99 protein-coding genes and 6 pseudogenes (2 of these 105 cut by a window edge) are annotated in these 115,343 nt (G+C 70.2%); 58 read left to right on the forward strand and 47 right to left on the reverse strand.

Annotated features, from left to right (window positions below; translation table 11 throughout):
• The 4 genes from ACFY0O_RS25410 to ACFY0O_RS25425 all read left to right on the forward strand — a co-directional run.
• Window positions 1-427: the 3' portion of a response regulator transcription factor gene (locus tag ACFY0O_RS25410; RefSeq protein WP_388950373.1), read on the forward strand. The gene continues 254 nt to the left of window position 1, outside the view; 427 of the gene's 681 nt are visible here — the last part of the coding sequence; its start codon lies off the left edge, out of view; it ends in the stop codon at window positions 425-427.
• Between the two features lie 42 nt (window positions 428-469).
• Window positions 470-1,027, forward strand: coding sequence for an ATP-binding protein (locus ACFY0O_RS25415; protein ID WP_388950375.1), 558 nt, complete (start codon window positions 470-472; stop codon window positions 1,025-1,027).
• The gene (locus tag ACFY0O_RS25420) at window positions 1,024-1,728 is read left to right on the forward strand and encodes a class F sortase (protein ID WP_388950377.1); all 705 of its coding nucleotides are present in this window, start codon (window positions 1,024-1,026) and stop codon (window positions 1,726-1,728) included. The genes ACFY0O_RS25415 and ACFY0O_RS25420 overlap by 4 nt, the downstream gene beginning before the upstream one ends.
• 226 nt (window positions 1,729-1,954) lie before the next feature.
• Window positions 1,955-2,239 (forward strand): hypothetical protein, encoded by a 285-nt coding sequence (locus ACFY0O_RS25425; protein ID WP_388950378.1) that lies wholly within the window; start codon window positions 1,955-1,957, stop codon window positions 2,237-2,239.
• 31 nt (window positions 2,240-2,270) lie between these two features.
• On the opposite strand, the gene ACFY0O_RS25430 is transcribed toward ACFY0O_RS25425, so the two are convergent.
• The 5 genes from ACFY0O_RS25430 to ACFY0O_RS25450 form a co-directional block, all read right to left on the reverse strand.
• On the reverse strand, window positions 2,271-2,672 hold the full coding sequence (locus ACFY0O_RS25430; RefSeq protein WP_388950380.1) for a DUF6009 family protein: 402 nt from the start codon (window positions 2,670-2,672) through the stop codon (window positions 2,271-2,273).
• Window positions 2,669-4,186, reverse strand: coding sequence for a phage/plasmid primase, P4 family (locus ACFY0O_RS25435; protein ID WP_388950382.1), 1,518 nt, complete (start codon window positions 4,184-4,186; stop codon window positions 2,669-2,671). The genes ACFY0O_RS25430 and ACFY0O_RS25435 overlap by 4 nt, the downstream gene beginning before the upstream one ends.
• Entirely contained in the window at window positions 4,183-5,271 is a 1,089-nt protein-coding gene (locus tag ACFY0O_RS25440) for a bifunctional DNA primase/polymerase (protein ID WP_388950385.1), read from the reverse strand. Before ACFY0O_RS25440 ends, ACFY0O_RS25435 begins: the two co-directional genes overlap by 4 nt.
• A 243-nt stretch (window positions 5,272-5,514) precedes the next feature.
• Window positions 5,515-5,823, reverse strand: coding sequence for a WhiB family transcriptional regulator (locus ACFY0O_RS25445; protein WP_388950387.1), 309 nt, complete (start codon window positions 5,821-5,823; stop codon window positions 5,515-5,517).
• Between the two features lie 356 nt (window positions 5,824-6,179).
• Window positions 6,180-7,037, reverse strand: coding sequence for a C40 family peptidase (locus ACFY0O_RS25450; protein ID WP_388950389.1), 858 nt, complete (start codon window positions 7,035-7,037; stop codon window positions 6,180-6,182).
• Window positions 7,038-7,541: 504 nt separating this feature from the next.
• On the opposite strand from ACFY0O_RS25450, the gene ACFY0O_RS25455 reads away from it, so the two are divergent.
• Complete coding sequence (locus tag ACFY0O_RS25455; protein ID WP_388950392.1) at window positions 7,542-7,736, forward strand: hypothetical protein; 195 nt, start codon at window positions 7,542-7,544, stop codon at window positions 7,734-7,736.
• 8 nt (window positions 7,737-7,744) lie between these two features.
• Here ACFY0O_RS25455 and ACFY0O_RS25460 read toward each other — a convergent pair whose 3' ends face one another.
• The 3 genes from ACFY0O_RS25460 to ACFY0O_RS25470 form a co-directional block, all read right to left on the reverse strand.
• On the reverse strand, window positions 7,745-8,392 hold the full coding sequence (locus ACFY0O_RS25460) for a response regulator (RefSeq protein WP_388950393.1): 648 nt from the start codon (window positions 8,390-8,392) through the stop codon (window positions 7,745-7,747).
• A gap of 325 nt (window positions 8,393-8,717) precedes the next feature.
• Window positions 8,718-9,131 (reverse strand): CAP domain-containing protein, encoded by a 414-nt coding sequence (locus ACFY0O_RS25465; RefSeq protein ID WP_388950396.1) that lies wholly within the window; start codon window positions 9,129-9,131, stop codon window positions 8,718-8,720.
• A gap of 499 nt (window positions 9,132-9,630) precedes the next feature.
• Window positions 9,631-10,128 (reverse strand): hypothetical protein, encoded by a 498-nt coding sequence (locus ACFY0O_RS25470; RefSeq protein ID WP_388950398.1) that lies wholly within the window; start codon window positions 10,126-10,128, stop codon window positions 9,631-9,633.
• Window positions 10,129-10,413: 285 nt separating this feature from the next.
• On the opposite strand from ACFY0O_RS25470, the gene ACFY0O_RS25475 reads away from it, so the two are divergent.
• From ACFY0O_RS25475 to ACFY0O_RS25495, 5 genes are all read left to right on the forward strand, one after another.
• Window positions 10,414-11,634 (forward strand): ParA family protein, encoded by a 1,221-nt coding sequence (locus ACFY0O_RS25475; protein ID WP_388950400.1) that lies wholly within the window; start codon window positions 10,414-10,416, stop codon window positions 11,632-11,634.
• Window positions 11,631-12,542 (forward strand): ParB/RepB/Spo0J family partition protein, encoded by a 912-nt coding sequence (locus tag ACFY0O_RS25480; RefSeq protein ID WP_388950403.1) that lies wholly within the window; start codon window positions 11,631-11,633, stop codon window positions 12,540-12,542. Before ACFY0O_RS25475 ends, ACFY0O_RS25480 begins: the two co-directional genes overlap by 4 nt.
• 481 nt (window positions 12,543-13,023) lie before the next feature.
• On the forward strand, window positions 13,024-14,085 hold the full coding sequence (locus ACFY0O_RS25485) for a bifunctional DNA primase/polymerase (RefSeq protein ID WP_388950636.1): 1,062 nt from the start codon (window positions 13,024-13,026) through the stop codon (window positions 14,083-14,085).
• Entirely contained in the window at window positions 14,082-15,626 is a 1,545-nt protein-coding gene (locus tag ACFY0O_RS25490) for a phage/plasmid primase, P4 family (protein ID WP_388950406.1), read from the forward strand. The genes ACFY0O_RS25485 and ACFY0O_RS25490 overlap by 4 nt, the downstream gene beginning before the upstream one ends.
• Window positions 15,627-15,717: 91 nt before the next feature.
• Entirely contained in the window at window positions 15,718-16,104 is a 387-nt protein-coding gene (locus ACFY0O_RS25495) for a DUF6009 family protein (protein WP_388950409.1), read from the forward strand.
• Between the two features lie 201 nt (window positions 16,105-16,305).
• On the opposite strand, the gene ACFY0O_RS25500 is transcribed toward ACFY0O_RS25495, so the two are convergent.
• The 3 genes and pseudogenes from ACFY0O_RS25500 to ACFY0O_RS25510 all read right to left on the reverse strand — a co-directional run bounded on the left by ACFY0O_RS25500 (window position 16,306) and on the right by ACFY0O_RS25510 (window position 18,579).
• A complete protein-coding gene (locus ACFY0O_RS25500) occupies window positions 16,306-16,596 on the reverse strand; it encodes a hypothetical protein (protein ID WP_388950412.1) in 291 nt (96 codons plus the stop codon).
• Window positions 16,597-16,854: 258 nt separating this feature from the next.
• A pseudogene (locus ACFY0O_RS25505) lies at window positions 16,855-17,400 on the reverse strand (aminoglycoside phosphotransferase); the annotation flags it as partial.
• Window positions 17,401-18,040: 640 nt separating this feature from the next.
• Window positions 18,041-18,579, reverse strand: a pseudogene (locus ACFY0O_RS25510) (DUF6461 domain-containing protein).
• Window positions 18,580-18,808: 229 nt separating this feature from the next.
• Between ACFY0O_RS25510 and ACFY0O_RS25515 the strand changes: the two are divergent.
• A complete protein-coding gene (locus ACFY0O_RS25515; RefSeq protein WP_388950639.1) occupies window positions 18,809-19,246 on the forward strand; it encodes a glutaredoxin domain-containing protein in 438 nt (145 codons plus the stop codon).
• Window positions 19,247-19,337: 91 nt separating this feature from the next.
• Here ACFY0O_RS25515 and ACFY0O_RS25520 read toward each other — a convergent pair whose 3' ends face one another.
• A complete protein-coding gene (locus ACFY0O_RS25520; protein ID WP_388950414.1) occupies window positions 19,338-20,624 on the reverse strand; it encodes a ParB/RepB/Spo0J family partition protein in 1,287 nt (428 codons plus the stop codon).
• Window positions 20,621-21,781 (reverse strand): ParA family protein, encoded by a 1,161-nt coding sequence (locus ACFY0O_RS25525; RefSeq protein WP_388950417.1) that lies wholly within the window; start codon window positions 21,779-21,781, stop codon window positions 20,621-20,623. The genes ACFY0O_RS25520 and ACFY0O_RS25525 overlap by 4 nt, the downstream gene beginning before the upstream one ends.
• A gap of 546 nt (window positions 21,782-22,327) precedes the next feature.
• Between ACFY0O_RS25525 and ACFY0O_RS25530 the strand changes: the two genes are divergently transcribed.
• Entirely contained in the window at window positions 22,328-22,543 is a 216-nt protein-coding gene (locus ACFY0O_RS25530; protein WP_388950420.1) for a hypothetical protein, read from the forward strand.
• A 1,816-nt stretch (window positions 22,544-24,359) separates the two neighbouring features.
• Window positions 24,360-24,743, forward strand: coding sequence for a DUF6009 family protein (locus ACFY0O_RS25535; RefSeq protein WP_388950423.1), 384 nt, complete (start codon window positions 24,360-24,362; stop codon window positions 24,741-24,743).
• 57 nt (window positions 24,744-24,800) lie between these two features.
• Here ACFY0O_RS25535 and ACFY0O_RS25540 read toward each other — a convergent pair whose 3' ends face one another.
• A complete protein-coding gene (locus ACFY0O_RS25540; RefSeq protein WP_388950426.1) occupies window positions 24,801-27,278 on the reverse strand; it encodes a hypothetical protein in 2,478 nt (825 codons plus the stop codon).
• Window positions 27,279-27,629: 351 nt separating this feature from the next.
• Between ACFY0O_RS25540 and ACFY0O_RS25545 the strand changes: the two genes are divergently transcribed.
• Window positions 27,630-28,022 (forward strand): hypothetical protein, encoded by a 393-nt coding sequence (locus ACFY0O_RS25545; protein ID WP_388950428.1) that lies wholly within the window; start codon window positions 27,630-27,632, stop codon window positions 28,020-28,022.
• A 678-nt stretch (window positions 28,023-28,700) separates the two neighbouring features.
• On the opposite strand, the gene ACFY0O_RS25550 is transcribed toward ACFY0O_RS25545, so the two are convergent.
• From ACFY0O_RS25550 to ACFY0O_RS25570, 5 genes are all read right to left on the reverse strand, one after another.
• A complete protein-coding gene (locus ACFY0O_RS25550; protein WP_388950431.1) occupies window positions 28,701-30,080 on the reverse strand; it encodes a hypothetical protein in 1,380 nt (459 codons plus the stop codon).
• Complete coding sequence (locus ACFY0O_RS25555; protein WP_388950432.1) at window positions 29,974-31,053, reverse strand: YidC/Oxa1 family membrane protein insertase; 1,080 nt, start codon at window positions 31,051-31,053, stop codon at window positions 29,974-29,976. Before ACFY0O_RS25555 ends, ACFY0O_RS25550 begins: the two co-directional genes overlap by 107 nt.
• Before the next feature lie 88 nt (window positions 31,054-31,141).
• Window positions 31,142-32,665, reverse strand: a complete 1,524-nt coding sequence (locus tag ACFY0O_RS25560; protein WP_388950435.1) for an amino acid permease — start codon at window positions 32,663-32,665, stop codon at window positions 31,142-31,144.
• Between the two features lie 140 nt (window positions 32,666-32,805).
• Window positions 32,806-33,708 (reverse strand): MBL fold metallo-hydrolase, encoded by a 903-nt coding sequence (locus ACFY0O_RS25565; protein ID WP_388950437.1) that lies wholly within the window; start codon window positions 33,706-33,708, stop codon window positions 32,806-32,808.
• Window positions 33,709-33,919: 211 nt separating this feature from the next.
• Window positions 33,920-35,359 carry a beta-propeller fold lactonase family protein gene (locus tag ACFY0O_RS25570; RefSeq protein ID WP_388950439.1) on the reverse strand — a complete coding sequence of 480 codons (1,440 nt, stop codon included), beginning with the start codon at window positions 35,357-35,359 and terminating at the stop codon, window positions 33,920-33,922.
• A gap of 325 nt (window positions 35,360-35,684) precedes the next feature.
• On the opposite strand from ACFY0O_RS25570, the gene ACFY0O_RS25575 reads away from it, so the two are divergent.
• A complete protein-coding gene (locus ACFY0O_RS25575; RefSeq protein WP_388950442.1) occupies window positions 35,685-36,332 on the forward strand; it encodes a response regulator in 648 nt (215 codons plus the stop codon).
• Window positions 36,333-36,517: 185 nt separating this feature from the next.
• Window positions 36,518-36,898, forward strand: coding sequence for a hypothetical protein (locus tag ACFY0O_RS25580; protein ID WP_388950444.1), 381 nt, complete (start codon window positions 36,518-36,520; stop codon window positions 36,896-36,898).
• Between the two features lie 119 nt (window positions 36,899-37,017).
• Here ACFY0O_RS25580 and ACFY0O_RS25585 read toward each other — a convergent pair whose 3' ends face one another.
• A complete protein-coding gene (locus ACFY0O_RS25585) occupies window positions 37,018-37,473 on the reverse strand; it encodes an ATP-binding protein (RefSeq protein ID WP_388950447.1) in 456 nt (151 codons plus the stop codon).
• A 140-nt stretch (window positions 37,474-37,613) separates the two neighbouring features.
• On the opposite strand from ACFY0O_RS25585, the gene ACFY0O_RS25590 reads away from it, so the two are divergent.
• A complete protein-coding gene (locus ACFY0O_RS25590) occupies window positions 37,614-39,047 on the forward strand; it encodes an MFS transporter (RefSeq protein WP_388950450.1) in 1,434 nt (477 codons plus the stop codon).
• 24 nt (window positions 39,048-39,071) lie between these two features.
• Here the strand turns inward: ACFY0O_RS25590 and ACFY0O_RS25595 are convergent, their stop codons facing one another.
• From ACFY0O_RS25595 to ACFY0O_RS25615, 5 genes are all read right to left on the reverse strand, one after another.
• Window positions 39,072-40,145 carry a hypothetical protein gene (locus ACFY0O_RS25595; RefSeq protein ID WP_388950452.1) on the reverse strand — a complete coding sequence of 358 codons (1,074 nt, stop codon included), beginning with the start codon at window positions 40,143-40,145 and terminating at the stop codon, window positions 39,072-39,074.
• A 62-nt stretch (window positions 40,146-40,207) separates the two neighbouring features.
• The gene (locus tag ACFY0O_RS25600; RefSeq protein WP_388950455.1) at window positions 40,208-41,380 is read right to left on the reverse strand and encodes a hypothetical protein; all 1,173 of its coding nucleotides are present in this window, start codon (window positions 41,378-41,380) and stop codon (window positions 40,208-40,210) included.
• A 304-nt stretch (window positions 41,381-41,684) separates the two neighbouring features.
• Complete coding sequence (locus tag ACFY0O_RS25605; protein WP_388950458.1) at window positions 41,685-42,440, reverse strand: hypothetical protein; 756 nt, start codon at window positions 42,438-42,440, stop codon at window positions 41,685-41,687.
• 1,156 nt (window positions 42,441-43,596) lie between these two features.
• Window positions 43,597-44,670, reverse strand: coding sequence for a prolyl oligopeptidase family serine peptidase (locus tag ACFY0O_RS25610; protein ID WP_388950460.1), 1,074 nt, complete (start codon window positions 44,668-44,670; stop codon window positions 43,597-43,599).
• Between the two features lie 378 nt (window positions 44,671-45,048).
• On the reverse strand, window positions 45,049-45,657 hold the full coding sequence (locus ACFY0O_RS25615; RefSeq protein ID WP_388950463.1) for a hypothetical protein: 609 nt from the start codon (window positions 45,655-45,657) through the stop codon (window positions 45,049-45,051).
• A gap of 1,030 nt (window positions 45,658-46,687) precedes the next feature.
• On the opposite strand from ACFY0O_RS25615, the gene ACFY0O_RS25620 reads away from it, so the two are divergent.
• From ACFY0O_RS25620 to ACFY0O_RS25640, 5 genes are all read left to right on the forward strand, one after another.
• Window positions 46,688-47,746, forward strand: a complete 1,059-nt coding sequence (locus tag ACFY0O_RS25620) for a hypothetical protein (RefSeq protein WP_388950466.1) — start codon at window positions 46,688-46,690, stop codon at window positions 47,744-47,746.
• Window positions 47,747-47,989: 243 nt separating this feature from the next.
• Entirely contained in the window at window positions 47,990-48,331 is a 342-nt protein-coding gene (locus ACFY0O_RS25625) for a hypothetical protein (protein WP_388950469.1), read from the forward strand.
• 79 nt (window positions 48,332-48,410) lie between these two features.
• Window positions 48,411-48,611 carry a hypothetical protein gene (locus ACFY0O_RS25630; protein WP_388950472.1) on the forward strand — a complete coding sequence of 67 codons (201 nt, stop codon included), beginning with the start codon at window positions 48,411-48,413 and terminating at the stop codon, window positions 48,609-48,611.
• A gap of 83 nt (window positions 48,612-48,694) precedes the next feature.
• Complete coding sequence (locus tag ACFY0O_RS25635) at window positions 48,695-49,315, forward strand: chorismate mutase (protein WP_388950474.1); 621 nt, start codon at window positions 48,695-48,697, stop codon at window positions 49,313-49,315.
• Window positions 49,316-49,561: 246 nt separating this feature from the next.
• Complete coding sequence (locus ACFY0O_RS25640; RefSeq protein ID WP_388950476.1) at window positions 49,562-50,572, forward strand: quinone oxidoreductase family protein; 1,011 nt, start codon at window positions 49,562-49,564, stop codon at window positions 50,570-50,572.
• 71 nt (window positions 50,573-50,643) lie between these two features.
• Here the strand turns inward: ACFY0O_RS25640 and ACFY0O_RS25645 are convergent, their stop codons facing one another.
• Window positions 50,644-51,918 carry a hypothetical protein gene (locus tag ACFY0O_RS25645; RefSeq protein ID WP_388950477.1) on the reverse strand — a complete coding sequence of 425 codons (1,275 nt, stop codon included), beginning with the start codon at window positions 51,916-51,918 and terminating at the stop codon, window positions 50,644-50,646.
• A gap of 251 nt (window positions 51,919-52,169) precedes the next feature.
• On the opposite strand from ACFY0O_RS25645, the gene ACFY0O_RS25650 reads away from it, so the two are divergent.
• The 5 genes from ACFY0O_RS25650 (at window position 52,170) to ACFY0O_RS25670 (ending at window position 58,576) form a co-directional block, all read left to right on the forward strand.
• Window positions 52,170-53,513 (forward strand): hypothetical protein, encoded by a 1,344-nt coding sequence (locus ACFY0O_RS25650; protein WP_388950480.1) that lies wholly within the window; start codon window positions 52,170-52,172, stop codon window positions 53,511-53,513.
• A gap of 131 nt (window positions 53,514-53,644) precedes the next feature.
• Window positions 53,645-54,745 carry a hypothetical protein gene (locus ACFY0O_RS25655; protein WP_388950483.1) on the forward strand — a complete coding sequence of 367 codons (1,101 nt, stop codon included), beginning with the start codon at window positions 53,645-53,647 and terminating at the stop codon, window positions 54,743-54,745.
• 231 nt (window positions 54,746-54,976) lie between these two features.
• Complete coding sequence (locus ACFY0O_RS25660; RefSeq protein ID WP_388950486.1) at window positions 54,977-56,026, forward strand: polyprenyl synthetase family protein; 1,050 nt, start codon at window positions 54,977-54,979, stop codon at window positions 56,024-56,026.
• Window positions 56,016-57,164, forward strand: coding sequence for a hypothetical protein (locus ACFY0O_RS25665; RefSeq protein ID WP_388950488.1), 1,149 nt, complete (start codon window positions 56,016-56,018; stop codon window positions 57,162-57,164). Before ACFY0O_RS25660 ends, ACFY0O_RS25665 begins: the two co-directional genes overlap by 11 nt.
• Before the next feature lie 35 nt (window positions 57,165-57,199).
• Entirely contained in the window at window positions 57,200-58,576 is a 1,377-nt protein-coding gene (locus ACFY0O_RS25670) for an NAD(P)/FAD-dependent oxidoreductase (RefSeq protein ID WP_388950491.1), read from the forward strand.
• A 4-nt stretch (window positions 58,577-58,580) separates the two neighbouring features.
• Here ACFY0O_RS25670 and ACFY0O_RS25675 read toward each other — a convergent pair whose 3' ends face one another.
• The gene (locus ACFY0O_RS25675) at window positions 58,581-59,027 is read right to left on the reverse strand and encodes a hypothetical protein (RefSeq protein ID WP_388950494.1); all 447 of its coding nucleotides are present in this window, start codon (window positions 59,025-59,027) and stop codon (window positions 58,581-58,583) included.
• Between the two features lie 303 nt (window positions 59,028-59,330).
• Between ACFY0O_RS25675 and ACFY0O_RS25680 the strand changes: the two genes are divergently transcribed.
• Both ACFY0O_RS25680 and ACFY0O_RS25685 read left to right on the forward strand, forming a co-directional pair.
• On the forward strand, window positions 59,331-59,462 hold the full coding sequence (locus ACFY0O_RS25680; protein WP_388950497.1) for a hypothetical protein: 132 nt from the start codon (window positions 59,331-59,333) through the stop codon (window positions 59,460-59,462).
• A gap of 79 nt (window positions 59,463-59,541) precedes the next feature.
• Window positions 59,542-60,150: a flavoprotein gene (locus ACFY0O_RS25685; protein ID WP_388950500.1), complete on the forward strand. Its 609-nt coding sequence runs from the start codon at window positions 59,542-59,544 to the stop codon at window positions 60,148-60,150.
• Window positions 60,151-60,188: 38 nt separating this feature from the next.
• Here the strand turns inward: ACFY0O_RS25685 and ACFY0O_RS25690 are convergent, their stop codons facing one another.
• The gene (locus tag ACFY0O_RS25690) at window positions 60,189-61,574 is read right to left on the reverse strand and encodes a lanthionine synthetase C family protein (RefSeq protein ID WP_388950502.1); all 1,386 of its coding nucleotides are present in this window, start codon (window positions 61,572-61,574) and stop codon (window positions 60,189-60,191) included.
• 295 nt (window positions 61,575-61,869) lie between these two features.
• On the opposite strand from ACFY0O_RS25690, the gene lxmK reads away from it, so the two are divergent.
• Together lxmK and ACFY0O_RS25700 are read left to right on the forward strand one after the other, a co-directional pair.
• Complete coding sequence (lxmK, locus tag ACFY0O_RS25695; protein WP_388950504.1) at window positions 61,870-62,958, forward strand: class V lanthionine synthetase subunit LxmK; 1,089 nt, start codon at window positions 61,870-61,872, stop codon at window positions 62,956-62,958.
• A complete protein-coding gene (locus ACFY0O_RS25700; RefSeq protein WP_388950507.1) occupies window positions 62,955-63,923 on the forward strand; it encodes a T3SS effector HopA1 family protein in 969 nt (322 codons plus the stop codon). Before lxmK ends, ACFY0O_RS25700 begins: the two co-directional genes overlap by 4 nt.
• A 23-nt stretch (window positions 63,924-63,946) precedes the next feature.
• Here ACFY0O_RS25700 and ACFY0O_RS25705 read toward each other — a convergent pair whose 3' ends face one another.
• From ACFY0O_RS25705 to ACFY0O_RS25715, 3 genes and pseudogenes are all read right to left on the reverse strand, one after another.
• Window positions 63,947-64,873 carry a DUF72 domain-containing protein gene (locus tag ACFY0O_RS25705; protein ID WP_388950510.1) on the reverse strand — a complete coding sequence of 309 codons (927 nt, stop codon included), beginning with the start codon at window positions 64,871-64,873 and terminating at the stop codon, window positions 63,947-63,949.
• A gap of 274 nt (window positions 64,874-65,147) precedes the next feature.
• Window positions 65,148-65,309 (reverse strand): hydrophobic protein, encoded by a 162-nt coding sequence (locus tag ACFY0O_RS25710; protein ID WP_355972038.1) that lies wholly within the window; start codon window positions 65,307-65,309, stop codon window positions 65,148-65,150.
• A gap of 714 nt (window positions 65,310-66,023) precedes the next feature.
• Window positions 66,024-66,239: pseudogene (locus ACFY0O_RS25715) on the reverse strand (transposase); the annotation flags it as partial.
• A 273-nt stretch (window positions 66,240-66,512) separates the two neighbouring features.
• Here ACFY0O_RS25715 and ACFY0O_RS25720 point away from each other — a divergent pair.
• The 3 genes and pseudogenes from ACFY0O_RS25720 to ACFY0O_RS25730 form a co-directional block, all read left to right on the forward strand.
• Window positions 66,513-66,761, forward strand: coding sequence for a transposase (locus tag ACFY0O_RS25720; protein ID WP_388950513.1), 249 nt, complete (start codon window positions 66,513-66,515; stop codon window positions 66,759-66,761).
• A gap of 410 nt (window positions 66,762-67,171) precedes the next feature.
• Window positions 67,172-67,426: pseudogene (locus ACFY0O_RS25725) on the forward strand (transposase); the annotation flags it as partial.
• 330 nt (window positions 67,427-67,756) lie between these two features.
• Window positions 67,757-68,383, forward strand: a pseudogene (locus ACFY0O_RS25730) (hypothetical protein); the annotation flags it as partial.
• 1,666 nt (window positions 68,384-70,049) lie between these two features.
• Here ACFY0O_RS25730 and ACFY0O_RS25735 read toward each other — a convergent pair.
• Window positions 70,050-71,212, reverse strand: a protein-coding gene (locus ACFY0O_RS25735; RefSeq protein WP_388950515.1) for an IS3 family transposase whose coding sequence is annotated in 2 segments (ribosomal slippage) — window positions 70,050-70,925 and window positions 70,928-71,212 — 1,161 coding nt in all. Because the reading frame shifts where the segments join, the coding sequence is not laid out codon by codon here.
• Window positions 71,213-71,268: 56 nt separating this feature from the next.
• Between ACFY0O_RS25735 and ACFY0O_RS25740 the strand changes: the two genes are divergently transcribed.
• Window positions 71,269-72,252 carry a transposase gene (locus ACFY0O_RS25740; protein ID WP_388950518.1) on the forward strand — a complete coding sequence of 328 codons (984 nt, stop codon included), beginning with the start codon at window positions 71,269-71,271 and terminating at the stop codon, window positions 72,250-72,252.
• Between the two features lie 64 nt (window positions 72,253-72,316).
• The gene (locus tag ACFY0O_RS25745) at window positions 72,317-73,033 is read left to right on the forward strand and encodes a leucine-rich repeat domain-containing protein (protein ID WP_388950521.1); all 717 of its coding nucleotides are present in this window, start codon (window positions 72,317-72,319) and stop codon (window positions 73,031-73,033) included.
• Between the two features lie 31 nt (window positions 73,034-73,064).
• Here the strand turns inward: ACFY0O_RS25745 and ACFY0O_RS25750 are convergent, their stop codons facing one another.
• The 4 genes from ACFY0O_RS25750 to ACFY0O_RS25765 all read right to left on the reverse strand — a co-directional run bounded on the left by ACFY0O_RS25750 (window position 73,065) and on the right by ACFY0O_RS25765 (window position 77,525).
• Complete coding sequence (locus ACFY0O_RS25750; RefSeq protein WP_388950523.1) at window positions 73,065-73,778, reverse strand: AAA family ATPase; 714 nt, start codon at window positions 73,776-73,778, stop codon at window positions 73,065-73,067.
• A complete protein-coding gene (locus ACFY0O_RS25755) occupies window positions 73,775-75,814 on the reverse strand; it encodes a transposase (protein ID WP_388950526.1) in 2,040 nt (679 codons plus the stop codon). Before ACFY0O_RS25755 ends, ACFY0O_RS25750 begins: the two co-directional genes overlap by 4 nt.
• Complete coding sequence (locus ACFY0O_RS25760; protein ID WP_388950528.1) at window positions 75,807-76,652, reverse strand: TnsA-like heteromeric transposase endonuclease subunit; 846 nt, start codon at window positions 76,650-76,652, stop codon at window positions 75,807-75,809. The genes ACFY0O_RS25755 and ACFY0O_RS25760 overlap by 8 nt, the downstream gene beginning before the upstream one ends.
• Window positions 76,653-77,162: 510 nt before the next feature.
• Window positions 77,163-77,525 carry a hypothetical protein gene (locus ACFY0O_RS25765; protein WP_388950531.1) on the reverse strand — a complete coding sequence of 121 codons (363 nt, stop codon included), beginning with the start codon at window positions 77,523-77,525 and terminating at the stop codon, window positions 77,163-77,165.
• A gap of 529 nt (window positions 77,526-78,054) precedes the next feature.
• Here ACFY0O_RS25765 and ACFY0O_RS25770 point away from each other — a divergent pair.
• The 6 genes from ACFY0O_RS25770 (at window position 78,055) to ACFY0O_RS25795 (ending at window position 85,006) form a co-directional block, all read left to right on the forward strand.
• Complete coding sequence (locus ACFY0O_RS25770) at window positions 78,055-78,789, forward strand: hypothetical protein (protein WP_388950534.1); 735 nt, start codon at window positions 78,055-78,057, stop codon at window positions 78,787-78,789.
• 345 nt (window positions 78,790-79,134) lie between these two features.
• The gene (locus tag ACFY0O_RS25775; protein WP_388950537.1) at window positions 79,135-79,689 is read left to right on the forward strand and encodes a nitroreductase family deazaflavin-dependent oxidoreductase; all 555 of its coding nucleotides are present in this window, start codon (window positions 79,135-79,137) and stop codon (window positions 79,687-79,689) included.
• A gap of 334 nt (window positions 79,690-80,023) precedes the next feature.
• The gene (locus tag ACFY0O_RS25780; protein WP_388950540.1) at window positions 80,024-81,289 is read left to right on the forward strand and encodes a cytochrome P450; all 1,266 of its coding nucleotides are present in this window, start codon (window positions 80,024-80,026) and stop codon (window positions 81,287-81,289) included.
• A gap of 1,096 nt (window positions 81,290-82,385) precedes the next feature.
• Window positions 82,386-82,700, forward strand: a complete 315-nt coding sequence (locus ACFY0O_RS25785) for an acyl carrier protein (RefSeq protein ID WP_388950542.1) — start codon at window positions 82,386-82,388, stop codon at window positions 82,698-82,700.
• Window positions 82,701-82,760: 60 nt separating this feature from the next.
• Window positions 82,761-83,780, forward strand: a complete 1,020-nt coding sequence (locus ACFY0O_RS25790; RefSeq protein WP_388950543.1) for an acyl-ACP desaturase — start codon at window positions 82,761-82,763, stop codon at window positions 83,778-83,780.
• Window positions 83,777-85,006 carry a beta-ketoacyl-[acyl-carrier-protein] synthase family protein gene (locus ACFY0O_RS25795; protein WP_388950546.1) on the forward strand — a complete coding sequence of 410 codons (1,230 nt, stop codon included), beginning with the start codon at window positions 83,777-83,779 and terminating at the stop codon, window positions 85,004-85,006. The genes ACFY0O_RS25790 and ACFY0O_RS25795 overlap by 4 nt, the downstream gene beginning before the upstream one ends.
• Window positions 85,007-85,089: 83 nt before the next feature.
• Here the strand turns inward: ACFY0O_RS25795 and ACFY0O_RS25800 are convergent, their stop codons facing one another.
• Complete coding sequence (locus ACFY0O_RS25800) at window positions 85,090-86,934, reverse strand: acyl-CoA dehydrogenase (protein WP_388950548.1); 1,845 nt, start codon at window positions 86,932-86,934, stop codon at window positions 85,090-85,092.
• Between the two features lie 132 nt (window positions 86,935-87,066).
• The gene (locus ACFY0O_RS25805; protein ID WP_388950551.1) at window positions 87,067-87,684 is read right to left on the reverse strand and encodes a hypothetical protein; all 618 of its coding nucleotides are present in this window, start codon (window positions 87,682-87,684) and stop codon (window positions 87,067-87,069) included.
• A gap of 277 nt (window positions 87,685-87,961) precedes the next feature.
• On the opposite strand from ACFY0O_RS25805, the gene ACFY0O_RS25810 reads away from it, so the two are divergent.
• The 6 genes from ACFY0O_RS25810 to ACFY0O_RS25835 all read left to right on the forward strand — a co-directional run bounded on the left by ACFY0O_RS25810 (window position 87,962) and on the right by ACFY0O_RS25835 (window position 94,668).
• On the forward strand, window positions 87,962-88,987 hold the full coding sequence (locus ACFY0O_RS25810) for a 3-oxoacyl-ACP synthase III family protein (RefSeq protein WP_388950554.1): 1,026 nt from the start codon (window positions 87,962-87,964) through the stop codon (window positions 88,985-88,987).
• 51 nt (window positions 88,988-89,038) lie between these two features.
• Window positions 89,039-89,977 carry an SDR family NAD(P)-dependent oxidoreductase gene (locus ACFY0O_RS25815; RefSeq protein ID WP_388950556.1) on the forward strand — a complete coding sequence of 313 codons (939 nt, stop codon included), beginning with the start codon at window positions 89,039-89,041 and terminating at the stop codon, window positions 89,975-89,977.
• 503 nt (window positions 89,978-90,480) lie between these two features.
• Complete coding sequence (locus ACFY0O_RS25820) at window positions 90,481-91,680, forward strand: polyprenyl synthetase family protein (protein WP_388950559.1); 1,200 nt, start codon at window positions 90,481-90,483, stop codon at window positions 91,678-91,680.
• A 5-nt stretch (window positions 91,681-91,685) separates the two neighbouring features.
• The gene (locus ACFY0O_RS25825) at window positions 91,686-92,585 is read left to right on the forward strand and encodes a terpene synthase family protein (RefSeq protein ID WP_388950562.1); all 900 of its coding nucleotides are present in this window, start codon (window positions 91,686-91,688) and stop codon (window positions 92,583-92,585) included.
• The gene (locus tag ACFY0O_RS25830) at window positions 92,582-93,946 is read left to right on the forward strand and encodes a cytochrome P450 (protein ID WP_388950565.1); all 1,365 of its coding nucleotides are present in this window, start codon (window positions 92,582-92,584) and stop codon (window positions 93,944-93,946) included. The genes ACFY0O_RS25825 and ACFY0O_RS25830 overlap by 4 nt, the downstream gene beginning before the upstream one ends.
• A gap of 224 nt (window positions 93,947-94,170) precedes the next feature.
• Window positions 94,171-94,668, forward strand: coding sequence for an SRPBCC family protein (locus ACFY0O_RS25835; RefSeq protein ID WP_388950567.1), 498 nt, complete (start codon window positions 94,171-94,173; stop codon window positions 94,666-94,668).
• Window positions 94,669-95,140: 472 nt separating this feature from the next.
• Here the strand turns inward: ACFY0O_RS25835 and ACFY0O_RS25840 are convergent.
• A pseudogene (locus ACFY0O_RS25840) lies at window positions 95,141-95,743 on the reverse strand (helicase associated domain-containing protein); the annotation flags it as partial.
• A gap of 492 nt (window positions 95,744-96,235) precedes the next feature.
• On the opposite strand from ACFY0O_RS25840, the gene ACFY0O_RS25845 reads away from it, so the two are divergent.
• From ACFY0O_RS25845 to ACFY0O_RS25855, 3 genes are all read left to right on the forward strand, one after another.
• Window positions 96,236-96,559 carry a hypothetical protein gene (locus ACFY0O_RS25845; protein WP_388950569.1) on the forward strand — a complete coding sequence of 108 codons (324 nt, stop codon included), beginning with the start codon at window positions 96,236-96,238 and terminating at the stop codon, window positions 96,557-96,559.
• 366 nt (window positions 96,560-96,925) lie between these two features.
• Entirely contained in the window at window positions 96,926-97,966 is a 1,041-nt protein-coding gene (locus ACFY0O_RS25850) for a terpene synthase family protein (protein WP_388950571.1), read from the forward strand.
• The gene (locus tag ACFY0O_RS25855) at window positions 97,963-99,303 is read left to right on the forward strand and encodes a cytochrome P450 (protein ID WP_388950574.1); all 1,341 of its coding nucleotides are present in this window, start codon (window positions 97,963-97,965) and stop codon (window positions 99,301-99,303) included. Before ACFY0O_RS25850 ends, ACFY0O_RS25855 begins: the two co-directional genes overlap by 4 nt.
• Window positions 99,304-99,425: 122 nt before the next feature.
• Here ACFY0O_RS25855 and ACFY0O_RS25860 read toward each other — a convergent pair whose 3' ends face one another.
• The 3 genes from ACFY0O_RS25860 to ACFY0O_RS25870 form a co-directional block, all read right to left on the reverse strand.
• Window positions 99,426-99,581, reverse strand: coding sequence for a hypothetical protein (locus ACFY0O_RS25860; protein WP_388950576.1), 156 nt, complete (start codon window positions 99,579-99,581; stop codon window positions 99,426-99,428).
• Window positions 99,582-100,112: 531 nt separating this feature from the next.
• Entirely contained in the window at window positions 100,113-100,583 is a 471-nt protein-coding gene (locus ACFY0O_RS25865) for a nitroreductase/quinone reductase family protein (RefSeq protein WP_388950577.1), read from the reverse strand.
• 273 nt (window positions 100,584-100,856) lie between these two features.
• On the reverse strand, window positions 100,857-101,474 hold the full coding sequence (locus ACFY0O_RS25870) for an HtaA domain-containing protein (RefSeq protein WP_388950580.1): 618 nt from the start codon (window positions 101,472-101,474) through the stop codon (window positions 100,857-100,859).
• A 364-nt stretch (window positions 101,475-101,838) separates the two neighbouring features.
• Between ACFY0O_RS25870 and ACFY0O_RS25875 the strand changes: the two genes are divergently transcribed.
• A complete protein-coding gene (locus ACFY0O_RS25875; protein ID WP_388950582.1) occupies window positions 101,839-103,113 on the forward strand; it encodes an NAD(P)/FAD-dependent oxidoreductase in 1,275 nt (424 codons plus the stop codon).
• Window positions 103,114-103,283: 170 nt separating this feature from the next.
• Here ACFY0O_RS25875 and ACFY0O_RS25880 read toward each other — a convergent pair whose 3' ends face one another.
• Both ACFY0O_RS25880 and ACFY0O_RS25885 read right to left on the reverse strand, forming a co-directional pair.
• Window positions 103,284-104,399 (reverse strand): SDR family oxidoreductase, encoded by a 1,116-nt coding sequence (locus tag ACFY0O_RS25880; protein ID WP_388950585.1) that lies wholly within the window; start codon window positions 104,397-104,399, stop codon window positions 103,284-103,286.
• A complete protein-coding gene (locus ACFY0O_RS25885; RefSeq protein ID WP_388950588.1) occupies window positions 104,332-104,919 on the reverse strand; it encodes a hypothetical protein in 588 nt (195 codons plus the stop codon). Before ACFY0O_RS25885 ends, ACFY0O_RS25880 begins: the two co-directional genes overlap by 68 nt.
• Window positions 104,920-105,063: 144 nt before the next feature.
• Here ACFY0O_RS25885 and ACFY0O_RS25890 point away from each other — a divergent pair, with 144 nt between their 5' ends.
• The 5 genes from ACFY0O_RS25890 to ACFY0O_RS25910 all read left to right on the forward strand — a co-directional run bounded on the left by ACFY0O_RS25890 (window position 105,064) and on the right by ACFY0O_RS25910 (window position 110,234).
• Window positions 105,064-105,396 (forward strand): hypothetical protein, encoded by a 333-nt coding sequence (locus ACFY0O_RS25890; RefSeq protein WP_388950591.1) that lies wholly within the window; start codon window positions 105,064-105,066, stop codon window positions 105,394-105,396.
• A 711-nt stretch (window positions 105,397-106,107) separates the two neighbouring features.
• The gene (locus ACFY0O_RS25895) at window positions 106,108-107,925 is read left to right on the forward strand and encodes a fatty acyl-AMP ligase (protein WP_388950593.1); all 1,818 of its coding nucleotides are present in this window, start codon (window positions 106,108-106,110) and stop codon (window positions 107,923-107,925) included.
• On the forward strand, window positions 107,922-108,215 hold the full coding sequence (locus ACFY0O_RS25900) for an acyl carrier protein (RefSeq protein ID WP_388950596.1): 294 nt from the start codon (window positions 107,922-107,924) through the stop codon (window positions 108,213-108,215). Before ACFY0O_RS25895 ends, ACFY0O_RS25900 begins: the two co-directional genes overlap by 4 nt.
• 329 nt (window positions 108,216-108,544) lie before the next feature.
• Complete coding sequence (locus tag ACFY0O_RS25905) at window positions 108,545-108,772, forward strand: acyl carrier protein (RefSeq protein WP_388950598.1); 228 nt, start codon at window positions 108,545-108,547, stop codon at window positions 108,770-108,772.
• A 238-nt stretch (window positions 108,773-109,010) separates the two neighbouring features.
• The gene (locus tag ACFY0O_RS25910; protein WP_388950601.1) at window positions 109,011-110,234 is read left to right on the forward strand and encodes a beta-ketoacyl-[acyl-carrier-protein] synthase family protein; all 1,224 of its coding nucleotides are present in this window, start codon (window positions 109,011-109,013) and stop codon (window positions 110,232-110,234) included.
• 95 nt (window positions 110,235-110,329) lie between these two features.
• On the opposite strand, the gene ACFY0O_RS25915 is transcribed toward ACFY0O_RS25910, so the two are convergent.
• Window positions 110,330-110,515 (reverse strand): hypothetical protein, encoded by a 186-nt coding sequence (locus ACFY0O_RS25915; protein ID WP_388950604.1) that lies wholly within the window; start codon window positions 110,513-110,515, stop codon window positions 110,330-110,332.
• Window positions 110,516-111,775: 1,260 nt separating this feature from the next.
• Between ACFY0O_RS25915 and ACFY0O_RS25920 the strand changes: the two genes are divergently transcribed.
• Complete coding sequence (locus ACFY0O_RS25920) at window positions 111,776-111,946, forward strand: excalibur calcium-binding domain-containing protein (protein ID WP_388950641.1); 171 nt, start codon at window positions 111,776-111,778, stop codon at window positions 111,944-111,946.
• A gap of 1,268 nt (window positions 111,947-113,214) precedes the next feature.
• Here ACFY0O_RS25920 and ACFY0O_RS25925 read toward each other — a convergent pair.
• The gene (locus ACFY0O_RS25925; protein WP_388950606.1) at window positions 113,215-114,228 is read right to left on the reverse strand and encodes a hypothetical protein; all 1,014 of its coding nucleotides are present in this window, start codon (window positions 114,226-114,228) and stop codon (window positions 113,215-113,217) included.
• A gap of 119 nt (window positions 114,229-114,347) precedes the next feature.
• On the reverse strand, window positions 114,348-115,343 hold the 3' portion of the coding sequence (locus ACFY0O_RS25930) for a cytochrome P450 (RefSeq protein ID WP_388950609.1). It continues 360 nt past the right edge of the window; only the last 996 of its 1,356 coding nucleotides appear in the window; its start codon lies beyond the right edge, outside the window; the stop codon is at window positions 114,348-114,350.

The following is a 115,343-nucleotide window of genomic DNA, read 5'->3' on the forward strand; positions in this document are numbered from 1 at the left end:
GCGCGCGGTGACGGCCCTGCGGACGGGGGCCGACGACTGCGTGGGCAAGCCGTTCAAACTGGCCATGCTCAGCGCCCGGGTCGACGCCTTGGCCCGCCGCTACCGCGTCGAACCCGCGATCCCCGTCCTGAAGGTGGGCGACCTCACCGTCGACGTCGCCGCGCACCAGGCGCGGCTGGACGGGCACCCCCTGCGGCTGCGGCCCCGGGAGTTCGAGCTGCTGGCCTACCTCGCCTCCCACCAGGGTCGCATCGTCACCAAGCGGGAGCTCGCGCGGGAGATCTGGCAGAGCACGTTCGGTTGCATGCGCACGGTCGACGTCCACCTGTCACTGCTGCGCAGGCGTTTGGGCGAGAGCGCGGCACAGCCGCGCTATCTGCACAGCCTGCGCGGCGTGGGAGTGAAGCTGCACGCGCCGACCGCCTGACCTCCGCGCGCGCCGCCGACTCCGTCCCCAGAGGAGCCCCCCATGCTTCCCGTGCCCCCCGTACCCGGCAGCGAGCCGGCCACGGCGCCCCACCCGCGCGCCCATGCCCCTGGCGTCCGCGCTTCGGCCGTGCTGGTCGTCGTGCCGGACCGGCTCGACCAGCCGGCCCGGCGTTTCCGCCGCCTGCTGGAAGCCCAGCTCAGGGAACTGGGCCTGCTCACCGGCGAGGACGGCCCGTGTCAACGCCGTGCCGAGGAGGCGCTGCTCGTCGCCGGCGAGCTGGTGGGGAACGCCGGCCGGCACTCGTCCGGCCCCACCCGCCTGGTCTCGCGCTGGCAGCCTGGGCCCCGCCGCCTGACCCTCTGCGTCTCCGACCCCTCCGCCGGAGCACCGCGCATCACGGCGGCGGACGCCCGAGGTGCGCACGGCGGGTACGGCCTCCTGATGGTCGAGATCCTCTGCGAGCACTGGACCACCGTCCCCGACCGCGAGTCCGGCAAGACGGTCCGGGCCACCCTCGACTTCCCGCCCCGCACCCCGCACCCCGCCCCCTTCCCGAACGAAGCCGACTGCCGACCGCGACCGAGGAACCCCCGATGACCCCACACGACTGCCGCCCCGCCGCCGGCGGACCCGAACCCCTCTCCCCGAACGGCCCCCAGCCGCCCCGGCCCCCCAACCGCCCCCGCAACCGAGGCGGCCTGCGGCTGGCGACGCTCGCCTCGGCGGTGGTGCTCGCCGCGGCGGTGGCCACGGCCTGCTCCCAGGGGGGTGCGAAGCCGGAGGCCGGTACGACTTCGGCTCCCTCGCAGTCGCAGGCGGGCTCCGCCTCCGTGCTGCCCGCCTCCGTGCCCGAGCGCATCGTCATACCGTCGATCGGTGTCGACGCCCGGCTGAACACGGTGGGGCTCCAGGCCGACGGCGAAATGCAGGCTCCCGCGTTCGACAAGCCCATGGACGCCGCCTGGTACCGCGAGGGTCCGACCCCCGGCGGGGCCGGTGCCGCGGCCATCGTCGGCCATCTCGACACCTCGACGACCCCGAAGGCGGTGTTCTTCAAGGTGCCCGACCTCAAGAAGGGCGCCGAGATCGACGTCAAGCGCGAGGACCACAGCACCGCCGTGTTCACGGTGGACGACGTCGAGACGTTCAAGAAGGACGCCTTCCCCACCCAGAAGGTCTACGGGGACACCCACGGCAAGGCGGAACTGCGGGTCATCACCTGCGGGGGCGACCTCACCCAGGACCGGCACTGGAACTCCAACGTGGTCGTCTTCGCCCACCTGACCGGCAAGGACTGACCGGCCCCCCGCCCGCCCGCGACGCGGAGCACGACCCGGACCCCGGGTCGCTCCGGTCGCTGCCCCCTGCCCGCCGCAGGCCGCCGAAGCCCTCCGGAACACGGTCCGCAGGGGTCCGGCTCACCCGGTGGATCATGCGGTTGGTGGGTGTGGGCGGGTACCCCGCCGTGCATCCTGGATCTTCCGTGCTCGCCCTCAGACCGCCGGACCGGTGAAAGGACACGATGTGCACGCCGCCGCCCACGACGAGCTCACCACGCAGTGCGCCTTTCTCGACGCCCGGCTCAGCGATCTGCTGGGCATGACCTCCGGCACGGAGGTCATGCCCGCGGTGCGGGCCCTGGCCGATTCCGTCCGCGGCCTCGTCCGCCAGGCCGACGACGCACGCGCGCGCGGGGACCGCGCCGACTACGACGCGGCGGCCGGCTGCCTGCACGCCGTCGCCGGCCAGTGGGCCGACCACCCCGACTACCGCCCGCCGGGGGCCGGCGGAGCCGGGTCACGGCCCTGAGCGCACGACCGGACGCCCCCCGGGCGGTTCTTCAGCACTCCGGCAGCAGGATGCCCAGCTCGCGCATGACGGGCGACGGCGGTCCCGCGGACCGCTGGGTCCTGCGGCCGGGCTTCCCGGGCACGAGGGTCCGCGGGTCGACCGCCTCGGACGGGCTGCTGAACGCGTAACTCCCGTCGGGCTGCTGGTCCCTGTCGTGCGGAAGCAGCCAGAACACCCGGCGCAGGAAGGTGCCCGAGGCCCGCGACGGCCTGGCGTCCGGTCCGAGGACCGCGTAGCCGACCATGCGGCCGTCCCGGTGGTAGGGCGGCTTCCCCTGACGGTTCGGCAGCCGTTCCAGGCTCTGGCGCACGTAGTCCAGGGCGCTGATGTCCTCCAGCCAGACAAGCCGGCACTCCTGCGCGATCTGGTGCGCCTCGATCAGGCCGCTCACGAGGTCACCTCCTGTTCGGGAGAGGCGAGCAGTCCGATCCCGGGATAGAACTTGCGCTGGTTGGACGTCAGCATCTGCTTGGGGCTGCTCATGCCGAGCGTCTCCCGTATGCGGGCCGCGAACGCCCGGGAGGTGACGGGGTTGGCGCCCTCCGCCAGGCACCACTTCCGGTAGGCCTGGTAGAGCATGGCCTGCTCGGCACGCAGCCCCGCCTCCAGCCGGCAGAGTTCGGTGAGGAAGCGTCCCATGTGGTCCTCCGTCTCGGCATAGGCGGTCGTGGCCAGGCGCACCCGGTCCGGTCCGGTCAAGTCCTTCTCCCCGGCGAGGTAGCGGCGGGCGCCGTCGATCAGCCAGTTGAGGATGGCCGGGCCCTCGTCCTGGACGAGGGAGTCGGCGAGGTTGTCCACCTTGCAGTGGTCGGCCACCACGCGCTCGAACGGGATCATGCGGATGCGCCGCCAGAACGCGAAGCCTCCGGTGCCCACTTCGGGGCGGTGGTTGCCGATCAGCCAGAGCTTGTGGGTGGGGGTGATGGCGAAGAAGTCCTGCCTCATCCGCCGGGCCTTGATCCGGTCGCCGCCGGTCAGCAGTTTCACCCGGGCCTCGTCGAAACGGTCGCCCGGCTTGAGCTCGCTGCACACGATGACCCTGCGGCCCTGGAGTTCGGCGAGTTCGGTGGGGTGCCCCTCGAACGGCTTGGCCATCAGGAACCCGGGCGGTGCGGCGTCCGCGTAGTCCCCGAGCAGCATCATCAGCACTTCCAGCAGCACGCTCTTGCCGTTCTTGCCCAAACCGTGGAGGAAGGGCATGACCTGCGCGCCGACGTCACCCGTGATCGAGTAGCCCAGCAGCAGCTGGAGGAAGTCGATCATCTCCGCGCCCTCGGCGTCCTCGCCGAAGGTGTCCCGCAGGAAGGACTCCCAGCGGACGGCGGGCACCGCCTCCGGGGCGACGCTGGTGGAGCGCGAGTGGTAGTCGCGGGCCGGGTCGGGGACGCTGACGCGGCCGGTGCGCAGGTCGACGACGCCTCCGGGGGTGCACAGCGCGTACGGCTCCGCGTCCATCCGGGCCGCGTTGAGCACCATGCCGGGGGCCGACTTGGCCTGCGTCAGCATCGCCTTCATCCCGGCGGTGGACAGGGCGCGGCGGCGGTTCTGGCGCAGGCCCGAAGCGCTGTGCACGCCGGCCGGGTCGTGCTCGGCGAGCTGCTCGGCCATCTCTCCGGCGGCCCAGACGACGGTGTCGTCCTCGTCGGCCTCCCAGCGGTATCCGGTCCACCGGTACCAGCCGAGTCCCGGGACGTGCCGGTACCGCCGTTCGTGCAGGGACACGAAAAGCTTGGCGTTGCCGCGGTCCGAGAGGCTGTCCGGCAGCAGGCCGCGCGCCGCCTGGACCGCGGCGGCCGGCTGCGGCTGCTGCGGAGTACTGGGGGGAAGACCGGTCGGCACGTGGCCCTCGGAAAGGATCCGCAGGGCAACGGCGACCGGATCGAACCCCGTCGGGGCGTCCGTCATGCGCGTCCTCCCGCGTGGAGGGGTCGGGTCCGGCCGGCCGCCAGGCCGCCGGCGATGATGCGGCGCGCCCGCTCCGTCTGTCCGGGACGGACCCGGGCGGCGGCCTCGGCCAGGGCGCGTTCCGCGACGTCGGGGTCGAGGCGTCCCGCGGCGACGAGTCCGCCCACCGTGTAGGCGGCCCGGTTGAGGCGCTCGGTGAAACCCGTTCCCGCCGGGGCGCTCGCGCAGGCGGCCAGGTCACCGAGGACACCGGCCAGCACGGGGACCGCCCCGTCACGACCGGCGTACCCGCTCTTGCGCCGGGAAGGGGCCGGGCGGCGGGCGGGTACCGTCACCGCCGCGGGGCGGCGTACGGGCGCGGCGGCGACCGCGTGTCCGGTCCGGGTGAGTTCCCCGGCGAGCCACTGCGGGAGCGGGGCCGGCTTCCGGCAGGAGCCGAGGGCCGTGTAGGCGCCGGTCCGGGTGACGGTGCCGGGCGCGACGATGTACCCGCCGTGGGCGCGTACGTCGACCTGCCAGGCCAGGGCCCGGCCGCGCCCCGACCCCACCGAGCAGAGCCAGCGCCGCTCCGGGGCCGTCCGGTACCAGACGTGGAGGCCGCCGGAGGGGGTCCGGACCCGCAGGGTGTGTTCGTCGAAGGCAGGGCTGCGCTCCCCGTGGAGGGCCGCGAGCACGGCGAGGCTGTGGAATCCGCTGGTCAGGCCGGTGAGGTCGAGGTCCGCGGGGATTCCGATGCCGGGCAGCAGACGCTCCCGCGCCGGCAGGGGACCGCCGTGGGCGTCGATGTCGATCACCACGAGCCCGGCCGGGCCGCAGGCCACCCCCACCCCGAAGCGGTCCTCGGACCACCAGCCGTCGATGCGCGCGCGGTCGGTGGTTGCGGCGTGGAAGCCGTGGCACCACCGGCCGGCGGCACGGCACGGGCACTCGGCGGGCGGGTGGCCGCCGCCACGGCAGGAAGCACAGTTGCGCGCCGGGGTCTTCGTCCCCCGGCTGAGGGGGTGTACGGGCCACCCCTGCGCCGCGCACCAGCGGGCGACGGCCCTGGGGGAACAACCGCTGACCCCGCGTTCCGAGACGGTCACCGGCCGGCCGGCTTCCACCCCGGAAGGGGCCCCCTGGCAGGGCGACTACGCGTGCGCAGCTCACGGCTCATCCGGCTTCTCTCCAGCGACTCAAGCGACCGACTAGGTGACACGCCACCACTCTGGCGCATCACCGCCCTGTCCCCGGGGGGCGATCGGGGGGTCCACGGGGTCGTCATCGGGGTCCGATCGTCCGACCCCGGACGGGACTTTGGTCCCGGAACGGCCGGCCTCCGCCCCGTGTCAGGACGAAGGCAGCAGCGCGGTCTTCCTGGGGGACCTGCGGGTGGGCTGACCGCGGCGGGCGCCGCCGCGGTCGGTCTCCGACTCTCCGCCCCAGAACCCCCACTCCTTGCCCGCGCGGGCGAAGGAACGGCAGTCCGCGCTGACGGGGCACCGCCGGCACATCGTCAGCGCGGTCTCGGCGGAGCCCTTCGCCCCGAGGGGGTTGAAGAAGAGCTCGTCGATGTCGACGCCGGGCTCGGCGCAGGGGAGTACCCCCACCTGATCGGTGCTGGGTACGAACAGGGGCACGGTGAAAGGAACAGGCATGGGTCCTCTCGTCTCCTCATCGTCGCTGTGGTGGGGGGGGGCTGCGCCGGGTGGAACACCGTGCGGCTCCCCACAGCCCAGCCTGCCGGCGCCCCTCGGTGGACGGGCACATCCGACCGGACCCCGAACCGGGGGAATTCGGGTGCCGCCGAGAATGCGGATCAGAGGATCGGAATGAGGGGGCGAGATTTCCGCTGCATTCACATCCCGATTACCGATCTTGTCATTTACGAAAAGAAGTCGCGGCACAGCGACCGAAGCGACTCATCTCCCCCACCTATGGCTCGGGGAGACCCAGTGCCGGGGGAAAAGGCCGCCATAGTTCGGATTCCCGGTCGCTTCGGTCGCTCGGACCCCTATCCGGGGCGCACCGCGCCGGTGTAGCCGCTTCCGGCGACGTCCCGCATCACGACGCCGACCCGGGGGTTCTGCGCACCGACGTACTTGCCGTCGCCGACGTAGACGGCCACATGGTGGGCGGCCCCCTTCTTGCCCCAGTACAGGATGTCCCCGGGCCTCAGCTCCCCCTTGACGTCGGGGTAGGCCTTCGACTGTTCCTGGGAGGTGCGCGGGACGGAGACGCCGATCGTCTTGTAGGCCGCCAGGACCAGACCGGAGCAGTCGAAGGCGTTGCCGGTGGAGGCCCCCCACACGTAGGCGGAGCCGACCTTGCTGCGGGCGAAGCCGGCGACGCCCGACAGCGACGAGCCCGGTGTCTGCGTCCCCACGCTGGGCTTCTTCGGTCCCGGCGCCCTGTTGCCGGCGGCCTTGTCCCTGGCTGCCTTCTCCTGCGCGGCCCCGGCCGCCAGGATGGCCCTCTCCCGGTCCGCCTTCTGCCTGGCGGCCTTCTGCTGTTCGAACCGCTGCCGCTCGTCCCGCAGGGCCGTCTGCTTGTCGGTCCTGGCCTCGGTCGCCGCGTCGCCGGCGGCGCGGTTCTGCCGGTCGTGGAGTTCGAGCCGTTGCGCCCAGTCGCGCAGGACGGCGGCGGTCTCGGCGGTCTCGGAGGTGCGGAGGTCCAGTTCGAGGGTGCTGGTGTCCGGCCGGGTGTCCTCGGCGGCGTTCGCCGGTGCCGCGGCCATGACGGTGCCGAGGACACCTGTCGCGATGCCGAGCTGAAGCGCGTTCTTGCCGGGGAGGGGCGGGGACGGCTTGCGGTGACGGGCCGTCCCCGCACGACGGGTGCGGGCTGCTGTGTGCTGGCTGTAAGGAGGCATGCGACAAGCCCTATCGGGCCGGCTCGGGCCACCACAACGCCCACGCGAAAGCCCGCCCCGTGGCTGTCCCGAAAGGGCAGCGGGGCGGGCCGTTTCCCCCGGTGCCCCAGGAACCCTCGCACAGCAGCAGCGAGTCGACGGTGCGGGCGACGAAGTCGAGGTCGCGCGTCGTCTGCGGTCGCCGCCACGGGGGTGGCGAGCTCCACCTGGCAGCGGGTGCCCTCGGCCTGGAACTGCGCGCTCGGCCCGCCGTAGACCGCGAGGGTCAGCTGCCCGGCACGGAGCACCGCCGGGGCTCCGTGTGCCGCAGCCTTCATCGGTCCGCACGAGGGCCCGGCCATCCCCTGATGAGGGGCGCACGGGAGGAAAGAAGGCACCGGTCGTAGACCCTTTTGGTTTCCCCTTCGCCACTCCTCCGGCAGGGGCCGGCCACGCACACTCCTGTAATGCCCCGCTCAGCGGTGCGGACATTCCCGGGCGAGCGGGTCATCGAAGGGAGACACCATGCACGCCGAAAGCGTTCCCGGCCGGCAGTATCCGTATCCGCACGGGGATACGGCCGCGCACCGGTCGGGTACTCCGCTCTACGACTCGCTGGTCCTCGAATGGCAGGGCCTGGACCGGTGCTCGCCCGAGTGCTGCCGCCCCGGTATGACGCCCGTCCACCATCTCGGCGGGGCGGGCTGGTTCCCGGGGTGAGGAGGCGGCTACTCCAGCAGCCCTCGGCGCATCGCCTCGGCCACGGCCGCCGCCCGGTCCGACACGCCGAGCTTCGTGTAGAGCCGCTGGGCATGGCTCTTGACCGTACTCGGAGCGAGGAAGAGCCGGCCGGCCACCGCCGGAATGCTCAGGCCCTCCGCGAACAGCTTGAGCACCTGCCGCTCCCGGTCGGTCAGCAGCGGGCCCTCGTCCTTGAGCCGCCCGCGGATCTCCCCGGCCAGTCCCCCGGCGAGCTCGGGGGGAATGACCGTTCCGCCGGCCGCGGCCTGGGCGACGGCTTCGACCAGTTGCGCGCGCGAGGCGTCTTTCAGGATGTATCCCGCCGCGCCCTCCTGGATGGCCTGGAACACCAGACTGCTGTCGTCGAAGGCGGTCAGCAGCAGCACGCGCGTCGGCAGCCGGTCACGTACCACTGCCCGGACCACGGCGATCCCGTCGAGGTCCGGCATGCGCACGTCCACGACGGCCACCTGCGGCCGGTGTTCGGCGATGGCTTCCAGCGCCTGCCGGCCGGTGTCGGCCTCGGCCAGCACCTCGATGCGACCGCTCAAGGTCAGGGCCCGACGGACACCTTCCCGGAACATCGGGTGGTCATCGGCCAGCACCACACTGATCAGTTTGTTGAGACCAGCCACTTGCCACCGCCTTTATCGTGCCGTCAACAATCCGGCCCCCACGGAAGACTAACCGCTGCGGGTCGCAAAGACCGTTACCGATGTTCACGATTCACGGGGGGTCGATGACGTGGGGTGACAATTTCTCCGCACCGGCCGCTCGCCGACCGTCGGTCGGCCTCCGAGGGACCCAAGCGACGCAAGCGACGCAGCCACACGATGACGCGAGCTGCTTTTCCTTTTCGCGCGGGGGGGGGGGGGAGGGCCCCGGGCTTCCGGTCGCTCCGGTCGCTCCGGTCCCTCCGGTCCCTCCGGTCCCGGAAGGGGGTCCCCGGCCACAGCGGCGTCAGGCGGCGAAGTCCCCGGTCCACCAGAAGCCCGAGCCGTTGAAGTAGGCGCCCAGGCCCATGCTGTGGAATCCGCAGTTCAGGATGTTCGCACGGGCTCCGGGCCGGGCCATCCACATGTTCATGAGGGCCTGCGGATCGGCTGGGCCGCGTGCGATGTTCTCGGCGGTCGCCGCGGGTGCGCCCGACCGGGCGGCCCGCACGACCAGAGGGGCTCCGTCAGGGCCCTGGTGGCCGAAGTACCCGTCAAGGGCCATGTCCTTGCTGTGCCCGGCGGCCAGTGCCGCGAGCGCGGGATCCACCGTCAGCGGCTCACAGCCGGCCTCCGCGCGGGCCTCGTCGACCAGCTTCGCCGCTGCCGCCGTGGCGGCGGAGGGCGTTCGCGGGATGCTCTCGCGGTGAGCGGCGTTCACGGGCCCGGGGCGTCCGGCAGACCGGGGCTTCCCCATCTCACCGGGCCCGTCCTCCCCACCCGGCCCGTCCTTCCCGGCCGCCGCACCATCCCCCACGCCTCCCGAGGGCTTCACCGGGCCCGAAGCGTCAGGGAAGGAGTCCAGCGGAACGACCGACAGCGCCGAGCCGGCCACCTCGCGCCGGGCGTCGTCGCCGCCGTCCGGTCCGACCGCGGCAACCGCGACCGCTCCCGCCACCAGAAGCGACGCGATACCGAGCACGGTGGCACGCCCGTACCGGGCGCGTCCGCGTGCCGCTCTGGGGGCTCCGTGCCGTCCCATGTGCCGCTCCTCCTGTCCTGCGGGGCTCGCACCCTGCGGCCCCCGGCCATCGTGCGGCCCGGCGCCCCCACGCGGGCATCCCCCGGGCAGCCCCCCGGACGGAGGACGCGGGCCGGTCCGCTCAGCGCTGCCCCGGCGGCCGGGCGCAGCACGCCCCTTGCCCCTCCTTCGCACTCCTTCAGGCGGCCCGCACCCGCTCCCCCGCCCCCAGGGAACCCCCGACCAGGACCGTCAGCTCCAGCGGCCGGCGCGCGTCGAAGGCGGCGAAGCGGAACGCCCAGGGCTCACTGCCGTACACCTCGGCCGTGAAACCGTTCGATCCGGGGACGCCCGTCACGGCCAGCACATTGGAGATCCCGTGGATCCGCAGGTCGATCCTCATGTCCGCGGGAACACCGGAACGCAGGGGGTCCGCCTTTCCCCTGACCGATCCCCTCCCTCGCGGCCGGATCAGCCGGGGCGCCTTGCGCACCATGTCCTGCCCCATGTACCAGGGGGTGATGGGGGCGCCGGACCGGTTGTGGATGACCACGTTCCAGCCGTCGGCGTTCAGACCCCAGTCGAACGGTGCGCCGCCGGGAGGGGGTGTCGTGTCACCGCTGCCGGCGCGGGCAGGAGGGGGAGCGAGTTCCGTGTAGATGAGCTCACCCATTGCCGCGAGCCGCGTCTCGATCATCCCTGGCCACCTCTTCTGCACGATGTCCGCCTCCGGCGGACGATCCGGTATTCAGGGCGACGGTGACACCGCCACCCGGCCCCGCGGAAGGCGCGCAGGGCGTTCCGGGCCGTTGTTCCTCCGTGAAAGGGTCCGACCGGGGGAGCGGAACGGGTTCCGCCGAGGGCAGCCGGGCCGTTCGGGCGCTTACGCCGTAAGCGCCCGGCCGCGTACTAACGTCGAAATCGGAAGAAACGCCTGTTATGGGACGTGGGAATCCGGCGTCGCGACAGTAAGCTGCCGCGCATGTCATCTCCTCCGCAGGGAGGTACGCGGGAGAAGCTCGTCTCCAAACTCCCCGCCGACCTCCAGTACGGGTTGAAGATCCGGGCGGCACAACTGGGCGTGGCCATGCAGGACGCGGTCGCCGCCGGGATCGAAACATGGCTCGGCCGCAGCGGGCCGCTCCCCCAGGTCGACACCGCCGGCGCGGAATCGTTCGGCACCTACCTCCCCGACGGCCTCTACGGCAGGCTCAAGGACGTCTGCCGGGAACGGGACGTCTCGTACATCCAGGGCCTGGCCCAGGCCGTGGCCCTGTGGCTGGCGGAACACCCCGCAGCCGCCTGCCCCGCCCGGCGGCTGGTGGTGTGCAACCAGAAGGGCGGGGTCGGGAAGACCGCCATCTCCTCCAGCCTCGCCCAGGCCCTGGCCGAGGACCCCCCGCAGAACCGTTCCCGCACGCCTGCCCGGAGCCGGGTGCACGCGGCGGCGACCGCCGCCGCCTCCGCGGTCGCGGGACAGCGGGTGCTGCTGGTCGACTTCGACCCGCAGGGCCACCTCTCCCACCAGCTGGGGTTCAAGGCGATCCCGGCGGGCGAGGAGAGCCTGATCACGCACATGCTCCACCGGGACCAGGCACGGCGCGACCTGCTCGAGCTGGCGCTGCCGGTGGACGGCCGGCGTTTCGGCGGCCGGCTGCGGATGCTGCCCGCCGCGTTCGACGCGTTCCTGCTCGACTCCGGTCTGACCATGTTCCGCGGACCCCGGCACGCCGCGCTGGAACGGGCGCTGGCCCCGCTGGAGGAGCACTTCGACGCGATCGTCATCGACTCGCCCCCGAGCCTCGGTCTCGCCATGGACTCGGCGCTCTACTACGCCCGGCACCGTGAGGAGGAGAAGCCCGGCTCCTCCGGCCTCGTCATCCCGGTGGAGGCCGAGGACACCTCGGCGCAGGCGTACGGGATGCTCATCCAGCAAACCGAGGCACTCGCCCGGGACTTCGACATCAGCATCGAGCAACTGGGCCTGGTGGTGAACAAGTTCGACCCCCGGCGCGGCTTCATCGCGACGTCCTCGCGGGACAAGTGGATCGCGCTCGGCACTCCCCCGGTGCTGTCGGTCGTCCACGACCTCAAGGAGCAGCGGGAGGCGGTCCGGATGCAGACGCCCTTGTTCGTGTACGCGCCCGAGTCCGAGCAGGCGCACCAGATGCGGGCGATCGCCCGGAAACTGAGGATCCCGTGAGCAAGGCCGAGAGGCTCGGTGGTTCCGCCACGTTCGACGCCGTGGCCCGGCCCATGAGCAGCCGTGCCGCGGCGTTCGCCCGGTTCAGCGGGCAGGACTCCCCCGCGTCGGCCGAGGTGCCGGCGCGGACCGGTGAGGGCTTGCGGCTTCGGGTGGCCACGCTGGCGCACAACCCGTACAACCCGCGCGAGGAGCTGACGGAGGTCGAGGAGCTCGCCGACAGCCTCGCCGCGCGCGGCCTCATCCAGCCCGTCACGGTGGTCAGCCGTGCGGCGTTCCTGGCCGCCCACCCGGGGCACGAGCCGAGCATCGGTGACGCCGCGTACGTGGTGGTGGACGGCAACCGCCGCCTGGCCGCCGCGAACACCGCGGGCCTGGACGACATTCCCGCCCACCTGGACGACACGCTCGCCAAGGACGCCGACACGCTGCTGGAGACCGCGCTGGTCGCCGCCGTCCAGCACAAGGACCTGGAGCCGGTCGAGCAGGCTCGGGCGCTCCAGCGGCTGGTGGAGAAGTACGGCTCGCAGCGGCAGGTCGCCAGGGCCCTGCACAAGTCGAGCGGCTGGGTCACCCAGCGGCTCGCCCTGTTGAACCTGACGCCGGACCTCCAGCGGGCCGTCGAGGACAGGACCCTGCCGGTGGAGGTGGCGCGCCGGATCGGCCGGCTGCCCCAGCAACAGCAGCACGCGGCGGTCGAGGAGGCGTTCGAAGCCCGTGCGCAGGCCCCGGGGAAGCGCCCGCGGCCGGAGGCGGCCGCTTACGCCGTAAGCACACCGTCCCCGCCGGAGGGGGAGGTGCCGTGGCGCGACGGGAACGCCGTGGCCGATCTCGTCTTCGAGAAGATGGACGAGGCCGGACGCACGGTCCTCCTGGAACGGCTCCTGGACGCCCACGGCACGGACTGAGGGCCGGGTCCCGGCAGGGACCGAGGGGACAGGGACCGAAAGGCGCAGGGACCGACCGAACAGGGACTGGAAGAACAGGGACCGAACCCGTGTCCGACAGGGGGCCGAACCCCGTTAAGGGGATGGGGGGACGGCGTCCACGGTTCGGTCCCTGGCGGTGACTCCCGGCGGTTCAGGGACCGAAGGGACGGCGCCACGCCCGGGGCCAGCGGGAACAAACCGGGAGACCAGCCCCAAAATCCCCCACCCGGGAGGGACTCAGGGACTCAAGGGACTGAGGTTCCAAAATAGTTGCAGCAGGGTGCGTTAGGCTGAGCCACCCCTGCGCTAGGCTCGCGGCATTGTGGATTTTCAGTCCCTTCAGTCCCTCGGTCACTGACGGGTCCTCCCGAACGGACGAGGTCAGGGACTGAACTGACGCAACCGAACCACCGACCGAGGAAAGAACGTGCCAGCCCACACCGTCAGTCCGCGAGGAGCCCTGAAGGCAGTCGGCGAGCAGCATGGGACAGCCCTCTGGTTCGCGGCGCGCGGCTACCCGGTCCATCCGCTCACACCGGGGGCGAAGACCCCCGCACCCAACTGCGCCCACTGCCGCGAGAACCGCCACCCGGCCGGGGAGTGCCCGTGCACCGGCCGGGGCGGCTGGTGCCACGGCTTCCACGCCGCCACCACCGACCCGGCCGTCATCACCCGGTGGTGGCGACAGGAACCCCGGTTCGGGGTCGGCGTCTCGTGCGGGCCGGCCGGGCTCGTGGTCATCGACGTCGACAACCACCCCGCCCCCGTGCCGGACCGTCAGCGCCTCCTGCCCGGAATCCACATCGACGCCCGGGTCGACCTGACCGGCCTGAGCAACGGCTATCACACCCTCGCCCTGCTCGCCGCCTACCGTTCCCGGCCCGACCCCGCACAGGACGCGGCGACCCTGCGGGTACGCACGCCGTCGGGCGGCCTGCACATCTGGTACCGCGCCCCGCTCGCCGGCCCCGCCTTCCGTTCCTCCAGCGGCTCCGGCTCCCGCGCCGCGCTCGCCTGGCAGGTCGACGTCCGGGCCACCGGCGGCTACATCGTGGCACCCACCACCCGCACCCCCCAGGGCACTTACCAGGCCCTCCCCGGGGCCCGCACGCCCGCCCCGCTGCCGCTGTGGCTCAACGCCGAGCTCACGCGCACCGGCCATGCCCGCCCGCCTCGGCCCGCCGCCACCCCGACCGTCCCTTCGACGCCCCCGGCCCGCACCCCCGCCCCCCTGCGGCGCGGCGACGACGCCCACCGCATCCTCGCGCCACTGCTGGGCGCCGTCCGGGACTGCGCCCGCACCCCCTCGGGCACCGCCTTCAGCGAGAAGCTCAACCGGGCGGCGTTCACCGCCGGCGGTCTCGCGGCCGGCGGCCACCTCACCGAAGCCGAATGCACCGGGCTCCTCACCGAGGCGGCCGACGCCGCCCGGCCCGCGCAGTCCCGCAGGAACCGGCTCGTCATCGAGTCCGCCCTCCGTGCCGGCAGCAACCGCCCGATCCACCCCAAGGGACGTTCATGAGCAGCGCAGGCAGCACCGGATTCGACGCGCGCGCCGCCGCCGAGCAACTCACCGCGTTCACCCCCGAACCGCCGGGCCCTCCCCAGCTCCCCGCCCAGCAGAGCGCCCTCGTGGCGGGATCACGCCCGGACGACTTCATCCAGGCGGGGCTGCTGACCAACCTCACCGACCGCGGCAACGCCAAACTCTTCGCACACCTGCACAGCGACCGGTTCCGCCATGTCGAGGGCCTGGGCTGGTACGTGTGGGACGAGTACCGGTGGAAGCGGACCGGCGGCGAGAAGGCGGCGATCTGGGCCGCCGGCGACATGGCCGAGGACATGCCCCTGCACGACCCCCGGGGCCTGTTCACCGACCGCGAGCTCGCCCAGCACCGCAAGCGCGCCATGTCGACCTCCGGGGTCAAGGCCTTGCTGTCCCAGGCCAAGGCCTCCCCGGAACTCGCCCTGGACCCCGACACCCTCGACGGCGACAAGTACGCCCTGTGCACCCCGGCCGGCGTCGTCGACCTGCGCACCGGCGCCCTCCGCAAGCCCGACCCGCGCCGTGACCTGCACTCGCGCGCGACCTACCTCGCCCCGGAGGCCAGTCCCACACCCCGCTTCGCCCGCTTCCTCACGGAGACCTTCGGCGACGACGACAAGGGCAAGGAGATGATCACGTTCGTGCATCTCCTGCTCGGCTACTCCATCACCGGCGACGTCGGCGGCCAGGTCCTGCCGTTCCTCTACGGCATCGGCGCCAACGGCAAGTCCGCCCTCATGGACATCGTCATCAAGATCCTCGGGGACTACGCGGACGTGGCGCCGCCCGGCTTCCTGATGGAGCGCGGCAAGTTCAACGAGCACTCCACGGAGCTGACCGAACTCCACGGCCGGCGCCTGTTCGTGTGCAGCGAGCTCAAGCCGCACGACAAGTTCGACGAGGCCCGCGTCAAGCTCCTGACCGGCGGCGACCGGCTCAAGGCCCGCCGCATGCGGCAGGACTACTTCAGCTTCGAGCCCACGCACAAGCTGTGGCTGCTCGGCAACCACCGCCCCGAGGTCGGCACCGGCGGCCACGCCTTCTGGCGCCGCATCCGCCTCATCCCGTTCGACAGGGTCGTCCCCGACCACCGCAAGATCGACAACCTGGCCGAGGAACTCGTCAGCCACGAGGGCCCCGGCATCCTCCACTGGATGGTCCAGGGCGCCATGGCCTACCTGGCGACCAAGCCCGTCCTCACCGGTCCCACCGTCGTGCGCACCGCCACCCAGGCCTACGCCACCACCGAGGACCACATCGGCCGCTTCCTCGCCGAATGCTGCACCACCGGGGACGGCGCCGACGAGCCGCGCGACCTCAAGGTCGAGCAGGGCGCCCTGTACCGGGCCTACAGCACCTGGTGCCAGGAGGGCGAGGGCCTGCGCCCCGCCACCACCCGCGCCTTCGCCACCCGCATCCGCGCCGAGGTCGGCATCTCCTCGCCCGGCGAGATGCTCCGCTCCAACGGTCAGAAGTTCTACCCCGGCCTCGCCCTGCTCGCCGACGATGCCGGATGAGGCCGCCGCCCGGGCCTACTGTCCGCGACCGCGTCCTGCCACCTACCATGGACGCACAACGCCCGCGCCAGACGGAGAGGGGACCAAGGCCATGAGCTCGCTACTCCAAGCAAGCGATCTCACCCACGAGGACAAGGTGGTGTGGCTGGAAGACCCCGCACAACTCGACTACGTACGCCAGGCCCTCGACAAGACCCCGCGCCGACGCGGCAAGCCCCGCTACTACCGGGACGGCCGCATGGTCGGCTTCGCCGAACTCTGCGACAGCGCGGAGGCCGACCCGGACAGCGGCCTGCAGAAGCGGCGCGTTTTCTACCTCCTCCCCCACGACCGCGACGCGGAACCGGACGGCCTCTACCGCGCCGGCGCCCCCGGCGAGGCGGTGGACCCCCGCACGGTGGAACCCCGCCACGTCGGCATGAAAACGGAACGCTCCCAACGCGGAACCCCGGCCACCGGCACCCGCACGGTCGCCTGACCCCAAGCCGACCCCCGCGCCACCGACCCCGTCCGCATTCCAAAACTCGGTCCCTCCAGTCCCTGACCGGCCACCACCAAGTCCCTGACCTGCGAAGACCGCCGGGGACCCAAAAGCCGGCAGCCCACGCCCGAGACCGACGGCGGGTCTGGAGCTCCCCGAGCCCGTGGAGGGCGCGTCACCCGACGGCCGACCCGGCGCTTACCGGCCAGGACCTCCTAGCTCGCCGACGCGCTCTCCGTTCTCGGCGCGGGCGCTCCCCGTCTGCTGGGCTTTGGCGACGCCCGCAACCCGGAGGCGGCTCCCGCACGACTCCGGCTGCTCGACGCGCCCCTCGACGAGGCCGTCGGGCAGGTGGTCTCCCATATCCGCGGCTTCAAGCCCGACGTGGTCGTCGGCCACGACGCGCTGGGCCAGCTGACGGGCCAACCCGGCCACGTACGGGCGCACCAGATCACCCTGCTCGCCGTCGAAGCGGCCGGTTTCGCGCACCTCTACCCCGACGCGGGCCCACCGTGGCAGCCGTGGCGCGTGAACGGGTCTGCCCGGGATCCTCGGCCGCCTGCCGGAAGCCGACCGTCACCGGATCATCCGGACCGAGCACTTCACCCGGCTCACCGCCGGGCCCACGACGGGCCTACTGCGGAACCGGCTCGCTCTCTGACAGCCGCCACTCCCCCGCATCTGCGCCCGGGCGCCGGACCTGAGCGCCGACGACACCGCCGGGTCGGCGTCACTCCATCGACTCCTGCTCATGGTCGGATCGCTGTCGACGTAGTACCAAACGAGGCCCATGGCCTGCTGGAACGCCCACGCCTTGCCGCGCTCCCATTCGAGGTCGTCGCAGCCCAACGCCTCCCGGAGCACCTTCCTCGGCCCCCGCTCCAACAGATGCCAGGCACTGACCAGATCCAGTGCGGGATCGGCCCGCGCGAACCCGCCGGTGTCGAGCACTCCGCCGAGGCGGTCGCCCGTGACCGCGCCCGTGCGCGGCAACTTACGCAGACGGCTCCACGCTCGGCGGAGCCGGGGCACGTCGAGCAGTTCCTCGCTCTCCTCAAACCACTTCGCCATCCACTCGTCGTGGTGGGTGAACTGCCGCCCGAGGGTGTCCGCTCGCCGGAGCGCGGCGATGAAAACCACGAGTCCTCGGCGAAGGCGTCCGACCCACCGGGGTCGGCGTCCGAGGCGACCGTTCCTGGCAGCCACCAGCTCAGAACTCGCCCGGGCTTCCCGTTGCAGGACTGCGAGCACGTCGGCGGCATCTGCCAGGTGCAGGGGAAAACGTGCCGCCAGGGGGACCCGCCGAGTGCGGTCGGGCGGTCCGACTTTTGTCCGCGGACAAAAGTCGGACACCCCCGTCGCCTCCGAGGCGCGTCAGGCGAGCTCCGACCCGCCAGCCGGGCGGGATCGAAAGCCCTGATAGGTGGTGGGGACGTTGCGGCCGCCTACCGCCGTCTGGGAGCCCGGGCCGCGGGTGCAGACGGGTGGTCCGCCCTCGGTAGGCAGCCAGCTCGGGGAAGACGGCCTCCACGTCGACCAGCCTGTCCGGCGTTGTCCTGGTGATGCGCGGAACGTACGCGGCCGGGACCTCGCCCCGCCAACGGGTTACCGCGGACCCGCTCCCCTGGGGACACCGCAGCGACATCCCGTAGCGGCGCGCGCAGGCGCGAGGGGCATCGGCAAAGGTCCGGCCAACAGGAACGAGGCGGCATGTGGCCTCCGCTCCCCCGCCCCCTCACGGGTGGCCGGAGACCAGGGTTGTTCGTTCGGGCAGGGCCAGAGGCGACGCAGACTCCTCCCGCTGTGACGCACAGGACCGAGGCGCAGGACGCCTCCCTGGAGCGCGCCAACATCGCCCGCCCACTCGCCTCGTGCGTCCCCCGCCCTTGGGGTCCCGGCCGCGGCACCTCCAATCCAGGCCCCCGATCCGCCGTCAGCGACTGCCCGACTTTTGTCCGCGGACAAAAGTCGGGGGCCTCGACCACCGCGGCGCACCATCACGGCATCCCGGCGAGACGCCGCTTCCCTTCGCCCGCTCCTCCGGAACCACGCCCGTCAGGTACTCCGCCTCCCGTAGCAGTTGCTCCGTGAGACGAACGCCGGGGAGGCGTTCGCTGAGCGCCGGCACAGCCGCCTTTCGGTCGAGAGCCGGGCCTGGTCTCCCGACGGGTTGAGGCCGACTTCCCTCATCAGGTGGTTCAGGTCATCGGGAGTGGTGCCCTCCCTGTCGCCGGGCCACTCGAAGGCGGTGCGCAGCAGGCCGTTCTCCTACCAGTGGAAGAAGTCCATGGGCTTGCCTCCGTTGCTGGAGTGGGAGACCGCGCGGGTCCCGTTCGAGAGCGGCTCCATGAAGCTGTCTCGTGTGCCCAGCCCGCCGCCGAACTCCAGGGCCAGGGCCCAGTCGCCGGCTGGGTGGGGCACGGTGAAGACCCCGGTGACGAAGGCACCGGGCCAGTGATCGAACTGGTCCACCGGCTCCCAGTGCCGCTTCGCCAGTTCGTCGAGCCCGTGGCATCAGCCGCTCTGCGTGCCAGGGTCAGCATGTAGCCGACTTCCACCTCTGACGAGTCGCGCTGAGACAGGACCGGTTCGTTCCCGCTCTGCGCGCGGGATGCGGGGGCCGCTGGACTTTTGTCCGCGGACAAAGTTGGAAGGAGACGGCAGTCGGGTGGCAGTTCGACGTGTCGATAGCCTGCATCACATGATGCGAGCGTGGTTCCTGCCGATGGTGTTTGTGCTCTGTGGCTCAGTCGTCGCGACTGGACTGATCTGGAAGGGAAGTTCCGGCACCGGCTCAGCCGTTCTCGTCGTGTTCATGGTGCTTGCCGGGGTGAACTCGCCCGTGATCTTCCCAAGGTCGATCAGCGCGCAGGAGGCGGAGCGCCGCAGCTCGGTCGACGGCCGGCCCGTCGTCTTCTGGCGGCCGGGCTGCAAGTACTGCATACGGCTTCGCATCCGGCTGGGCCGCGACGCCGGCCGACTGCACTGGGTCAGCATCTGGCGCGACCCGGCAGGAGCAGCAACAGTGAGAGCGGCCAACGACGGCAACGAAACCGTGCCGACCGTCGTCGTCGCGGGTCGGCCCCACACCAACCCTGATGCGGAGTGGGTTCGCGCACAGCTCTCTACCCCAGCGTGAGCGGAACCCATGGTCCGGCTCACTCATGCCGATGGCCGACTTTTGTCCGCGGACAAAAGTCGGCCATCGGCATGAGTGGATGTGCAGTTGCTCAGCGACCGGTGGACCTGCCGTTGCTGTCGATCAGGAGCATGGTCAGCTCCGCGCGTTGCTTCGGCGGCATGTTCTGGCGGATCGCCTCGAAGACCGCCTGGGGGTCGCTCCATGAGACCGAGGACGTGTCCGGGCTCATCGCCTGCACGGGGAAGGCGGGAACCGGCTCCTGCGCAGGGATCGGATGGGGCGTGCCTGCCGTCACCTCGGGGAGGGGCTGGGCCGCGGCCGCGGCCGACTCCGCGGGGGAGGTGGGGGAGTGGCGGGGCTCCCCCGGTACCGCCTCCGGGGCGGTATGCGGCGCCGGACTTTTGTCCGCGGACAAAAGTCCGGGCTGCGGGTCGGACCCCTCCGCCTCGGCAGCGGTCGGCGCCGGGTCGGCCTCGACGGCTTCCGGAACCGGCTTCGCGACCGGCTCCGGCACCGGGACCGAAGCCGGAACCGGAACCGGATCAGGGACCGAAGCCGGAACCACCACCGGGACCGACTCGCGGGCCTCGCGCAGGATCTCCCGCTGGGCCGCCTTGGCCTGAGCCTCCTCGGCCTTGTTCTGCTGGAGGAGGTCCAGCAGGGCGCCCGCGTCCGCGCCTGGGCGGTCCTTCGCCGCACGCGCGAGGAGGCGTCCGTCGCGCTCGGGCATGTCACCAGAGCTGAGCATGCGCTGGATCTCGTCCGGGAGTTCCAGCAGCACCAGCTGGTTGGTCACCCAGGACGGCGACTTGCCCAGCCGCTCGGCCGCCCGCGACTTCGCCCCGTGCTCCCTGCCCTGCTCCGCGCAGGTCTCGACGAGCTGCTGCACACCCCGCGCCCGCTCGATGACGTCGAAGTCCTCACGTTCGAGGTTCTCCGCGAGCAGATGGTCGATGAAGTCGGCACGGGAGGCTGCCAGGTCGTCGCGTACGACGAAGTCCAGCGACTCCAGCCCCACGTGCAGGGCGCTGCGGAAACGGCGCTCGCCGTTGATGAGGACGTACGCGGCGGCGCCGATCCGGCCCTCGTGGTCCGGATAGAGGGAGAGGTACGCGCCTCGGCTGACCACGACGCAGGCCGAGAGCTGGGCCTGGCGGAGCTCCTCGCCGAAGCGGGTCTTCTCCTCGTCCGTACCAAAGTTGCGGCGCGGGTTGAGGGGGGTGGGGGAGACCTGGTCGAGGGGGACGCGGATCAGTTCGTACGCCGGTACGTCGCCCTGGGCGATGGCCTTGGCCCGGCCGCGTTCGCTGCGGCCGGCGGTGCGGCGTGCGTTGCTGAAGGCCGCGCCCGTGCCGAGGAGGTCGCTCTTGCTCATGCCGCGATCCTCCGGGCGATCTCACGCATGGCCTCGGACTGCTCGCACTCCGGGGCATAGTGCAGCAGGGGCAGCTTGACGCGTACGGCCTCGCGCTGCTCCTTGAGGTCGGAGATGACGGTGATGACGGGCGGGTCGCCGAACTCCTTCCAGCTGTTGAGGGAAGAGGTGACGACGTATCCCTTGCGGCTGTCGTAGAGGTTGACGACGAAGCCGAGCTGCGTGATCTCGATGCCGAGGTCGTCTACGAGGTCCTCGAGCTGCTCGCTGAGCATGTCGTAGGCGTCGGCGGAGGTGTCCTCCGCCTGCACCGGGATGATCACACCCGAGCTCTTGGGGGACTCGCCCTCGCGGGTGCGGGCGTAGTAGAGGGCCGTGTCCATCGTGTATCCGAGGCTGGGCGGGCAGTCGACGACGATGTAGTCGAACTCCTTCTCCAGTTCCTCGAGCGCCTTCTCCAGGGCGGTCTCCTTGGTGCGGACGTGGCGGGTGGTGGCCAGCCGGGCGTCGAGGAGGAAGGCGTCCTTGCAGGAGGGAAGAAGGAAGAGGCGGCCGGCGAACACCCCGTGCTCGATGGGCACGAGGAGGTCGCGGACACGGCCGTCGATCTCGCCGAGCATGAACTTGGCGAGGCTGGGCTCCTTGATGCTGAGCATCTCGGCGCCGAGGTGGCGGGTGAGGTGGCCCTGGGGGTCGAAGTCGATGACGCAGACGCGGGCACCGGTCTCGGCGAGGGCCTGGGAGAGGCCGTTGCTGATGGCGCTCTTGCCGACGCCGCCCTTCTGGTTGCAAACCACGATCCGGCGGGCCCCCTCGTTGGCGGGGCGGCGGCGGCCGGTGGGGGAGGGGTGGGTGTCGAGCCAGAGCCGGATGGATTGCGCGAGCCCCTGGTTGTACGGGACCTCCCGTACCCGGCAGTCCTCCTTGAAGTCCCCGTACAGGCCGGTGGGGAGGTACGTCGAGAAGGAGGAGGCCCCCGAGGTGTCGACGGCCGTCGCCGCGGGCGCGTCGGCACGCCAGGCGTGGACGCCCTCGGTGACGGCGTCCTGAATGTCCACGCCCAACTGCGCTGCGCGGACCTTGAGTTCCTGCCGCAGGGTGGCGGGCAGCTTGGCGACTACCTTTTCCCTGACTTCCGGATCGTATGGAGCGGTCATGCGGGTACCTTACTAACCTTCTGGCGGGAAGGCGATGAGGCACACCGAAGTATGTTGCCCTGGTATGGGGCGGGTTGGTGAGAATGATCACCGGTTACCTTGGCTCGAAAGCCCGGCCAACGGCCATCTCGTCGCCGTCCGCCCGAGCGGGATCGAGGCGCTGGCACCGATCCACGGCGGGCTACGGGGCGAAAGCCGGCCGCCACGACTGCTCACCGTCGTCGTCAGCGTGAGCACGGCCGGAGCGATCTCGCGTACACGGTTGAGCCAGCCGGAGGGAGAATGGGGACTTCCTCAGACGCTGTCCCCATGTTGCTGTCACCTGTGCCCGGCCTCGGCCGTTGGGAGACGGCCGACCCCGGCAGGAGCACCTTGAGCGCTACGAGCCGCTGGCACTTGCGGGACTCTGCCTCTCATGCCTACTCCGGGCAGGAGGCTCGGCAACTGCTGCGGAGGCGGTTGGACTGGGGAACCCAGGAGACGTGGTTCGAGAGTGACGCGGGACAGGTCTTGGGCGTGGTGACCAACGGAGAACGTGCGAGGGTCATGTTGCTGGAGGACGAAGGCAGCTCGGCTGAGCATCTCGTCGATCCGCACGGCGAAGGCTCCTCTGACGGTTACGCGCTCGCCAGCGGGCAGGTCGACTGCTACGCCGACCGGGACACTGTCGTCTTCGAGGACGCATGCCATGCCGTGACGCACTTCATCGAGCAAGGCGCCTGGCCTTCCGATGTACGTTTTGAAGGCGGCTGCGGCGGATGACCTCTGGTGGCTCCCTGCGGCCACCGCCATCCCCAGGCAGCGAACATCGACTGCACGCGGACCGACTCCCACGCCGGCCGTAGTTTTCTTACCCGGGGCTTCAGTACGCCTCCTTGGCGGATTTTTCGTCGGGAGGCCTCGAAATCGGCCCAGGGGGACGGTCCGCGACGACCGAAAGCCTCTGTACGCCTCCCTGGCGGCCTGTGATCGACGCAGAGGTCACATGACTCCAGGCGGGTGGAGATCGGCCCTCTGAGGGGCTGTTCTGGCGGCCGATTTTTGTCCCGTGCGCCGGAATTCGGTCGTGAGTGGCGCCATCTCCAGGTCATGGCGTTGGCGACGTCTTGGTGCCCGTCAGCGAGGGCGATGTCGTGGAGCCGTCGACCGGTGCCGTACATGTCTGCGGGCTTGGCGGGACGCAGGGGCGTCGTCTCGACGTCATCCTCCAACAGTGCGTAGTCGCCGAAGAATCCGCGCTCGCCGACGACGATGAACAGGTTGCCTTGGCAGCCGGGGCAGGAGACCTCGTACTCCTCGTTCACGAGGCCCCAGGCCAGGTCTTCGCCCCAGCTCACGACGCCTCGAAGCTCAGCATGGGTTCCAGGAGGTAGGCGTACTCGCCAGCAGGGTCTCGACCTCGGCGACGTGCTGCGCGCGGACGTCGCCGGCCCCGTGGCGCTGGTCGGAGCCCGCCAAGATCGCGCCCGCCAGGTTCAGGGCGCTGACCGCCTGCTCCAGACACTGCCTTGATGGCAGAACGCCGACCACAGATCGCTCCAACGCTCGGCGGTCGGCTCCGATGCGATCTGGTCCATCAGCGCTGGTATGTCTTCCGCAGAGCCGTAAGCATGGCTGAGTTGCGACCAATCCGTCATGCCTGAATCCGGTGCGAAGAGGTGGCGCGGACCTGAGTTGGCCACCGCGAGATCGCCGTCCCGGTGTGCCGGACGTGACCCCTGCTGTCGCGGCGCCACGACAGCTCCTGGGGCGCCACAGCTGGGCTGAGTTGGCCGCGAAGGATGGTCGCCTCACCCTGCACCGGCGTACGCCCCCGGAGAAGCAGATCAGGCGCCCCTGCTCGTTCAGTCCCTCCGGGCAGACAACCTGCGCTGGCGCCCCAGGTACCAACCGTCGTTCAGTCCCTGAGTCCCTCGGTCCCTCAGCCCCTTCGCGTTTTCCCAGGTCAGAGCAGGTTTAGAGAAAGAAGCAGGGACTGAAGGGACTCAGAATCCACTCTTCCAGCCTTTACGTGCGTGCGTGTATGCGCGGGCGTATGTACTACCAGTTCCATATTGGCGTCATAACTAGGAAAATGAGTCCCTCCAGTCCCTTCGAATCCGGCCGAAACCGCCTGACCTGCAGGTTTGTCAGTGATCGAAGGGACCAGGGACCGAAGAGGGACTGAAGGCCTTTTAGTCCCTGGTCGGGAGGGAGCCCAGGGGGATGCCAGGAGGCCGATCACCGACTCTAGAATGGCCAATAAGCGGCAATCCGGGGCAAAACGACACTCCTGTCTGGTCCCCACCACCCCAGGGGGGGCAAGGGGCCCAAGGGACTGAACAAGCGGAAACGGCGACACGAGCCCCCCTGCCCCGATCCCGGGACCGGAGCCCCGATCAGCTGGCACAGCCCGACAGGGCCCCTCTCGACGTACGGCACGCAATCCGCCCCACGCCCTACGATGAACGGCGGAACAGTCACCACACCGCAGCACGCTCCCGGGCGGTCCCGACCGCCGGGCGTCGGCGCCCTGTAGGGTGGGTTGCCGCATGCACACGATGCAGCGGGTGCATCACACAGAGGAGGGACGACGGCCATGAGCTCGCTACTTCAAGCAAGCGATCTCGCCCATGAGGACAGGGTGGTGTGGCTGGAGGACCCCTCGGCACTCGACTACGTGCGCCAGGCGCAGGACAAGACCCCCCGACGCAAGGGCAAGCCCCGCTACTTCCGCGACGGCCGCATGGTCGGCTTCACGGAACTCAACGAGGCCGCCGAGGCCGATCCCGACAGCGGCCTGCACAAGCGGCGCGTGTTCTACCTGCTGCCGCACGACCGTGACACGGAGCCCGAGGGTCTCTACCGCGAGGGTGCGCCGGGGGAGGCCGTGGATCCCCGCACGATCGAACCGGGCAAGGTCGGCATGAAGACCGAGCGCTCGCAGCGGGGTCTGTCCGCCGTCGAGCGGACGGTTGCCTGACCGGGTCCCTCCAGTCCCTGACGACGGCGTTCGCCGAGAGCACCGGTCGGCGCCGGTTCAGGCCAGGGCATGCTTGAGGTCGGCCAGGCACTGCCTGTCATCGTCGGAGAGTTCGCACTCCGACGGCTCGAGCAGTTCCGCATACAGTCGGCCGATCCTCTCCAGGTGCGTGCTGAGTGCGTCATCTGCCTGGACGAAGCGCAGGAAGCGCACGTGGTCGAGGGGACTGGAGCGGGTCCTCTCGCAGAAGCCTTCGAAGGTCAGCCAGCGGTCGATCTCGTTCTCGATCGCCCGCAGGCGTCGGTAGTACTCAAGCGGCTTGTACCAATCGCCGAGCAGGAACGTCGTCAACTGCCCTGGCAGCGTCACCTGCTCGATATCAGGAGGCTGCCCCCACTCCAGTTCCTCCAGCAGCCTCTGCGCCGCCTCCAGGCCGTCGCACAGCTGGTAGAGGAGTGCGAGTTCCATGACCGTAGTGCCGTCGGCGTCCCGCAGTGTCTCGCCGTCCAGGATGAAATGGCCGGGCAGGCGTCGCAATGACCGGACCATGCGGAGCGAGTCCAGTGCCGGGTCCTTCTCCTGGATGTAGGCCAGTGCGCGGACCTCGTCCCTCGTGTGCACGAAGACCTTGGTACCGGGATCGCTCCGCGCCGTGAGCCCGAGCCACTGGATCTGAGGCTCCGCGTCCCTCAGGAACTTCGCCTTCCCCTCGTACGTCACGAAGAAAGTGATCTCCCAGACAGCCGCTCTTTCGGCCGGGAAGCACGGCAGTGCCATGGCGTGGGCCCGGCACTTGAAGCCCCGGCCGGGCTCCTCCTCGTGCCAGGTGATGGCCGAGGCCACGGTCGCCGGCGTGGCGGCCTGTCCGTCGTGCTGGATGACGAAGGACGTGACCGGGCCCAGACCGTCGAGATCGATCTCGTCGACATCGAGGCGCGGGTTGATGTCCTTCGTGCTGCGTGCCCAGTTGTGCAGCACCGCTTCGAGGGATTCCCGACCGTCGTCGGCCGGGCGGAAGCGGCCGTTCTCCAGGATGCCGTAGACACCGTTGACCGTGATCTTCGCCTGTCCGGTGGCGGGGTCGAACTCGTGGACCTGTACCTGGGGTTCGGCCGCGCCCGGTGCGTTGAGGTGGTCCTGTGCCCGGTCCAGCATGGCGAGCAGCGCGGTGCGATCGTAGCCGTGGGTGAGTTCGCCCGGGGTGAGCAGTTCCGTCGCCTGCTCGCCGATCTTCCCGAACTGACCGAGCGTTCCCACGCCGGGAACCGCGAGCGCCGCCGCTCCGGCGGGTGAATCGGTGGCTTTCGACGCCCACCGGAGGCCCGAGGTGAGGACCGTGCCGACATCGCCGACGATGTCCTTGGAGCGGCTGGCCACGGCGGCGACGGTCTTGGCGCCGGACGACTGGCGGTAGTCCGCGCCGAGGTGCCGCCGGACCATCGCGGGGCTCTCGGCGTCGACTTGGGCGATCTTGTAGACGGTGAGCTCCTCGATGTACTTCAGGGCCACCGTGAGGCCGGCCGAGACGGTCAGCGCCGCGCCCGCGAGGGGAGGAGCTCCGACCGAAGCCAGGGCGAAGCACTGGAGCAGGGCGTTCAGGACGGTCACCGCGCTCCTGATGCCCAGTTGGGCCCAGGCGATCTCCGGATGCACCGTGCCGAAGTTCGCCTGGATCTTCTTCACGGTGTCCTCGACGGCCCAGTCCACGACCGCCTGGCTGGCATCGAGCAGGGCGGTGCCCATCTCCTCGCACGCCCGGGTGTAGTCCACCCAGGCAGCGATCAGGTTCTCCTCGGCGGTGGTCCGATCGCCCTGCGCCCTCGTGACGCTCTCCGGGTCCCGTACCCGTTGCCCGGCCTCACGCAGCCATGCCTCGGCACCGGCCACCCGGGAATGGGCATCCGCGAGGTATTGCCGTGCCGTGCCGGGGCCGCTCTCGGCCCGTGTGCCGTAGTGCTGGTAGAGCGCCATGAACTGCGGCTTGACCGTGCGGGTGAAGGCGGTCAGGACGGCCTCCATCTGCGCCACCGTACGGCCGGTCAGACCCGGGGCCCCATGACACGCCTGCTCCCACTCCTCGGACCGGGCCTTGGCGACGGCCTTCCCGAGATTCGTCCGCAGCCGCTTCCTGACGTCGGCGTCGGACACGCCCCGCTGGTACCACGCGACGGTGCCGCGCTCCCGCTCCAGCTCCTGCCGGGCCTGCTTCCTCTCCACCTCCATCCACATGCGGACCTCGTGGCACGCGCCGAAGAAGTCGACCGCGATGAGCCGCTTCCACCGCCCCATCCGCCGCGCGGCTTCGGGCACAGCGGCCAGGGTCTTCTGGAGGCTCCCGGTCTCTTCGTGGCTGCGGACCAGCTTGAACCAGAGGTGGAGGTCCTCCGTCTCGTTCCGGTGCGTCTGCGTGTACCACCGCCAGAAGAGGTCCGTCCAGGGCTTGCCCTTCTTCAGCAGATCCCGTACGTCCCGGGGCCGCCGGTCCAGGACGAACTCCAGATCGGTGCCCTCCGATACCCACATCTGAGCCCGCATGCCGAATCTCCTGTCCGGACGTTCTCGTGCCAGTGGATGCCATGGTGTCCGGGCCCACGGCGCCGTCTCCAGCCCGATGGGGTAGACCTTTTGCCTTGTCGTCCCTGCCCGGCGGGTGCCCCGTGGGGGCAACGAGGGTCACCGCGTCGGTCGCGTACCCGGCCCGGAGGGGCGTCCGGGCTGCCCGGGAGCCGTTCATCCCCCGTGTCCTCCCATCGTGCGACGCGCGCGCAGAGGTCCCACGGCTTCACTCAACGAGTCGGTGCTTGACGAACCCAAGCCCATCCCGAAGGGGACCTGCCCCATCCGGCACGGCACCGACGGGTCCCGGACCTCATGGAGGACCAGATCATGCGTACCCGTACCCACCGAGTTCTCACGACCGCAGGTATGACGGGCGCCGCCCTCGCCCTGGCCGGCCTGGCCTACACGGCACAGGCGTCCGAGGCACGGCCCGCCGCTCACGAAGTCGCCGCGGCCAGCCAGACCCTCGGCCCCGACGCCACCCTCGCGTCCGGCTCGGGCCCGGACGCGACCCCGACCTCGGCGTTCCGCCCGGACGCCACCCTCGCCTCGAGCCGCCCGGACGTCACCGTCACCTCGGCTGACCTCACCAACCCGCCCGGGGTGAAGCCGGACATCCTCAACCCGGCCGGCTATGTCACCGCGGCCCACGCCGAGCGCGCGTCGAGCCCGGTCCCGCCCAGCGCGACGCTGACGGACCTCCTCGTCACGCGAGGCTGACGGACCTCCTCGTGATCCGAGCTCGCCGCCGTACTCCGTCGAAGATGGGCAGATGCCAGAGGCCTGTTGCCGGTTCCCCCGAAGCCGGCAACAGGCCTCAACGCACGTCACGTCATGCCACGTGACGGAGCGTACCGACGTCAGCCGGTCAGCGGATGCCGAACAGCCACGCGAGACCCTTGCCCAGCCACGTCCAGAATTCGGTCCACCAGCTCATGTCGATCCACCATGCCTCTCGGGTTCCGCCTCCCTCGGTCGAAGGGAACGGGCCGCTTTCCTTCTGCCGGTGGAATCATGTGGGCCGCCTGTTTTCCGCCACATCCACCGTCCGGCCAGTCACCCCGCCGATCCCCGGAACCGCCGGAGCGCCGAGACGCGTGGAGCCCTCAGCCGGGGGTGGCACCGGTGATTCCCCCCCACGTACCGAGCCCGCCCCCTGTTGTCATCGTCCTAACGGGGTCCCGCTCGGCCCAAAGGGCAACCGGACGTGCAACGAGGCCAACCCGCGGAAACGCGGCCGTGCCGGGCCCGACGGCACGCCCGACAGCCCGCATACCCCGACACACCAGCGCGGCCAGTGGCGGACTCCCGACGGCGCGACGTCGAAAGGCCTAGGCCTACCCGGTCCGGACAGGCGGCGGAGAGAGGATGCGGCCCCGGCCGGAGGAACTCCGGGAGTCAGCGCTGGAAGTAGGCGCGCATGACCGCCAGCTCAGCCTCCCGGAAGTGCTCTGCGAGGACCTGGGGACGGAGGTCCCCATAGGCCGCGGAGAGCTTCACCTTCGTATCGTGGGGCGCTCGCCCTGGAAACGAGCGGTCCGCCAGGGTCCTGAAGCGGGTCAGTATCTCCTTCTTGACGGCATCGCTCCTCGCCCGCTTCCGTTGTCCTTGCTGCTGCGCCTCCAGCTTCCTCTTTTTGCGCTCTCTCCCCGCCGCGATCTCGGACTCGGCGTCGTGCGCTCTTTCGTTCTGGATCTCGACATGGTCCAGGCCCGCCATGGCGGCCTCGAGATCGTGCAAGGAGCGGAGGTACGTCGCGTAGGACCGCGTGTACTCTCCGGAGACCGCCCTCACCTGTTCGGGAACGGGCCGTCCGACGAGCTGCGCGCTGCACGTGATCCTGAACGGAATCAACCGGCACAGGGCCCGGGTCTCCTCCGTGTCGAATCCCTCGTGGACGTGGCCCCAGCTCGTTTCGCTGACGCGTACCCTGACGAATATTCCGAATTGCAGCTGACGGGTGTCGACGCCGCATTCGTGCAGGCTGCCATAGCAGATTCTGAGAAGCGCCAGAGCTTTCCTCACCGGCCCTTCGAAATCGTTTTTGTGCTTGCCGTTCGCGAGCCCGGTCAGCACGGTACAGTCGTTTCCGGTCGACCATTCCGCATTGATGATGTGCCCCGCCACCCAGCCGTAGGTGCCCAGTCGGTCATGGTTGTTCAAGGCTGTGGTCAGGTGATTGGAGGGGCGCGAGAGGGTGTGGGGTTCGACCGCCAGGCCCGGCCCCAGGACGGCCGTTCCCTCCGCTCCCAACCGGCCGGGGCCCTCTCCTCTCGTGACCTGCGGGGCCATGAAGTGGCAGAGGTCCTGGTACACGGGCCGCCGGTTGCGCGTCAGGTTGCGTAGTGCGGGGGTCTCGCGGGGGACTCCGGAGTTCCTGCCGCCCGGCTTCCGGGGTGACGGGCCGACGTCCACGCCCTGGACGTCCTGGAGGAAGCCCCTCCTGGTGACGCGCGGCGCCGGAAACAGCTGTGCGATGGTGTCCGGGTTCCCCAGGTGGAACCTCATCTGAGCGTCGTCGAACCCCATGTCCCACAGCTTCCAGAACCACGCGTTGTCCGGTTCGAGGAATTCCTTGAGGAACACGGTCCCGGAGGGGCAGGATTCCGAGAACCCGGAGTCCCGCCAAACGAAGAAGCTCTGACATTCTTCGCACACCACGGCGAATGCGTCACGGAACTCGGAGTCCTCGGTCAACAGGCGGGACATCTCCCCCTGGACCCTCGCGATGGTGGCCTCGTCCGGTATTCCCGCGGGGCCGTACGTGTCGTTCGGCATGTGACGTCCTCTCCTGGGGCATCGGGCCCGCCCGTCCGGCGGCCGCTCGTCTGTGCCGCCCCGTCCCGGCCGGCTGTCGCCTGTGCCGGCCGGGCGTGGGCGGGTGCGGCCGGCCACGACGCCTGTGCCCGCGTCCCCGCTCGCCTCCCCGCCCGAGCCCGAGTCCGCGCCGTCGTCGCCCGCCGGTCCCGCTGCGTCCGCCCACGGTGCCCGCTGCGGCCCCGCCCGTGGTCCGGGTCCAGCACCTCAGCAGCCAGGCCCGTTCCGCTGTGGTCCAGACCATGCTGGCCAGTAGGTACAGGCCGGCCGCGAGGGGTACGTACGCGGCCATGACCAGCGTTCCGAACGCCACCAGCGGCAGCAGCGGTGCGATCCGGCGCAGCATGGCCGCGCCCGGCTCGTCCTCGGCGGGGAGCGTCGGGCCGAATCCGGCCGCGGCGGCGCGCCGCGCCCGCACCACCGACCACCGGGCTCCGAGAGCGATGGCCGCGAAAAGCCCCAGGAACACCAGGCTCCGCCGCCCCAGCGGCCCGCCGTTCGACAGCGCGTCCGCCCACCGTCCGCCCAGCGGGGAGCCGAACAGCACCTCGTCCAGGAGTCCGTTCGGCTCGCCGTCGAGCTCTTGCCGCGAGAACACCTCGTGCATCACGAAGAACACCGGCAGTTGCGCGAAGACCGGCAGGATCCCCGCCCGCGGCGAGGTGCCCGCCTCCAGGTAGAGCTCGCGCACGGCCTGTCGCCGGGCCGTGCGGGGCCGGTCCTCGTGGCGGCGCCTCAGCTCGCTCAGCCGCGGTGCCAGCGCCGCCCTCGTCCGCTCGGCCCGGAACACGGACCGGTTCAGCGGGTGCAGCACTCCCCGGATCAACGCCGTGATCACGACGATCGCGGCCGCCGTCGCCGACTCGGCGAAGACCCACTCCAGGCGCCCGGCCACCCAGGCGACGGCGGCGGCGAAGGCCCCGTAGACGGACACGCGGACCTCCGGGATCTCGTCGCCTTACCAACGTCGCCCCGGGCCCCCGAAGTTCCCGGCGGCCCCGCCTCCTCCCCCCCCCCGGGCGTCACCGCCGGGGGCCGGGGATCCCCCCGCCCGCCACGGACCCCGTACCCGAACCGTCGGCCGCGCCACCTGCGGCACCGGCACCCCGCGCGGCCGCGATCGCGGCGACCCGGCGGCGGGTCAGGAACCAGCCCCCGACCAGCGCGGCAGCCACGATCGGCATGGCCAGGGCCGTCATGGTGCCCACGCCCCCGTCCGCCGCCACCAGCACCAGCACCGCCAGCAGGAAGAGCAGCGTGACGATCTGCGTGTACGGCGCCCCGGGCAGACGATAGGCGGGCCGGTCGGCGAGCCCCTGACGGCAGCGGCGCCAGAAGAGCAGCGAGCACACCATGATCATCGCCCAAGTGGCCAGGATGCAGAACGAGGCGAAGTTGAGGACCACCTCGAAGGAGTCCTTCGGTATGAAGAAGTTCATGACCACGCCCAGCACCCCGAACGAGGCGGTGAGCAGGATCCCCCCGTAGGGCACCTGCCCCCTGTTCATCCGGGCGGTGAACTTCGGCGCGGAGCCCGCCATGGCCATCGAGCGCAGGATCCGTCCCGTGGAGTAGAGGCCGGAGTTCAGACTCGACAGGGCCGCGGTCAGGACGACCAGGTTCATGATCCCGGCGGCCCCGGGGACGCCGAGCTTGGCGAAGACGGTGACGAACGGGCTCTCCCCCGCGGAGTACGCCGTGTGCGGCAGCAGCAGCGAGAGCAGCACCACGGAGCCCACGTAGAAGACCCCGATGCGCCAGATGATCGAGTTGAGCGCCTTGGGGACGACCTTGCGGGCGTTCTCGGTCTCGCCCGCAGCGATCCCGGACAGCTCCAGACCGGCGTAGGCGAACACGACGCCCTGCATCACGAGCATCATCGGCAGGACCCCGGACGGGAACAGGCCCCCGTTGTCGGCGATCGTGGAAAGGCCCGGCGTGTGTCCGTCGATGGGGTGGCGGGTGGCGACGAGGAAGACGGCCACGGCCATGAAGACGACCAGGGCGGCGACCTTGACGATGGCGAACCAGAACTCCATCTCGCCGAAGTACCGCACGGAGACGAGGTTCGCGGCGAGGACGACGCACAGGGCGATGAGGGCCAGCGCCCATTGCGGCACGCTGGTGAACGCCGACCAGAAGTGGGCGTAGGTGGCGGCGGCCGTGATGTCGGCGATGCCCGTCACGGCCCAGTTGAGGAAGTACAGCCAGCCTGCCGTGTAGGCGCCCTTCTCGCCGAGGAACTCGCGGGCGTACGACACGAACGCGCCCGACGACGGCCGGTGGACGACGAGTTCGCCCAGGGCCCGGACGACGAGGACGGCGAACACCCCGCACAGGGCGTAGGCGAGGGCCAGCGAAGGACCCGACTCGGCCAGCCGCCCGCCCGCTCCGAGGAACAGGCCGGTGCCGATGGCACCACCGATGGCGATCATGCTCATGTGGCGGGGCTTCAGCTTCTTGCTGTACCCGGCGTCGCCCGCGTCCTCGTGGGCGGCGGGCCGGGAGGCCACCTCGTTCGTGACCGTGGTCTGCGCTTCAGCCATCGGCTTCCACTGCCCTTCGTTCGTGCTGTGAGGGGGGCTTTGCGACAAGACAACGGCATGGGTCGCCGGCCCTGAACGGGTCGATCGGGGGAGGGACCGGTGGATCCGTCCTCCGCCGGACGCGTCAGCCCGCGCAGCCGTCAGAGGGGAAGCGGGAGGTGCGGCACGGGCTGCACGAAACGGGCGGAGGGCATGGCGGCACGGACGGCCTCCCGCAGGGCCGGGACGTTGCCGGCGTCGACGGGCGGGGCCAGCGGGAGGTCGAAGTTGTCCCAGTGGGAGGCGACGACCGTCCTCGGGATGCCGATGAGATCCCTGAACCGCCGGACGACCGTCGCGACCCGGGTCCCCGCGGTCGGGAAGACCACCGTGTCCGGGCAGGTCCGGGGCAGGTCGGACACCCCGAAGTCCGCGCTGCCGAGGACCATCAGCCGGCGGCCGGCGCTGTTGGTGATCACGTAGTTGAGCGAACCCCCCTCGCCCAGTTCGGAGATGCACCGCACGGGCGGCTCCACCGTCTGCCGCAGCTGGGGCGTCCCGCCGAGCAGATCCGGGCTGAAGGGGCGGTGCACCGACCGGAGCACCTGCACGGTGAAGCCCGGGAACACCTTCGTCTCGCCGCCCTGGAGGGGGACGAGCGCCGTCTCGTCCACGGGGCAGCGCGCCCGCAGGCCGAGCGAGCGGACCAGGTTCAGGTGGGACTCCGTCCCCCACACCGAGGCCCCGGTCCTGGCGGCAGCGAAGGGGACGTCGGAGATGTGGTCGAAGTGCCCGTGCGTGATCAGGATCCCTTGCGCCGGCCGGTCGAACGCCTCGTCGATGCGCCGCTGGTCCCACGTCACCGGCGTATCGGGATCCTGCCCGGCGGGGGAGAAGGTGCCGGTGCGGTACCGGCTGACCCACGGGTCGACCAGGAAGGCGGTGCCGTCGAAGCGGATCCACCACGCGTTCGCCCCCAGCCAGGTCAGCTCGAAGCCCTGCTTCGTGTGCGTGGGGGGTCGCGGGCGGCGGGACGTGACGCTTCGCTGCTGGGGGATGATCATGCAGGGCCTGCCTTCCGGGTGGCGCACAATGAGCCCTTCCATGCTCACCACCGCCCCCGGGGCGACCGGGCCCGCCGATCGGCTGACGCGGCGGCCGATTCCCCCACGGGTGGGGGACCAGCCAGCAGCGGAGCCACGCCATTGCGCTTGGATGCCGGCCAGGACGTTCAGGCGGGCGGCGCGGTGGGCCGGGCGGGCAGGCCGGGTGGGCTCAGCGGTGGCTGTGCCGGTCCTCGGGAGGTCCGTCGTGTTTGGTGCAGAGCCTTGCGGTGGCGGCGGCGTGGGAGCGGTCGCCGGCGAACGTGGCGGTGTAGCAGCCCTCGCCGTCCGGCCTGCCGGGCGGGACCGCGCACGTGGCCCGGCCCCGGCCGTCGGTCGTCTGCGTGCACAGCGCCTTCGAGCCGGTGCCGAAGATGAGGGTCCTGCCGTCCAGGGGTCCGCCGTCCGCGGTCAGCCGGGCACTCAGGGTGAAGCCGGGGTGGCGCCGGGCATCGGGGGAGTCCTTCCCGTGCCCTTCGTCCGCCTCCTCCTCCAGGGTCAGCCGCACCGGCGCGCTGCCCACCGTCCGCGTCCCGGCCCCCACACCCAACGGGTTGTTGAAGCCCGGGATGGTGTGGGTGACGGTATCGGACGCGGTGGCGATCACCGAGACGGTGTTGTCGCCGGAGTTGGTGACGTAGACCTCGGAGCCGTCAGGGGTGACCGCCACCCCCTCCGACTCGCGGCCGACGAGGACGGTGTGGAGGACGGAGGGCGGATTGGCCGTGGCGTCGATCACCGACACCGCCCGCGTGCCGAAGTCGGTGACGTAGACACGGGACCCGTCCGGCGTCACCGCCACGTCCGAGGGGCTGGTGTTCTGGCCGAGGTTCACGGTGGCGCGCACGGTGTTGTCGGCCGTCCTGATCACCGAGAGGGTGCCGTCGACGAAGTTGGTGACGTAGACCGAGGCGCCGTCCGGGCTGACCGCCACACCCTGGGGGAACTGGCCCACCTGCACACTGACGACGAGGGAGGGCGGGTTCGTGGTCAGATCGACGACGGCCACCGCGTTGTCGAGCTGATTGGCGACATACGCCCGCGTGCCGTTGGGGGAAACCGCCACATCGTAGGGGCGGGTACCGACATGGACGGTATCGAGGACCTCGAACGGGACCGTCTGGGTGTCGACCACCGTCATGTTGTTGGACAGGTTGTTGGTGACGTACGCCCGGTGGCTGTCCGGGCCGCTCGCCACCCCCAGGGGGTTCTGGCCGACACTGGTGCTCCCGCTGAGGCGGGCCGCGGGGAAGATCACCGACATGCTGTCCGACTCCGTGTCGGCGACGAAGACCCGCGTGCCGTCCGGACTCACCGCCAGGCCGCTGGGGCCGGAGTTGCCGTCGCCGATGCCGAGGGAGTCGACGACCGTGTGGGTGGCGGTGTCGATCACCAGCACGTTGTCGCCGCCGTTGTTCGCGACGTACACGAACGTGCCCGTGCCCGCCGTGGGTGGCGGGGTGGGCGGCGGCGGACTGGCCGCCGCCGGCTGGCCCACCGCCGCGGCGACCAGCGCCAGGCCCGCCACCCCCACCCCCGCCCGGGCCCGCCAGGAACGCCCGCTCCGACGCCGCTGCGGGCGTGGCAGGGCCGGTACTGCGATGGCCGACATGATGACCTCCTGTGCACGACGCCGACGGGCGGCCCCCGGGCATTTCACCGTCCCCGGGCCCGCCGGGCCCGACGGTAGGGGCCGCGGCCGCACCGCCCCCGCTCCCGCCCGTGGGCGGGGGCCATACGGACGAGCCGAATGCCCCGTACGGCCCCCTGCCCCCACACCGCCGCCGGGAGGGTGATCCACGGGCCGGGCCGTACGGGTCGCGCTGCGCGACACGTGGACTGCGAGATCCTGGACGTACACGACGACGGCGTCGGCGTGGACCCGTCCGAGGCGTCCAGGCGTCCGGGACGTGCCACGCGCCCGGGGCGGAGGAACCGTGAGCTACGAAGAGGCCAAGGTCCGGGTGGTGGTCGGGGACGACCACCCGGTCTACCGTGACGGCATCGTCTCGGCCCTGGCCGGGACCGGCAGGGTCCAGGTCCTGGCGGCGGTCAGCGACGGCCGCGCGGCACTCGACGCCATCCGCGAGCACGCCCCCGACGTGGCACTGCTCGACTACCGGATGCCCGAGCTGGACGGTCTCCAGGTGGCGCACGCGGTGGCCCGCGACGAACTGGCGACCCGCGTCCTGCTGCTCTCCGCCTCCACGGAGAGCGACGTGGTGTACCGGGCGCTCCAGGAGGGTGCGGCCGGCTACCTGTCCAAGGAGTCCGACCGGGACGACATCGTCGCGGCCGTGATGGCCTGCGCCAAGGGCGAGAGCGTGCTGCCGCCGGCGCTGGTCACCGGACTCGCCTCCGAGCTGCGCTCCCGGGCCCACTCGGACGAGCCCCTGCTCAGCGCCCGCGAGCGGGAGGTCCTCCAGATGATCGCGCAGGGGCTGTCGGTGCCGGACATGGCCAAGGAGATGTACCTGGCGCCCACCACGGTCAAGACCCACCTGCGGCGGCTGTACGAGAAGCTGGGCGTCTCCGACCGGGGCGCGGCCGTGGCGAAGGCCATGCGCACGCACATGCTGGAGTAGGGCTTACTCCGGGCCCTGCCCTGGGCGGTTCCACCCCCGGTTCGTCCGGTCGTGCGACGCGGGGGCCCGGGAGCCACCGCTTCACTGGGTGGCGTCGGTGCGTGAGGAACCAAGCTCTCCCCACGAGGGACCTGCCGAACCCGGCACGGCACCGACGGGTCCCGGACCTCCAGGAGGACCAGATCATGTGCGTCACCCGTGTGATCCCCAAAGCCATCGTCACCGCCGCCGTAGTGGCCGCGGGTGCCCTCGCGGCCGGCGGCACCGCCTTCGTCACGCACACCGTGCTGGGTTCCGGCGCGTCCGCCGTCGCCGCGGCGGACAACCAGGGCGACGGCCAGGACGACGGTCAGGGCGACGGCCACGACCTCGACGTCGCCATGGCGCAGTCCTTCGGCGCGGTGCCCGTCGCCCACACGACCGAGGCCGGCCCGGCCGCCGCGGCACGGAAGCCGTACGCGGCCGTGCAGGCGGACGGCCTGGAGCAGAAGCTCGGCCTGGTCCCCAAGGCCATGCGACTGCCTCCCGCCGGACTGAACGGGATGCCCGTGATGGCCGCGACCTGAGACCGACCGCCCCCTTCCCCGCTGGGAAGACCGAGAAGCTGCCTGTTGCCGGGCCTCCAACCTCTGCCCGGCAACAGGCTTCTCGCTGTCCGGAGGGGTGCCGGTGGCGTGGCAGTGGGTCAGTGCCGGTGGCAGTGGGTGGCGCACCGGTCCGCGCAGCCGTCCCTCTCCGGGCAGGTCAGGAACTCGGACCAGACGGCCTTGCCCGCGAAGACGCAGCTCTCGAACCCCCAGGCGGTGGCGAGGGACGCCACGATCGCCATCCCCCGCCCCCCGGTGTCGTCCTCAGCGGCCCCGTTCAGGCGGGGAGTGGAGTGCGGGTCCTCGTCCTCCACCTCGACACGGACGTGCGTGTCGTCGGCGTCGAGGCGCACCAGGAACACACCGCGCCCGCTCCCGGCGGGGGTGCCGTGACGGACGGCGTTGGAGGCGAGCTCTGAGACGCACAGCCGGATGTCGTTGGCACGGCGGGTCAGATGCCATTCCTCCAGCATCCTCACGGTGAACGTCCGCGCCTCCGCGACCGATTCCGGCACGGCGGCGAACGCGTGCTCTGCGCGCTTGTGGCTGGGCATGGGACTCACATCCTGTCGCCATCTCTGGCCTCCAGTACGCCATGGATCCCCCGGACGCGGCGTCGTCCGTTCGGCCGACACCAGGGACGATCGAGGGGTCGCAGGCCGTGTCCTGCGCGGGCCTCGCTCGTTGAGGGCGGGTGTTGTTTTCGCGCCGGTCCTCCACCGGGGACCCCTCCCCGCCCCGCAAGGGGTTCGTCGTCGCCGCCATGGGCTGCGCCGGGGGCATGGTCATGCTCGACCAGACCGTCGTGGCGATCGCGCTCGACCCGGTGGCGAGGGACCTGGACCTGACCACCTTCGTCATGCACGCCATCGTGCTCGTCTACAGCCTGGCCATGTCCGTGTTCACGCCGGTCGGCGCCATGGCCTCCCGCCGCTTCGGTCTGCTGCGCACCTTCGAATGCGGGGCCGCACTGTTCGTCCTCGCTTCCGGGCTGTGCGGCCTCGCGCCGGGCGGCGATGCCGCCGAGCCGTACCTGCTCACGGTGCGAGCCGTACAGGGCGTGGGGGCCGCCCTGATGCTGCCGGTGGCCACCACCTTGATCGCGGACGTGTACGACGAGCACGAACGCGGCCGGGCGCTCGCCGTCTACGCCGGCCTGGCACAGGTCTTCTTCGTCGCGGGCCCCGTGCTGGGCGCGGTCCTCATCGACTTCCTCGGATGGCGGTCGGTGTTCCTCGCCAACGTGCCCGTCGGGGCGCTGACCCTGTGGCTGATCACCGCGGCACACGTCCGCAGGCCTCCGGAGGGCGGCGCGCTCACCGCGGGCCAGCCCCTGGCCGTGATCCTCTCGCTCGGCCTGTTCATCATCGGGCTCTACCAGTGCGGCATCTGGGGCGTCACCGACACCAGGACCGTCGCCCTGGTGGTGACGGGAGCGCTGGCCCTGGCACTGACGGTGCGCCTGGTCCTGCGGTCCGGCCGGCCCCTCGTCGACCTGCGGCTGCTGCTGATCCGCCCGTACACCGTGGACGTGACGATCACCTTCCTGGTGCAGGCCGCGCAGCTGATCGTGATGGTGCACGGCACGCTGTTCCTGCGGCAGGCCATGCACCGCTCGCTTCCGGCCACCGGCATCTCCCTGCTCCCCCTGGTCGCGGGCCTGGCGGTGGGCACGTTCATGTCCGGTTACCTGCTGGACCACTTCCGGTCCATCCGGCTGCCGGCCCTGACCGGTCTGGCGGCCGCCACGCTGGGGGCGGCCGCCTGGACGGCCGCCCTGCCGTCCCTCGAATACCCTTGGCAGCTGCCCGGGATGGTCCTGGCGGGCATCGGAATGGGCCTGCCGGTCCCGGCCCTCAGCGCCGAGATGATGCGTGCCGTCCCCGCGGTCAAGCGCACCGACGCGTCCGTCGTCCGGCAGACGCTCCGTCAGCTGGGCGGCTCGATCGGCCTGGCGAGCGCGGGAGCCGTCGTCCTGGGCATCAACGACAACGCCCTGGACGAGGCGGGCCTCATCAGCGCCGGCGCCACACCCGGCGCGTTCATGGTCGCCAGCGCCGTCCTCGGCATCGCGCTGCTCCTCGCGGCGATGATGCTGCCGAAGGGACGGAGCGCCGCCGATCATTGACGGCTGACGGATGATGACGGCACGTCAGGTGTGCCGGATGACGGTGGCTCCGTGGGCGACGACGGTGGCGCCGTCCTCGGCGTAGACCTGCGCGTCACTCCCGGCCGTGACGGTGGAGCCGGCCTGGGCGTAGACGACGGCGCCACCCGCCGCGTACTGCAGGACGGCCTGGTCCGCGACGGTGATCGTGCCGCCGGTGGCGGTGTGGACCACGGATCCCGGGTGGGCGTGGACGGTGCCCCCGGTGACGCTGTGGGCAGCGGACCCCGCCCGGAGCTGGACCGTTCCGCCGGCCACCTCCGTGATCGGGGTGGTGCCGGCCGCATCCACCTCGCCGCCGGTGACCAGGGTCAGGAGGCTGGCACCGCTCAGGGTGACCCGGCCGTCGACCACCTGGTCGACGGTGCTGTGGTCCATCGCCATGAGTGTTCCGCCGTACACGAACGAGCACCACGCGGCGCCGTGCAGCGACGCGGGTCCCTCGAGCAGGTTCTCCATCCTCCCGTCGTGCACGGCCACGTTGTGGCCGGTCATCTTGTTGACGATCGTGCCGTCGGTGTAGCAGTGCCCGCCGCCGCCCCGGTAGTTGACGACGGTTCCCCCGCTCCAGACGGAGCAGACCCCGCCGTCCTTGTCGGTGACCGTGGCACCGTCCCGGATGTCCACGTAGCCGCCGGTCATGCGGGTGATGACGGCGCCACGGAGGAGCTCCACCGAGCCGTCCCGCATGAGCGCCAGGGGTTGCCCGTCGATCCCCCCGTACAACCGCGTCCCACCGATGCCCCGGTGCAGGGTCAGGGGCTCCGCCCGGGGACCTCCGCCGGGCGCGAAGAACAGCCGGTCGCCGTCGTCCATGGACGCGTCCAGCTCGTGCTGCGTGTAGATGGTGCGGTAGCGGAGGTCGGTCCGGTGCCTGAGGTCCCGGGTCTCTCCGGCCGGCGTGTGGCGGGGCTGGGAAGCGGGAAAACCGTTCAGGCTCTTGTCGGCCTGCGCCCAGCGGCCGCGGTCCTCGAGCGGTAGCTCCGCCATGATCCGCTGAACGAGCTCGTCGGGCAGTTCGGACGTCGTCGGGCGTTCGAAACCTGCTGGGTCGGTCAAGAGAACATTCCTTCTTCTGGTGCGGTGCGGCATGACCGGCGCGGGGTCCCGCAGGGGACGGGTCAGCCTTCCTGGATGACGGTGGCGCCGTGGTCGGTGAGGTTGACCTGGCTGCCGTAGAGGTGGACGGTGCCGCCACGGGCGATGACCGCGGCCTGGCCGTGCGCGTGGACGCGCGCGTTCTCTTCGACGGTGACGGTCGAGCCGTCCGCCGCGTGGACCTGCGCGGAGCCGGCGGCGTGGACCGTGGAGCCGGCTCGGGCGTAGACGACGGCGTCGCCCCGTGCGTCGTGCAGCACGCACTGGGCGCCGACGTCGATGACGCCACCGGTGGCCGTGTGCACGACCGAACCCTGGTCGGCGCGGATGCTCCCGCCCGTGACGCTCAGGACACCGGCGCCCGCCCGGAGGTCGACGTGCCCGGCGGACACGTCGGAGATCGGCGTGCCGCTGGCGGACGTCACGTGGCCGCCCCTGACGGAACCGAGGTGGCTGGTGTCGTTCAGGATGACGGAGCCGTCGATCACTTCACCGACGGTGGTGGAGCCCCAGGCCCGCAGGCATCCGTGGTGCACGGTGGAACAGTGCGCCCGCCCTTCCAGGCCGGCTTCGCCGCCGTACAGGTTCTCGATCGTTCCGTCCGTGACGGTCGCCGCACTCCCCGTCCGCTGGCTGACGATGCTGCCACCGCCCCGGCAGCGCACCTCCCCGCCCGCGAGGTCGACGACGGCGCCGCCGGGCCCGACGGTGCAATAGCCGCCGTCCATGCGCAGGACGGCGGCACCGTCGCCGATGTCGAGGTTGCCCCCGGTCATGAGGGTGATGACGGCTCCGTCGAGGGCGTTGACCGCGCCGTGCTCCAGGAGGGCCAAGGGGGTTCGGTCCAGGCCCCCGTGCAGGTGCACCACCCCTCGGCCGGCGTTTCGGCTCAGGGTGAGGGGCTCTCCCCGGGATTGCCCACCGGGCGCGAAGTGCAGTTCGCCCCGTTCGGCCAGGGACTGCTCCAGCTCGTGCTGGGTGTAGATGGTGCGGTAGGGGAGGTCCGTCCGGCGCCTCAGGTCCCGGATCCGCCCCGCCGGTGTATGGCGGGGCTGCGAGGCGGGGAAGCCGTGCAGGCTGCTGTCAGTCTGGGACCAGCGACCGCGGTCCTCCAGCGGCAGTTCCCCCATGAGCCGCTGGAGGACATCGGCGGGGAGCGCGGACAGGGGATGCTCGAATCCTGCTTGGTCGGTCAAGAGAACTTCCTTCTTCGTTCCGGACCGGCGGCAGCGCCGCGCCCATGGACGTACCGCCGCGCGTCGCGTGGAGTCGTGGATGACGTACGGGATTTCGGCCGCTCGCTCCGGGGCGCGACGCCACGCCTCCCCGCGTCACGCCCTCCCGGTGCCGGGCGTCGTCCGTGACTGTATGAGGCGCCGTCAGCTTATAGAAGGGGCAACGGCTCCCAAATGCCCTTTAGGGCGGCAACTCGGGCAGCCCTGACCGAGGGCGGCGCAACGGCGAACCGTGGCACCGGGCCCGGAACCGGCTGCGGGGTGCTCAGCTGATGGGCGCGGCGGTGTCACCGGCCAGCACGAGCTGGGGGACCTGGGAGAAGCGCCAGGTGCCGCCGTCGCGGGTGAACACCCACACCTCGTCGAACCTGCCGTCCGGCCACTTGGCGGGCACGGCGGGCCGGACCGCGCCGAGCGCGTGGACGAGGGCCGGGATGTGCCCGTGGTGCCAGGCGATCAGGGTGGTGCCGTGCTGGGCCGTCACCGCCTTCGCCAGGGCGGCCTCCTGCCCGAGGCCGAAGGACTGGTCCACCTTCCGCCCGAGCTTCCCGGCGAGCGGGGTGACGGTCTCGACCGGTCGTCGGCTGACGGAACCGTCGTCGCCCTTGGCCGTCTTGTCCGTGTGGGAGGCGTAGATCCGGTCCGGGACGCGCAGCCCTGCCCGGATCTGCCCCTGCGTCGGGTCGAAGAGCTCGGCGAGCGCTCCGGCCCGCTGCCAGCCGGTCACCGTCAGGGATTCCGCGTCCCGCTCGCCCCCTACGGTGACGCCGTAGGGCTCCCTGTGCTTCTGCGGCTTCTCGGCATGCCGGATCAGCATGATCGTGTCGGCCCCGGTGGGTGCGGGGGTGCCCGTGGCGGGATCCGCGGCCGGGGCCTGCCGCTCCGGCGCCATGGCCTCCGGCGGCCGGGCGGGGCCGCCGTGCGGAGTGGACTGGCAGGCGGCCAGCAGGAGGGGGGAGAGTGCGGCCGCTGCCGCTGCCCGCATCTGCCAGGTCCGGCATCCGCACGCTCGGCGGCCCATGGACACTCCTCGACGATCGGCCGTTGGGGCTTACGACACTAGGCGTCGGTGGACCGAAAGGCTCCTCCGGCGCCGCCAATGGGGGCGGCCGCCCGACGGGGAGGGCCGGGCTGCCCTGCCGGCCGCCCGGTTGGGCCCTGATGGATTCGATCTTGGTTGCGACGATCGGGTGCCACACCACGGGAAAGGGACACCACATCGCCATGGGCAAGATTCTGCTGGGCCACGGGGCGCTCGATGTCGATCCACGGGTCACGCGGCAGGACATGGAGTTCGTCGCGATCCCGCGGGGGACGACGATCCAGTTCTACGCCGACGCGGGGCAGGACCTGCTCTACGGGGCTGACGAGCTCGACGTCTGGGAGCGGATGCGGGCGCCGTGGCCCCCGCTCGACAGCCGCGACGTGAGCTACAACCTGGTGCTCGACAGCGGGGCCGACTTCTACGCGGCCGATCTTGTCAACGCCCCCCGCTTCGGCGGCCACGAGCTGATCAGGCCGGGCTTCGACGGCTTGCCGGACCGCCTCCGCCTCTGCGCCGGGACTCCCGCCACCTGCCCGACCGACCCCCGCGAGGCCCTGCGGGGCGCGGTGCACCGCTGCGCCGGCGTTCTCGGCCGTTACGGCGGCGAGGACCTGTACTGGCTGGCGTGCACCACGGTCCTCAACGCCGACCGAGCCGTTCTCCACGCCGCCCTCGACGGCCGGCCACGCGCCGTGCTGCTGGGCGCCGACCCGGACTGGATGCCCACCGAGTCCGACCTGCGGGCCGTCGCGAACGTCAACGCCGCCGCCGTGGCGGACACAGGGGAAGGTGGCTTCCTGCCGTTCTGCATCGCCGGCGACCTGCTCCTCATCGGCCGTCCGGACGGCTGCGACGACCACGACGCACGGCACCGGGCCCACGCCCAGTGCCATGACGACGTCTTCTACGGGACGCTGGTGGTCTACCGGCCGGGCGGCATCGTCCCCGCGGGCGGGTTCGACTTCAAGGACGTGCCGCAGGACCAGCACGAGCGGGTCACCCGAGCGGTCCGCCGGTTCTCGGACGGCGAGGTCCGTTTCACGTACTGGGTGCCGGACCGCTCCGACCTGGAGGCCGCGGTGGCGGCCAACCGCAGCGCCGTGGACGGGGCCGCGGAGGGGGAGCTGCTGCCCTACGTCGCGGCAGGCTCCGTGGTTCTCGTCGGCGACCGCCACGACCCCCGCCTCGGCGGCTTCGTACGCCGCCGGCCGGACCACTTCGAGGGAACCCTCGGCGTGTACCCGGGGTGGCTCGTGGGCCAAGCCCCTCCGGGCGCGGGCCGGGAACTGCTCGAACGCCACCTGAGCGAGCAATTCCCCGGCGTGGAGATCTCCTTGGGATACGCCGGCTGACGCCCCGCACCGGTTCGCCGCAACGAAAGCGGTCCCTCCCCCTGGAGGGGAAGGGACCCGCTTTTCTTCCTGGTGTGCTCGTCGCCGACCCGGGCGTCATGGCGCGGGCTGGTCACGAGCACCGCCGGGTAGAAGGTGCCGGGAACGACGTTGTGGTACGGGGAGTAGCCGAGGAGCGTGTCGATGTCCTCCGGATTGTCCGGGTCGCCGAATTCCCTGAGCCACCAGGTGCCGATCCCGAAGCGCGGGTAGCGGGCCATGTCGGTGAGGGCGTCCGAGCACACCGCGGCGGCGTACTGGGAGGGGTCGCGGGTGAGGGCGGCCGCGACGGTGAGGCCGCTGTGGGAGGCGCCGCGGATGGCGAGCTGGGACGGCGTGGTCCATCCCTGCCCGGTCAGCCAGCGGGCGGCGGCGGAGAAGTCGGTGAACGCGTTGGGCTTGTTGGCTCCGCTGCCCGCGGCGTGCCAGGCGGCGCCCTTCTCCCCGCCGCCGCGGACGCCGGCGATCGCGTAGATCCCGCCGGCCCTGACCCAGGCCATGAGCGAGGTGCCGTAGCCCGGGGCGGCGGACGCGCCGAAGCCTCCGTAGGCGTGGAGGATCGTCGGCCGGGGCCCCTGCTCCGCGCCGGGCGGAAGGATCAGGTACATCGGTACTTCGGTTCCGTCGCCGGAGGCATAGGTCACCTGCCGGACGGCGGGACCGGTCCCCGTCCGCCGGCCGTCGCCCTCCGCGGGTGCGAGCGGTTCCGTTCCGCGTTCGGCGAGGTCGAAGCGGTGCACCGCGGGGGCGTGGAGGAAGTCGGTGTGGACGAACCACGCGTGGTCGGCTCCCGGCGACGCGGTCATCCTCGTCATGAAGCCGGGGCGGCCCCTTCGGAGGCTGCCCCTGCCGGCGCAACGCACGCTGGTTACTCGGCGTCGCCCTGGACCAGAGCGGCCTGCCAGTCGGTGATCACGGTGGCCTCATCGGCGGGCAGGAACGGACCCTGACGCGGCATTTCGTTCATGATGTTTCCCCTTCTGAGCGGTAGCGGTGATGACGGGTTCCACTCTGGCCGGGGAGGGTGCGGGTGCTCTGTCATCCGAACGGACGGCCTGCCGGACGATGGTCCTGGAGGTCCTGCTGAGGACCTCCTGAGGCCCGTCGCCCTCATCACCGCCACCGCACGCCGTCTGTCCGCGCAGAGGTCCCGACGGGCCGGAGTCTCCAACACCGGCCCGGCGGTCCCAGGCTCAAGCCTGGCGGCACCGGGGGAGTACCGGGACGCCCGACCTGTTCCGCAGGGGGAACTGCCTCCACCTCTCCGTCCAGTAGCTCAAGCGCTCGGTGTAGTCCAGACAGGTCCCAGCCTGCGGATCCGTGAGCTCGAGCCGCGCTTTGAAGTGCGCGAACTGGTCGTAGCAGTAGCCGGGCAGCACGTGGTAGCGGGCGTCGAACTCCTCCTGGAGCGCCTGCATCCGATCGGCGTACGGGCCCGCGATTTCTTGGACCTTCACCAAGAACTGCTCGGCCGGAGCGTGATGGTCGGACGTCTCGAAGAGGACGCCGGACGGAAGCGCGTCACGCACCTCCTGCTCGAACCGGTCCTGGAGGTACAGCGTGGTGTCGCAGTAGGCGGAGAAATCGTGCAGGGCTGCCAGAATGTCCGTTTCACATGCGTTCTTCGCCGACCGCAGGTGGTCCAACTGGTCGTTGCTCAGCCCTCTTTTCCACGGCATCCGCTCGATCGGCAGGAACTCGGTGTCGATGCGGAACGGCCAGACGTCGCACAGGTAGTGCATGTCCTCCTTCACCAGTTCGACCCATTCCCTGAACTCCTCGTCGGTGTACTGGGCAGGCACGGCGTCTCCTCTCGCAACGGCATGACGGCATGACGGCATGACGGCATGAGCTCCCCATGCTCATGCCCTCCGAGGCGACGGAGGCGCGCCGCAGGCCGACCGTGCACGTACGGGCAGACGATCGGGCCCATCGGTGGACGGCGTCCTCCTCCGATCGTGGAGCTCGATGGCCGATGGGCGCACCCGTACCCCGTGCCACTGTGCGGACGGCGCGCCGCAGGGGCCGTCCCCGTACGCGTCATGTGCAGTCCCGTGAGGAACGAGGAATCCATGCGCCGCAGTCTCGTGCTCGTCCAGGCGATCGCGTTGGGGGGAGGTGTCTGCCTCGTGGCACCCACCGGCTCCAGCGCCACGGCTCGTGCTGTCCCCCGACGGCAGCCGGGCCTATGCCGTGAACTCCGGCACGGTCACCGACACCGGCGGCGTTCGGTCATCGACTCGGCCGGCCGCCGCGTCATTGGCACCCTGTCCGTGGGCGCCAACCCCACGTGGGGACAACCAGACCAGCCTGGTCCACACGCTCGACACGGCGACGAACACCCTCGTCGGAAAGCCGGCCGACCTTCCCGGGTGGGGAATGGTCGCCGGACTCGCGCTCACCCCGGACGGCCGGCACCTGTACGTGGCCGAGGCGGCATCCGATGAGTTGGGCCCTCGGCCACTGAGTCACTTCGCGTTTCCGCAGGTCAGAGCAGGTTTCAGGAGGGATTGAGGGACCGAAGGGACTCAGATTCCGCTCTTCCGGCCTTTACGTGCGTGCGGGTATGCGTGGGCGTAAGGAGTACTGGTGTCATGTCGGCGTCATAACTGGAAAACTCGGTCCCTTCGGTCCCTTCGATTCCGGCGTCACCCCGCTGACCTGCAGGTTTGTCAGGGACCGAAAGTGCCAGGGACCGAACGGCCACCCGGATGTGCCTCCTGCCCTGCGCCTTCCGCTGCCTGCGATCTCCGGGCTTCGGACAGTCACCGTTGAGACGATGACCGAACCCCCGGCCCAGCACGCCCTGCACGCCTTCTCATGGAGTCACGGATGTACGAAGAGGAAATCTTCCAGTTCGACGGAGACGAGTACGCGACGGGGCAAGACGGCGCCCTGGCCCTCGAGCGCCTCAAAGAGGCACTCGGATGGGAGTCCGACGGTGTGGAGCTCCTGGAGCAACTCGCCTTCACCAGCGTCTGCGAACTGGACTGGGAGCGCGTTCCGCTCCTCGTCGACTGGAGGGAGGCCCGCACCCGCGACGCCATGGCGGACGTCGTCCGGGCCGCTGCTCAGCTGCACTGGATCGCCGAGACGGAGCTCGGACCCGACGCCTGGCACGCCTTCGTGCGTGCGTGGCGCCCGCGTGACTTCGTGGGCGATGAGAGCGACGAGGCCGACGAGGCCGACGGCTTCCCTGCCCGGGCCGGAGGCGCCCAGGCCCCGTACGGCGTGTCCGCCGCCCTGCCCGTCGGCCACTCGTCGGCAGCCGGCTGGGAACCGCAGAACCCTACCTGGGGGACCGACAGCTTCGAGGCTGCCGTCGGCACGGACCGGCTCGCCCTGGACCGCTTGGGGTTGGTGTCCGGTGTGCCGGTCACCGGTCTGCCCGCCGTGGATCCCGAGCGGTTCCGGGGAACCATCGGCGGAGGACTCCTCTGCACCCACGACGGAAAGTTCCTGATCGACACCTCTGGGATCACATGCCGGTACCTCATATCCCTCCAGCACGGCGAGGCCGTCTTGTACGTGGACCAGCGCCTCAGCGCGAGCGACTGGCAGGCGGCCGGCGCGACCGCCGTCAGCGCCTACCCCTCCCTCGACTCCCACGGGCAGATCGCCACCGGCCAGATCGTGTGCGCCGGCGACATGCAGGTCTCGGAGGGGAGGATCGTCTACATCGACAACCACAGCGGGTCCTACACGCCGCGCGGCTCGAACCTCGCGGCCGTCCTGCACCTCGTCAAGGAGTTCGGCATCCTCGCGGACGATGCCGCGATCCGGCAGTTCCTGAGCAAGGTGGACGGATACGACTGCGACGCCGGTGAGCTCCGGCAGCTCAACACCGGAGCGGTACAGGAGCGGCTGGAGGGGCGGCGCCAGGACGCGTGAACCCTCTGCCGCCGCGGGCGAACGGCCGCCCCCCGAGGGCGGAGCCGTTCCCCGGACGGACCGTTCGGACGACGCGCGCCACCCGTCCGCCACGGTGTACTCGAAGCCCGGCCCGAGGACACAGCACGAAGGGGTGACGACGACGATGCGACACCGGCCGAGCGCCAAAACCCAGCTCCCGCGCCCACCGCGTCGGCGCCGGCACGCGCATCCGCGCCGACCCCCGCCGGCCCCGGTGTCGCCGTGACCGCACGGACGCGCGTCCCCGCCGGCCCCCACCTGCACACCGCGCTCGTGGCCGGCCCGGCCGCCGACGAGAGGGTCCTGCTGCTGCACGGCTTTCCCCGCGGGCGGCCCGGACGCTCTGCGCCGGATCTACGGCCGCGCTCTGCCACCGGGCCGTGCCGAGACCTACCCGCCCCGCTGGGCCGTACCGCGGCCGAGGGCACCGGAGCGTGGATCGACGCGGACTACCGTTTCGAGGTCCTGCACGGGGCCGGCCACCGGCTGCCTGACGCGCACGCCGACCGCGTCGACCCACTCCTCCTGGCCCACCTGGCGGCCCACCCCGCCTTCCGCCGCTGACACCCCGGCGACGGCTCCCCCTCCCGCTCCGCCGAACGGATGATGCCCCCCGGCGCCGCGACGGCCTAGGTTCGGTCACGTGCTGCACAAGACCAGGGACACCCGACCCGCCGCCCACACCCCTCCTCACAACCCTGCGGACGACCTCCGACACGCGGAGGACGAGGCACTCTCCCGGGCCCTTCACCGCATCGCGTTCTGCATGGAGGAATCCGGCGACGGCCCCACCGCCGAGGAACTGCGCAGGGTCGCCGCTCTCCTGCGGACCACCGTCCAGTGAGCTGACGCGGACATCACGGTCGACCCCCCGGTCGTCCGATCAGAGGACAGCGCCACGGTCGACCAGGACGCGACAGTGGTGCCATGAGCAAGACCCGAATGTGGATGTGGGCCGCCGTGCCGGCCCTGACCGGTATCGGAGCGACGGCTCTCGTGGTCTGCGGCCCCTCCCACAGCGCGAACGCCCACTCCAGCCGGCCGAGCGGCCCGCAGGCCGAGCAGGCGCTGGGAACGATCGTGCGCCTCGCCGCCGAGCGCGTGATGACCGCGGACACGGTGGCCGCGGCGAAATGGGGCACCGGCCGGCCCATCGACGACCCGGCCCGGGAGAAGATCGTCCTGGACAACGCGGCGGCCCGGGCCACGGAACTCGGGATCGACCGCGCCACCGTCCAGCGGATCTTCAAGGATCAGATCGACGCCAACAAGGACGTCCAGCGCGCGCTCTACGCCCACTGGCGGGAACACCCCACGAAGCGGCCGTCCCACCACCCCGATCTCGCCACCCAGGTCCGCCCCGTCCTGGACCGTGTCGACAGCCGGCTGCTCACGGCCATCCAGCAGGCCCAGCCGCTGCTGTCCCGTCCCGGCTGCGACGTGCTGCTGAAGTGGCGGAAGGCGGTCACCGTCCGGACCATGGAGTTGGACGCCCTCCACCGCAGCGGCCTCGACCGGGCCCTCGCCCACACCTGCCGCGCGCGCTGACCGCCGCGGTCACGGGCCTCCCTACCGGTCGCCGCTCCGGGCCTGTCCGAGCAGCTGCGCCACCATGCCGTGGGAGCCGCCTCCGGCCTGCCGGGCCAGGCCGCCCAGCACGGTGTCTCCGTCGAGACCTGCCCGGTGAACCGTTCCATCAGCGCCGGGTACCTGCCGCCGCCGGACCGGGCGCGCCGGGAATCGGATCGCCGTCAACGGGGTTTGTGGGGGATGAACCGTTATCGGAGGAGGGCCATGCGAGCGATACAGGTGTACGAAGTGGGCGGTCCCGAGGTGCTGCAGGAGGCCACGGTGGACCAGCCGCGGCCGGGTCCGGGCGAAGCGGTCGTGGAGGTCTCCGCAGCCGGGGTCAACTTCCTCGACGTGTACCACCGCGAAGGCCGCTACAGCCTCCCGCTGCCCTTCACCCCGGGCGCTGAGGGCGCCGGCACGGTCGTCGAAGTCGGACCCGGCGTCGCTGACGTCGCCGTGGGGGACCGGGTCGGTTGGGTGGAGATTCCCGGCGCGTATGCCGAACGGGCCGTGGTGGATTCGTCCCGGCTGGTGCCGCTGCCCGACGACATCGGCTTCGAGACCGCCGCCGCCGTGCTCCTCCAAGGCATGACCGCGCACTATCTCATCAAGGACGCCTACCCGGTTCAGGAGGGCGACACGGTGCTCGTGCATGCGGCTGCCGGTGGCATGGGACTTCTTTTGACCCAGCTCATCACCCATCTCGGCGGCCGGGTGATCGGCACGACGTCAACCACGGCGAAGGCCGAGCTGGCGAAGCGTGCCGGGGCCGCTGAGGTGATCGTTTCCTCCGCGGTCGACGATCTCGCAGCCGGAGTGCGACGGCTCAACGGCGGTGAGGGACTGCCGGTTGTCTTCGACGGCGTCGGCGCGCACACCTTCGATGCGAGCCTCGCCAGCCTGCGAACCCGCGGCCACCTCGTGCTCTTCGGCGCGGCAAGTGGTGCCGTGCCGCCGTTTGATCCGATGCGGCTCGCCCACGGCGGTTCGCTCACCCTGATCCGGCCCAGCCTCGGGGACTTCATCGCCGATCGGTCCGAACTGCTCCGACGGGCCGCCGATGTGTTCGAGTGGGTACGCTCCAAGGCGCTTGAGGTCACCGTAACGGGCCGCTACGCATTGTCCGAGGCTGCTCAGGCCCACAGCGATCTGGAGGCTCGGCGTACCACCGGCAAGCTGCTCGTCATACCCGATGCGGCCGCTCTTGGACGCTCTGAGGAGACGCGGAGCTGATCGCGGGTGACGAGGTCGGGGATCACCGTCAGGCACTCAGCAGGCCAAGATCAACTTCTAGTGGTTTTCCGTCACCGGAACTGGACCTGTACCCCGACGAACTGGTCAAGCAGCGCTTCTTCCACGAAGACCCGTCGGTGCGGGGGCACGTCGGCGATCCGCAGCTCGCAGTCACCCAGGATGGTGAGCCTGCCCTCGAAGCAGTCCTGCTGGGCCCTCACGAAGTCCACGTACCGCTGCTCGTGGCCGCCGCGGTCCGTGCCGATGAGGAAGGCTCCGCCGCCGCCGCAGTAGTCCACGGTCTGGCCCGTGCAGGTGCGCACCGTGAGGCGGTTGCACTCGGCGACGGTCCGCAGGGACATGTGACCGTCGTCCTCCGATTCCTCTTCCTCTTCTCCGTCACTGCCGTCGTGGGAGATCCAGGAGGAAGTCTCGTCCGAGTAGCCGGAGTACTCGGCAGACGATGAGCTGTCGTCCCAGGCGAACCTGACGGCCGTGACGGGGGCGAGCCGTACCAGCGAGCGGGCGAGGGATTCGTGCAGGCCGGGCGGAACGTCCATCCCCACGACGGTGATGCCGGCGGAGGCACCGTCGGCCCCCCTGAGGGCCACCAGGCGGCCTTCGGTGAGGTCGTCCTGGACCACCACGTACCGCCACGCCTCCCTCACGTGGCCCCCGCCGATGAGCAGGACGCCACCCCCCAGGGCGTACCTCAGGACCTGCCCGTCCGGGGCGCCCTCCAGCCACGTGACATTGACCGCGTCGACGTCGGGCTGCGCCGACGCGTCCCACAGGACGGCCTGGTCCGGGTCGTCGCCGAGGTGCACCGCCGACGGACTGCCGTTCCGGGCCGCGTCGATCACCGACCGGGCCGTGACGTCGATGGGGGAGCACGCCAGCCAGAAGAGGTCCTCTCCCTGGAACTCGGGTCGGCCCAGGATGCCGTCGCAGTGGTGCGTATCGCCTTCCCGTACCCGCAGCGCGCTGGTCGGGCAGGTCGCCGGTGTGCCGGTGCACAGCCGGACCGGGTCGGGGATGTCGCCGATACCGGGACGGATGAGCTGGTGCCCGCCGAAGTGCGGGTCGTTGGCGAGTTCCTCCTCCCAGTGCTCCCAAGCGCTGCTGAGTGAGAAGTTGTAGGTCACGTGGCGGCTGTCCAGCGGCGGCCACGGAGGCTTCAGCTGGTCCCAGGCGTCCAGGCATTGCGAGCCGTAGCACAGGTTCTGGCCCGCGTCGGCGAAGAACTGGATGGTCGTTCCGAGGGGGATCGCGACGATGTCCATCTCCGGTGGCGTAGCCGTCGGATCGATGTCCAGGTCCCCGTGGCCCAGCAGGATGTAACCCATGTCCGTCCTTCATCGGCGCTGCGTGCCGCTCGATGGTGCCAGCGGCGCGTGACGGTACCCAGGGGAGGAAGTGCAGGCGTCGGGGCATGCGGCGCTTCCCTTTCGCGTCGCCGGCGAGCGGCAAGGGGGGCCGGCTGCCCGCCTGCCTGCCCCTTGGGGATGGATGCTCATCGCATCAGTTCCTAGCGTGGCCCTGGAAGGGGTACAGAAGGAATTGCCGCGCACCGGCGGTCAGGCGAAGGGGGATACGGATGTACGAGTGCATCAGATGTGAGAAAACCTTCGGGGACGGCAACCCCGGTGACTGGGAGTTCTTCACCTGCAATCAGCATTGGCGCCTACTCGACGGCAAGCCGTGCGCCCTGAGGGTCGTCTGCGCCGACTGCGGTCTCGAGGAGGGCTGGTTGACGTGTTCAAACTGCTTGAAGGAGAGGCGTGAATGGTCGGAGTGGATGCTGGAGGACGTGCAGTACGACGCCCGCGTCCAAGAGATCAGGCGTTACGCCGCCGATCGGAATTCGAATTTCTCGCTCATCGAATATTGCGGCCGCAGTGGTGTGGGGGATTGGGTCGCGCTGGCCGCAACGGCGCAGGACAACTCGGCCTGCCGGCAACTGCTGGACGACTGCGCGGTGGAGCAGAGGGAGGCTGAGGAATTCTTTCGCGGTTTGGGCGATTTCGAACAGGCTCGGCTCGATTGGGAGGCCTACGACGACGATTCTCGCAACGACCTGCTCATTCTGTCCGAAAGGTGGGGGTGGGCCCACCGAATGAGGCAATTCCAGGACAGGTGCGCCTTTGAGGTCTGGTACGCAGCGCTGCCCCGGCCGAAGCACGTCGAGAGGACTCCGCTCCATTGGGGCAAGGTCATATACGAGCACGGCGACAGGTACTACACGATCTGCCAGAACGACGAGCCGCCGGAGTGGCCGGGCTGCGCGGAAGAGGCAGGATGGTGCGTCATCGAGATCGAACGGAAGGAATTCTGCTTCCGGCTCGGCAGCGACAGCGCCCCCGAGCGCCTGAGGGTCGACCTCCCCGACGGCAGCGGACACGCCTACCAGGACCCTCGGGCCGGCGAGGACCCGCCCGCTCCCGCGCTCGTCCTGGAGGCCCCAGACGATTCCGGGGAGAAAGCACCGGCCCCCGGCCCGCACACCGACCACAAGCCTGCACTTGCTTCCGCCGTCCAGCAGCACCAGGATCCCGGGGTCCGATCACGCCCCCGGGCGCAGCCGACGGAGATGTCCACGGAGGAACGGGAACTCGCGGTCAGGAGTTACTCCCAGTTCTGCCTGAACCATCTGCCGAGCGATTCGGACCGTGAAGTCCTCGTCGCACTGCTGCTGACCCCCCAGCGCTTCGCCGCCGCCGTCGAAGCCGTGCGTGCCAGACGACGTCTCGGATACGACACGGACAACCAGCCCTGGAAGGACTACATGAGGAAGTGGTCGAAGGAGAGGAAAGCCACCATCAGGGCGGTCATGGCGAACCAAGCGATCTTCGAGACCTTCTGCAAGGTGGCCAGCAGGAAGTGGACCGAGAAGGAGCGGAAGGCGATGGCGCAACTGGTGCGGCGCGGAGAGGCCTCGTAGGCGCCGCCGCCCGGCCGTCCGCGAAAGGGGAACGGCCGGCTGCCCGATGTGGTGCCCCGAAGGGCAGGTGCCGGCGCCTGGCACGGGACAGCATCAGGGCGGTTGATCTTTTCCGATGAAAGGGCGGCGCCATGTCGTGGTACGTGCTGCTGGGCCGGACTTGCGACCCCGACGACCGGGTACCGCAACGAGTGCTGGTCCCCGCGGGGACCGTGCTGTACCACCTCACGGCGGACCTGGTGACCTTCGGCCCGCACGAGCCGTCGATCTGGGACCAGATGCATGACACGGGGTGCTGCTCCGGGGGCGGCGCAGAGGAACTGCCCAACCTGGCGATGGTCCTGCTGGACGGCCGCTGCGACGACGAGGTCCGGATCGACGGACGCACACCGGCCGTACCCGGGACCGTGGACCACACGGGCGTCGTCCACCTGTGCACCGACACCACCGGGACCTGCCCCACCACCTCGGAACAGGCCGCCACCGGTACGGCCCACACCTGCGAGGGCCTCCTCGCCACCCACGCGGGCACGGAGCTGTACTGGATGGAGTACACCAGGATCCGGTTCGTGGACCAGGAGGCGGCGGTACCCCACCCGGAGCTGCCGGCCTGCGCCCAGACCGTGCTGAGCACCGCCCTGCGGGACCGCACCGAGGCCGCGCTGCGCACCGGGCTCCCGGAGTGGGGCAGGGACTTCGTGCCGGACGTCGTCCGCGCGTTCGTAGGACGCGACCCCGACCGGTTCGTACGGCGCGTCGACCGTCTCCTGCGGGACGGGGCCACCGCGGGCCGCACTCCCAGCGTGGAGGAAGTGCTGCGCGAGGCCCTGGCCGAACGGCTCACCACGGAGCTCTCCGACGCGTGGAACGGCTTCGCCGAGGAGGTACTGGAGTCGCAGACCCGCGAGGTCGTCCGCCGCGGCCTCGGGAGGCTTGCCCGAGCGGTCGAGGAGGAGGCCGGCCGCAGGGCGGCCCCGGTCGGTCCCGCCACCGCCACGGACATGCTCGAAGACCTGCTCAGCGGCCGCCTCACCGGAGCACGGGACGACCTCGTGGCACATGACCTCAAGGAGCTGCGCCGACACCTGCGTCCCGCCCTCGGCCAGCTGCGGCAGACCGTCCTCGAGGACGTCGTGGAGGCGCTGGCGAGCATCTACCGCAGGCTCGGCGGGGAGAGCGGGCCGGCCACGACGACCGTCCGTACACCGACGGATGCTCCGGCCCGCCCCTAGCCAGCCCCCGTCCGGCCCAGTCCGCCCCGGGTCCCGGCCCCTGGCACCCGGCCCCGGCTCCGGATTCCCCGGCCCGCTGGCGTGGCACGTGCCGTGAAAGGAGCGTCGGGCTGAGCTAATAGGGGAGGCAGCATCCGCACCCGGTAGCGAAGGGACGCCCCCCGTGTCTGCTGAGCCCGGCGACACCGTCCAGCCGGACGGCAGCCGCCAACCATCCCCGGTCCGGGTGTCATGACGGTGGTGTCCTCGGCGGGCACGGTGCGGCCCGCGCAGCAGCTCCTGCGGGATGCGGCCGAGTTGACGCGCCCGGCGCTGCGGGCCGCGGTGGAGGGGCTGCCGGTGGGGATCCGGCATCCCGTAGGGCTGCATTTCGGCTGGTGGGACCAGAAGGGCTCGCCCCTGGACGGCGGACGGGCGGGCAAGGCGGTGCGCCCTGCACTTGTGTTCTCGGCGTGCGAGGCCGTGGGCGGGACACCTGAGGCGGGGGTCGCGGCGGCGGTGGCGGTGGAGCTCGTGCACAACGCCTCCCTGCTGCACGACGACATCATCGACGGGGACCGGCTGCGCAGGGGGCGGCCGGCGGTGTGGGCCGCCCTGGGCGTGCCCGCGGCGATCCTGGCCGGGGACGCGCTGTTCTTCCTCGCCGTCCAGACCCTCGCCGAGGCTCCCGGGCCGCTGGGCGCGGCGGGGCCCGGCATGCTGACCCGCGCCGTGCAGGAGCTGATCGACGGCGAGTACACGGACACGCTGCTGGAAGACCGAGAGGCGGCATCGGTGTCGGTGGCGGAGGTCACGGCGATGGCGCGGGGCAAGACCGGCGAGCTGATCGCCGCCTCGTGCGCGCTGGGGGCGGTGGCCGGCGGCGCGGACGGGCAGCGGGTCAGATGTCTGCGGGCGTTCGGGGAGCACGTGGGGGCCGCGTTCCAACTGATCGACGACGTGCTGGGGCTCTGGGGTGACCCGGTACGGACCGGCAAACCGGCCGGGGCGGACCTGGCCGCGCGCAAGAAGTCCCTGCCGATCGCCGCGGCGCTCGCCTCCGGCTCCGCCGCGGGGCGGGAGCTGCGCCGGCTGTACGCCGGCGGTGGTCCGCTGGCCCCGGCGGAAGCGGTACGGGCGGCGGCCCTGGTCGAGGAGGCCGGCGGGCGCAGCTGGGCCGTGCACGCGGCGGAACGGCACACCCGGCAGGCCCTGGAGGAACTCGCGGCCGCCCGGCCGCGGCGGACCGCGGCCGCTGAACTACGGGCCCTGGCCGACCTGGTGACCAGCCGTGACCACTGACCGCACCGGACCCGCCGGTGGCGGCGTCCCCGCTCCCGCGCCTTCCTCCCCGGGTGAGGACCCGGACGGTCCGCCGGCCTTCACCCTCCCGGTCCTGACCCTGCGACTGCCCGCACCGCGCCCGCATCCGGCCGCGGCGCAGGAGACGCGGCGCACCGCCGACTGGTGCCGGACCCACCTGCGCTGCGTCCTGCCCGACGACGACGCCCTGGACCTCTACATCGCCGAGCACGCGGAGCATTTCGCCCTGTGGTGCTACCCCGACGCCCCGCTCGAGCGCCTCGGGCTGATCACCGACCTCATGCAGTTCTTCGGAGCCGTCGACAACGTGCTGGACGACGTCCGCGCCTGCGACCGCACCGGCTCCACCACCCGGGCCCTCCTGGACCCGGTCCTCGACGCCCTGAGGTCCGGCCCTCCCGGCGGCGACGACACCCCTGGCACAGCCCCCGGCAGAGCCCCTGGCACAACCCCTGGAGTCCTGTGCGAGCTGCTGGCCCTGATGACCCGGCTGCACCGCCACCTGAGCCCGCGCCAGGGCGAACGGCTCCTGGCCGCCCTGACCGAATACGCCGACGGGTGCGCGGCCGAGGACAGCCTGCGCGCCACGGGCACCGTGCCGGACTTCGACACCTACCAGCGGGTGCACGTGGGCACCAGCTTCCACGGCCTGGTCATGCTCCTGATCGAGTACGCGCTGGGCCTCGACGTCAGCTCCGCGCTGACCACCTGCCCCGCCCTCCGAGCCGCCGTGGACGCCGCGATCCGCCACGTCCTCCTGGTCAACGACCTGTTCTCCTACCGCCGCGAACACTTCCACGGCGACGCGTCGATCAACCCGATCACGATCTTCCTGCGACAGCCGGGTCAGACCCTCCAGGGAGCCGTGGACCGGCTGAGCGCCCTGATTCTGGCCGCCGAACGGGACCTGTACGACGCCCGTGCCGCCACACTGGCCTCACCCGCGGCCACCGACCCGGCGGTCGTCGCCTTCCTCGAGGGAGTGGAGACGTTCTGCTCCGGGTACCTGCGCTCGGTCTACCTCGCCGGCCGCTACAACGGCGTCGGTCACACCTGGAACGGCCTCACCTCCGGCACCGTGGTCCTCCACCCCGACCGCACCGAGTACCTGCCGTGAGTGCGCCGGAGGTCGTCACGACGCGTCACGCCGAGGTGCCTGCCACCCGAGACCACGCCGTGGTCCTGGGCGCGGGCATCGCCGGGCTGTGCACCGCCGCCGTACTCACCCGTCACTTCGCCCGGGTGACCCTGGTGGAACGCGACCGCATCACGGAGCGGCGCGCCGACGGCGGGGACAGGCGCGGAGTCCCGCAGAGCCCGCACGTCCACACCGTCCTGACGCACGCGGTACAGCAGATGGAGCAGCTGTTCCCCGGACTGACCGGCCAGTGCCTGGCCGACGGTGCCGTGGGCGCCGAGCTCGGCACTCAGAGCCGCATCACCTACCACGGGCACACGCTGCCCCAGCGCTTCGCGGGAGTCGACGCCATCATGGCGTCACGGCCCTTCCTGGAGACCAGGCTCCGCGAGCGCACGCTGCGGCTGACGTCCCTGTCCCTGCGCGACGGGGCAGAAATCACGGGGCTGGTCACCGACGGCACCGGCCGAGGAGCAGCCGTCCGGGGAGTGGGCCTGTGCTCCCGCACGGGGGGTTCCGGCGGTGAGGTGCTGGAGGCGGACCTCGTCGTCGACGCGATGGGCCGGGGCGCGCGAAGCGGGGCCTGGCTGGAACAGCTGGGCTACCCAAGAGCCCCCGAGGAGCGCACCCGGATCGATGTCACCTACGCCAGCCGGCATTTCGCGCTCCCGCCCGACGCACTCGGCTCCGACCGGGCCGTCATGATCGGCGCCACGTCGTCACGGCCGCGCGGGATGGTCTTCGCGGCGCAGGAGAACGGCAGCTGGGTGGTGTCCCTGCACGCTTACGGCCGCTGCCGGCCTCCCACGACCGACGAGGAACTCCTGGACTTCGCCGCCACGATCGCCCCTCCCGATGTCATGAACGTCCTGCGGCATGCCGAACCGCTGGATCCGCTCGCGGTGTACCGCTTTCCTTGCGGGATCCGACGCCGCTACGACCGGCTGAAGCACTTCCCCGAAGGGCTGCTGGCCATCGGCGACGCCCTCTGTTCGGTCAACCCCGTCTACGGCGCGGGGATTTCGCTGGCCGCCCGCGAAGCCCTCCTCCTCGGCGACTGCCTTGCCCAGGAAGGCGCCGAGCCGGTGGCCCGCCGCTTCTTCTCCTGCGCGCACCACGCGACCCGCCCAGCCTGGTGGCTGTCCAAGATCGGTGACTACAGCCTCGTGCGGGAGGGATTCAGCGCCCGGCTCCTCGGGTCCTCCTTCCGCCGTCTCATGGCCGCCGCGGCGAGTGACCCGACCACGGCGTCCGCGGTACTCAGGTCACTCGCCTTCGTCGATTCCCCCCTGGGGCTCGTCCGTCCCCGCATCCTCCGCCAGATGCTCCACCAGCGGGAGCCTTCGGCCGGCCCACCTCATGCCGGCGGCGCAGACCGTAGATGCGGCTGAGTACTCACGCGTCACCGAGTTCGCGGAGGGCGTCGGTGTAGTACCGGCGGCGTGCGGCGATGAGTGCGGTGACGTCGTCGTCCGTCGCCCGTGCAAGTCCCTGGAGGTGCCCCAGCAGACGGTCCCTTCGCTCATGGCCGGAGCCGGAGACGTAGGCCATGGTGCGGGTCGTTCCTCCTCCCGCGAGCAGCAGCTGGTGGGGCAGGCCGCACCAGGTGTCGAAGCTGGTGGTGATGGCCTGCCACAGGTGCCAGAGGTCATCGGGTCGGCGGTGCTCGGCGAGCCGCAGGAGGTCCCAGCGCTCGGAGTCGTCCGTCCACCAGGCGGGCCCGAGGGCGCCGTCCTCGGAGGCACGGGCAACCGTTTCGTCAGGAATGGCGATCTCCCCCTTGAACCATCCGGGCGCCCTCGACAGGGGGCCCGGTCCGGCCATGATCATCCCATTGGCCATCCAGGTGCCCGATCCGCTCCCAGGAAGGGAGGCCGTTCGTGTGGCCGGTGTTGGACCACGAGACGGTTCCGGCCTCGAGGCTGCTGGAGTGGGCAGTGAGCGCAGGGGGAGTCCTTTCCCGGGACGGCGGGATGGTGAGCTCAAGAGGCGGTCGTTCACCGCCCGCTTGTCGTCTCCTACATCCGTCGTTCGGATGACAGCGCTCGCACCCATGGACCGGCAGGCTGGAACCGTCATTTGAACGCGTCGGACGCGTGCACCGCGAGCGCCTCGCACACGCGCCTCAACGAAAGGATGAAGAGTATGAACACCGTGGACCTTTTCGCCGGTTATGACATCCACGTGACCGAGGACGAGCTCAACGCCGAGGCGAACGCCGAAGACGCGGACCTGAACGCCGACTTCTCGCTCTTCGGGACTCGCGAAGTCTGCTGATCCCTTGGCGGCTGAGCTGGACGCCGCGGCTCAGCCGCGGCGTCCAGCTCAGCCGCCCTGAACCCTCGAGGAGCCCCTCGTGACGATCACCATGAACGCCCCCGAACCAGACAGGGCCGACACGGCTCCGCGAGTGCTCATCTGTGCCACCGGTGCCGCTGCCGTACTGTCCCTGCCGCATGTTCTCATCGCGATCCGGGAGAAGACGGAATGCCATCTCACCGTGGTCATGAGCGCAAGCGCCGCACGCTTCGTCACACCTCAGGCCATCCGCCACATAGCCGACGAGCTGGTCGACGCCTCCGACCCCGACGAGGCGTTCGCCGCCGGACACATGAAGCTCGCCATGGACGCGGATCTGATTCTCGTACTGCCATGCACCGCTGCCACCCTCTCGGCCGCCGCGCACGGCCTCGCACACGACCTGATCCCCGCCATCGTCCTGGCCTCGCCCAAGCCGGTGATCTTTCTCCCCAGCATGCACCGCGTCATGTGGGAGAAGCCCGCCATACAGCGCAACGTCAGGCAACTCCGGGCCGACGGATACGAGGTGCCCGACCCCATCTGGCGCAAGGGCTACGAGCTCGCGGACCACTCCTTCGAGGCCCATCCCGGGCTGGGCGCACCGATGGCCTTGGCCCAGCTCGTCCAGGCACGGGTCGGGGCCCGCCGGTCGGCCGCTGCGTGAACCTTGCGAACCTGCGAACCCTGTGAACCCGTGGCTGGTCACGCAAGGCCGAAACAACGGTCCCAGGGACGGACGGTGGCGTCGGCCAGGGGGTTCCTGGTGACGTCGAGCAGGGCGCATCCCACGCCCGCGGCCCCTTCCATCAGGCCAGCCCTGTCGGCCTGCTCTCTGGTCGGAGCATCGGGGTCCCCGCAGCGCACGGTGTGGCGGAACAGGAAGGGCGCCTGCTCGTCCGCTTCCGCCAGAACCGCCACGGTGATGCGTCGGCATCCTTCCAGCAACTGGGCATCCTGGCAGTCGGCTGCCACGCGGGCCGTCGTCTGAAGGAAGCCGGCGAACCCGTGGCAGAGCGTGGGACCGTCCAGTCCCCACCGCGACTGCTCGCGTGCGACGTCCAGCCGTAGGGCGCTGACCGCCCGTTCACGCCACCGGGGTTCGCCCAGCAGTCCGCCGGCCCGGTAGAGCGCCGCTGCCACGGCGGGCGTGCCGTAGCACCATGCGGACTGGACGGTGGTGCGGGCGTCGAGGCGGCCGGTGACCTGCTCCTGGAACGAGACACGGTCGGGCCAGCACGCGTCGGGGCCTTCCGGCAGCCACTGGCAGAGCCACTCGGCGATGCTGCTGATGGCGGAGCGCTGCCCGGGCACCTCGCGGTCGTATTGCAGTGCCGAGCACAGCACCGCGAGCACCGCGGTGATGCCGTGTGCCATGCCCGTGTCGAAGAAGCCCTCCGGATAGCGGGCGCGGTCCCGCTCCGTGAACAGGTCGGCGGCAGGAAGCCACCAGCCGGGCACGCGCCTGCCCTCCACCTGGACGGGCCGGGTCAGTCCCACCAGGTACTCCAGGGACCGGGTCACCGACCGCGTGACGTCGGGGGAGTTCTCGGCCGCGTCCATCGCGCTGTCCAGCAGCACGCGGGTCGTCCCCGACAGTCCGCCGAGCAAGTCGTACTCGGACGCCGTGACGAGCGGCCGGGGCGTGCGTCGGTGTACGGAGTCCAGGCGGCGTAGCTGGGCTGTGGCGAGCCGGTGGGCCAGTGCCGCGCGCAACGAGGCGTAGTCGCCTTGCGGGCCGGCGCAGGTCTGCGCTGCGGCCAGCAGCGCGGCAGCCCCCCGCATGAGACCGCCGGCAGGACCGGGCAGCGCCGGCACGGCACGGGAGATGTGCTGGTAGGCGAGCTGCCGGTACGCCTGGTCCCCGCGCGACAGCTCGCCGTAGAGGACGGCCGGGCCGGGAAACCCCGTCGCGAGGCTCAGCGGATGCCACGCCGTGAACCCGTAGCCCGCCTCGATGCGCGTTTCGGCCCGGGAAGCGAGGGACTCGATGCGGTCCGGCCGGGCCAGTCGTGAGGCGAGCTCCTCCACGATCTTCTCGGCCCGGGCCGACAAGGCGGCGGTGGCGAATGCGGGGATCTGCGAGGGCATGTGTACCCCTCCTGCCTTCACGGGCCGACCGTCCGGATGGCGGGGTCGGACACCGGTGGAATCCCACTCTCTCCCACCCGTGGCGCATCCGGGATCCGGCGATCGGGGGAACGGGCGGATGAACCGGCCGCCAAGCCCTGCGCGGCCGCCCCGCCGGGGCGAGCAGGGTCCGGGCGGGGGCGCGTGGCCGCAGGCCGATCGGGCACGGTCGCCCATCCGGTCGCCCGATCGGATGACAGCGTCCGGCCGGGGCACGCGGCAGCCTGATGCGGAGACCGAGCGGAGGGAAGACGTCATGGCCACGCGACAAACACCGAGGCCGGTTGACCTCGACAACGTACCGGAAGTCCGTCGTGCGATCGCCGGACGCGGGCTGGGCCTCCTGCAGCCCGAGACCGTCCACTCCTTCCGTGGGCGGAACGACAACTGGTCGGGCCGGACCACCAACGGCGCGCAGGTCTTCGTCAAGAAGATCGAAGGCCCCGAGGCACGGCAGCGCTTCTCCCGCACCCTGTTCTTCGAGGGGCTCCACCGGACCGATCGGGTTCCCGTGCCCGCTCCCCGGTGCCTGGGCTGGGACGAGCCGTCGGCGATCGTGATCTACGAACTGCTCGGTGGAGCGCGCAGTGCGGCGGAGCTGGCGGACGACGGGGCCTTCACCGAGCAGCTCGCCCGTGAGGCGGGCGCCATGGTCGGCCGTCTGCACAGCATGCTGGTCGACAGTCCTGAGCTGCACCGGAAGCCACGGTCATGGCCGCTCCTCGAAGACCACGAGGCGGTCAGCGCGGCAGCCTACGCCGGGGCCAGCGGAGCACTGCTGGAGTTCTGGGGGCTTTTCCAGCGCGACCCGATGCTGGCCGCGGCGATCGACCTCCTGAGAGACCGCGCCGTCCAGGCACCCCACACACCCGTCCACGGTGACCTGCGGCTCGACCAGTTCCTGTGCCCGGCAGACGGCCTGCGCATGATCGATTGGGAGGAATTCCGCTGCGCCGACCCCGCTCAGGACATCGGATCGTTCATCGGAGAATGGGTCTGTCGTGCCATGGTTGCAGGAGCCGCCGATTCCACGGCGAACGGTGACACCCTCATGCACTCGTGGGCCCGGGAAATGGACCGCAGAATGCCCTACGTCCGCGGCTTCTGGGACGGATACGTCTGCAATCGGCTGGCCGTCGATCCCGAGCTGGGACTGCGAACAGCCGGTTTCACCGGATGGCACGTGCTCGACCGCGTCATGGCCGGCTGCCAGGAACACCATCAGCTCACGGCTCTCCAGAAGGCCCAGATAGGGGTGGCCCGGACACTCATGCTCGACCCCGGGCGATTTCTGCAGCTCACCGGGATCGGAACGAACAGCTCAAGCAAGGAGTCGCCGGCGTGACCACCGAAACCCATCAGATCGCGGAACGCCTGCGGCAAGCGCTCACCGCAGTGGAAGTGACCCGTGTGGGTGATACCGCCGCATTCCGGATGGGCCACACGGAATTCGAGGCGGAAAGCCTCGACAAACTCCGCAGCAAACTCAGCGGCACCCTGTACGACACCCTGCACAGCGGAAGGGATTCCCGGCAGCAGCAGCGCCCGCGCCGCATCCGCGACCACGCCTTCGAGGAGAAGCTCGCCGCAGCCACGCCGCACCGGTACACGATGAGTACCGGGCGGTACGCGGGACGTCTCGACGATTCCGGCGAGATCCTGGTCGATCTCCCCTCCCTCCGGATCAGACTGGCCGCCGAGAACGTCGACGAGCCGGCGCACCCCCGGACCGGCGACCCGGTGAGGCTCCGCCTGCCGGCGCTGCGGCCCGCTCTGTCACCCGGCTTCTACCTTGCCGACGGCCCCGACGGACGTCCGCCCGCAGGCCCGCTGCTGCGCCTGTACGTCCACCTGACAGACCCTGACGCAGCAGCCGACGTGTGGAGGGAATGCCTGCGCGTGCTCGCCGGCTGCCGCGTACGGTACCGCGCGAAGATCGCCTCGGCGCCCTGGCTGTATCCGCGCATGGACGCCCTGGTGGTCTACCTGGGCCACGACGCCTGGAGCGCATCGGCTGCGATAGGTTCCGCCCTCACCCATGTGCCGGGCAGAGGCACCACTACCTCGGTGCTCGCCTCCCGCCTCGCTCCGGGCGTCTCCTACGCATGGGAACCGGCCGATCCCCGGACGGGAAAGAGCGGCCTCAGCTTCGGACAGCACCGCTGCTCCGCCCTCACCGACGGCTTGCTCGCCGAGGTCACCGACCCGGGGATGACCAGAGGAGCGGCCCTGTACCAGGCATTGCACGACGCCAACATCGACGCCGAGGCCCCCGAACGCAACCTCGACTCCCCCCACCTGCGGTGGTAACGCCCGCGCGCGTCTGACCCGGTTCAGGCGCCTGTCCCGAGCAGACGTCCTCCGTTGCCCGCTCGTTCTGCCAGGGCCGGCCGCCGAGGGGCGGGCACCTCGTGCGGGTCCAGCAGGCCGCGCAGGGTTTCGGCGGCGCGAACGGCGGCGTCACCGCAGCAGTTGTTGAACAGGACGTGCAACTGGTCGACGCGGTCCGCCACGGAGCGCAGGCGCGGAAGCCAGCCGCGCAACTCCTCCCGCGTGTACGCGTGCCGGAACCGGTCCTCCTTGCCCCCTGCTCCCCAGGACGCGCTGCGGCCGTGGAAGCGGACCACTCCGAGCGCCGGGGAGGTGACCGGGGTGACGGGCGGCATCGAGGTGGGCATCCCCTGGACCGTGTCCACGGCCACGGCTGTGGCGTCCATGTCCCGCAACAGGTCGGCGGTGCGCTCCCGCCGGTCCTCGCGCCACCAGTCGGGGTGGCGGAACTCCACGGCCAGCGGCCACCGCGACGCCCGCTCCCTGGTGTGGTGCAGCACGGCCTCCGCCCGCGGACCGGGGACGAACCGGGGCGGGAACTGGAACAGCACGGCGCCCAGCCGGCCGGCCTCCCGGAGCGGCCGCAGCGCCGCACCGAAACGGCGCCAGACCTCGTCGAGGAGCTCCGGATCACCGGCGTCGTAGCCGCGCAGGTCGGCGGGCAGAGCGGCCTTGCGCGTCGGGTGGCCGGTCAGGAGGGAGAACGCCTTGACGTCGAAGCGGAAGCCGGACGGGGTGCGTTCGACCCAGAGCGTGCTGTTGCGCGCGCTGGGGAGGGCGTAGTACCCGGCGTCGACCTCCACGACGGGAAACCGTTCGGCGTAGTGCCGCAGCCGCCCCTCCGGATCGCGGCGCCCGGGCGGATACCACCCGCTGCTCACGAGCGCCTTGTCCGTCCAGGAGCACGTCCCGATCAGCATCTCGCCCATCCCGACCGTCCCTTCCACACCTCGGGCTTGCAGATCCCGGTCACCAGGTTCGTACCGTGCAACCGCGTGTGCCCCGCCGCGGGGCCCCGACGCGCCCCCTTGGAAGCGACCGCAGGCCCTGAGGCCGGGGCGGCCGTCGATCGGTGGAGGCGAGCAGGTTCCCTGCTGCGTCACGACGACCGCCCCGGCTGTCGCCTCGCCGGGACAAGCGTCGCAACGGCGGTGGCCCGCACCCTCTCACAGAGGGTGCGGGCCACCGAGGTGTAGGAGACGGCTACCAGCGATACCAGCGGCCGCTTCCGCCCCTGGGACGGGCGACGAAGCCGACCAGCCACAGCACCAGTACCGCGATGGCGACCCACCAGAGGACCTTCACCGCGAAGCCGGCACCGAAGAGGATCAGAGCGAGCAGAAGAACGAGAAGCAGGGGAACCATGGTTATCAACCTCCGAGCCGTCGTGTGCCCGGCCCTCCGCGGTCCATGCGCGGAAACTTTATGCGTTTCCTACGGCCGTCAAAGGGCAGTAGAGACGGCTCCGAGGCTGACCAGGGCGTGGAACCCGCCCGCGTAAAGCGTCCGCCTGCGCCGAAATCCGCCCGGGAGCCCCGGACACCCCCCGCCGTCTCGCAAGGGTCGCAGGAGCGGCTTTGGCCGTTCAGCTGGTTCCAGTGCCGGGGTCACGGCGACCCGCACCCGGGCGGCAACGACCGGGCAGGACCCGGCTCCCGGGCTGCGCGAGTGCTGACCGGCACGGAACGGCCGCTGTGACGTATCGACGGAGTTGGGCGAAAGCCTGGCCGGAGCGGAAGAGACCGCCCGGCTGCCTGCCTCGCGCACGCAACCCCGCACGGCCCGCCGGATCGGGCGGTAGACCTCGGTACGTGACTCCGGCCAACTACAACGCCCAGTGGCCAACCGGTTGCTCAGCCGCGAGTCAGGGAAGCAGACGAAAAAGAGGCACCGACACCGTTGGAGTCCAGCGGCAGTACACCGGCACCGCGGGCAGGATCGAGAACGCCCAGGTCGGGTCGCGGGAGCGGCCGCGGACACCTGCACCGCAGGCGCCTCCAGACTCCGGCAAACCTCCGCAGAAGCCCTGATCGTGCCGGGCGGCGCGGGTCAGGCAAGATCCGGAAGAGACGGCTTAGAGAGGTAGCGCCACCGGACCCCGGTCCGGTCGACATTCAAGATCGCGTTCATGTTGTCGCGCAGGTCGTGCTCGGGCGGTCGGCCGAAATCCAGGGCCTTCCTCCGGCGCTCGAGACGCCAGGCCGAGAGCACCGGCTCGACCAACTCCCAGCGGGCATCGGACAGATCACTCGGATACGGACGTCGCTTCGGCGTGCTTCTGACGAAGCGCCGCAAACGGCATGCGCCCAGGCGCACAGCGATGACGACGGGAGCACACGAGTGGCGGAGGCCGGACGCTCTGGGATGAGACAGAAACAAGACGTATCCAGCCCCACCCGTCCGCCCGTCCGCCCCACAGCCCCCGAGCCAGAACTGCTACATCACCACCACCACGACCCCGGACCTCAAGAATCGCCCTATACCTGGGTGATGCAGATGAAAACGACCTCTTAGGCCGTGTTCTGAAAGTCGGCTCCGTCCCTCGCCCCGCATGGCGATGATCTCGATGTGGGGCGAGGGGATCTTTCTGACGACCAGTGGGCTGTGCTGGAGCCGTTGCTGCCGGCTGCGGTTCTGGGGCGGCCGCCGTTAGGACGGCGAAGGCTCATCGACGGGATCCGGTGGCGGGTGAGGACTGGTGCTCCGTGGCGGGATCTGCCGTCGGAGTACGGGCCGTGGCAGACGGTCTACGGGCCATTCATCTGCCTGCTCACCAGCCCAGCGGAGAAGAGGGCCGGCCGGCAGAGATCGCGGTGATGGCCGTGGGGGTGGAGGAGATGAGGCGGACCGGGAGCCCCTGCCGCGGCCACCCCTGCCAGGTTGACTCCTGCCAGCACCGCCCGGCGAGGCAGTGCCAGGTGTCGCCCGCGTGCTCCGACTCGGCGTGACGCAGACCGACAAGAACCCGGCCTTCGACGCCTTCGAGGTGGATCTGGACTCCGACACCGTCCAGTACCGTCCGGCTGCCCCCGTGCCACCGGCGGCGAAGACCCGGACCGGGACGCTGAGGCCGTCGATGCCGGTGGCGGCCTCCACGGCGTGGGGCTGCACGTCATCGAGGCGGAGGTCGGCAACCTCCTCGGACAGCTTCCACAGCGGGGTGCCCTGGTCGCACAGATGGAGCAGGTACCGCCGGGGCCGGTCGTGGATCAGCGCGGAGGCGTTCACCGGCTCGGGCCGAGTCGGTGAAGTACTGGATCTCGAACCTGCCCGCCGACACCCCCGCCACGAACCTGGTCCGCCTGGCGAAAGCCAGGTGGCGGATCGAGCACGACTACCGCGAGCTGAAGACCGCTCGGGGGCTGGACCACTTCGAGGGTCGTTCTTTCACGGGCTGGCACCGGCACGTCACCCTCGTCACCGCCGCCCAGCTGTTCCTGACCGAACAGCGGAGGAGCCCAAAAGCCCTTGCCAGGGCCTGACCCTCTACCAGGCGCTGGACCTCCTCCAATACCTCATCGCCACCTGGAACGGCACCTGCCCCACCTGTCGGCAGCCCATCCCATGGCCACCCCGCGACACCACGCGCGTGGTTGCTGACGCCATGTCTGTGCGGGCCGTTCAACTGGAACGAGATCTGGCAGCGGCTGCACATGGGCGATGACGGAAGGCCGAACTCACTTTGGCCCGCGAGCTAGCCAGTTGGACCTCGGCGCACGCTCAGCAATCCAACCAGCATCACCGGAACCGGCGCGCGGGACCGCCTCAGCCCTTAACGGGCACGCGGGTTCACCGTTTCCCCCGTTCAGGAATCTCGGAACCCGCGCGCTTTCGCGTTCGACGTGTTGCAGCTCGGCGGTCAGGACCTTCTGACCCGCCCCTACGCCGACCGCCGCGCCTTCCTGGAGCAGCTGTTCACCGACCACGCCCTGACGGCCCCCTGGACGCTCGTCCCGACCACGGACCTCGCTGAGGCCCGCGAACGGCTCCAGACCTGGACCGATGTGTCTGGGGCAGAGGGAATCGTGATCAAGCCCCTGACCAGTAAATATCTCCCGGCCTATCGTGGCGGCTGGACCAAGATCAGAAGACGCGACACCACCGAAGCGGTCATCGGCGCGATCACCGGCACCCTCACCCTCTCCCATCTCCTCGTCCTCGGCTCCCCGGCCCACCTCGACCCGTTCCCGCGTCCCCTCGTCCAGACGGGCCCGATCACGCACCAGCACTCAGGGCTGGACACCGGCCTGGAGCAGCAACCGCGCCACCCGCGACCCCACGCGCCGGTCGGTGTGGTGACCACGATCGTCATCGAGTCCCTTCCCTCGCCGCCACAGCCACACCCCCCACCCTCCCGCGCATACCCCGGCCGCCCCACCGCACCCTTGGCCTCAACCAAGGTCGAGCTCCTACGTTCGTCCCAGAGCCCCAGGAGCTGACCCGCGGCCTTCCCAGGAGGTTCGTCATGTCCGAGCACACAGCTCATGTCTACGAGCGGGCCTTCGGTGCGCGGGAACTGTTCAGGCTCGCCGCTCCGGGCGGCGGTTCCTGCACGCGGAGATCGCCATCGGCCCCTCGAGTTGATGCTGGGGGACGCCGTTCGCGGACGGAGCGGAAGCGGCCCCTTCACAACCACGCTGGCGCGCAGTAACGCAGAGGCTTCAAGGGCGCATCCATGGGCACGGAAGGTGTCTCTGCGGCATCTTTCGCAGCGCAACCTCAGGGTGCGGGGCGGTCCAGCGGCCCGGCGGCACCCCGAACAGCCTGACCACACAACGAAGGTGTCCGTCAAAGCGAAACAACCTTATGGGACGAAACTTTCGTGCATTATCAGATGCCCTTAACGTCACCCCTTCTGGCTGGTGGTTCCACCTGTGCATAATTACGCTACATATGGCAAGGTCGATTGGGTAAAGATTGTGCCCACTCGTCGAATTTTCGAAACTTGTAGGCGGCGGGAGTCGAATGAACCAGATTAGCCGAGCGATTAGAATCTCGATGATATCCTGCGCTACCCTCGGGGCCTCGGTCGTAGCTGCACCAGCCCAAGCCTCGGAAGCCTCCGTAGAGGCTGGGACCAAGCGCGCTTCGCAGGTATCCGGCGTATCGACCGAAGTCAAGACTCGCGGGATGGTGGTCCGCAACCACACCTGGCTCAAGGTTAAGGTCGTCGAGGATGGAACACAGAACAACCGGGATGGGCATACCGACCCCGGCAGGCTCTGGGAGGCTGGGAAGGCGCCGCAAGTCGGGCAGGTGATAAACCACATGAGTGAAATTCGATGGGAAGCGAATCTCTCTTCTGGGTGGCGAGATTTGGGCCTTGTGGCTGAGCGCTGGGACGGGTTGACGTGGTCTTGGAAGCTACGCCTGGAACCGGCCATTCTTGCTCATGGCAAGTGCCTCAAAGTATCTGGGGCACCAGGTGGCCGGTGCGCGGTCCCGAGTGATACCTTCCCTGTTCCTAGTTTCCCTGAGCCCCCTGTGGGTTCTCCTCCTTTTTACACTAAGCCTGGTATGCCGACGATGTTTTTCCTTACCCGCGATCCTAAGCTCGTGCCGCCTCCGAAGTTGTGAGTGTGATGGGGGACCGTAAACCCTCGGTGTAACTCCAGGACCGTCGAGTGAGCTCTTTCATAGTGGCTACTGACCGGGTGACAGGCCAGCGTCCCGCAACCAACGAGGCTCCCGGGCCGTTGAGAGAGATGCGAGGGCCGCAGACCGCCGAGGGGCACGCGACGGTGCCGCAGGTCTTCCTGACCGTTGTCGCGGTGGCCCGAGTTGTCGGTCGCGACTGAGGACCGTATTGGCTATCGGCGCACCACCTTCCCGCCCTGGAATCCCGGGGGCCTGCCGGCCGATGGTTGGAGCTCTCGGCGGCAGGTGTTGCTGGTCGAGGCGGTGGAGTACCCGGGGATCGGTCCGGCTGCGGGCTGAGTGGGTGTATTTGGGTGTCGTCTGATGACTGCGGATGTGGTCAGGCGTAGAGCGGGGAGCGGAACTCGATGCCTGCCTGGCTCCCCGGAAGATTGACCGTGTGTCTCTTTGGTTACTTTTCTTGTTTCATATGGTGGGGTCTGATGCAGGTTCGGGTGACAGGTTGAGTCACGCGGCCTGGAGGGCCGGCGTGGTCATGACGGTCTCGAATTCGATGGGGGTCAGTCGGCCGAGTGCGGCTTGTCGGCGGCGTCGGTGGTAGGTCCGCTCGATCCAGGTCACGATGGCGATCCGTAGTTCGTCGCGGGTGGCCCAGCGTCGGCGGTCGAGGACGTTCTTCTGCAGGAGGCTGAAGAAGGACTCCATGGCTGCGTTGTCGCCGGCTGCCCCGACCCTTCCTATCGACCCGGCCATCCGGTGGCGGTTGAGCGCCCGGACGAATTTCCGGGACCGGAATTGCGAGCCGCGATCGGTGTGCAGGATGCATCCGTCGACGTGTTCACGTCGGGCCACGGCGTTGTCCAGGGCGGTCACGGCCAGGCGGGACTTCATCCGTGTGTCGATGGAGTAGCCCACGATTCTGTTGCTGAAGACATCCTTGATTGCGCAGACATAGAGCTTGCCGTCGCCGGTGGCGTGTTCGGTGATGTCGGCGAGCCAGAGCCGGTTCGGGCCGGCCGCGGTGAAGTCACGACGGACGAGATCGTCATGCACCGGCGGGCCGGCCTTCTTGCCCCGGCCGCGCTTTTTGCCGAACACGCTCCACCAGCGGTTGTCGCGGCAGATCCGCCACGCGGTCCGGTCCGCCATGGTGGCCCCGGTGCTGCGGGCCTCATCGGCCAGGAAGCGGTAGCCGAACTCCGGGTCCTCACGGTGGGCACCGAACAGCGCGTTCGCGCGATACGCCTCCTCGAGAACGGAGTCGGGCACCGGCTTGTCGAGCCAGCGGTAGTAGGGCTGTCTGGCGAGCTTGAGTACCCGGCACGTCACCGTGACGGGCACCCCGTCCCCGGCCAGCTCCTTCACGAGCGGGTAGATCCTTTTCCCGGCAGATGCGCCTGCGACAGATAGGCCGCGGCCCGGCGCAGGACCTCGTTCTCCTGCTCCAACAGCTTGATCCGCCGACGTGCCTCGCGCAGTTCCGCGCTCTCCTGGCTAGAGGTTCCGGGCTTGGAGCCGTCGTCGATGTCCGCCCGGCGCATCCATTTCCACAACGTCATCGGGTGGACCCCGAAGTCGGTGGCCACCTGCTCGACCGTCACACCTTGGCCGCGGTTCCTCGCGACCCGCACGACGTCCTGGCGAAACTCTTCCGGATAGGGCTTGGGCACAGCGACATCCTTCCCACCTGCCCCATAGGGCAAGCCAGTTCAGATGTCACCCGATCGTGCGGCAGACCCTCTGCCGGGACCGTGCACCGTTCTTCGCCGAAGGCGCCACCGTCGGTGCCCCGCAGGCCGTGCAGGTCGCGGACCGGTGGCACCTCTGGCACAACCTCAGCGAGGCCGCCGAGCGAAGCATCGCCCAGCACCGCCAATGCCTGCGCGTGCTGGTCCCTCAGACGACTGAACCGACCGAGACGGAGCCCGACCCCGCAGAGGAGCCGTCCGGCTCGCCATGGCCGACCGGCCACCGGTTCGCCGACCGGACCCGGACCACGCATGCCACGATCCATGCCCTGATCAAGGCAGGGCACAGCCGCCGCGCGATCCAGCGGCAGCTCGGCATGACTAGCCGAACCGTCAAGCGCTACGCGGACGCTGCCACGCCGGAAGACCTCTTCACCGGTCAGTGGCAGACCAGGACCTCGGTCCTCGACGAGTACAAGGCCTACCTCGACGACCGCTGGAACGAAGGTCACACCAACGCCTGGAAACTGTGGGAAGAAATCGTCCCACTCGGCTACCAGGGCAGCTACCAGCGCGTTCGCGCCTACCTCCGCCGGAAACGCACCTCACCACGGCCCGTGACCGCCAGGCCGCCCTCGCCACGGGCCGTCGCCGGATGGATCCTCCGCCTCCCTGAAACCCTCTCCGAGACCGAACACCTCCAGCTGAAGAACGTCCGGGCCAACTGCCCCGAGATCGACGCACTCACCAGGCACGTGCGGTCCTTCGCGACCATGCTCACCGAGCGCCAGGGCGAGCGACTGCCGGACTGGCTCGATGCCGTCAGACAGGACGACCTACCCAGCCTCCACACGCTCGCCGCGGGCATCGACCGCGACCGTGACGCCGTCATCGCCGGCCTCACCCTCCCCTGGAACTCGGGCGTCGTCGAAGGCCATGTCAACCGCATCAAGATGCTCAAGCGCCAGATGTTCGGCCGCGCGGGCTTCCGGCTCCTCCGGAAGCGGGTTCTTCTCGCCTGACGGTGACCGCACTGGTCGTAGGCTGCGGGCAGCGAGTCCGTCCGAGTCTTGGAGGCATGCCGACGTGACGGCGACATTAAGTCTGTGGAAGCAGAACCTTGGCTCCTTGCCAGAGTCGCTATGGCAGCGAACCGAACTGCACGTGCTGATCCTCGCGGATAACGCGCTAACGCGGATCTCACCCCAGATTGCACAGCTACGGCAGTTGCACACGCTGGACCTGGGCCACAACGAGCTCGCCTCGATCCCAGACGAGCTGACTGAACTACCGCTCACCAAATACCTGTACCTGCACGACAACCAGCTGAAACACATTCCCCGATCGCTCGGCCGGCTCACCGCCCTCCGATACCTCAACCTCGGGGGCAACCAGCTCACCAGCCTCCCGGACACCATCGGCAAAATGATCGGACTGGTGGAACTCCGGGCCGAGCACAATCGACTCACCGCACTCCCCGAATCGATCGGCCGACTGCACCAGCTCCGCGAGCTATGGCTGCGGGGCAACACACTCACGTGCCTACCAGAATCCGTCAGCGACCTGGCCGAACTGCGCCACGTTGACCTACGAGAGAACGCCCTGACGGACGTCCCCGAAGCGCTGGCGGGACTCTCACGGCTCCGCCATCTCGACCTGCGGAGCAACAGACTCCACACCCTGCCGAACTGGCTGCCCGAGCTCCCCTCACTCGAGAAACTGGACCTCCGCTGGAACAACATCGAGCCCGCGCCACGCCTGCTCGATCTCCTTGCGCAACGGGGATGCATTGTCTGGACGTAGAGAGCGTTCTCGGGGCAGTACGTACTCAGAGTTACCGCACCACAGAAGCTGAGCCAGAACCCATGCTCATGAACGCGCGGATCAGGTCGAGGGTGTCCTGGTCGTCGGCCCGGTGCATGCGAAGCCTCGTGATGTCGTCCAGGATCAGGACCTGGGTGCCGTGGTCCCGCAAGGAGGCTGTGACCTGGCGGATCAGGTCGGGCAGGTCCGGGCGTGTGTCGATCGGCGCGTCGAAGAAGTTCAGGATCGCTTTGCAGGTGCTCTTCGGTTTCGCGGTCACCGGGGTCTGGACGTAGGCGACCGGGATGTGCAGATCGCGGCTGCCCGGGCGGGCGTCGGGGTTGAGGTAGTCGTGCAGAGCGAGCCACCGCTCCTCGAAGGCGGCGGCGATCTCGCAGACGCATTCGGTCTTGCCCTGGTAGCCGCCGCCGGAGACCATCACCCCGGCCCGGGTGGTGGGCTTGATCTTCAGCGCGTTGGTCTCGATGCGACCGCTGAGGAGTTTCTCCACCGTCCGGCTCATCGGGGTGTCCAGCAGCTGCAGGTTCGCGTGGGTGGCCGTGCGGTGCAGGTTGTGCAGCATCTTCTTGCGCCGGCTCAGCAGGCCGAAGGCCGCGCGGTCCATAACCGGCGCCGGGACGAACAGCTTGCGGGTGCGACACCAGTGCTGCCAGCCGGCCGCTGTGTCGCGGGCCGGCGCGGGGCCGGTCAGGACGAACGGCAGCGTCTCCTTCTCGCCGGTCACTTCGGTCCTTCCTGCGCTGGTGGGGAGTCGGGCTCGTCGTCGGCGTCGGGCAGCATGAACAGCGAGCGCTGACGCAGGCCGTCCCCGAGCCGGGGCGGTAGGGCGAGCGGGGCGTCGACCGCGGCTTCGCGCCGGCGGCGCCGTTCCGCGTCGACGGCCTGCCAGTTCTGGCGGACGAGCTCGGCCGGCCGCGGCGCGACGGGCAGCGACGTCAGACCCGCGGCCTCCCGGTCGCGTTCGGCAGCCCGGGCGCGGGCGACTTCCCGGGCCCGCTCGGTCCGCTCGGTCTTGGTCATCTGGCTCGGCCAGGAGCCGACCGGAGAGCGGGCACCGATCAGGTCGAGCAGGACGGGCAGGAGTTCGGTGTCGTCGCGGGGCTTCAGCCCGGCCCGGGCGGCCTCCCGCAGGACCTGCTGTACTCGCGCGTCGGAGAACGCGAGGACGTCCTCGCCCCTGGGCAGCCCGTTCCAGGGCAGGGGATGCCACTCTCCGGCGAGCTCGATGAACACCTGCCGGCAGTCACGGGGATCGCGGTGCACGACCCACTTGCCCCGGTGCCGGCCGCTGCGTGGAGAGGGAAGCGAGCCGAACCCGGCCAGGACGGGGTGGTCACCGCCATACCAAAGTCCGCCGATCTTGACCCCGCGACGGCCGTGGACCTTCACGAAGTGAGCGGGCAGAAGGCGGTGGTAGAGGCTCGCGTCCGGGATCTGCAGAGCGATCCCGTCGCGGGCAGCCGCCGTCGCGAACAGCGTGTTCGGGCTGTGCCGCCCACCGGGATCCCAGGCGGGCGCGTACTGGTCCAGCCTGCGGTTCTGCCAGATCCCCACGATCCAGGTGGCCAGCAGATGCTCTGCCTCATCCACGGTCCAGACCGCGTCCTCCTCCGGATCGGCGCCCCGGTCCGCGACGTCCCGTCCGCGATAGCCCAGCAACAGCTCCAGCAGCAGCGACTGGATCCCTGAGAACGCGCGTTCGCAAGCCGCCTTGTCCTGCGCTCGCATAACCCTCGCCGGCAGCACCACCGTCCCCAGCGTGCGGGCAACCTGCACCAGGTGATGGTTCTTGTAGACGCTCCCGTGATCGCTGGTCACCGTCTCCGGGGCGAAGAACGGCCGTCCGGCGACCGGATAGCCGGCGAACTCGGTGATCAGCGCGGACGGGACGCCGGGGTAGTGCCACTCCATGTCCGGTGTCCAGTCCGGCCGCATCGGCAGCGGCAGCATCACGTCCCGCAGCAGCATCGCCACCTCGATGGAGGAGTCCGATTCCGGGGTGAGCCGGAAGGCGACCAGGGAGTGTGTGAACGCGTCCAGTGCGAGGGTGAGATCGACAGAGATCGGCTCACCGAACACGTCATCGCGCAGCTTCACCGCGAACGGCGTGGTGTCCAGCACGACCACCTGGCCGGGACGGGTGATCGTCACCGTGGAGCCCCCGGTGTCGACCGCCGCGGCCGAGCGGAGATAGCGCTGGCGTCCCCCCTCGGGCCCGAACCACTCTTTCCAGACCTTCAACAGCGTCGTGTAGTGCGGGATCTTCCTCTCCGCCTCCGTGCCGAACTTCTCCCGCACGAACTGGTGGATCAGCCGTTCCTTGGTCTTCATCCCGACCCGGGAGCGGTGCAGGCACTCTGCGTGGACCGCGTGGATCGCCTCCCCGACCTGCGGTGTGATCTTGCGGTGTCCACGCAGGACCGGGGTGAGACGGCCGTCCGCCAGCCCCATGATTCCCTGATCAGGCCGGGCGGAGGACCAGCGTTGCAGCGTGCGCTCGCTGATCTGCCCCAGGCCAAGCTGGTGGGCGTCATCCGGGTGCAGGGCCTTCAGCTCGGCCACCTTGGCGAGCCGGCGCTCGGTCAACGTGGTCCGCTCCGGGTCGTACTCGGGCCGGGGCTCATCCTCTTGGGCCCAATGCCGGCTGCCGCTGCGGTAACCGCTCTCAGCCTCCAGGAAGTGAGCCACCCGCAGCCGCAGCCGCTCCTGGTCATCGTCCTTCAGGTCCTCGAACCGCACCGGCTGCCGCTTGTCATCCATCGAGCGCTCCCGCCGGGTAGACCCAGCTCTCGTCCCCGAATGGCATAGCCAGGTCGACGGCCATCCGTCGGAGCCAGAGCAGACGAACCGCGTGCGTGCGGGCCACCGCCTCCACCTGCGTCTGGCCCACGAGCTCCCCGAACAGCCACGGACGCCGGCCGACCGCGGCCAGCAGCTGCCGCTCGAGCCCCAGCGGGTCAGCCATCGGACGGCGCCGGACCGACAACGCGTCGATCGCCGCCAGCACCTGCCGACGCCAGCCGGTCACCACCATGTAGCGCCAGCCCGCGGCGGCCGCCACCTGCGCGGCCGCCGCGAACCGCACCTCGTCCTCCTCGCCGATCAAGCCCCCCGGACGCACGTCCACCAGCAACGAGGCCCCCGCTGCGAGCACGAGGAAGTCCGGAATGTGCGAGCCCTTCCCCTCGGATGAGGAGAACCGCAGACGGAACGGCTGCGACAGCACCTCGTCGAATCCGCCGACGAAGTCCAGGACCAGCAGCAGCCAGCGCTCGGCCAGACTCTCGAAACCGTGCTGCCGACCGGTCGAGACCAGACACTCCAGCCCGGGCCGGTGACGCTGACCGGTCCGCCAGGAGAACCGCCGCACCGGCACCGACACCATCGCCGGCCCGGCCGACAGATCCTTCACCGGGACGATGACGTCGGACTTCCCGACCTTCCACGTCACCGTCCACGTACGCGCCCATCCCGGCCCGAGAGCCAGGCACTCGGTGGCCCGCTCGGGAAGGGCGTACGGCAGCGCAAGGTCGTCCAGGTGGCAGGCGTGCGACCACACCGGACCTACCGGAACATCGACGACTTGTACGTCACCCATGGCGAAAGCACATCGCACAGCACGGGTCGTACGCGAGAGAAGGCCCAAACCTTCATCGCCAGCAGGTCCGCACCGGTACCCTGCTCAACTCGCCAAATCAAATGCTCAGTCACAACCGTTTGCCATCGAAGTTGGACTGCCCTCTCCGCCACTGTGCCGAGCCCGCGATGGATGTCACATTGCCACGCAATCTGTCACCAAGATCGACTTGGCTCCGCCCACCGTCGGGCGCCGGGACCGTGCAGCCGGTACCGGGCTTCTTGTTAGCGGGTACGAGATCAGAAGCGGCCACTTAGCGCCTTCAGCCCTGGTCAAGGAGCCGTGTGGGAAGCGTCAGAGCTTTGAAGGGCGGTGACCCCGCGAGGTTTCCTGCGGTTCGCGCGAGAGGGCATGGTCCGTGGCGCGAAACAGTGTTCGTCCGCCTCAGCCGTTTGTCACCGAAGCCGGACTGATCGCCGGTGCCCCGGCCCGGCCCCGGCGCGGGGCGGACCGGGGCACCGGCGGGGCAGATCAGGTCCCGAGGTATTCCAGGAGCCAGCTGATCGGCACGTCGTCCGCCGAGTCCGCGGGTCCCATCTTCATGCGGCCGATGAGGACCTTCTGGGTTCCGGCGGGGAGCTTCTCGCCGAGGCGGTTGCCGTTGTCTGGGACGTTGCGGGGTGACACGCCGCCCCAGCTTCCGTTGGCGTAGATGCTCACGCCGAGCTTGGTGTCCGCCCAGGCGCAGCCGAAGCTGAGCCAGGTGTCGCCCCAGGGGCCGGCGTTGGGCGGGGGCACGGTCAGGATGATCGTGTGCTTGTAGTGAATGAGCGCGCCGGTCTCGGTGAACGCGAAACCGTGCGGGATCTGGTCGAGCTGGAAGCTGTTGGACACCAGTACTCCTTGCTCAGCAGGGGAGCGACACATCACACGGTATGAACAGGCAAGCCCGCTTTGTCACTTGCCAGGGTCAAACCCCCGGTTTGAGCGGACCTGAAGCACACCGGACAGCTTTCCCTGCGTCGGTGTGCCTCCTCCTGCCAACTGGTCCCCGATGCGATGCCACGACACGAGCCCGCCGAAGCCGGGGTCACCAGCGCGGCCCTGACCGGGGCCGGTGCCGCTGGTCTGCCAGAGCGGCGACGTAGCACCGCGGCAGCTCTCCGCGATCTCGGCGGCCGAACGCGCGAGAGACGCGCTCTGTCGCCAGGCCGAGCGATCAGCCGGTGACTCCTGCCGGCTGGGCGAGGGCTCAGCACCTGTTCCGTGGTTCGGGGGTCCTGCGGCCCCGCGAGCCGTGGTCAAGCAGCCGGCGATCGCGGTGGCCTCGTTCGGGTGACATGCCCTGGTCGCTGTGATGCCCCCAGGAGCTGGAGAGCGGCATTGGGCCACGAGCGGGTGGCGGGCGCGTGTCTTACGTCGGGTGACGATGAGAGAGGACGCTTTCGTGACCTTGGCCGCGTCCCAGAGGGTTGGGCAGGGTATCCGCGTGATCTTTCAGTTGTACGGGGAGTGGGCCGAGTGCTCGCCAGCGCCGGCGACTTACGAGGCAGCGGCTCGCTCTGGTTGTCAGACGTTCGCCGACCGGCGCAAGGAGTACTTCCTCTCCGGGGGCAGGAACTGTGAGCGGTCGATGGCGAACAAGGGACTGGTCCTCTACATCCATGTCCCCGACGCGCTCGGAGACGAGATCCGGCCCAACGGCGCCACCCTCGACCACGTGGTGCGGGCGCAGCGCGAGAAGGGCGTCCGGAGGGCCTGGAGCGACGGGTTCATCACGGCCCCAGAACCGGTTCTTCGTGAGGCGCTGGAGGCGTTTTGGTCGATAAAGAACCCGGACTACGAAATCGTTCCGGCCCAGTGGCGGGAGGGGATGAGGCGGGCGAAGCCGCCTTCCATCGAGAACCTCTCCGGTCTGATCGACTACAGCCGGTGCCGGCAGTCAGGGCCGGTGCTGGTCGTCGAGGAGGACAGCTGGCGGTTCGAGGACCCGGCCGACCGCGGCGAGGAGTTGCCGTTCCTCGTGGCGTTGAGCGACCCGCACTACTACTGCCTGCCCCTGACCGGCCCGTACGGCTCCTGGGGCGTGCTCCCTGAACAGAGGAAGCACCTGGCCGCAGCGCATGTCACGCCAGAGCGCCTGGCGTGGCGCTGGTAGATGGTCCGCCACGGGCGCGCGTCGGCGAACCGCAGGGCGTCCGCAGCGCCGCATCGTGATGCCGATGCCGATGCCGATGCCGCTGACGAGCCGGTGGCTAGTCGCGTTGGCTGCTGTGTAACCCTCACATGATTGGTGGAGAGCTACGTGATGAACACTCCGCGCGCTGGTGGAGTCCCGCGTCCGGCGTGCCACTGGGCACGCTTGCTGGCTACCGGTACGCGCAGTGTCATTCAGGGCGCCGCCCGGGTGGCCGGGCAGCGTGCCGGCGCCCCGCCCCGTTCTGCAGGCGCCCCGGCCCCCGCAGCCGTGCCGGGCGGGCGTCCGAGGTGGCCTACGACGTCCGTGGACAACCGGCTTTTCCGGGTGCTGAACAGGATCGGGTTTACCCGTGGGGTGAGTGCGGTGATGCGGGCGGTGATGGTTCCCGTGGACACCGCGCTCCAGATGCGAAGCGCGGGGCGTCTGAGTGTCGGCCGGCCCATGGGTGTTCCGTCCCTGTTGCTGACCACGGTCGGCTGCCGCTCTGGACAGCTCAGGCCCACGCCGCTGTTCTACGTCGGACACGACGGTGGTTTCGCGGTCGTCGGCTCCAACTTCGGCCAGGGACGCCATCCCGACTGGACGGCCAACCTCCTCAAGACGGCCGATGCCTTCGTTGCTACCGAGGGCCGTCGCATGCCGGTCAAGGCGCGGCTGGTAACGGGGACCGAACGCGAAGAGGTGTGGCGCAAGATTTTGGAGCTGTCGAGCGGCTACCAGACCTACAACGACCGCTCCGGCCGAGACCTGCGGATCTTTCATCTGCAGCCCATTCCACCGCAGGGCTTTCCCCAGGGTGCACGTGTGACCGTGGTGGAGACCACGCGTCGGCCCGACGATCGGACCGCTGGCCACTGATCGCGAGGCGAGGGGGCGAGCAGCTTGCCGCCGTGCCGGAATGTCCGGCCGGCTGTGCCGGGCCTGAGTCGGGATCGGCTCCTGACCTGCGGGGCGGGTTGTCGTCCCCGCAGTGGTGACCTCGCGCGCCGTGAGGCGTTGGGAGGGCATGGTGATGGAGCGGGCGGGAACCGATGCAGGCGACGGCGCTATTGCTGTGGCGGGGCACGTGGATGCAGGGCGGTGTCCGGTGCCTGCACCGGACGCGGCTGTGATCGGACGGGAGGTCCCTCTGGCGCCCGGGTACCACCGGGGACTGGGGCATCTTCCGCTGCTCAGGGGTGGCCTTCTGCCCATGCTGGCGGAACTGGGCGGGGCCGGACCGGTGGTGAGGGTGCGGATCGGGCGGGGCGGCAGGTATGTGGTCAACGACGGGGCGCTGGCGCAGGAAATCCTCGCCGACCGGAATCAGGCTTTCGCGAAAGACCGGATGATCCGCGGTTTTCGCCCCATCACCGGTGATGGGCTGAGCACACTGGAGGGGGCGGAGCACCGTGAGCACCGCCGGATCGTGACTCCCGCCTTCAGCCGTGCCTCCCTCGCCTCAACCACCCCGTTGATCTCTCAGGTCACCGCCGACTTCGCCGGCCGCTGGACACCCGGCGCAGCACTCGAAGTCGACCGCGAGATGCTCAAACTCGGCGCCGACATCATCATCCGCTGCCTCTTCAGGTCCGTGGCGGATGCGGACACCATGTCCTGGCTGTCCACCAAGGTCTCCGCCCTGTCGAAGGGTGTCCTGCTGCGGATGGTGATGCCTGCCTGGTGCCCGCCGCTGCCGACCCCGGAAAGCATCGCGCGCCGCAGGGCGACCCACCGTCTGCGTGAAGTGATGGATGCCCTGCCCGCGCGCCACACCCCAGCCGCAGACAGCGACGACGTGTTGAGCCTTCTGCAGGCCGCCGCCTGCCCCGTCCAGGGCGAGCGTGGCCTCACGCGTAAGGCTGTCATCGATGAACTGATCACTTTCCTGGCCGCGGGCAGTGAGACCACCGGCATGATGCTTGCCTGGGCCTGGCACGAACTGGCCCGCAACCGCGAACTGGAGCAAGCCGTCCAGTGCGAAGCCGATGCCGTCTTCCATAGCGGCCGCCCCCTGCCGGAGAAGATCCTCGACCACCTCCCTGTGGCCAGTCAGGTCGTCACCGAGGTCCTGCGCATGTACCCCCTCCCGGTGGTGCCCCGCAACACCCTGCGCGAGGTCACCGTGGGCGGCTTCCACCTCCCGCAAGGTGCGGAGGTCATCCTCAACCTCTACGGCATCCACCGCGACCCCGCCCTCTACACCCGGCCCCACACCTTCGACCCCCACCGCTGGGCAGCCGATGCCGCGCCCGCCAACGCGCGCAACGCCTACCTCCCCTACGGAGCCGGCGCACACCGCTGTATCGCCGCCCCGTTTGTCGCCGTCGGCGGCCCCATTGCCCTGGCCGCCCTTGCCGCGCGTTTCCAACTGCGCCCGGCCGACGCTCACCGCCCCGTACGCGCTGTGCCGGGTGTGGTCACCCGCCCGAGCCGTATCCGCATGACCGCGACACTGCGTACCGGCGCCCGCGCCTAGGCCGCTTATATGGATCACTCCGGGGAGCGGAACGGCGGCCGCCATGGTCTCTGAAGCAACGCTCACCAGTCCCGCGAATGACACCGCGAACGACCTCATCGCATGCCTGTGCTGCTTCCAGCGAACGCTGGAGAGGCGGGCAAACTGCGAGCTCTGCCCAGAGTGCGGCCGGGAGGACGACGGGCAGGACGAGGATGCCGAGGCGGGTCCGACGGTCGGCTGAGCCTGGCGCAGGGACTATCCGGAGGAAGCAACCGAGGGACGCGATGAGTCCATGACACGCGGCGGTGAGGGGCGGTGGTTGGCGCGCAACCGCTCACCGTCCGTGCCACCGGCTCAAGACGCGCGAGGGGGGCCGCTGGTGCCCCGTTCTGAGGCTGCCCGGGCTACCTCGATGCGGCGCCGACAATTGGGCTCAATACGCCGCCAACGGCGGGCAGGTCGTCCGCCAGATAGCAGGTGACATCGCCGAGCGAACCGGCGATCGGGATTCCATGGAGGGTCTCGCAGACGTTTAGACGCGACAACCCCCCGATCCCCAGGGCGGTTGGATCTGTCACCCCCGGGAGTGGTGCGGCGCTGGCGGGTGTGGCCAGGGCCCCGAGGAGAGCGGCGGTCCCGAGGGCGAGGGCGGTAAGTGCCCGGCTGGTGTTGTTCATGCCCCGCCAACGATCTTCATCCTGTCGGAGACACGCCCGGCTCACGGACATCGCCCCGTGCGAGCCCCGACCGGGCCTGTGGGGCGCACGCGCTGGACGACGCTCCGTGCAGGCCTGCCCAACGACGCGTCAGGGGGTGCGTGCGCGGTCGCTTACCTGGGACGGCGTCGTAGGCCAACCTGGCAAGATCCGAAAGAGACGGCCTGATGCTCTCGTGGATCAAGGTCGCACCCGGATGACGTCGGCTGCGACGACCGGGCTGCTTCGCAGGGAGTACGTCGGCGTGTCATCGGCCCACGGAGAGCGGGAGTCGTTGTGGGCGGAACCCGAACCGGAAGGGGCGCCCCGGGGGATGGGCTGAGCAGTGACTTTCCGGGCCGTGTGCGGTTGACAGACCGGAACGACCTCCGTGAGGCCAAAGGGAGAGAGCTGTGACGGTGAACGTAGTTCAGGACTTTGACGAGGCTGCCCTCGCTGGCCTGGTGCACGAGTACTTCGGCGTGCCGCGCGAGCAGCTGCACGCGGCTGCCACGCTCGACGCACTCGGTCTGGACTCGTTGGCGCTCATGGAACTGATGGTGGTCCTCGAGGACCGCAGCGGCATCGAGCTCCTGGACCAGCTGCAGGACCTTTCCCTCGCGAGCACCCTGCGCGAGGCGGCACGGGTCATCAAGACCGCAGCATGCGCAGCCGGGAGCCCCAGCGCTACGCCCGGGGAGCAGGACCTGCCCACCCCGCGCGACGGCGGCTGAGGATCCGGCGCCCGCGTCACCGCACACGCCGGATCAGGAGAAGGGCACCGCACCACCGTCATGAATGACCACCGCATCACCGCGCCGCCGACGCGTGGGCACGCCGGCCTGCTGCGCGAGCTCGAACCGGCCGTCGCCCGCCACCTCGACCGGCACTTGGAGGCTGCGACGGAGTGGTTTCCCCACCAGTACGTGCCCTGGAGCGAGGCCCGGGACTTCGAGGGCCCCCTCGGGGGCGAGCCCTGGCATGCCGGCCAGTCACCGCTGGCGCCCGCCGTGCGCGACGCGATGCTGGTCAACCTCCTCACCGAGGACAACCTGCCCAGCTACCACCACGAGATCGCCTCCTGCTTCGGCCGCGACACTGCATGGGGAACGTGGGTCCACCGCTGGACTGCGGAGGAGGGCCGCCACGCCGAGGCACTGCGGGCTTACCTTCACGCGGTCCGCGGCGTAGACCCCCTCCAGCTGGAGCGGGCCCGCATGGTGCACGTCAGTACCGGCTACCGCAGCACCCAGCCCAGCCTCGCCCACGGTCTGGCCTATGTCACCGTCCAGGAGCTCGCCACCCGCGAGGCGCACCGCAACGCCGGCCAGGCCTGCGGGGAACAGCACGGCGCACGGCTGATGAGCCGCATCGCTGCGGACGAGAACCTCCACATGATCTTCTACCGGGCGCTGTGCGCCGACCTCCTCGAACTGGCCCCCGACGACTTCACCGCCGCGTTCGCCGATGTCGTCTGCGACTTCCGCATGCCCGGGCACGGCATTCCCGGATTCGAGGGCAGAGCCGCCCGGATCGCGGCAGCCGGCATCTACGACCTCGCCATCCACCACCAGCACGTGCTGCTCCCGCTGCTGCGGACTCTGCGCGTCATGGAGCGCACCGGCCTGAACGCACGGGGCGAGGAGGCCCGAGACCGTATCGGCCGGCACCTGGAGGCTTTGGGTGAAAAGACACGACGCCTTCAGGAGCTGAGGGACCGCATGCGGCAGCGAGCCCGGCCGGGCAGGGGGCAGGCGGGGCTCGTCCAGAGCACCGGCGGGGACAGCGACAGCCGAGAGGGAGTGCGCCGGTGACCGGACGCGGGGAAGTGGCCGTCACGGGGTTGGGCTTGGTCACACCGGCCGGGCAGGACGCGGAGAGCATCTGGAAGACGATGGCAGCCGGCCGCTCCCTGGCCCGCAAAGACCCGGACCTGGCTGGCCTGCCCGTAGATATCGCCTGCAGTGTTCAGGACCTCGACCCGGTATCCGAGCTCGGAATCCGCCTTGCCAGCCGTCTCGACCGGTTCGCACACCTGGGACTGATCGCCGCCCGCCGCGCCCTGAACGACGCGCGCCTCAGCCTCCCCGGATGCCGCCCGGAACGAGTTGGGGTGGTCCTCGGGGTCGGATCGAACAGCCTGCAGACCTACGTCAAGGAGTTCACCCGCCTCGGCGAGGGCAGGGCGACGAGCCTGTCACCGCTGGGGCTGCCGCGCAGCGTGCCGAACATGGTGGCCGGGGAGATCGCCATCGATACCGGCGCCTGCGGCCCGAACTTCACCGTCTCCAGCGCCTGCGCCTCCGGCGCCACCGCCATCGGCGTCGCCCGGGACCTGCTCCTTGCCAGCGCCTGCGACATCGTCTTGACCGGCGGCAGCGAATCGGCACGCTCGCGCATGACCGCTGCCAGCTTCGCCCAGATGCGGGCCCTGTCCACCCGCACCGAGCCCCCCGAGCTCGCCTGCCGCCCCTTCGACACCGACCGTGACGGCTTCGTCCTCGGCGAAGGCGCTGCCGTCCTCGTCCTCGAACACCCCGACCACGCACGCGCCCGAGGCGCGACGGTGCGTGCCTGGCTGCGCGGCTACGGCGCATCCGCGGACGCCCACCACCCCACTTCACCCCACCCTCAGGGGGCAGGGGCCGAGCAGGCGATCCGGCAGGCCCTGACCGACGCGGGCTGCACCCCGGGCGATGTCGGGCACGTCAACGCCCACGGCACCGCTACCCGTGCCGGCGATGCGGCCGAAGCCCTGGCCCTCCTACGCGTCTTCAATGGTGCCCCGCCCCCGGTGACCGCATCGAAGAGCATCATTGGGCACGCTCTGGGCGCCGCGGGAGCGATCGAGGCGGCGTTGACGGTTCTGGCTCTGGAACGCCAGGAGGTCCCTCCGACGGCCAACCTCGTCCAGCAGGACACCGGACGCGAGATGGACATCGTTACCGTCCGCCCCCGACCGGTGAACGCGGATCTTGCGCTGTCCACGTCCTGCGGTTTCGGGGGACAGAACGCGGCACTCGTTCTCGCCGCCCCCTGACCCGGCCCCGGGGCGAGCACAGATCCGCCCCGGCCCGTGCGGCCGGGGCGGTGAAGGCAGAGCACCAACCTCGCGGGTTCGCGTCACGGCGTAGACGGAGCCTGCCGGTGCCAGGGCCCCTCAGGGTCGTCGTAGGCCGCGATGTAGTCGGAGGCGGCCAGGGGCATGCCCTCGAAGAACTCCTCCGGTACGGCGAACGCCTCCACCAGCGCCTCGGCCTGCGGCGCCAGCTCCGCCACCAGCCGCTCGGCCAGGACCGGCAGTTCATCGACCTGCTCACCGCTCAGCAGGCCATGGCGCAGCAGGTCTCCACTGTGGTCGGCGACCGCGCGCAGCACGAACAGCAGGTGCACCGACGCCAGCAGCTCCCGGCCCGCACCAGCGGGCATCGCTGCCACAGCGTCCGCGAGCGCCTTGGCGGCGTGACGGCGCGCGTACAGGTCGGCGGCACGCATCGCCGGCCCCGTCGCATGGTTGCGCCGCGCCAGCGCCTGGGCAGGAGCGCTGCGCCTGGCCTCGCGGGCCCGGTCCAGCCAGATCCGCTCCGCCGCGGCGAGCAGCTCGTGCAGGAACCCGGCATCGGCCAGACCGCGCCCGCCAGGGTTCACGGGCGGGTGACCACAGCGGTGACGCAGGAGAAGTTCGGCTGCGGCCTGGGCCATGATGGCCTGGTTGTCGCCCTCGGCGGTGATCGCAGCCTCGACAGCCATGAGCTGCGCGACCATGCCGTTGTGGACCAGCAGCCCCTGGGCTCCGCAGCGCTCGCGCATCTGCGCGCCGACCTCGCGCCCCTGCCAGGTGATCCACGCCTTGGCCACGGACACGAACAGCGCGGCTTCCGCCCCATCGCCGGTGCCTCGCCGGCTCCAGCGGCGGGCCGCTTCCCGGTAGAGCATGTTCATCGCGTACACCGTCGTGATCGCCTCGATGAGCGGCCCGTGATGGCTGCGCAGCGCGAACACCGGCATCCTGGAAGAATCGCTCAGCCGGCTGATGTGCCGGTTGTGGCCGTAGCGGACGGCCATCAGCAGCCCGGCGCGGGCCGCGCCGACCGTGCTGGCGCTCAGACAGATCCGGCCGGTCATGACCCGGTCGATGGATGCCATGAAGCGGTTGCGCCGCTCGGGCACCTTGCTGACGAACACCCCGTCCCCTGTGATCCGTCCGTGCCCGCCGCCCAGCATCGCCTCCCGCGGCACCCGCACCCCGTCGAACGAGGTCAGGCAGTGGTCGTGCGGACTGCCCAGCCGCGCCGGCAGCCGCCGCACCCGCACCCCCGGCAGCACACCCGCCCCATCGGTCAGCAGCACCAGAAACAGGAAAACACCCTGATCCGCGCCGTCCACGATCAGCCGGGCGCCGACCAAACCGGCCTTGGGGCCCCCGGCAGGGCTGGTGTTGGAGATGAACTTCTGCGCCCCCGCGTTCGGAGTGTGGAGGGTGAAGGTGTCGCTGGTCCGGTCGTAGACGGCGGTCGTCTCCAAAGCGGCCGCGTCGTTGCCGTGGGCCACCTCGGTCAAAAGGAAGGTGCCCAACTGCCGCATCGAGGTGTAAGGAGCCAAGTCCGCCGGTTCGCCGGCGTGGTGCGCGGCGAGGCTACCCAGGAAGAGGTTGTAGTGGATGGTGGTCAGGGCCGTCAGGGTGGGGTCGACGAAGCACAACCACTCGTGCAGGCACGCCAGCCGCACCGGATCGCCCACCAGCTCCAGAGGCTCGGTGATCGCACCCCCAAGAAGCCGCAGCCGGTCATACACCCACCCCAGATGTTCCTCGGCTGACTGACCTGAAGGCCGACGGAATGGCGCAGTCGACAGCAGCCGGCGCCACGGCTCGTGCAGGACCTCCTTCTCGCTCTCCGTGCCGAACAACACGCACTGAAGATCCCCGACCGCCCCTGCGGCAGGCATCACATCCGCCATCGCACTCATGCCCGCCCAACGAAGCCGCGGCCCCCCCGGACACGCCCGGTCATGACTCACCGCGCCGAAAGCCCAGCTCCCGCGTGATCGGGCTGGTCTGGCTGCGGAGACCCGCAGCCAGACCAGCTTCGCGACGAGCGGTCAGGGCGTGGGGAACTTGCTGAACGGGTTGGTGATCTCTGCCTGGCCGGTGAAGAAGAACAGCGGCTCACCCTCCGCCGTCGGACTGGCACCGAAAGCCTTGGTGAAGGCCGTGTTCGCGGCATCGGTGAGGGTGACCGGGTTGTCCTTGATGCTCACCGACGTCGGAGTGAAGGAGACCCTGCTCACGGAGAGAGGCCAGTGAATGAAGTCGACGTTGGTGGCCGCTTCATCGTCCACCGCGACATCCGCGGTGTTGTTGCCCTCACCGATCCGGGCGTGACCGATCGAGTTGGTGATGTCGAGGCGGTGCCCCGCACCGGAGAACCGCATGCCTCCTTCGAGAGGGACTTCGCCACCGCTCAGGTCGCGTGCCAGCGTGCCTGCTCCCGGCATGCTCAAGCAGGTGCCGTCAACCGTCGCCGGTGCGATGGCTTCGAGCGTGACGCCCTGGACCGCCAGAGTGCGGACCGCTTCGGGCGAGAGACAGTAAGTGCCCGTCCCGCGCAGGCTGAGGTCGGCGGCGATGGCACCGGCCTGGACAGCCGCGACACCGACGGCGACCACCGCCGCGGTCGAAAGGACAGCAAGACGCTTCTTGGAACCTGGAAATTTCACGCCTCACGTAACGACAGACCAGCCCAAACGGAGCGCAGCGCCGCTGGTGATCACCCAGATGCAGCCTGTCTGTCAGCCATTGGACGCACCTGGAGGAACAGCACGGAGGGAGACCGGTGAACGAGTCGCCCAATCAGCCGAACCGCAGTGCCCGCCCTCAGGCCCGGCAGCCGCCGAGTGGCGGCCGGACACCGGACGGGAATGGCTCAATCGTTCGGCATGCACCCCAGGGTGAACGCATCATGATCAAGCCCTCACGCTTCGCTACGTTGGCACGGTGTCCACCCCCACACGCGCACGCCTGATGGCTACAGCGGTCCACCTGCCTGCCCAGTACCGCACCATGGAGCAGACCCGCGCACAGATCGCCGCCGCCGGCAGCCCCGTGGTTCCCCCACGCGGTCTCGTGGAACGCTTCACGGGCGTGCGCGGCGTCCACGTCAGAGACGAGGGCCAGCAAGCATCCGACCTGGCAGCCCAAGCCGCGGCCAAAGCCCTCGCCACGGCCGGGACGGACATCAGCGACGTCGACCTGCTGCTGTTCGCCTCCTCGTGCCAGGACCTCCTCGAGCCCGCCACCGCCCACATCGTCGCAGCCAAACTCGGCGCCTCCTGCCCGGTCTTCGACGTGAAGAACGCCTGCAACAGCGTCCTGAACGCACTCCAGGTCGCCCGCGCCCTCATCGAAACGGGCCACCACCGCACGATCCTCATCACCTGCGGCGAAACCCCCACCCTCGGCACCCGCTGGCATCTGCCGGACGTGCGCACCCTGCACAGTGCTGCCGTGGGCTACACCGTCAGCGACGCCGGGGCCGCGATGCTCCTGACCGCGGGACCGGCCGGCGAGGCGGACCCGGGCATCCTCACCTCCCGCTTCAGCGCAGAATCCGCTGCATGGGAGGTCTGCACCGTCCGAGCCGGCGGCTCGATGAACTGGCGGCCCGGCGACGACGAGCCCACGTACGTACAGATGCAGGGCGACATGGCGGCGGCAGGCCGTCAGCACGCCACACGCGCTCTGACCGGCTACCAGTCCGAATTCGAGCTGGTCAGGTCCAGCGCGTTCATCGCCATTCACCAGATCTCAGTCGCCCAGTTCTATGAGGCTGTCACCGCCCTCGACCTGCCGCCAGAGCGGTGCATGCTCACGGTCGCCGACCACGGCAACGCCGCCTCGGCCTCCCTGCCTCTGCAACTGGCCCTGGCGCAGGAGAGCGGCCGCGTCGGACCGGGGGACGTGGTGGCCATGATCGGCTTCGCCAGCGGTTTCAGCGCCGGCCTCACGATCATCCGCCTCTGAACCACGGCAGACCAGGCCGGGATACAGAATCCGACTGATCGAGGAGGCGCTATGACTGCCAGCGTGCTGGTGACCGGCGCCGGAAACGGTATCGGCCAGGCCACTGCCCTCCGCCTGGCCCACGCCGGATACAAGGTGTTCGCCACCGCTCGCACCCGGGACGAAGCCGACAGGCTCTCAACGCGGGCCAAGGAAGAAGGCCTCGATCTACGGGCGACAGCGCTGGACGTATCCGACCCGCACGCTTGCGAGGCGACATTCGCCGACATCGCCGACCTCACAGACGGCGGCCCCGACGCAGTCGTCAACGCGGACGGATTCGCCGTCGCACGGGCCGTGGAGGACGTCACCGAGGAGACAGCGCACCGCCTCATGGAGATCAACACCTTTGCCGCAGTGCGCATCGCACGGTTGGCGCTGCCCGCGATGCGCCGCCGAGGCCGGGGCCGGATCGTCAACCTCTCCTCAGCCGCCGGGCGCTCCGTGCTGCCGCTGGGCGGATGGTACGGCGCCAGCAGGGCCGCGTCAGCCGCCCTGACCCACGCACTACGCATGGAACTGGCCGGCTCCGGCGTACAGATCGTGCTGGTCGAGCACGGCTTCCATGCGACGGGTCTGCTGGAGGACGCGATCCGCTCCCTCACACCACCAAGCGGTATCTCAACGGGCTTCACCGACTGCTACCGGAACGCCGCTGCGGCCCTGAGCGACTCAACGCGGTTCGGCAGCCCAGAACCGGCCGCCGCCATCGTGCACCGGGCCCTGGCTGCCCGCCGGCCCAGAGCCCGCTACACCGTGGGGATGGACGCCCGTATCGCCGCCCCTCTGATCGCCTCCCTCCCGTACGCGATCAGTGACCCAATCAAGCGGCTGGTGCTGGGCCTCTCGGGGCCGCAGGCTGCTTCACGATTGATGAGCACGCTGGGCGGGCTTCCCCACCTTCCACAGAGAAAACCCGGCCGGCAGCCAGAGGCGCAGGAGCGCTCCTGAGCTGATCACCCCACCGATCTGGTATGCCCCCGCCTTCATCGTGCCGCCATGTTCAGGCGGCGCCCGAGGCGCGAGCCTGGGCAGCGCGGACGGCCAGTTGACGCATGCCCTGGGGGCGCAACTGCCGCTGCGCCGGACGCTGGGGGGGGATCGCCTCGCCAGTCAGCTCCCTCGCGCGTGAATGACTGGCACGCCGAGGCTTTTCCTCGCAGACAGAGGCCGCCCCAGCCACTCGGCGGTGCTTTCAGCCGGGGTCTGATCCTGGTGCGCCCCTGTGCGCCTGTCCTCGCGCCTGCCGGTCTGTGCAGCCTGCCGGTATTACTCGGTCGGAAAGCCGATCTCCGTGTTGCCGCAGACCAGAGCCGAGGACACCTCTTGAGTAACGGTCCATCCCCCGCTGCCCCGCCGCGTAACACCTGCCTCTTCCCGCTGAGCACACCCGGTGTCCCGGTGTGGACGTGAGTGCCCCCACAGCATGGGAGCCGCTACCGGATGCCGTGGGCGTGGCCGCCTTCCGGGTGCGTGTCGAGGCGGTTCTGCATGATTTCCTCGACGGCAGGGCCCGGGCGGCAGCCGCCGATGGCATGCCCGCCGTGGTCGTGGAGACGGTGAGGGCATTCTTCGCAGCGGGCGGGAAGCGTCTGCGGCCCCTGGTGTGCGTGGCGGGCTGGTACGCGGCCAGCGGCCGGGGCGACACCGCATCGCTGGTGAGGGCTGCGGCGGCTCTGGAAATGCTCCACGCGTTCGCCCTCGTCCACGACGACGTGATGGACGACTCCGCCACCCGCCGCGGCCGGCCCACCGTCCACCGCGCCCTCACTACCCGCCACGACGGCGGCCGCACCGCGGCCGCAGCCGCACGGATCGGTGCCGGCGCGGCCATCCTCATCGGCGACCTGGCTCTGTCCTGGTCGGACGAGCTCCTGCGCACCGCGGGCCTCACCGACCGCCAGCTGCGCACGCTCTGGCCGCTCATCGGTGAAATGCGGGAGGAGGTCATGTACGGGCAGTACCTCGACCTGACCTCCACCGGCCGCCCCAGCGCCGACGTCGAGCAGGCCATGAGGACCGTCCGCTACAAGACGGCCAAGTACACGCTCGAGCGGCCCCTGCACATCGGCGCCGTCCTCGCGGGAGCCGGCCCGCGGCTGCTCGACGAACTCAGTGCCTTCGCGCTTCCCATAGGGGAGGCGTTCCAACTGCGCGATGACCTCCTCAATGTCTACGGGGATCCCTCTTTGACCGGCAAGCCCTGCCTGGATGACCTGCGGGAGGGCAAGCACACCGTCCTCGTCGCCTGTGCACTTCGCAACGCCGACCCCGAGCAGCAGGCCGCCTTGCGCACCCTGCTCGGCACCCCGGACCTCACGGCCGGGCAGGCCGGCCGTCTGCGCCGGCTGCTGAGCGAGACCGGGGCCCGCCGGCAGGTCGAGGACCTTAATCACCACCCGCCTGGAGAGCGCCGAGCAGGCACTTGCCCGCAGCTCCCTTGCGCCCGACGCGGCCGACGTCCTGCGCAACCTCGCCGACTTCGCCACCCGCCGCGCCACCTGACCACGTCCCGCACAGCCCCATGCCGGTGCCCGCCCCGCGATGAAAGGCAGATGTCCCCGTGCCACGCGAGAACCTGTTCTTATGCCCCATCCCTTACGCGATCAGCCCGGATACCGAGAAGGCCCGCGAGCACACCGTGGAATGGGTAGGGCGGGTGGGTCTGGTCCCCACGGCCGAGGCCCGGGCTGTCATGGACACCCACCGGCTCGACCTGTGGCAGGGGGCGGTCTGGTCATCCGCCACCGGCGAGGACCTGGATCTCCTCAACGACTGGGGCGTGTGGGCGGCCCTGGCCGACGACGTCCTGGAGGTACGGGACCCCGAACTCATCCGCACCACCGTCGCCGAACTCGACGACGTTCTCGACCCCGCCCATCCCGGCCGGCTCCGGGACACCCCGCACCCATTGGCCGCCTCCCTCGCCGACCTGTGGCGCCGCACCGAAGCCTGCGGCATGGGCCAGGTGTGGACACGCCGTACAGCCGACCGGCTGAGCCGCTGGTTCGACACCTACCTGCGGGATGCCGGATACCGGCGCGACGGCTTCTGGCCGACGCTGGAGCACTACCTCGACAACCGGGAGTGGTCCTCCGCGGCCCCGCCGTTCATCTGCCACGACGACATCCCCCACCGCTGCCAGATCAGCGAAGACATCGTCATAGCCAGCGGCTTCCACGCCATGCGCCGCGCGACCACCGAGCACGTCAGCCTCGTCAACGACGTCTACGGCTGCGATCGGGACGCCTCCTGGGGCGACCACCTCAACGCCGTCCTCCTCATCGAGCACCACTGGGGCCTCAGCCGCCAGGAGGCGAGCGCCTACGTCGTGAAACTGGCGGACCAGCGCATGCGCTACTTCCTCTTCCTCGAGCGTTCCGTGCCCGAGTTCTGCGCCGACCTGAACCTGAACGGCACACAGCGCGAATGCGTCGACCACATGGTCGAGGGGATGCGCGGATGGATCCGCGGCAACCTCGAATTCCACCTCGTCTCCGCCCGCTACGACCAGCTGCCACCCAAGGCAGAACGCCACCACGCGGACTGGGACGCATGAACACCACCCCCGCCCCCACCCCGCCATGGCCCCGGCTGCGCTTCGCCGATGCCCCCGGCGCCCTCCCCGGTATCGGCCACGGCCTCGCCGCTCTGAAGGACCCGCTCGGCTTCCTGACCGGCCTGGCCGCCCACGGAGACCTCGTCCTCATCCGAGTGGGCACCTGGCGGGCTTACGTGGCGTGCCACCCCGAGGTCGCCTACCGGGTCCTGCAGGACGACCGCACTTATGACAAGGGCGGCCGGATCATCGACAAGGCCAGCACGTTCGGCGGCACTGGCATCCTCATGTGCCCCCACGTCGAGCACCGCAGACGGCGCCGGATCGTCCAGCCGGCCTTCGACCGCCGGCACCTGCGCCAGTACGCCGCGGTCATGAGCCGCCACATCGACCGCATCACGAACAACTGGCAGAACGACCAGCCCATCACCCCGCTGCACGAGGCATCCTCGATCACCGCGAGCGTGGCCGCCGAGACGTTCTTCGGGGAAACGCTCACCACCGCAGAGATCGCAGAAATGAAACAGTCGGTCACCACGGTCTTCGCCGACGCCTACCGGCAGGTCGTCTCACCCGCCCCCCTGCTCAGACTGCCGACCAAGCGGAACAGCCGGTACGAGCACGCCCGGCGGCACCTGCGGACGACCGTGCAGAAGATCATCACCACCTACCGTGATCGCGGTGCGGACGGCAGCGACCTCCTCGCGCACATCCTCGAAGAACGCAACGAGACAGACGGCGGCCTCACCGACGACGAGGCCTACAACGAGATCCTGGGTCTCCTGCTGGCCGGAGTGGAAACTACCGCCAACCTCATCGCCTGGGCCTGCCTGATGCTCGCCCAGAACCCCCACATCCAAAACGAGGTAGCCGCCGAGACCCGCGAGGTCCTGGACGGCCGCGCCGCCACCTGGGAGGACTTGTCACACCTGCAGGTCACCACACGCGTCATCAACGAAACCCTGCGCATGTATCCGCCGGCCTGGGTATCGAGCCGGATCGTGCGTCACGACAGCGACCTGGTCCCCGGGCACACCGTGCCCGCCGGATCAACCGTCCTTTACAGCCCCTACCTCCTCCACCATCGCTCCGACCTCTACGAAGAACCCGCCCTCTTCAACCCCGACCGGTGGCTTGACCCCCGCACCCCCCAGCGTGCCCGCGACGGGTTCATTCCCTTCGCCGCCGGCGGCCGGCAGTGCATCGGCAACGACTTCGGCTTTTCCCAAGCCACCCTCACCCTGGCAACCATCACCGACCGATGGCACCTCGACCCACCGCCCGCCCACCCCACCCCCCGCGTTCACCTCACCCTCAGCCCCCCACCCACATCCGTGCGGGCCAACCGACGGCTCCGCTGAACCCCGTCCGCGCACGCCCGACGGTCACCCGTGGCTGGACAGGACGTTCTCGGCCGACGGGGGCAGCACCGAGCATTGCCCGCCCAGATATCGCCGATCCCGCCCGGATCCTCAACAGTGCCCGGAACGACCGCCCCGGCCTCCCCGCATACCGTCGTGCCGTCTGGCCAGCACAGATGATCACCGGCGCCGCAGTGTCGTCACCGTCAACAGGAGAACCTTCGATGGCGAAACTAGAACCTCAGGACCTGTCGTTCGCGGAGTCTGCTCCGTTTCGGGCAGACGCGTCGATCACGTGCCCCACTTCGGCGAGGGCCGTGTTCGACGTACTGAAAGACCACCGCCGCTGGGTGGATTGGGTCGGCACCGGCGTCACATCGGTGGAACCGACCTCCACACCGGAGGAGGGCGTCGGCTCCACCAGAACCCTTACCTTCCTCCACGTCGCGAAGGTCGAGGAAAGGTTCATCGCGTGGGAGGAACCCACATTATGGGCGTTCACTGGCACCAGCTTCCGGCCGGGAATCCTCTCAAAGCTGGTCGATCGGTTTCAGATCGAGCCCCTGGACGGGGAGAACTGCCGCATCACCTACCGCATGGGAGCCGACTTCCCACCGCTGCTGCGGCCCTTCGCGCGAATCCTCATCAGACAGTTCGCACGAGCAGCGAACACCGCACTCAAGCGGGTCCGCAGCGAGGCCATCCGACGCCAGAGCCAGTAGAGCGGCCGAAATCCCCAGGAGCCGGGTCCGGAAGCCAGCGACTGGGCCGAGGTTCTGCGGGCGCAATGGGCCGTGACCCACCCCCCAGCCCCGCGCCCACCGCTCGCTCTACCCGGCCGGCTGGAACGACTGGCCCGCAGCCTTTCCCACGCCTCAAGAGGATCGATCTGCATGTACATGGTGGGACGCTATCCAACAGCTGGTGGCGTAGGAGGGCGTTCCCCCGGCAGCCGAATTGCCCAGCGACTGCAACGCACACGCTCGGCGGTGCAACACCGACGTTGCAACACGTCCGCACGTTGCACCTCTGACCTGCGCGAACACCGGGCAACGGGCGGTCTGGGCGCTCGCGTTGCAGTACGCGTTGCACTGCCGTCCGGTGTCAGGAGGCAAGACGAAGGCCCCGGGGGGCACGACGCCCCGGGGCCTCCACTTCGCTGACCTCCCGCTCAACGACGAGCCGGGCAGCCTGTCACGCCCAGTCGACGCCAGCTTCGCGAGTGCGGCGAGTTGTTCGGCGGTGAGCTTGTCGGGTCGGCTCTTGGTGTTGGAGACCCACACACCCAGCTTCACGACGATCGGCTCCGCCTCGCCCTCGACCGTGATCTCCTCCCCGTGGGCCCTGGGGACGGGCCGGTGGGCGCCTTCCCGCTCTACCCACTGTGCGGAGGGCTGCCAGGCCCCGCTGGAACGCCTGCTGCGCTTTGCTCGGCCCCTTTGCCCCGCGGCTGTCCGCAGGGACGGGCGCGGGCGCCTCGTCGGGCTGCACGCCCAGCGCGGTCAGCCGTGCCTGCTGCTCGGGCAGCAGCCGCGCCCAGGTGGCCGGCTGCTTCTGCTGCTGGAGCCACCGTCCGATGTCGTCGCCGTCCAGCAGCACGCCCGGGGCGATGTCGGGCAGCTGCCCGTCGGCGTCGACCAGGTCCGCGAGCACGCGAGACTGCCGCTGCCAGTCCAGGGGCCAGGGGCAGTTCCAGTCCTTGTCGATCGCGGCGAGCTGCGCGGCCCGGGTCGTGGCGGTGTCCTCGTCCTTCCCCAGCCCGTTCTTGACGCCCTTGCGCCGGAGGTTGGCCATGTGCGCGGAGCACCTGGCGGCCGCCGGCCCGAGGGGTGCGGTTCGCTTCCGCGGGCCGTGACGTCCTGGACGCGGTCCTGTCCGCCCGGACCTGGTGGGCGAGAACGCTGCCGAGGCCGGCAACGCCCAGGGAGACCATCAGCCGCGGGCCGGCCCCCAAGTGCCGGCCGACTTGGCGCTGACTACACGGTCTCGCCCACCGTCTGACCTGCCCCCTGCCGGGTCCACGTCCCACCGACCGGCGCAGCAGTGCGGGCCGCCACCTTTCCCGGGGCGGCGGCCCGCATTGCTGCGCTCACTGCTCGCCGGTTTCCGGGTGCCGGACAGCCTGCACGCCGCCGCGCCACGGCAAGGTACAGCGAGCGCCGACGGTCATCTCTCGGCCGTAGCGGCTAGATTTGGCCCTTTTGCTCTCGGTGGTCGTACCGCTTTTCTTGGGGCGTGGGCCCGGTCGAGGAGTCGGGCCACGATCGAACGCATGCAAGGGATATGCCTGTGACCAGCAACGAAGCAGAACCCGTCGTCATCGCAGCTGAAGGGGTGCAGCAGATTCCCTCAGTGATTCAGGTGACGCAGCCGGCTGCCACTGTCAGCGCGCGGGACAGTCTGTTGGAGGCCATCGGCCGGGAGGCCCAGCTCGTTGCGGAGAAGTTCCCCGGGCAGGCGTCCACGGCACTGGAACAGCTGGCCCGCGCGTTCGCTCTGGTGGCCTCCGCCACCCCCGCCGTCGCCGATGTCACCAAGGGAGCTCGGTCCCTGGCCCTCACAAACGAGGTGCCGATCGACGGCGCGGCAACGTTCGAGATGAAGTACCTGTAGGACAGGTGCAGTGCCAACCGAGCGCGCTACTTGGCCGCTGTGGCCAGGTAGCGTGCTCAGTCACAGGGCAGCCGGTCGTGGTCGGCGCTGTCCGCGAAGGTGTGACCACGGGGCGGATGTCGCAGGTTCCGGCCGGGGTGGTTTCTGTCGGCCGGGACCCGTTGTGCGTGGGACCTCTCAGCCCTGTCACCGTGACAATCGGGCTGGGGCCGCCCGGCGTGCGGGCTGTGCGGGGGGCCGTGGCGTTGAGGGTGGACGGTCTGCTGGCCGCGTGCGCCCGGTGCCGGCTGATACTCCGCTCCCGCCCTGCCCGTGGAGTGAGAACACGGGGCGGAATGCTGCGGCGCATCGACGTGGGGAGTGGCTGTGCAGTTCGGTGATGGTGAGTCTTTCGTGCTGCCGGTGCTTTCGACGCGGGCGCCGGCCAGGGTGCATCCGGACCTTCCGACGCTGGAGTATGTGAGCGCGCAGTGGGCGCGCCGGTTCCTGGCGCAGGCGTTTGAAGACGCCGGGGACCTGGATTCCTATATCCGTCAGCAGAGCGGCCTGTGGGGCTGTTACGTCGCTCCCACGGTGGATGTGGAGATGGCGGCGTTGATCGTCGAGTGGACGTACGTCCTGTTCCTCGTCGATGACGCATTGATCTCCTCTGACGCCGCCGACACGTCCGCGTCGACGGCAGCCTCCGGTGTCGACGGCAGCCATCCCTTTCCCGCTGGCGGCGGGCTGGAGGACGCATGGGGTGATCTGTGGGGCCGGACACGCCGGTCCCTGGATCCCGTCCTGTTCCATCGCCTCCAACAGGCCCTGAAGCTGTATCTCGACCATGCCGGCTCCGAGAACAGCGACCGTGCCCTTGGCCAGGTTCCGCCGCCCGCGCAGCTGCTGCGCCGCCGCACGCAGACACTGGCGATCGAGTTCTACCTGGTGCTGATCGAAGCAGGTCTGGGACTGTGCCTGCCCGCTGCTTCGCTCGCGGACGTCGCTCCGGCCACGCAGTACGCGCTGGAGCACATCGCCCTGACCAACGACCTGTTCTCCTTCCGCAAGGAGAGCTACCAGCACGACGATCTGAATCTCATCGCCTGCTACCACCATCACCACGGCTGGTCCCTGCAACGCACGGTCAACCACCTGTGCGCGGCGATCGACCACGCCGAGCACCGGCTGCTGGCCACCTGCGACCACCTCCACAACACCTGCGACCAGCCCGCGGTAGGCGCCTACCTCGACGCTCTGTGCCACCTGGTGGGCGGCAACCAGCACTGGAACTACATCGCCGCGCGGTACCACGGTGAAAACCACCGCTGGAACGGTGTCCGCTCAGGCACCGTCACCCTGCATCCCGACCGTACGGTCTTCGCCGCCGGCCCGGCGCTTCCGCCGATCAACGAGGTGACACTGTGAACACCACCGCCGTGACGGCTCCCGGCGCCCTGCCCGGCGTGGGACACGCCCTGAAGTTCCTGCGGGACCCACTGGCCTTCCTCGCCTCACTTCCCGCCCACGGAGATCTGGTCAGCATCCGCCTCGGCCCGCGCACCGTCTTCGTGGCCTGCGACCCCGCAGTGACCCGGGAGATCCTGCTGGACCCGCGGACCTTCGACAAGGGCGGCCCCTTCTACGACAAGGCACGCCTGCTGCTCGGCAACGGCCTGGGAACCTCCTCATGGCAGGACCACCGCCGACAACGGCGTCTGCTCCAGCCCCTGTTCCACCCGGCCCACATCAAGGCCTACGCCACTGTCATGACGCAGGAAACCGCGGCCATGGCACAATCCTGGCGGCCCGGGCAGATCATCGACGCCCGGCGGGAATTCCAGGCGCTCACCATCCAGGTCCTCAACCGCGCCCTGCTCGCACTCAGCGAGGACGATCAAAGGCTCCTGGCGCGTTCGCTGCCCGTCGCCTTCGACGGCGTCTACTGGCGGATGGTGATCCCCTCCACGCTCTGGTTCCGCCTGCCCACACCGGCCAACCGCCGCTTCACCAAGGCGCAGCAATGCCTGCGCCACGTCGCGGCGAACGCCATGACAGAACATCGCCGCGCTCCGGACGGGCCGGGCGGCCTCCTGTCGGCTCTGCTCGAAGCGCGGACCGACGGCGGCGATCCGCTGAGCGAACGCGACGTCCACGACCACCTTGTCACGATCATGTTCGCCGGAACCGACACGACCGCCGACACGCTCGCCTCCGCGTTTTCGCTGATCAGCACGCACCCGGAGGTCGAGGCGCGCCTCCAAGAGGAGGTGAGCACGGTCGCAGGCGGCCGGGCCCTGACACCGGACGCGCTCCCCGTGCTGGACTACACCCGCCGCATCGTGCTGGAGACTCTCCGGCTGTTCCCGCCGGGCTGGATCGTCTCCCGGGTCACCACCACCGGCACAAAACTGGCGGGGCGACATCTGCCTGCGGGCGCCGATGTCCTGTGCAGCCCCTACCTCCTCCACCACGACCCGGCCCTGTTCCCGGAACCCGACCGGTTCGATCCGGACCGCTGGCTGCCCCAACAGAACGAGGCCCTGCCCCGGGGCGCGATGATCCCCTTCGGCGCGGGCAACCGCAAATGCATCGGCGACCAGTTCGCGATGGCGCAAGCCTGCCTCACCATCGCGACCATCACCGCCAACTGGCGGCTGCGCTCCCTCTCGGCCCTCTCACCGAGACCGAGGATGAGTCTCGGGCCCGGCCGGCTGCGCCTGACCTGCGAGCCTCGGCCACGCGGAGCCGCAGCCGGCCGGTAACCACCGTGACCGCTCAGCGCCTGCGGGTGGTGGAGCAGGCCCGTCCCGAGCTGCTCACCCCAGATGGCGTGGGCCCGCCTCCCACTGCGCGGGGATGCGGGCCCGGGTTGCTGCCAGGGGGTCTAGCGGCGGTCGTCCGTCTCGTCCTGGATGTCGTCGAAGGACTCCTGGCCCTGCTGGCGCTGCTCGTCGGCGTGCTGCCTCAGGCGTTCCTGCTCGCTCTGGCCGCGCTGGGAGGTTTCATCCTGCTTGCCCTGCAGCTTTGCCTTGGCCTGCATCTCGTCCTTACACCTCTGAGGGTGTCTCCATGGTGTGGGGGTGGTTGATCCGCATCGAGCCTGGCACGGGAGGCGGGGCGAGGCCGGCTCATGCTGGGCCGATCGAGCCCCGCCACCGTCCGACACTTGCCAGGGCCGCGCGCACACCGTGCCCGGGTAGGGGGCAGGGCCCATCGTCGGTGGCCGGGCGTCGCCCGGCCGACCCGTCCCGCGGCGGGGCTGGCCGACGCGGTGCTCGGCGGGGCGCAGCCCTGTCATGTCTGCGGCTCCCGCGCCGGGGCGCGTCGGACCGGGTAGCGCGGGGACATGGTGGTGGACGCAGTTGAAGCGTCCGTATGGGGCTTCGGGGCGGGTGAAGTTCGAGTGGATGCAGAAGAGGCCGGGGATCTCGCCGCTCTGGATGGCGGGGGTGCTGGTGAACGGGCTCCCGCTGCCAGGACGATGTCAGGAAAGGGCTGGATCAGTGAGCCGTGACGGGACCGCAGTAGTACCGGCCCGCCGAAGGCGATCGCAAGGACGGGTACGGGGATGTCATGGCAGTCGCCTGGAAAGTCGAAAGACGCGGATCTCTCGTGCGGTACGCCTTCTACATGCTTCGTATGGTGGCCAGAAGGCCACGATCGCAGACCATTTGGCGTCCTTCTCTTGCTGCGATAGTTCGGTTGCGAGCACGGGGATGTCCTGGCCCCGCCAGTTGATCGCTGCCCGGGGTTGCTGCCGTAGGTTGGCGGTCCATCCCGGGTGTCTGGGCTTGCCGAAGTTGCTCCCGACGACAAGCCACGTGCCCTGTACCTCGGCGAGACACAGCAGGGGGGTGCGTCTGGGTTGACCGCTTTGGGCACCAGTGGTCGTCAGGATGAGACCGCTTTTCGGGTCGGGCAGCGTGAAAAAGAGACTCCTGCCACGGGTAATGCGGTGGAAGGAGCGGTCAATGGAGGGCATCAGCGGTGGCAGGACCCTGTTCGGGGTCTCCATCGCCATCACTTTGTGCACCAGCGTCATTCCCCGGCGTCCGTTCAAGTGTGGTGGGATTCCTTTCCTGGGGCAGGGCCGGCGCGGAGTCGCTGCCAACTGCGCGCAAGGTGGCGGGGGTCCAGATGACAGGCCGACCAGATGCCTGAAGTCAGGAGCTGGCACTGGGTAGGGGCGGCCCCACGTTGGTCCGACGGTCAGAAGGCGCGAGTGAGCCTGGTGTGCCGGGCCTGGGTTAGCGATGGGAGCAGGGGCCGCCAGCTGTGCGCGAGAGATGGCGGCAGTGCAGCCGGAGGGGGCTGGCTACCGCCTGGGCAGGCCACCGAACGGATTGGTGATCTCCGCGTGCCCGTCGAAGGTGACAAGCGTCTCGCCGGCGGCCACGGGCGTGGCGGCGAATGCTTCGGTGAAGGCTGCGGCACCGGGGGCCGTGAGGCTCAGCGGGATGTCCTTGGTGTCGACCGTGGTCGGTGTGAAGGTGACTCGGTTGAGCGAGACGGGGTAGCGGAACAGTTCGATGTTCTTGGCCGGTCCGCCGTCCGCGGCGGCGTCAACGCTGGTGTAACCCTCGCCGAGACGGATGTGGATGTGGACCTTGGTCAGGTCAAGTTGGTGTCCGCGGGCGGTGAAGCGCATCCCGCCTTCGAGGGGGATCTCTCCACCGGTGAGGTTCGGGGACAGGGAGCCGGAACCGGGAAACGTGACGCAGCTGCCATCGCCGGTCGCAGGGGCGATGGCTTCAAAGGTCAGACCCTGAGTGACCAAAGCGCGCGCCGCCTCGGGGGTCAGGCAGACGGTGCCCTTCCCCCGAACGGGAAGGTCGGCAGCGATGGCGCCGGCCTGGACGGCCGTGATGCTGACCAGGGCTGCGGCGGTGAGAGCGAGGGCGGCCACACGCTTCTTGGAATTGAAGATCTTCACGCCGCCGGTAACGAGCGGCACTTGCCTGGGAAACGCCGCAGCAGTCCATGATCACTCGTATGGAACAGCCTGTCCTTCAAGCCGTGCCCCGCGGGCCTCGCTTCGCCCGTGATCGTTTTGCTCGCTGAGGCCGGTCACTGTCTGGCTGCAAAGACGGGTGATACGGCCATGGTGGCTCCCGGGCGGGCGCAGTGATCAGGATCAGAGAAGCCGTCTTTGCGTGGGCCTGAGGTGCGGGCCTCACGGTCTGCGCGCGGCAGTTTCTCGGCCGCCGTGTCCTTGTTGGCACGGCGCTTCAGGTTGCGCAGCACCAGGTGGGCTCCGGAACCGTTACAGGGGTACACGACTGGGAGGCGATTGACGTATGCGCAGCACTGTGGGATATGACGTGGTGATCAGCGGGGCAAGCATCGCGGGGTGCGCGGCGGCGATGCTGCTGGCCCGCCAGGGGGCTCGGGTCGCTCTGCTGGAGCGCCGCAAGGAGCACGGCTCGTACAAGGTGCTGTGCACTCACTATCTCCAGTCCTCCGCTCGCCCGGTGCTTGAGGAGCTTGGTCTGATCTCGGCTCTGGAAGCTGCCGGAGCGGTGCGCGCTTACGGCCGCTGGTACACCCGCTGGGGATGGGCTGAGCCCAAGCCGGGGCTGGGGGGGGAGCCGCTTCCTTACGCGTACAACGTCCGGCGAAGCGTCCTGGACCGGCTGCTGCGGGACCACGCGGCCGCCACGTCAGGTGTCGACCTGCTGCTCGGGCATACGGTGATCGGGCTGCTGAGCGAGGGCGGCTGCACGGTGGGTGTCCGCGTGAGGACGGCTGACGGGGAGCACGAGGTGCGGGCTCCCCTGGTGGTGGGTGCTGACGGGAACAACTCCGAGGTCGCCAAATACGCCGGGGCGCCTGCCCGTGTTCATGCCAATGCGCGGTTCAGCTATTTCGCCCACTTCCGTGATCTGCCCACCCCGGACGGTCTGAGCCAGACCTGGTTCCTCGAGCCGGATGTGGCGTATGCATTGCCCACGGACGACGGGGTGACGGTCATGGGGGTCAGCCCGGACAGGAAGAAGCTCCCGGCGTTCCGCGCCGATCTGGAGAACAGTTTCATGACCTTCCTCCGGGAGCTGCCCGGCGAGCTCCCCATCGATGCCGCGCAACGCGTCACGAAGATCACCGGCACGACCCACTACCCCCTGTACTCTCGCCGGCCGGCGGGGCGGGGGCTCGCGCTGATCGGTGACGCGGCGACGACCAGTGACCCGGTGTGGGGCGTCGGGTGTGGCTGGGCGCTGCAATCGGCCCAGTGGCTGGCCGAGGCGGTGGGCCCGGCGGTGGCGGGTCAAGGGGACCTGGACCGCGCTCTCAAGGCGTACCGTCGTCGGCACCGGCGAGGGCTGCGCGCGCACCAGTTCATGATCGCGGACTATGCGAAGGGGCGCCCTTTCAACTTGTTCGAGCGGCTGATGTTCTCAGCGGCAGCTCGGGATGCGGATATCGCCCGGCACTTGCACCGTTTCGCCGCACGGCTGATTGGACCCGTGCAATTGATGAATCCCGCCGCGGTGGCGAAGGCGCTGCTGGTCGTACTGCGGCATCGGGGCCGGCCGCAGCCGGCCTCCCGCGAACTGGTGCGTGACGCCTCGTAAGGCCCTTCATGGAGAGGATGTCCAGGCGAGGCCTGGTGGGAGGCGGCTGCGCTGCTTGTTCTCAGTCGGCCGCCTCCTCGGCTTGATGGCACGTTGGCATGCGCGCGGGGCAGGCACTCTGATCCCCGGCATGTGCCGCGTACTCCGAGTTGGCCGGCTGATGGAATCGCTCACGCATTCCAGGGGGCGCAGCGCCGGACGTTGTGTGCGAGGGCTTCCAGCGAGGCCGCCCTGGTGAGTTGTGTGGGGAGCAGGCGGCGCACGTCGCAGGGCAGGGGTGGTTGGGTGGGCGGCTGGAATCCCAGTTGCGCCATGCGGCCCATGCCGTGGGTGCGGCGGCGGTTGGTGGCGGGCGGGGCAAGCAGCGGGCCCGGGAGGGAGCGGCCGGCTTCCTTCAACAGGTCGGTGCAGGCTTGCGCGACATCCGCTGCCGTCAGCCGTGCCGGACCGGCTGTCACCCAGTGGATTCCGGGTACGGCGGCATCACCGTGCAGCTGGGCTTCGACCAGGGCGCTCACGTAGTCGACGAGCATTTCCATGGGCAGGATGTCGCACCAGTGGTCGGGGTTGACGGGCAAGCCGCCTCGCCGGCCGCGCAGCAGCAGGTCGAACAGGGCGTGGGGGAACTGATGGCGCGGTGCCGCAGCGGCGTGGCGGTCGGCGAACAGCAGGGCGGGGCGGACGATCGCGACGGGCTGACGGCTTCGGGCCGCGAGTTCCTCGGCGCGGCGCTTGGAGTGGCTGTAAGCGCGCATCGAACGGGCGGCGAGGTCGTCACCTGCTACCTCGACAGCGGCCGCGGCGGAGGAGAGCAGCACCACCGGTGCCTGCGCGTCGGCGGCGAGTTGCAGAATCCGCCGGGTGCCTTCGGCGTTGACGTCGTCGAACGCCGTCAAGTCGGGCGGGGCGAAGGCGGTGAGGGCAGCGCAGTGGACGATGACGTCAACGGCCGCGGCGAGATTGCGGTACTGCCGCTGGTCCAGGCCCAGACCTTCCCGGGTGAGGTCGGCCTGCAGGCAGGTGGTGGCGCCGCGGGGCCTGCGGTGGTGGATGAGCGCAGTGACGTCGTAACGGGCGGTGAGCGCCGGGAGGAGACTGGTCCCGATCACTCCGGTCGAACCGGTCAGGACAACGGTAGGGCGGGGGGACACCACGGGATCTCCAGCTTGCTTCGGGGCGGCGGGGGCGCGCGTGCAGGGGGCGTTCCTGTTCGGGCCTTCAGGGTTGGGTGGCGCCGGCGAGTTCGGCCAGCGCGTGCTTCCACAGGTGAGGCAGTGCGCGTACATCCTGGCGCTCCCTGCGGGCGGTGAAGGAGACGGTGGCGCGGGTGCCGTACACGAACAGGACGCTGGAGAAAACGTGGCCGCCGGCGAGCGGGGGCATGGCGATGCCGCCGGTGACGGGCGCCCCGTCGAAGGCCAGGGGTGTGGGGATCCCGAGCAGGGTCGCGCTGGCCAGGGCGTCTCCCGGCGTGAGGGAGGGCTCGATGTGCTTCCACAGCATGGAGTGGGACGCCCGGTCCAGGATGCGGCGGATCTGGTCCCGTGGCCAGAACCGGGTCTGCTCCGTCACACGCGCCAAGCGCCGGAGCGCGCTCTTCTCGTCCACCGGCAGCAGGAGCCGCATGTGTCCCATCCGGTTGCCTCTGTCCTGGCGCTCGTGGCGCAGACGGACGTTGAACGGCACGCGGATGGGGGCGGGCCGCTCGCATTCGGCCGGCGGCAGCCAAGCCCGCAGGGCTCCTGCCAAGGCGGCGAGGTAGGTGTCGTTGAGAGAGGCGCCCGAGGCTTGAACGACGGCGCGCATGGCGTCCACGGGAACGTCCGCGGTGGCCAGCAGCCTGTCCTCGGTGGCCGACGGGACGCCGCCTCGGGTCCGGCGGGCACGGCCGTGTGGCTGCACGAACGGGGGAAGCGCGGGCGCGCGGGTGCCGAGGAGTGTCCTGACGGTGTGAGCAACGGCCGCTCCGTCCTGGGCCGCGTGGTGGACACGGTAGGACAGGAGGTACTCGCCGTCCCGGTCGGAGTCGAGCAGCCACAACCCCCATCGCGGCTGATCATCTCTGAGCGGCTGACTGGCAGTGATCTCCGCGCCACGGCGTGGGTCGGCCCTACCGGCCAGGAGGTGCACGTGGGCGGCGGCGTCGAAGGGGCCGATCCGGCGCCACTGCTCCTGGAGTGGCGGACCGTCCAGATGCTCCGCGAGGACGGGCAGCTGCGGCAGGCGCACAGTGATGAGGGCCTGGAGGCGGTGGGGGGCAGGGCGGGGGCCGCGCAGCCGTAGCGTGACCCCGACCACGTATCCGTCATCGGGGCGCTGTCGCGCCCATGCCAGCATTCCCCGGTCCTGTGCGGGACTGAACTGCCCCGCTCCGTCCACGGGCTGCGCAATTTGCTGCGGAGGGATACCGGGGTGGCCCGAAGGATGGTGCGCGTCTGCGCCGCTCACGCAGATGACAGGAGCGCTGCTGGCGGCGGGCTCGCAGTCGCTGTGGATTGTCACCGGCTCTCCGCTCCTTGAGGTGGACCCCGCCAGGGGCCGCAGGCGTCGGCACCCTCCGACAACCAGGTTCTGACGGGCATGCCATCGGTGGAACGTGGCCCGGGCGGGTTTGGTTACTGCCCGGACAGCACTCCTGCCGGTCGTGACGGGCGGGGTCCTCGGCACTTGTGCGGCGATGGGCCTGGCCGGCCACGACCCGTCAGCTCACACCTGCCTAACTCACACCTGCGGTGGCAGGAATGACCCGAATGGCCCAGCTCGCTTCGGCGGGATTGCGCTGAGACGCAGCGGTGCGGTCAGCATTCTGTGGACCTTCACAGTTCGGGACCGGCAGCGTCCGCGCTTCACCCTCCACTCCGTCGGAGTGCGGGAGGAAGACGCCGACACTCCAAAGGGGGTGTGTGAGGACGGGGCTCTCCATCCCCGTTCCTGACAGCCGCCTCCGTCGCCCCTCGTGTCCGCCCCTGCCATCCGCAGAAAGGCAGCCTCGGTATGCCCGACCGCTCCCCACCCGGTGCCTTGCCGCCTGATGCGACGACGCTGCTCGGCGACGGTGCCTGCCGGGTAAAAGAGGGAAGGCCCTGGGAGCCGCTGTCGGCTGTGGTGAGCGGCCACGCGGTATCCCGGAGCGAAAGTCGCGCACTGAGCTACGTCAGCTATGGCCAGGACCCTGAAGGCACATGGGAGACACTCACCTTCGCGGAGGTGGACCTGCGGGTGCGAGCGATTGCCGCCGCTCTCGAATCCCGCTTCCCTCACGGCAGTCGCGTCGCCGTGATGTGCCCGCCAGGGATCTCGTACGGGCTGGCGTTCTTGTCCTGCCTCTACGCCGGGATGATCGCCGTGCCGCTGTTCCCGCCGGAGGACCCCAGGCGCAGAGGGCAACTGGAGGCGGTACTGGCCGACGCAGGTCCGGTATGCCTGCTCACCACAGGGTCCCAGGCCCCGGAATGCCAGGCTCTGACCGGCGGGCTGGTTCCGGTGTGGCTGGTGGAGGAGGCCGAATCCCGGCTCGCCCGCGACTGGTCCGAGCGGCGGGCAGGGCCGGCGGAGCCGGCCTATCTGCAGTACACCTCGGGTTCCACCGGCACACCCAGCGGCGCCGTCATCACGCACGCCAACCTCATGGCAAGCACCCGGCAGGTCATCGACGGCTGCGGCCTCTCCCCCAGCACGCCAATCGTGAGCTGGCTGCCGATGTTCCACGACATGGGGCTCTCCATCGGTGTGCTCGCCCCGATGGTCTCCGGCGCGCATGTCGCGCTTATGTCCCCTCTGGCCTTCATCCAGCGGCCCGTGCGGTGGCTACGGCTGCTCGACGCGCACCGCGCCCACTTCAGCGGGGGCCCGAACTTCGCCTACGACTTGTGTGTCCGTAAGGTGCCCGATCCTGCGGCCCTCGGCCTGGACCTGAGCTGTGTCCGGGTGCTGACCAACGGGGCGGAGCCGGTGCGGGTGGGCACGCTGCGGCGCTTCACCGAGGCCTTCGCCGGATCCGGCCTGGCCCAGGAGACGGTCAAACCGAGCTACGGCCTGGCGGAGGCCACGGTGCTGGTGGCCTGTAACAGGGTCGGGCAGCGGTGGACCGAACTCGACCTCGACGCCGACGCCCTGGCCACCGGCCGCATCTGCGTCCTTCACGAGCGCGGGCCGGCGCGGCGAGTGACAACGGTGGTCGGCTGCGGCAAGCCGGTCGCGCAGGACGTGCGGGTGGCGGACCCGGAGACCGGTGTAGAGCAGGCGCCGGGCTTCGCCGGGGAGCTGTGGGTGCGGGGAGCCAATGTGGCAGCCGGCTACTGGCGTCAACCGCATCGCTCGGCAGAGGTGTTCGATTGCGTTCTCAAGGCCACCGACGGCAGCCATGACGGATGGTTCCGCACCGGCGATCTGGGATTCCTGCACGACGGCGAAGTGTTCGTCCTGGGCAGGATCAAGGACATCATCATCACGCACGGCGCGAACCACGCCGCCAGCGACATCGAGGACACCGTCCGGCACGCGATCGGTGAAGCCGTGCCCGGCGCGGTGGCTGCCTTCGCCGTCCCCGGCGACGACCACGAGGGCGACCGGCTCGTGGTCATGGTGGAGCTCGCCGCCGGCCCGCAGTGCGCCGACGGCATCTCACTGCGCCGCCGCGTCCAGACGGCCGTGGCCGCACGCCACGGTGTGCGGCCCCACGACGTCCTTGCGGTCAAGCGGGGAAGCCTGCCGCGAACCACCAGCGGCAAACTCCGGCGCGGCGACTGCCGTGACCACTACCTCGCCCAGCACACCGCCCGATCCGCAACCGCCGAGGGCAGGACTGAGTGAACGAGGCCGACACCCTTTTGGAGATCACCCACTGGCTGACCGGCCGCCTGGCCACTCTTCTGGAGGTCCCCACCCAGGAGATCGATACCACCGTGCCCTTGGATGCCCTCGGAGTCACCTCGATGGAAGAAGTGATGATCACCTCCGAACTCGAGCAACGGTACGGGCTGGCCCTGCCTGTCACGGAGATGAGGCGCCACCCCAGCGTGGACATGCTCTGCATCCACCTCCACAGCCTCACCACGCAAAGCCCCAAGGAAGGCTCACCCGCGGTGAAGAGCACGGTATGAGCAGGCTGTCGAAAAGTGGCCCCCGTGCCTGTAGCGGGCAGTGTGCAGACCGCATAGGGCGGTAGAGCCTGCGGCCCTCCGACGCCGGAGCCACCGACACGCCGGCCAGTGAGCGCCGCGGTTCCGGCCCCTGTGAACTAGCGACTACTCGCCTTCGCCAACCCCGGAGAACGCAGGCCTCCGCCGAAAAACCAGGGGCCCCGCCCAAGGGGCTCCGGAGCTCGTGACGCCGGGTACAGCCGCCACGGCGGCAGCACGCGACGGCTCACCCAGCCGACTCTCGCGGCACCGCTTCGCCTGTTACCAGCACCAACAGAATGGAGAACGCTATGTACGACACCCTTCTCAGGATCCTGGACGACCTCGGCTTCGACACCGAGCAGGCGACACCGCAGACCACCTTCCGCGACTTGGAGATGGACTCGCTGTCCCTGGCCGAACTGATGGTCAACGTCTCCGATGAAGCCGGTGTTCTGAACACGGGCGAAGTGATGGATATGACGCTCGGCCACGCCGCGGAGCAGCTCTCGCACGCCGCCGCCCAGCAGACCGTATAGAAGCGGGACTGCCGGCTTCTGACCGGAGGACCGGCCTGCGGTCCGTGCCGCGCCTACGCGGAACTCCGCGAAGCACCCACTGGACTGCAAGCCCGCTCTGGCCGTCCCGCGCCGTGCGACTTGTGAACCCCCGGGCGGCTGCCCCCATCTGTCTCCTAGCGAAGGAATCCACCATGACCGGCTCGTTCCAGCCCGCCACCGGTGTCGGACCGCACCTCGTAGCGCTGTGGGGTGCCCGATGACCCGGCCCGAAATCGCCGTCACCGGCCTGGGCATGCTCACACCCGCCGGCATCGGTGTGGAAGCCACCTGGCGCGGGGTCTGCGACGGCGAAGCGACCGCCGCCACCGCCAGCCAGCTCGCGGGTCTGCCCGTCGACTTCTGCTGCTCCGTCCCCTCCTTCGACGCCGGGGCGTCAGTGGGGCGCCGCACTGCCCGCCGCCTGGACCGCTCCACCCAGCTCGTCATCGCCGCCGCGAAGGAAGCACTGCATGATGCGGCGCTCAGCCCTGCGACATGGGACAGCACACGCGTCGGTGTCGTCACCGGTCTGGCCCTGGGCGCCTCCCAGACCTGGGAGAACCAGACTCACCAGATGCGTGACCGCGGCCCTCGCCAGGTATCACCGCTGATGATCACTATGATCGGGCCCAGCGCCGTGGCAGGCGAAGTTGCCCTCGCCTGCCAGGCCCACGGCCCGAGCCTGATGACGGCGACAGCCTGTGCCTCCGGCGCCACGGCCCTGGCGCTGGCCCGCGACCTGCTCACCACCGGCGAATGCGACATCGTCCTCGCCGGCGGCACAGAATCCTGCAATACGCCCCTGATCGCCACAGGTTTGGCGCAGCTCGGCGCCCTCTCCACCCGCTGTGACGACCCCGCCGCCGCCTCCCGCCCCTTCGACCGGAGCCGGGACGGCTTCGTCCTGGGCGAAGCAGCAGCAGTCCTCGTTCTGGAACGCGCCCGCGACGCCACCGCCCGCGGCCACCGGCCCCGGGCACTGCTGGCCGGCTGCGGCTCCACCACCGACGCATATCACCCCACCGCCCCCCATCCCGAGGGCCGCGGCGCCAAGCACGCCATGCGCCTGGCCCTGGCCGACGCTGGCCTCACCCCGCACGACGTCGATTACGTCAATGCCCACGGCACCTCAACCCTCCTCAACGACACCGTCGAAGCCGACACGATCAGCACCGTCCTGCCCCACGGCCCGTTCGTCACCTCCACCAAGGGAGTGCTTGGCCACTCCCTGGGCGCCACCGGCGCTGTTGAAGCCGCCCTGACCATCCTGAGCATCCAAAACTCGCTCATCCCGCCGACGGCCAACCTCGAAAACCCCGACCTGGGCTGTGACCTCAACCTCGTCACCAAGGCCGCCGCGGAACAGCGCGTCAACGTGGCGCTCAGCAACTCCTTCGGCTTCGGCGGCCACAACGTCGTTCTCGCATTCCGTACCCCCTGACTTGCCACAGCAGGAATGCAACGGCCGCAGCGACGGATCCCACGGACTCAGTAGTCCGTGGGATCCGCTCAACACTCACTGGGCGCGGCAGCCTGTCATGCCCAGTCCACGCCCAGCTTCCGCAGTGCGTGTAGCTGCTCCTGGTTGAGTTTGTTGCGGCGGGTTTTGGTGTTGGAGATCCATACGCCCAGCTTCACGACGACCGGCTCGGCCTCGCCCTCGACCGCGATCTCTTCGCCATGGGCGCGGGGGACCGGCCGGTGGGTGCCTTCCCGCTCCACACCCACTGCGTGAGGGCTGCCAGGCCCCGCTGGAACGCCTGCTGCGCCTTGCTCGGCCCTTTCGCCCCGCCGCGGGGGCGGGTGAGGTCGCCTGGTCGGGCTGTACGCCCAGCGCGGTCAGCCGTTCCTGCTGCTCGGGCAACAGCCGCACCCAGTTGGTCGGCTGCTTCTGCTGCTGGGCCACCTGCCGACGTCGTCGCCGTCGAAGACGACGCCCGGCGCGATGTGGGGGCAGGACTCGGTCGGCGTCGACCAGGTCCGCCAGGACCCGGTAGTGCCGCTGCCAGTGCAGGGGCCATGGGCAGTCCCAGTCCTCCTGGTAGGGAGAAGCAGCTCTGGCTGGGCATCGAGGTGCCGGGCGAGCAATGTTCCTGGGGTTTTCGCCGTTTTGGCCTGAGGTCTGGCGGGTGCTGGAATCATCGGCGGGGTAAGCGCTCTTCTGAACTCCGGATGTCTCGCCGGTGCCGGCCCTCGGGAGCACAACGATGGAACCTGCGACGCGCGCCCGCCTTTTGGCGGACTTGTTTCCGCTGAAGACCCTCGTGTGCGGCTGGTGCCGGGCCACTGCGGTTACCGGCGGAGTACGGACTCTGTGCGCAGAGGGTGAGTCCTTGACCGTGACGTGGCACGACCGGGCCTGCCCGCATCACATGGCTGATCTGATCCTGGCCCAGGACAGCTGACAGGGGTGAAATTTTCGGGCACGACCTTCTCCCGATATGAGGGAGCGCGCGATGTCCCCGGCACCACCCTTGTTAAGCCCGACCTCGTGGCGGAGATCAGCGCGGACACCTTCATCGACCGGGGCGGCGTCTGCCGGTCCCGGATCCGGTCCGTGCGCCGACGCCTGGACGCGGCCGTCGACGCCGTACGGGGGCAGCCGCGACCACTACCTGACGGTCCTCGTCATCGACGAAAGGGAGCAGCGGCCGCTGGCCCAGCACACCCTCGCCTTCCTCGCACACGTCCAGACCCGGTATACGGCCAGGGTCACCAGACCCTGACTGCGGCCCCCGCGGCCCGCACTGCTGTGCCCACCGGCAGCAAGGGGTTGATGCCGATCCGCGCCGGGCCCGTGATCGGGCCGTCGCAGCCCGCCGCGCGGGGACGAGCTCCGGCAGCACGACCGGGGCGCCCGCGCCGTCCAGAAGCAGCGCCCCGTCGTCCCGCATGCCCTGCACCCGCCACCAGTACCCCAGGATCCGCCGAGCCGGCCGCGCTCTGCGGCCTCTGATGAGGGCAATGCGCGGACGTCTGGCGATGCCGGGACGGGCGGGGGATCCGCCTCTGGCGGTAGGTCGAGCACAGGGGGAGGGGCAGCGCTTTCTACCGGAACTGCACGCTGTCGGGGAGGTCGGCGCAGCTCCGATCTGCCGTGGAGACCCGGGCTATGGAGCCCACCTCGACCGTGACGGGGTTGTCTGCGAGTAGGCCCTCTCCCTCGGTCACCGGCCCTGACGGCGCCTGAGCCCGGGTCCGCCCGAGCCGACGAACTGCTTGCCCCGCGACGCGCAGGCCCACTGGTATGGCACCGGGCCGCCGTTTGGCTGACCTCGGGGAAGCGCAGAATCGAGCCATGACCACACAGCGCGTACGCCGAGCCCACGATGTGCCCTGCCGACTCGTGGAACCGGTCCCGTGCGTGACGAGGTGAGGCTGCTGTCCGCTCAGGCCCGGCCTGTTGCCGGTGAGGGCGCGGCGGGTCCTGCGGGGCTGTCTTCCGCGGTGCGGGAGACAGTCGAGGCGATCGGTAGGGGCGGTGGGTGCCGGCGACGACCTCCTGATCGACCGCCTGCTCACGCGGTTCACGCAGATCGCGGACTTCCACGCCCTCATACACCTGCGCACCCGCCTGCACACCACACTGCGCGCAACGATGGGCGAGTGCCCGACCAGCATGCTCCCGTCAGTGCCTGGCGGCCGTGGTCCGCTTCGTGGGGGTGGCCGGGTCGGGCGGCCCGGCCGGCAGGTCGGTTTCGTCTCGGAGAGGTGACGTGGAGACTGGCGGATCGTTTCAGCCGATGTGAATGACAGATTCCGTTTGCTCGAGGACCCCCGTCGTGCGGCACACGTCCACCTGTCCGGCCCTGGTCTGCCGCCCGCGGCCCTTGCCGGGGTCCCGAGCCGGCGCGAGTGGGCGTGGCGTGATGGGCGGTCGTTCTACTGGTGTCGCTCCTGTCGCCAGCCGCTCTACGCCACCAGTTCTCTCGCCCTTCCGGCCGGCTGGGACTGGGAGATCGACCATCAGCAGCCCGGCGACTGCGCCAACGTGCACCTGATGCCGCTGACTGGCGTTTCCGCCGTGCCTGAGGAGCTGCCCGACGCACCCCGGGTGCTGCGTGTCTTCGGATCCTGAGCTCCGGCCGTTGCCGCTCATGGGGAGGCGTGGTCGCCGCCCCCGTGGCGGTCTTGCTGGTGGCGGGTGGGTTAAGCCAAGCCCGCCACCCGTCCGGTGTGGGGTCGTTGGGCTGCTTATGGACCAGAGAACCGTTCCAGCACCGAGGAGTATCGCCGCCGCTGGGGTGGGCGGCGGGCGGGTTTCGGATTCGCCGATCTATGACGCCCTTGAGCGGCAGTGGCTCCAGGAGGGCCGGGAGTTCCGGGCGGTGAAGGGTCCGGGTCGAGGGGCAGGCATCGGGCAGGGGGTGGAGACCTGTTCCGTCGCGGCTGACCGCTGTACGCCAGCGCGCGCGGCGGGCTCAGTGGTGGTCGGTGGCCACTGGTGTCCTGGGCGTGGTGTGGGTGTGCGGCAGGTAGAGGGTGCGGTGGGGAGTGAGGATGACGGTGGCTTCCCAGTGGCCGGTCCAGGTGTGGCCGGGGCCGTTGTAGCGGGGGGTGAGGTAGGACCACTCGAGGTTTCCGGCGATCATCGCTTCCAGCGCGTCGAGGTAGGTGAGGAGACCGGTGTCTTTGCCGTCCGGGGTGGCGCGGAGCTTGGCGGTGGTCTCGTCGAATTCGGTTTCCACTTGGTGGACGGTGGCGGCGATGCGGTCGACGGCGGCTTGGAGGTCGCCGCCGTTGTCAGTGAGCGCGAGGTGGATTTCGTTCATGGTGTCGCCGCTGTAGAGCTCCTTGCGGTAGGAGAAGACGTCGTTGACGCCGATCCAGTGGCGGGCGACCAGCATGTTCAGGCGCCGTAGTTCCGGCAGTCGTTCCAGCCGGTCGGTGAGGTCGGTGTCGAGGGCGAATTCGAGGAGCGGGAAGCAGCACTCCCCGATGGAGCGGTGGCGGTGGCTTTCGTAGGTGGTCAGGTCCAGTACGGCGCGGCTGTCGATGAGATTCCGCTCGGCGTGGCAGGCATCCAGGAACTCGTGCAGGGTCCGTGCGTAGCGCTGCCACACTCGTGGGGGCGCCAGCGGCAGGCTCTGCTCGCGTAGCCGCTGAAAGGCGCGGGTGAAGGCGGTAGCCGTTGCTGGCGTCTCACCGTCGATGACGGCCGGCAGGTCGTAGATGCCCAGCTGCCGGATCCGTGACGCCGGGGCGTGGGCGAGGACGTCGTCGATGGCGAACAGGACATCGATCCACGCGCAGACCAGCTCGATGCGGTCCTCGCGGGCGTCGGCGTAGGTGAGCAGGTTCCACAGGCTGGTGCGATGTTCCAGGAACGTCTCCAGCTCTTCTGGGCTGTCGTAGGCGTCGGCGAGCAGTTCGGCGAGGCGGGCCGCGCAGCGTCGCTCCAGAGCTTCGAGGCCGCGACGGCGCCTGGCGGGCATGAACCGGGAGAAGAGCGGCATCCGGAACCGCGGGTAGTCCTCACTCGGGCCCGGTATACCGGGCCCGGACGCCGGCCGGGGGACACAGCCGGCGTCGTCTTTGGTGGGGCCGACGGCGGTCACCGCTGGTCTCCCGCGTGGGATAAGGCTGTGCGGCGGGTGAGGACGAGGGGGCCGGCTTTGGGGGTGAGGAGGAAGCGGGGCAGCGGCCGCAGCGGCACGGCGTCAGTGTTGCGCAGCTGCCAGGTGCTGCTGATCGTGGCCAGCGCCAGTACGGCCTCGGTCATGCCGTACTGCTCGCCCAGGCACTTGCGGCGCCCGCCGCCGAAAGCGGTGAACGCCTGCCGCTGCGCCGCGGTGAGGCGTTCGGGCAGCCACCGGTCCGGATCGAAGACCTCAGGATTGTCGAAGACGGCCGGATCGCGCTGGAGGGCGTAGGGGGAGACGATCACATCCGCGCCCGCGGGAATCCTGAAACCGGCGACCACTGTCTTGTCGAGGGTGATGCGGGAGAGCATCCACGTGGGCGGCCACAGCCGCAGCACCTCGAAGAGGACCTGCCGGGTATAGGTCAGGCGCGGAACGTCGCTGTAAGCGGGAGACCGCCCGGCGAGCTCGCGATCCAGCTCCGCCCACAGCCGGCCCTCCACATCCGGATGTCCGGCCAAGGCATGCAGAGTCCAGGCGAGCAGCGAAGCCGTGGTTTCCACTCCCGCCGCCAGCACCGACAGAACCTGATCACGCACCTCGCTGTCGTCAAGCCGACGCCCGTCATCGTCGCCGGCCATGACCAGGGACAGCAGATCGTCCCCCGGCGCCTGCCCGCCCCGGTACTGCCCGATCACCTCACCAACCGCCCCCTCCAGACGCGCCTGCGCCCGCTGGAAACGGCGATTGGCCGGCAGCGGGAGACGGTGCAGCAGCGGCCAGGGCACCAGCATCCGCCGGAACATGCCCTCCAACAGCACCGGCAGCGCCGCAGCCATGACATCGGCCGCCCGGCGGCCGGCCGGGGCCGCGATCAGCGTCCGCGCCACCACCCGGGCCGCCAGCCCGTACATGCCCGCCTCCACATCCAGCCGCTCACCCTCACACCACCGGCCGACCGTCTCCGT

The organism is Streptomyces sp. NPDC001594 (genome assembly GCF_042893675.1).
Taxonomy (GTDB): Bacteria; Actinomycetota; Actinomycetes; order Streptomycetales; family Streptomycetaceae; genus Streptomyces.

Coding starts and splice junctions, on each gene's coding strand:
- ACFY0O_RS25865 (WP_388950577.1), bottom strand. CDS start 100,583: ATGACGCTGGTGCACAAAGTGATGGCGATGGAGACCCCGAACAGGGTC.
- ACFY0O_RS25585 (WP_388950447.1), bottom strand. CDS start 37,473: ATGCCCAGCCACAAGCGCGCAGAGCACGCGTTCGCCGCCGTGCCGGAA.
- ACFY0O_RS25560 (WP_388950435.1), bottom strand. CDS start 32,665: ATGGCTGAAGCGCAGACCACGGTCACGAACGAGGTGGCCTCCCGGCCC.
- ACFY0O_RS25660 (WP_388950486.1), top strand. CDS start 54,977: ATGACGGTGGTGTCCTCGGCGGGCACGGTGCGGCCCGCGCAGCAGCTC.
- ACFY0O_RS25550 (WP_388950431.1), bottom strand. CDS start 30,080: ATGCCGAACGACACGTACGGCCCCGCGGGAATACCGGACGAGGCCACC.
- ACFY0O_RS25420 (WP_388950377.1), top strand. CDS start 1,024: ATGACCCCACACGACTGCCGCCCCGCCGCCGGCGGACCCGAACCCCTC.
- ACFY0O_RS25675 (WP_388950494.1), bottom strand. CDS start 59,027: ATGGCCAATGGGATGATCATGGCCGGACCGGGCCCCCTGTCGAGGGCG.
- ACFY0O_RS25860 (WP_388950576.1), bottom strand. CDS start 99,581: ATGCAGGCCAAGGCAAAGCTGCAGGGCAAGCAGGATGAAACCTCCCAG.
- ACFY0O_RS25645 (WP_388950477.1), bottom strand. CDS start 51,918: ATGGGTTACATCCTGCTGGGCCACGGGGACCTGGACATCGATCCGACG.
- ACFY0O_RS25690 (WP_388950502.1), bottom strand. CDS start 61,574: ATGCCCTCGCAGATCCCCGCATTCGCCACCGCCGCCTTGTCGGCCCGG.
- ACFY0O_RS25830 (WP_388950565.1), top strand. CDS start 92,582: ATGAACACCACCCCCGCCCCCACCCCGCCATGGCCCCGGCTGCGCTTC.
- ACFY0O_RS25515 (WP_388950639.1), top strand. CDS start 18,809: ATGATGCGAGCGTGGTTCCTGCCGATGGTGTTTGTGCTCTGTGGCTCA.
- ACFY0O_RS25475 (WP_388950400.1), top strand. CDS start 10,414: ATGTCATCTCCTCCGCAGGGAGGTACGCGGGAGAAGCTCGTCTCCAAA.
- ACFY0O_RS25835 (WP_388950567.1), top strand. CDS start 94,171: ATGGCGAAACTAGAACCTCAGGACCTGTCGTTCGCGGAGTCTGCTCCG.
- ACFY0O_RS25415 (WP_388950375.1), top strand. CDS start 470: ATGCTTCCCGTGCCCCCCGTACCCGGCAGCGAGCCGGCCACGGCGCCC.
- ACFY0O_RS25875 (WP_388950582.1), top strand. CDS start 101,839: ATGCGCAGCACTGTGGGATATGACGTGGTGATCAGCGGGGCAAGCATC.
- ACFY0O_RS25815 (WP_388950556.1), top strand. CDS start 89,039: ATGACTGCCAGCGTGCTGGTGACCGGCGCCGGAAACGGTATCGGCCAG.
- lxmK (WP_388950504.1), top strand. CDS start 61,870: ATGGCCACGCGACAAACACCGAGGCCGGTTGACCTCGACAACGTACCG.
- ACFY0O_RS25455 (WP_388950392.1), top strand. CDS start 7,542: ATGCACGCCGAAAGCGTTCCCGGCCGGCAGTATCCGTATCCGCACGGG.
- ACFY0O_RS25920 (WP_388950641.1), top strand. CDS start 111,776: ATGCCGGGACGGGCGGGGGATCCGCCTCTGGCGGTAGGTCGAGCACAG.
- ACFY0O_RS25710 (WP_355972038.1), bottom strand. CDS start 65,309: ATGGTTCCCCTGCTTCTCGTTCTTCTGCTCGCTCTGATCCTCTTCGGT.
- ACFY0O_RS25570 (WP_388950439.1), bottom strand. CDS start 35,359: ATGTCGGCCATCGCAGTACCGGCCCTGCCACGCCCGCAGCGGCGTCGG.
- ACFY0O_RS25620 (WP_388950466.1), top strand. CDS start 46,688: ATGTACGAAGAGGAAATCTTCCAGTTCGACGGAGACGAGTACGCGACG.
- ACFY0O_RS25760 (WP_388950528.1), bottom strand. CDS start 76,652: ATGGGTGACGTACAAGTCGTCGATGTTCCGGTAGGTCCGGTGTGGTCG.
- ACFY0O_RS25490 (WP_388950406.1), top strand. CDS start 14,082: ATGAGCAGCGCAGGCAGCACCGGATTCGACGCGCGCGCCGCCGCCGAG.
- ACFY0O_RS25655 (WP_388950483.1), top strand. CDS start 53,645: ATGTCGTGGTACGTGCTGCTGGGCCGGACTTGCGACCCCGACGACCGG.
- ACFY0O_RS25895 (WP_388950593.1), top strand. CDS start 106,108: ATGCCCGACCGCTCCCCACCCGGTGCCTTGCCGCCTGATGCGACGACG.
- ACFY0O_RS25705 (WP_388950510.1), bottom strand. CDS start 64,873: ATGGGCGAGATGCTGATCGGGACGTGCTCCTGGACGGACAAGGCGCTC.
- ACFY0O_RS25680 (WP_388950497.1), top strand. CDS start 59,331: ATGAACACCGTGGACCTTTTCGCCGGTTATGACATCCACGTGACCGAG.
- ACFY0O_RS25880 (WP_388950585.1), bottom strand. CDS start 104,399: ATGTACGCGCACTGCCTCACCTGTGGAAGCACGCGCTGGCCGAACTCG.
- ACFY0O_RS25790 (WP_388950543.1), top strand. CDS start 82,761: ATGAATGACCACCGCATCACCGCGCCGCCGACGCGTGGGCACGCCGGC.
- ACFY0O_RS25450 (WP_388950389.1), bottom strand. CDS start 7,037: ATGCCTCCTTACAGCCAGCACACAGCAGCCCGCACCCGTCGTGCGGGG.
- ACFY0O_RS25635 (WP_388950474.1), top strand. CDS start 48,695: ATGAGCAAGACCCGAATGTGGATGTGGGCCGCCGTGCCGGCCCTGACC.
- ACFY0O_RS25535 (WP_388950423.1), top strand. CDS start 24,360: ATGAGCTCGCTACTTCAAGCAAGCGATCTCGCCCATGAGGACAGGGTG.
- ACFY0O_RS25610 (WP_388950460.1), bottom strand. CDS start 44,670: ATGACGAGGATGACCGCGTCGCCGGGAGCCGACCACGCGTGGTTCGTC.
- ACFY0O_RS25445 (WP_388950387.1), bottom strand. CDS start 5,823: ATGCCTGTTCCTTTCACCGTGCCCCTGTTCGTACCCAGCACCGATCAG.
- ACFY0O_RS25885 (WP_388950588.1), bottom strand. CDS start 104,919: ATGCGCGCCGTCGTTCAAGCCTCGGGCGCCTCTCTCAACGACACCTAC.
- ACFY0O_RS25780 (WP_388950540.1), top strand. CDS start 80,024: ATGCTGGCGGAACTGGGCGGGGCCGGACCGGTGGTGAGGGTGCGGATC.
- ACFY0O_RS25525 (WP_388950417.1), bottom strand. CDS start 21,781: ATGACCGCTCCATACGATCCGGAAGTCAGGGAAAAGGTAGTCGCCAAG.
- ACFY0O_RS25605 (WP_388950458.1), bottom strand. CDS start 42,440: ATGGGCCGCCGAGCGTGCGGATGCCGGACCTGGCAGATGCGGGCAGCG.
- ACFY0O_RS25580 (WP_388950444.1), top strand. CDS start 36,518: ATGTGCGTCACCCGTGTGATCCCCAAAGCCATCGTCACCGCCGCCGTA.
- ACFY0O_RS25640 (WP_388950476.1), top strand. CDS start 49,562: ATGCGAGCGATACAGGTGTACGAAGTGGGCGGTCCCGAGGTGCTGCAG.
- ACFY0O_RS25520 (WP_388950414.1), bottom strand. CDS start 20,624: ATGAGCAAGAGCGACCTCCTCGGCACGGGCGCGGCCTTCAGCAACGCA.
- ACFY0O_RS25540 (WP_388950426.1), bottom strand. CDS start 27,278: ATGCGGGCTCAGATGTGGGTATCGGAGGGCACCGATCTGGAGTTCGTC.
- ACFY0O_RS25435 (WP_388950382.1), bottom strand. CDS start 4,186: ATGACGGACGCCCCGACGGGGTTCGATCCGGTCGCCGTTGCCCTGCGG.
- ACFY0O_RS25910 (WP_388950601.1), top strand. CDS start 109,011: ATGACCCGGCCCGAAATCGCCGTCACCGGCCTGGGCATGCTCACACCC.
- ACFY0O_RS25905 (WP_388950598.1), top strand. CDS start 108,545: ATGTACGACACCCTTCTCAGGATCCTGGACGACCTCGGCTTCGACACC.
- ACFY0O_RS25650 (WP_388950480.1), top strand. CDS start 52,170: ATGTACGAGTGCATCAGATGTGAGAAAACCTTCGGGGACGGCAACCCC.
- ACFY0O_RS25470 (WP_388950398.1), bottom strand. CDS start 10,128: ATGATCGAGACGCGGCTCGCGGCAATGGGTGAGCTCATCTACACGGAA.
- ACFY0O_RS25565 (WP_388950437.1), bottom strand. CDS start 33,708: ATGATCATCCCCCAGCAGCGAAGCGTCACGTCCCGCCGCCCGCGACCC.
- ACFY0O_RS25925 (WP_388950606.1), bottom strand. CDS start 114,228: ATGCCCGCCAGGCGCCGTCGCGGCCTCGAAGCTCTGGAGCGACGCTGC.
- ACFY0O_RS25495 (WP_388950409.1), top strand. CDS start 15,718: ATGAGCTCGCTACTCCAAGCAAGCGATCTCACCCACGAGGACAAGGTG.
- ACFY0O_RS25530 (WP_388950420.1), top strand. CDS start 22,328: ATGTTGCTGGAGGACGAAGGCAGCTCGGCTGAGCATCTCGTCGATCCG.
- ACFY0O_RS25755 (WP_388950526.1), bottom strand. CDS start 75,814: ATGGATGACAAGCGGCAGCCGGTGCGGTTCGAGGACCTGAAGGACGAT.
- ACFY0O_RS25545 (WP_388950428.1), top strand. CDS start 27,630: ATGCGTACCCGTACCCACCGAGTTCTCACGACCGCAGGTATGACGGGC.
- ACFY0O_RS25800 (WP_388950548.1), bottom strand. CDS start 86,934: ATGAGTGCGATGGCGGATGTGATGCCTGCCGCAGGGGCGGTCGGGGAT.